Here is a 93,749-nt window from a genome sequence, read left to right as displayed (position 1 = left end):
AATATGTAATATTGGCTAGCCAAATGCGGCATAAAGCGATGCATGATTACCATTGTACAAAGTTTGAAAGCTATCAAGAGAAGGATAATGAAGTCAGTCTTTCTTATTGGAGTCGGTTAGAAGATATTCAAGCTTGGCATCAAGACACCCAACATCTTTATGCCCAACAAAAAGGTCGCCTATCATGGTATGACACGTATTCGATTGAGGTCTGTCAGATTCAGCGGGCTTATCAATCTGAATAAATCGAGTTGATCTTTATATTGATGACATATTTTAGACAAATGAGTTAAATATTGAGCAAGTTCTTCAGATAAAATAAGATAAAGTCATGCGAAACCAATAGATTAAACTTAAATAACGCCTGACCATCAAAACCATAATAAACGTCTTTGTAAACATTACATCGCAATTGGATAAACTGTTATCCTTCGGCAGTAATCACCTACAAGATATACACTAGCTGACATCTCACAAGATTTAGAGGTAATGGAACTTCACTTATGCCAACGATTATTTCAAATATCGCGAACAAATTCCGTAAAGTCTATCAAAAGGCTGAAGGATTTATTGAAGAAGAACGTGAATTTCCTGTCTCTCAAGTTTTTTTAAATGCGACTTTCAAGCGCTTTGTGACCGACAATGTCAGTATCCTTGAAGATTTACATGCGGATTTACATGACGATTGGCTTCGACTCTATGCCACTTTGAAGGTGAAAGGGCTTTATACCATTCTCTCTGTAGATTTAAAGCTCATTCAAATGGAATTGAATAAAGATGTACAACTGATTGTATTTGAACAAATTAGTGAAACCGAAGTCATTGAAGCAAAATTTCAAACCTTTTGGATGAAAATTGCATTCCGCTCTGCCCTATTTTTCTATCAAAAAATTCTTCGTAAAGATCCACTTGGCATGATTTTAGAGCGGTTTAATGTCATTAAAGTCAAAGACGATCTCTTACATCTCGATTTAAATCAGTGGCTCGGAAAAAATCGCTCGATCATCGAAACATTGGGCAAAGTACACGTCAACCATGCAGAACTTCGTGAAACAGAATTGGTGGTGATTGGTAATGTAAATTTGATGGCTTTATTTAGCAAAATGAATACTGATCGATTCAAATCGAAATCTGATGAAGTGGAAAGTGATCACATTACACCAATTAAACAAAAGGACGACTAGAGCGCAAAGTTCTAATCTCGTCATAAAGCTTAAGCTACAGAAAAATACATTTTCACTGTGATTATTGATTATTTCTCCTTATTTATCAGAGATAATAAAACTTCAAGTGATCCTTCGATACGAAGGTAAAGGAAAATATTTATGGCATTTAAATCGTTTAAAACTTTGAGTGTGATTGCAAGTGTAGGTACAGCCGTGCTTTTCACAGGCTATTCAAGTCAAGCGCTTGCCATGACGCCCTTCCAAGCCTCTTATCAGTTTGCATACAATGGTAAAAACTTGGGGTCAGCAACACGAACCTTGAAAAAATCAGGTAACACATGGAATTACGTTTTTGCAGCTAAAGCAGGTGGTATTGCTTCAGCGACTGAAACCAGTAACTTCACATTCAACAATAATCAAATTCAATCATCCAATTTCAGTCGCACCAGTAAAATTTTAGTTCATAACAATACAATGAGCATTAAATTTAATCCGAGTGCCAAAACCATTAACACCACCAAAGATAAAGAGCAACGCTCATTTGCATGGAAATCTGGTGTACTGGATGAGTTAAATGCAGAATTGCAAATTCGTGAAGACCTCAAAAATAACGGTTTAAAATCGCAATATTGGATTGCAGATGCTAAAGAAGTTGAATCACGTCGATTCGTCAAACAAGGCACTGAAAAAGTGGAAACCAAGTACGGCACGTTTGATACCATCAAGGTGGTGATGAAACATGATAAACCAGGTCGTGAAACGATTTTTTGGCTGTCTCCGAAATTGGACTATCTACCAGTGAAAGTCACACACCAAGATAAGAAATCTTCATACGGGCTCTTACTGACAGGGTATAACGGTCCACAAAATTAAGGCATTTTTTACTTGCTTTTTTGCAGATGCTTTTTAAAATACGTCTTTGCTTAAAAAGGCACCTGCCCTAGAGGATTCTCCCGTGTACGCACTAGAACAGAAAATCTTAAACGAAGGTATCGTTCTATCTGATCAGGTTTTAAAAGTTGATTCTTTTCTAAACCACCAAATCGACCCAGTGATGATGCAACAAATTGGTCAAGAATTTGCTCGTCTATTCAAAGATGCAGGCATCACCAAAATCATCACAATTGAAGCTTCAGGTATCGCACCTGCTGTGATGGCTGGCTTGGAACTTGGTGTACCGGTAATTTTTGCACGTAAGTATCAATCTTTAACTTTAAAAGATGATTTATATCGTTCAAAAGTATTCTCTTTTACAAAGCAAGTAGAAAGCACAATTGCTATTTCTAAGAAGCACATTGCAGCAACAGATAAGGTTCTTGTGATCGATGACTTTCTTGCGAATGGACAAGCAGCTTTAGGTTTAGCTGATTTGATTCACCAAGCTGAAGCTGAGGTTGTCGGGATTGGTATCGTGATTGAAAAGTCGTTCCAACCTGGCCGTGATCTTTTACTTGAAAAAGGTTACCGCGTTGAGTCACTTGCTCGTGTTGAATCACTTGCAAATGGGACAGTGACTTTTGTTCAAGAATAATGTTGAACATTAAAAAAAGCGCTACGGCGCTTTTTTTATTTTAATGTGGCAGGATCTAGTTGAATGCCCAATTTTGTACCACCAAAATGCTTTTGAATATAATCCTCAACGTAAGGCTGATGGTAAAGATTTGAAAGTTTTTGAAATTTTGGATCATTCAATCGGTCTTTACGCACTGCCAGTATATTGACATTTTCTAAAGCTTTATCAGTGACCTCTTCTTTAAATATCGCATTTGTTATTACATTTAGTCCACTTTCCAGAGCAATAGTATTTCCAATTGCGGCTAAATCCACCTCAGACAAGACACGTGGGAGTTGTGCACCTTTGACCAATTTAAATTGAAGTGATTTCGGATTTGACTGGATACTTTCAAGAGTTCCAGAAATCGTATTAAAATCAGGCTTAAGTATAATTAGCTGAGCACGCTCTAATAACCTTAATGCACGTGCTGTATTCGCCACATCATTTGGAATTGCAATTAAGGCCCGATCAGGCAAAGCAATTAATGACTTGTAGTTTTGAGAATATAAACCCATAGGCTCTAAATAAGTGGTCGCCAAGACAGCAAGCTTCAGATGATTCAAGTCATTAAATTCTTTGAAATACGCCCAAGATTGAAATGCATTTACATCAATTTCACCATCGAGCAAAGCTTGATTCAAAGCCACACCGTCATTAATTTCTTTCACCTCAATGTCAACTTTTGCTGTTTTCGCGTGATCAGAATCCGCGATATGTCTCCAAATATCAACATCCGATCCATGTGATCCGATCACGATTGTTTGTTGTGTTTGCTTTGTTTTTTGAGGTTTAGGTTGAGCACTACATGCACTGATAATGAGAATTGCAAAAATAATAAATAAAAATTGGGCGTATTTTGACTTCATGATTTACTCGATATTGTTGTTGATTGTTTGAGTTGTTTAAATTGCGCTGGATAATATTTTTCTGTAACGTCTAGATGAGATCTAAGTCGACCTTTGATACAGTTTTCTCCTACATTTCTCAGTAAAGGATTCAGCGGATCTGTCTCTGGTCCTTGTGCAAGCGCTTTTAAATTATCTGCAAGATTTAAAAGCGGAATTTCACCAGCAAATAAATTTGGAGAAAGAAAATAAGCAACCGAGTACCGTTCTGCATTGGTTGGAGATATGACTCGATGTTGATTCGCAATCAAATATCCATTTGTGGCAAGCTCTAAAACCTCACCGATATTGACGACAAATGCGTATTCAACAAATGGTACTTCAATCCATTTGCCTTGACTTAAGACCTGAAGTCCTCCGATCTGGTCTTGTAAAAGTAAAGTTAAAATATTGGAGTCTATATGAGGCCCTACACCCTGATGATTCATTTGATCAATTGGGGGATAATGAATCAGCTTGAGTAGTTCATGTGGACTGCCTGTAATCAATTGATCAAGTGCTGTGTCCTGCTGCCCCAATGAAAGCAACAAGGCTTTTAATAATTTAATTGCAACTTGTCTGAGATCTCGTTGCCATGCGGTGACTACGCGTTGAAACTCAGGCCAATTCGAAGGCCACTGATTTGGTCCCTGTAAACGTCTCCATGTCGGTCCAGTTTCAGGTTCTAATGCTGCCAGCTCAAAACCAATGTCTATTTGTTCTCTAAAATCAGGTTGCAGACGTGTAACTTCGGCATTTACTCGACTATACCCTCGAAAATGCGGGGAATGAATCATAGCGATTTCATCTTTTTGTTCTTGTGGCAGCGAAAAAAACTGTCGAGTAATACGCTGAATCTCCAAAATTTTTTCAGCTGAAATGCCATGACCTGTCAAATAAAAAAAACCAATATCCTTGGCGATATGTGCAAGTCGTTGCAGAAAATCTGCTTGCGTTGATGATTGATCAAATTGACTTAAATTTAGAATTGGAAGTGCGGTTAAGCTTTGTTGTAATGGTTGATTCATGATGCACTCATCTTTCTAATACTTCATTGTATTAATGACTGAAAGATGAATGCTTTTGAAATCATTTAAACTGGATACTTATGCTGCTATAAAAATATGATTCGCGTTCAATCACTTAATCTTGCCCAGTCCACACATGATCTTTTAAAGACACGGCATTCGGAATGAGTTTGAGCTGATAAAATAAATCTGCAATTTTTTGTTGCGCCTTAACTGTATCTGTATCGACCAGTTTGGCATAAGCAGGAATATTTCTTTTTTCTAAAACCAGTTTAGTAATATTTTCATCCAAGCTTGTACTTTGCGCCAAAATTTTTGCGGCTTGATCTGGGTGTTGATTGATCCAATCATCTACTTGATTTAATGTTTGCACAAATTTTTGGGCTTCAACCCGATGTTGTTTTAAAAATTTTGGAGAAGACAAATAGAAGCTATACGCTAATGGCAAAGCTTTTGAATCAATAAGAACACGTGTATCACCTTTAAGCGAAGCAGCACTTGCATAAGGATCCCAAATCGCCCAAGCATCGAGTGATTTTTTATCAATAGCAGCTCGTGCATCTGCAGGCGTTAACCAGACGGGTTGAATATCAGACCAGCTCAATTGAGCTTGATCTAATATTTGTGAGAGAAAGTAATGCGCACTTGAACCTTGTGTAACACCAATGCGCTTACCTTTTAGATCCTTTAAGCTTTGAATCGTGCTGTCTTTGGGTAAGAGCAAGCTATGTGAGTTTTTAGATCCATTTTCATAAGCTAAATATTGAATTGGTTTACCTGCAGAAAGTGCGAAAATTACAGGTGTATCCCCTGTATACCCCACATCAATAGCACCGACATTTAATGCTTCTAGTGTTTGAGGACCTGCCGGAAACTCTTTCCATTGAATTTTCACACCGGGAAATGCTTGCTCAAAAGTTTTATTTTGTTTTGCAACGATGAATTTAAGCGCCGCTTTTTGATAGCCAATATTCAAGGTTGTTAACTTTTCTTTTGATTCATCTTGCCCCTTAAGCTCAGTAGGCTTTTCTTTTGAGCATGCAATGAGGCTAAAACTCAATGTCACAATGGTGCTTAGTACAAATAATTTTTTCATTGTCTTGGTAATTTTTTTGATTGGAATAAAAAAATAAGCCAAACTTCGAAAAAAATTAAATCACTATTTGCGCTTAGTTATTCAGTTCAAGATCTAAGCCATCCTCTCATAAAATATGGTTTTATCCTTAAAAATTAGATTAATCTATTTTCAAATCAATTTTTTATTTTATCTGGCATTACAGTTTTTCTACATTCGGCCATGTTGCAACTTTAAGTGCAATGCTAGAATCTTTGAAATAAATGGATGTATAGATTAGAGCAATCCTAAATGACTGAAAACTTAGAAATACACTGCCCAAAATGCGGTTCAACTGATATTGAAAAACGCAACCATGAACAATTACTGCAAAAAACAGGTGGTGTTCTTCTTTCCGCAGCGGGTACGACTGCGGGTACTGTGGGTGGTGCTGCATCAGGTGCTTCTATTGGTGCTTCCATTGGTGCTGTTGCGGGCCCTTTAGGTGTAATCATGGGTGGCACAATAGGCACTTTTGTTGGTGCAATCAGTGTGGGTGTGACTGGTGGCTTTTTAGGTCATCGTTTTGGAAAAAAAGCGGGTGAAATCGTCGATAAGAATGTTTTCCTCGATTACCAATGCAAAAAGTGCAAACACCGGTTTGAACAAAAACATATTTCAAAATAAAAGTGAGCGAGAAGCTCACTTTTTTATGCCTGATAAAATAATCTTTAAAATTATTTCTTTAACATTTGCAACGCCACTTCACCTAATCGTTTCCCTTGCTCGATACATAGTGATTTTTCATCTTGGCTTAGAGATTGATCGTGTCTAGGACCACTGACATGTGTAGCACCATAAGGTGTCCCACCTGATTTTGTATTTGATAAAGCTGGATTGGCATTGGTTAAACCTAAAATCAGCATTCCATGATGAAACAAAGGTGGCAACATGGTCAGTAATGTACTTTCCTGCCCGCCGTGCATAGACCCCGATGAACCAAACACACAAGCAGGTTTATTATGCAATGCACCATTGAGCCATAAGCTCGTTGTTTGGTCCCAAAAATATTTCATTTCTGATGCCATATTGCCAAATCGAGTGGGTGATCCTAATGCAAGTCCCGAACAATGTTGAAGATCATCCAAAGTCGCATAAATATCGCCCTCCTCTGGAATACTTGGTGCTGCTTCGGTCACCACTGTTGCCAACTGTGGAACTGTTCTAATTTTCGCAAGCATTCCAGTAGATTCAATTCCTTGAGCAATTAAATGTGCCATTTCCTTGGTTGAACCATATTTGCTGTAATACAAAACTAGAACATATGCTTGCATAAAAAGATCATCCAATGAAAAAAGAAAACTATACGGTATTTTTTTTAAAATTTGGTTAAGCTGTGCAACGAACGTACAGAATTTTAACTAAAAAATACTCGAGACTCACTATTTATGGCGGAAATCTTAAAAAAGTTACCTTTCTACAATAAAACATGGTTTCAGTTTATTTTGTTTGTACTACGACGCTTTGAAACTAACAATTGTCGTGAGCAAGCAGGCTCTTTAACTTACACCACACTTTTCGCTGTCGTGCCGATGTTGACCGTATTCTTGGTTATCATTTCATCGATTAAAGCATTAGAACCTGCTCGGCAACAATTACAACAATTGATCTACAGTAATTTTCTGCCTAAAACCAGTATCGCGTTTGACAAAGCATTGAATGCATTTACTGACAATTCGAGCAACTTAACCATTATTGGTGTGCTGTTTTTATTCTTTACCACAGTAATGATGCTCACTAGCATTGAGACAGCATTCAATCGTATTTGGCGTGTGACAGAAACGCGTAATGGCATTATTGGTTTTATGCGCTATTGGACCATCATTTCACTGGGACCTATCCTGCTGGGTTCGGCTTTTGTGATTTCATCGACTTTAGCGTCTATGAACATCTTAAGCAATAATTTTGCAGGTTATGAATTGAATGGCACGTTTATTTTATGGGTCATCTCATTTGCACTCACCGCCTTTGGTTTTTTTGCATTGTATTGGACAATTCCAAACCGCTCTGTTCCAATAAAAGCAGCCATGATTGCTGCGATTTTTAGTGCTGTTACCTTCGAGTTACTGAAAAATTTATTCGGCTTCGTGATGACTAACTTTACCAGTTATCAATTGGTTTACGGTGCTTTTGCAGCGGTTCCAATTTTCCTGTTGTGGATTTATCTATCTTGGAACATCGTACTGCTTGGTGTTGAGATAAGTTATGCTCTCACAGCATTTCATACAGGTAAAACTGAAACGCGCCATCCAATTCTCATGCTTCTAGATATGCTTGAGTTATTCTATAAAAAACAAAAACAAGGTAAAACCGTAACTGATCTGGAGGCACTTGATATTTTAGGACGCGGTGAAATTGGCCGCTGGCCTAAATATGTCAATCTATTGGAACAGCAGAATATTATTAAACGTACAGATAATAATGAATATGTTTTGGTTAGAAATTTAGATCATCTTGATTTTTGGTCATTTTATAAATCATTACCTTATACGCTGCCTGATAAAAATGATATCGGACAAATCCATGAAGATGACGTATGGATGAACCGTATTGGTCCTGCACTGATTGAAGCTGATGATTATCTGGCTGCGAAGCTCTCCGTACCGCTATCGACCATACTTGAAGAAAAATAAACTATTGCAATAAGAAAAGACCTCTATAGGTCTTTTTCTTATTGCATAGATGGATTATATGGACGTGTAGATTGCCAACAAATAAGTGCGCCTAAGGTCACTAAGACACAACCGATCCAAAAGCTTATTAGAGGTTGCACATCTAGAATCAGCATCGACATCAGACTTGAAAAAATGGGCATAAAATACGTTGCCAAAATTAAAATTTTGAGATGTCCATATTGCATGCTTTGGTTCCAATTGCTGTAAGCCAAGCCAATTAAGCTGCCAATGACTACAACCATCAGCCATGTCATCAAATTCAGCTCAACAAAGAGTTCTCGCATCACAAAATGTACAGCCCACAACCCAACTGCAGTCATTAGAAAAAGAAACGGAACAGCATTATGACCTTCTGCATATTTCTTGGTAAATATACTGTACAAAGGCCATAGCACCGCGCCAATAAAAGCAAATGAGTACGCCAATGGATTTTCAAGCACGGCCACCAATATCCGTTTCGGCTCGAGAATATCTGGATTAACAACCATCATTAACCCAAGAATGGCACATGCAAAGCCAGCAATCACCCAAATATTCGCGCTCAATTGCCGTGCAAGAATCGAAAATACAATCAGCAAAGGAGGCCAAAGATAATTAATCATTGCAATGATTAATACCTGTTCTCGATGCGTTGAGAGTGCAATCGAAATTAAAAACAGGATCTCATAGCCAACAAAAAGAGCACCACAGCCCAATAGGTATTTTTTAGGCATGAGTGAAAGCTTGGGAAAACCATTCTTCCATAACATGAACAATGCACTAAAACTATAGATCAGCGCCACCGCCTGTACCGGACTTAATGATTCAGTTACAAGCTTCACTACCGCAACCAACGAGGCCCAAATCAAAATTGAGCTTAATCCTAGCCATGTGTACTGATTCAATGGAATGCTCCAATTCTTGCGCTGATTCGATCAAGATAAATTCTCAAATAGCGGTGCAAAGACACAATCATAATCCCTGCAAGAACCATACAAGATCCGACCAAGAAACTCGTTTCGATCTCCTCATCTAACAGCCAGACACCAAACAACATGCCGAACATGGGAGTCAAAAACGAAAACACACCTAAGCCATTTGCTAAATAAGTTCGTAACAACCAAAACCATAGCAGCAAACTTAAAAAAGACATGACAACCGCATGAAATGTTAAGCTCAGAAACGCCAGTTGTGACCAGCGTACATCTGCTTGTCCAGTCCAAAAAGCTAAAGGTAATAAAAAAATAAAGCCCCCTAGCAATTGATAAAATAATGTTTGAGTAGGCGGTGCCTCTGAAAGCGTTGAAAATTTTAAAGAAATCGTAGTCAATGCCCACATCATCCCTGCCATTAGAGCAAGAAAATCTCCCCATAAAATATGGTTGAGTTGACTTTGAGCTTGATCACGCACTAAAAAAGTATAAGCGATGCCAAAAAATGCGAACAAAATACCAAACCACTGCAAGTGATTCAATTTTTCAGCTTTGACTTTCCAATGTAAGCCTAAAGCCACAAAAATAGGCGCGGTATAGAGCAGAACAACAGTGTGCGCAGCACTGGTGTACCTGAGTGCCTCAGCAACCAAATAAAATTCTGCAGAAAATAAAAAGGCTAACCAAATTCCAGGAACAACATAACGGTAATGGAACAGTTGTTGCACTCGTTGTCGATACAATAATGGAACGACAAGCAAGGTTGCCAAACCACAGCGCAATGCGATTTGCATCAGAGGACTAATATCAGTTGCGGCGATTTTCAAGACAATTTGCTGTAAACCCCAGACTAAACACAATACGGTCATTAAGCTTGACGCCTGAAGGTCAAGACCTCTTCGCTCACCCATGAGTGGCACTCTTCACACAAACAAGTCGTCACTATACTGCTGACTGAATTAGAATATATAATTCAAAACAGACAACAAATACATTTATTCAGGCAATTTAATATGCCAAAACGCCATCCACATGAACCATTCGTTCAGTTAGATAATTATGATCATATCCAAGAGAATCTTTGGTTAACATTACGTAATGATCCAGCCCATTCTGAATATCCTAAACATGGTCATGCATGGGGCGAATTTATCTATGCATTTGATGGTGTAATGGAAGTTCATATTGATCAAAATCAATATTTAACACCTCCGCCCTACGGAATTTGGCTACCGCCGCATCTGCATCACAGCAGTATTAATCTCACAGCTGTTTCTCATGCCACCTTATACGTGCATGAAAGCCTGTGTGATGCACTGCCTAAACAAGCAGGTATTTTACTGAGCTCCCCCTTAGTAACGGCGCTACTCAATGAACTCAGAAAAACATATTTCAAACATGATCAACCCGAATATCAACGACTTTTAATGGTTTTACTGGATCAATTAAAAAGCTCACCCCTGCTCAAAAGCTACTTGCCCCATTCTGATCATCCTGCATTACAAACGATATTTACCTACATCCATGAGCATCTCAGTGATCAGCGTCCACTGAGAGATTATGCTCAAATGGTGAATATGAGTGAGCGCACTTTATCTCGCCTATGTGAAGCTGAAATTTCGATGTCGCTCAATGAATGGCGTCAACGCTTTAAAATTACACGAGCATTAAGCTTATTGTCTGAAAATAAAACTGTTGAACATATTGCTCTAGATTTGGGCTATGCCAACGCCTCAGCCTTTATCAATATGTTTAAACGCTGGATGCACATCACGCCCCAACAGTTTCGTAAAAACATCAATTCAGACAATCTCTAGCCATAAAAAAAGGATGAACCAACATCCTTTTTAATTGAGCTTGATGCATCATTAATGCACTTGCGTAGTCCACACAAAATCTTCATTTAAGCCAGTCAAAGTCATTTTGAGCTGATCACCCGATTCTAATGGTCCTACACCTGCAGGCGTACCCGTCATGACAACATCACCAGGCATTAAGCTAAAGTTTTGACTGATTTCTGCCAAAAGCGCTCCTAATTTAAAAATCAGTAAACCCGTATCACCATGTTGCCTAAGTTGATCATTAATTTCGAGCTTAAACTGGACTTGATCTAATGCTGGGACCTGATCAAGCGAAATCCAATCTGCCAAAATACAAGATCCATCAAATGCTTTCGCACGTTCCCAAGGTTGTCCTTTCTTTTTAAGCTGATCTTGTTGATCTCTTAAAGTCAAATCCAAACCAAGGGTGACTGCACCTACTGCTGCTAATGCCTCTTGAGGATCCGTAACGTTTTTGAGCGGTCGATCTATTCGTAATGAAAGTTCACATTCATGATGACACTGTCCCAATGCACGATTCCAATCAATCCCTTCTGCTAAGGACACCAAGCTACTCGGCGGCTTGATAAATAAGACAGGTTGATCAGGAATCGCATTACCTAATTCTTGAGCATGCGCAGCATAACTGCGACCGACACATACAATTTTTGATGGAACTGCACTCATGAAAATCTCTCTTATTTATAGTTTGAGTAATGAACTCATCAAAACTTAACGTTTTTGGAATGTATTTTCAAACAGTGTTCTATCTACATCAGACTCAAATGCACGTTTTGGAATAATGACCACTGTATGATTTTTGAGTTCAAGCATATAGGTCAATTTACCCACTACAAATTTTTGTACTTCACTGTAGGCAAATGCTTGTTTAGGACGACCACTTGAAAAAAGCTCGGCAGAGTTTTGAAACAAATCGATACCTTGCTCAGTCTTACCAAATTGATATTTTTCAAACTGACGCTTGAACATCATAGGTAAGAACCAGTAACGCATAACGATTTGTAAAAAGATAAAGAACGTGCCTAAAGCCACGTAATAGCGCCCTACACCCTCTAATCCAAGATAAAGCCCCCAAATCACGATCGCAATACTGACAAGTGGCGTTAAAAAACGCGTAAATTGTTTTTTGCCAAAAGTAGCTAATGCAAAACCATCCTGAGACTCTTGTAAATTTAAGAAGTAACGGACAGATAAAACTGGTTGAGTATCAGACATAGGGGATTCAACAATCGATTTTCTTAAGCAAAGATATTACACCACTTTACCTGAAATCGAATTGTCGTTTTAATGAATACTGTTGATTACATCATCGCACTATTGATGAAAGCATCACACGATTTACAATGACACAAAATAAAAAGTCTAAATTCATAGTTCAGGATGAAAATGAAATACTTTAACTATCGAGCATTGTGCTTAAGCCTTATTTTTGTACCTAGCTTGTCGTACAGTGCGATTATTGAATGGAAAGAAAATATACCCAGTGCGTTAAAACCATTTCAAAATAATAGTACCGAACTCGCCAGCATCGCAAAAGATCAGATTCTCATCTATGCGCACACAAATACCCAAACATCTATTCCGACACGCAAAAAACAACCCAATCCAAATGTGAAGTTCACATCATCTGCCATCGTATTGCCTGTTAATGAAGAAAAGGTCGCCAAAACGCTTTCACAGTTTGAAAATTTTGTTGGTTTATTCCCAACATTGAAGTCAGCTAAAATATTAAATCAAGAAAAAAATATCACTCAGGTTCAATATAAAATTTCCATTCCAACACCAATACCAGTGCTCAACTTTAATGAGACCATAGTGTTTCAGCATCATATTGAAGCCAATAGTATTTCGAGCTTGATTGTGGATGCACCTGTTCCTTATGGTCTAGGCAAATTTGAATGGTTCAAATTGGATCAGAATCATACCCTTCTAACCCTAACGCAATGGGGAGATTTAAACCAACCTAAAGGTTTTCTATTTAGCAAAGTTCTGAATGCAGTGCCTGAAGCAAAAATGGGAATTCCAAGTGGTACACATGCATTTTTACTTGAATCAATTCGAAAAAAATTAACAGCGCCTTCTTCGAGTGCGCTCAAACCAGGGCAATTTCCATCCGACCAATTAACGACAAGTCAATTAGCCAAAATCGCACAAATCAGTCGTATCACCGAACACCCTGTAAGTTTTGTCCATACACCGACAACTGTGCCTTATCAACACGGTGCCGAATCAATGCGTTTTGTGACGACGTATCAGTATTATTCACAACCAGTGCAACAATTACAAAAATGGACACAGCCTGTACATTATAAAAAGTTGTTTCCCCGCCAACTCAAATCTATTGATATCGAAACCCTAAAAGACCAAACACAATTGGCAGATTTTAAAGTTGAACTCGGGTTAGGAGTTATTCAAATTCCATTCCGATTTAAACTAAATTTTAGCTTTCCTCAGTCGAATCAGAATAGTTTTTATGCTCAAGGCGGTGATCTGAAATACATTAAAGGAAAAATGCAATTTGATAAGTTTCAACAAGGTACTTTATTGAAAATGACGAATGCTGGAAAAATAGATGAAAAAGCACCGTTCCTGATTCGTGCAGCACGGAGCTTGCCTTATCATGATGTGCTTCCTACAGTTGGGGCGAATGTCGTCTTTGCATTGAAAGTCAAAAACGAAGAGCAGAAGAAATAAGATAAAAAAATAGACACAAAAAAACCGCAATTAAGCGGTTTCTTCTCTTTTTTACATCTTAGAGATGATCAAGTTGGTGCGCTCAGAGAGATTCGAACTCCCGACCCCTTAGTTCGTAGCCAAGTGCTCTATCCAGCTGAGCTATGAGCGCGACGTCTTGATGGAGAGCATTATATATGAATATTATTATTTGTTAAGTACTTTTTAATAAAATTTAAATCAAGCGAACAGTATTTATACGCAAATGTAAATTATGGCTAGATAATCAACAATTTAAGAGATGGTCAACAAGATCAATCCAAATTCCAAACAATCCTGAGTTGGATTGATGATGTTTTTATAAGAGCTAATATCTATTAATTAAAAATAATATGTGTAGAAATTTTAAAATTTATTTCTTTCTTAAGTAGCTAATAAAATATGATGATTTATAGCATCACTTCATTCTAGAAACAAAAAAACCGACAATTAAGCGGTTTCTTCTCTTTTTTACATCTTAGAGATGATCAAGTTGGTGCGCTCAGAGAGATTCGAACTCCCGACCCCTTAGTTCGTAGCCAAGTGCTCTATCCAGCTGAGCTATGAGCGCGTACTTGAGTGTCTTACGACTTCGTTACATCGATTAACTTGATTGGTGCGCTCAGAGAGATTCGAACTCCCGACCCCTTAGTTCGTAGCCAAGTGCTCTATCCAGCTGAGCTATGAGCGCATTTCAAGTTTATCGTTGGCGGTGAGAGAGGGATTCGAACCCTCGATACCAGTAATAGGTATGCTTCCTTAGCAGGGAAGTGATTTCAGCCACTCATCCACCTCACCGTAACGAGACGCCATAATACAAACTTCGTCCCTACTCTTCAAGTGAGAATTTAAAAAATTCTATGTTTTTTGTTCAATCATATATTTTTTAAACAATTTTCAGGTTTTTTACCTTTAATCTGCATTAATTTCACTTTAATACTGTCTATTCTGCATCTCTTTTATAATTTATGAACTAAAAACACTTTATTGCAATCATTTACGTGCAGTATTTCTTATCATGTCTTATGCTAAACTTATCTTCTGATATGAAGCCAAAGACATTATGAAAAATTGGGTCGACCCTGAAGCCAAAGCGGAAGCTGAACGTTACGATAATCCTATTCCAAGCCGTGTTCTGATTCTAGAAACGATTGAGAATAAGAAAAAAGCATTGTCTCATGCAGACCTTGTGGAACACTTCGAAATTGCGGATCAAAAAAGTATTGAAGCACTTAGTCACCGTTTAAGTGCGATGGTTCGTGATGGTCAATTGACGAAAGAAGGTTATAAGTTCCAGCTTATGGCAGATCAACCTGTTCATGATGCGACCATCTATATCAATAGCAAAGGTTTAGGGGTTGCGAGTATAGATGGTAAGAAAGAAGAATATTTGTTACCTGAGCGTGAATTACGTCAAGTCTTCCATGGTGACCGAGTTAAAGTTCAACAGACCTCTGTTGACCGTAAAGGTAAACCATGGGGTTTCATTACTGAAATTACCCAACGACGCGTCAAACAAATCATTGGGAAACTCGCAGAATATGAAGGTGAATACTTCATTCAACCAGCAAATCCAAATGCGCATCAACCGATTACCTTAGAAAAAGAACTCATTGCGCATGCGAAAGCTAAAGTTGGTGATTCTCTTCGAGTTGAAATTGATGATTTTCCAAATCGTGAAGAGTTTGCTACAGGCCATATTATTCAATCTATGGCCGACAAATCTGATACTGAAATTATTATTCCTCAAACCATTTTAGAATATGGTTTACCTTACGAATTTCCAGAAGCAGTAGTTCAAGAAGCTGAAAGTTTTAAAGAACCGACAGCACGAGATCGTCAAGGACGCATTGATTTAAGAGATTTACCCTTAGTCACAATTGACGGTGAAGATGCACGTGACTTCGACGATGCTGTCTATGCAGAAAAACGTCCTGGTGGCGGCTATCGTGTCGTGGTTGCGATTGCAGATGTCAGTCATTATGTTCGTATTGGTAAACCTTTAGATGATGAAGCACAAGAACGCGGTACGTCTGTGTACTTCCCTCACTTTGTCTTACCGATGTTGCCTGAAGCACTTTCAAATGGCTTATGCTCACTCAATCCAAATGTCGATCGTCTATGTATGGTCTGTGATTTGAATTTAAGTCGCGCAGGTAAAGTCACAAAATTTGAATTCTATCCGTCGGTGATGCACTCTAAAGCACGACTCACCTATGACCAAGTTGCAAAATATTTTGAAGGTGATAGTCAAGCTGTACCTGAAGATCGTACAGTGCGTAAATCACTGAATACATTATTCCAACTTTACCAAGTATTAAAAGGTTTACGTGCAGAACGCCATGCAATGGAATTTGAAACCGTTGAAACGTACATGACCTTTGATGAACTTGGTGGAATTAAAGAAATTCTACCAAGATCACGTAACGATGCTCATAAACTCATTGAAGAATGTATGTTGTTAGCCAATGTCGCTGCTGCTGAATTTGCTTTAAAACACGAAATTCCAATGTTGTATCGTGTGCATGAGCCACCTGAATTCTCACGCATTCAAAAAGTTCGCGACTTTGTTAAGTTATTAGGTTTGAAATTCCCTGATCAACCTACGCAAGCGGACTACCAAGCGGTCATTGAAGCCACTAAAGACCGTATTGATGCGCCAAGTATTCATGCTGTGCTTCTTCGCTCCATGATGCAAGCTTATTATGGGCCAAATAACGCTGGTCACTATGGTTTGGCGTATGAGGCATACACTCATTTCACCTCTCCAATTCGTCGTTATCCAGATTTATTATTACATCGTGCTATCAAAGCACACCTCAAAAATAAACCTGCACCAGTCTCAGGTGGCGCACTAGAAGAAGCCGGTAATCATTTCTCGGCAACAGAACGTCGAGCTGATGAAGCTTCTCGCTCAGTGACCACTTGGTTAAAATGCCATTATATGCAACAGCATCTTGGTGAAGAGTTTGTTGGCGTCATTAGTGCTACGGCTGAGTTTGGTCTATTTGTCACTTTAAAAGATTTATATGTCGATGGTATGGTCCATGTAAGCCAGCTTGGCGATGACTTCTTTGTCTTCGATCAAGCGAGTCAAAGTTTAGTTGGGCAAAATCGTGGTCAGACCTTCGGTTTGGGTGATGAAGTACGCATCAAGGTTGCAGGTGTCAATTTAGAAGAACGTAAGATTGATTTTGAATTGATTCAACAACTCAGCCATGCAGGTCGCGCTATTCGTAGTCGAGCACCACGTGTCGTGAAGGAAAACCCGGTCACCAAGCAAGAAGCGTTAAATCGCATGTTGAATGAGCCTGTCGAACTCCTAAAAGATAAAGATGAAAGCGGTGAACGCCCTGTTCGTAAGAAAAAGTCCAAGGCAAAACCAAGCTCTTATACTAAAAAATCAGACAAAAAATCTGATGGAAAAGTAAAAGACAAAGCGAAAAAGAAAGCTAAAGTAAAAAAGAAAAAGTCGAATGCGAAAGCTAAATTAGACTAAATCTTTAAAGAGCGCTACGGCGCTCTTTTTTTTAAGCTTTATTTTTTTAATTTATAATCAAGTGCACCGATTCTTTATTTAGCACTTACGTAAATAATTGAATGTATCACTTGATTTAAAGTCCATAAACCCCTACATCTAAATGAAGTAAATGAATCAATTAGGTCCTTGAATGACTTTAGAAAAGGCAACTTTGCCTGTACCCGATTTTTCTCAAATTACACTTGATCAACTTAAAGCACAGATTGAACAAGCGATTCAAAATGGTCAACACTTTATAAACCAACTCGAGAAAGTCCCAGACACGGTACAATTACAATTAAATGTGCTCGATCAAATCGATCAATTAGAAAACCAAATGAGCGAATCTTGGGGTATTTTGTCTCACTTAAATGCTGTGATGAACAATCCTGAAACCCGCGAGATTTATCAGTCTCTTTTACCTAGCTTAAGTGAATACTACACACAATTAGGGCAACATACTGCGCTCTATCAAACCTACCAATATGTGCATGATGCACCTATTTTTTCGGATTTACCAGAAGCTCAACAGAGTGCGATTAAACTTGCACTTAGAGACTTTAAACTCTCAGGCGTGGCTCTAGAAGGCGAAGCAAAAAAACGCTACGCAGAAATATCAGCTCGTTTATCGCAGCTTTCTTCAGATTTTTCTAACCACGTTCTTGATGCCACACAATCATATTTCAAACCATTAACTGAAGATGAACTTGCTGGTTTACCTGCGAGCAGTATCGAACTGCTAAAGCAATACGGTCAACAACGTGAACTCGATCAAGCCGTGGCGACATTGGATTTCCCTTCTTATCTTGCGATCATGACTTACGCAGATAATCGAGAGCTTCGCGAAGCCTTATATAAAGCATATACCACGCGAGCGTCGGATCAGTCAGATCACCCTGAATATGACAATACTGCGGTGATGGAAGAAATTCTCAAATTGCGCCAAGAAATGGCTCAACTTTTAGGTTTTGATCATTATGCAGCATATTCACTGGCAAGTAAGATGGCTCCAAGTGTTGAAGCTGTAGATCAATTCCTGATTGAGTTGGCAGAACATGCTCGTAAACCTGCCCTACAAGAAATTGAGGCATTAAAAGCAATTGCTCAATCTCATGGTGTAGATGAACTACAACCTTGGGACACGACGTATTTCTCGGAAAAACTCAAAGTTCAACAGTTTAATCTGTCTCAGGAAGCACTTAAGCCATACTTCCCTACCCCTGTCGTCGTTCAAGGTTTATTTAAAATTGTGGAGCGTTTATATGGTATTCAAGTCATTGAACGTGAAGCACCAGTATGGCATCCAGATGCACGATATTATGAGCTTGAAGATCAAGGCAGTGTTATAGGTGGATTCTATTTTGACTTGTACGCTAGAAGTGGGAAACGTGGTGGAGCATGGATGAGCGGATTCCGCTCACGTATGCAAACCAACAATGGCATGCAGAAACCGATTTGTTACATGGTCGGTAATTTTACACCACCGATTGGTCAACAACCTGCGCTTTTGACACATGATGAAGTCGTTACTCTTTTCCATGAGTTTGGACATGGTCTGCATCATATGCTCACAGAAGTAGATCATATCTCTGTAGCAGGCACACATGGTGTCGCTTGGGATGCCGTCGAGCTGCCAAGTCAGTTTATGGAATTCTGGACTTGGGATAATGAAAGCTTGGCTTTAATCAGCCAACACATTGAAACCAAAACACCGTTACCTGAAGAACTCCTTAAGTCTCTTTTGGATGCGAGATTTTTCCAATCAGGCATGCAAACCCTTCGACAGCTTGAGTTTGCCATGTTTGATTTGAATATACATAAACAATCTCCTGCTTTAGATGCAATAGCTATTCAACACACTCTAAACGAAATTCGTGAACAATATGCTGTGCTCCCTACAGCACCATACAACCGATTCCAAAACAGTTTTAGCCATATTTTTGCAGGGGGGTATGCCGCAGGCTATTACTCTTACAAATGGGCTGAAGTTTTGGCAAGTGATGCATTCGATCGCTTTGAACAAGAAGGCATCTTCAACCAAGAGACTGGGCTTGCTTTCCGCAAAGCAGTGCTTGCTGTAGGCGGTAAAGATACAGCGCTTGATGCCTTTGTTAAATTTAGAGGTCGTGAGCCTAAAATTGATGCATTATTACGCCATCAAGGTTGGACGAATGACACTAAAACTGCTTAAACTACGTTACTAATTTTTGAAGGTGAGTGTCATTATGTCGATCAAACGTCGTTTCATTGCAGGTGCAAAATGTCCGAAATGTGAAGCTATGGATCGTATTGTCATGCTCACTTCAGGTGATTCAGAATGGATCGAATGTATTGAATGTAACTATTCTGAAAATCGTCCGACACATATAGATGAACCTCAAATGCCTGAGGTTGCAGACGAAATTGGTGTTATTCAATTTAAGCCGCGCCCAAGAAATTAAGATGTTTTAAAAATCAACAAAGCCAGCTCGATGGAGCTGGCTTTGTTGTAAATTCATCAAAAAATAAGCACCCGAAGGTGCTTATTTTATTTAATTATTGATACCAACCAAATAACTTAAAGATATAAGGCACATAGGCGATAATCAACATTGCTGGAATCATCACAATCAGAGGTAGAATCCAACGTTCGTATTTGTAGTAGAACGTTTTATCTTTCACTTCTGCATCGGCAGCAGCCACCTCTTCATCGCCAATCGACTGCCTTGCGAGCAAGTGATTGAGTGCAACTGGTGGTGATACATAACCCAATTCGAAACCAATTAAAGCAATCATCCAGAAGTGAACAGGATCAATACCATAAGCGTAGGCGACAGGCGCAACTGTTGCTGAAATTAAGATGACAGCACCAAACGGATCCATAATCATACCGACAAATACCATGAGACATACGATCAAGGTAATCACGATATAGATATTTTCAATATCCGTTGGGAAGTGTTCCATCAACTCGATACGCTCTAAGTATCCACCAACGCTGACAGACAATGCCATTAAGATCACAAGCGCCCCGATATGTCCGACTGTTTCACTTGCAGATACATGAATTGACTTCCAGAAACTCACTTTACGCGCAGGATTGTCTGGACTATCTTGCGCTGCAATTTCAGATGCTGACACTCGCGCCTTAGCTGCTTCTTGTTCAACCGAAGTATGGCTTAATGTCGTATCCCAATGTCCTACTGGTGCGAGTGGTGCTGGTTCATGACGTAATTTTTCATAAAGCACCATGACAAGTAAAATGATTGGCATCATGACTGGTGCAGTGAACTCATTCAAATTGGTATTTAATGCATACTTGTAGAATGACCACACGATCAGGAACACGATCACATAAGGAACTACTGCCACTAATGCCTTAGCGGAATTCGGGAATGCAACTGATGGCGCTGCAATACGGAATTTTTGCTCAGCAAAGAACAGTGAAATTAATAGGAACAGTGTCGAAGTGATGAGGAAAACACCGATACCATATTGGTATAATAAATCAGTTGTTACTTCTTTGTTCAGTGATGCAACAACAACAATCAATAGACATGGACGGAGTACCACACCAAGCGAACCCGACATCGCTGCTGTAGCCAAAGCGAATTGACGGCGTCCGCCCGCATTCCAAACTTCTTTATAAATGATCGCACCTGCAGCGATTACAAAAATACCTGATGCACCTGTATAAGCTGTAGGTAATGCAGCAGCAAGTAAGATTAACCAGGTAAGCGTTTCAGGCGCTAGATTCCATGGACGTAAAATATTTAGGAATTTATCAACAATTAATGTCTGCTTTAACAGCATACCTGCCCAAATGAACAGTGATAAATTAAGGAAAATAGTAGAGAACTCAACCAGCTGCCCTAAATAAATCCCTTGACCCATTGGATAGTCCATCACAAAGGTAAAGTTAAATCCTGTTGTGATCGCCATATAGGCATAAAGTGGGACTGACAATAATGCCATGCCAATCGTACCACCTGGCTTCGCATTTTCTGGTACACGGAACAATTGGTACAAACTAATTAATGTCAGTGTACTGAACAAGATTATCCATAACCAGTAGATGATTGTCATCTCACTGGTTGGCGGAACACCAGAGTTCAATACAGATCTATACTGACTGATCGCTGAACTGGTTAAGAAACTGTTCGCAAGTATCATTGCGACAGCGTAAACCCGATAATCTAAAACAGAACTTGGACCGCGTAGACCAATGTGGTGGATTTTAAGTGTTGCAGTGATCGCTGCAAGTACCACCATGATAATCAATAGAACTGCCTTATTTTCCGTACCAAATTGGAAAATACCAAAGAAAGTTGTTTCCATGGTTCGGTAAGTTCGTATTGAAGGGTTATCTTCTAAATACTGAATTGACTTATCGTAGAAGGCATATTTTTCTTCACATAACTGTTGACCAGCCAACACAGAGGCACGAACATCTTCTTCAGATGTTGTACCAAAGATATCTGCAAATTCATCCTTTGCATTGGCTTGCATTTGGTTTTGAACCAGAAGGTCAATATTTGGATTTCGATCACAGACTGGCTTTTCAGGTTCAGCACGCAAGAATGAATATTGCATACCAATTTTTTCGTCACCGTATAGACTTTCACCTAAACGTAACATCTGCCCGTGAATCATTTCTCCTGTCCCGATGATGAGCGTCAGTAACAGTAGAAGCAAAATCGTAAACGCAGATATCCACTCAGTCCATATATAACTAAGTAGACCTAACCCAGATCTCTTTTTAGAAGGCTCTTGCATTGTTATTCCATTATTTAATACTGCTATACATTGCCTGTACAGCTCATCTTTTCTAATTCGGGCTTAGGCAAAATCCTTTACCTAATTTCCTTACCTCTTTTATCACATGAATCTGACTGATTTTTTTTTAAAAAAGAATGACTGACTTTTCCATTTTTTTTAAATTTATGCCAATTTTCATCAATTCACCTCTTAAGAGCGAGATAAAAACCAACTAAATCAGTAGGCTATACCATACTGTATTTCTTTTTTTAAACAAATATGACCTTAAAAAAATAAATGCAAAAGATTTGAATCTGATCACACATTAAAATAAGTGATAATTAAGTATCAGAGGAATTAAGAGATGTGTGTGTCCTTCACGGAGATGTGCTGATAAATTAAAAAGAGCATGCTGAGTAATGCCCCCCATATTGCACCTGTTAAATGTGCTTCAACCAATACTGGGCTACCAATCATTTGCGCAGTATCGAGAGAACCAAAGATATTTTCCCACAAAATTTTGCCCGTGATTAAAGCTAATACAAGCAGCGAGAATTTACGTTCTTTTTCAAATTTTAAAAAATAAACTGCCAAAGCCATATACATACCATGTAGTACCCCTGATAGACCTGCATAAGCTTCAACGTGAGGATAAACATAATAAAAACTTAAACTAACTAATGGCGGGAGTGCGATCAACAAGTACAACATGTACCTAATTTTGACATATGGGAAGATGAAAGGCAGACAGGCTAAACCCACCATATTCAATGCATAGTGTATCCATCCCACATGTACATAGTGAGCTGTCCATACTCGCCAAATTTCTTCATCCAATACAGGACGCCAATAGAAAAAATACTCCTGAAAAATCTGCAGACTAGCGGAAATACTGATACAGCATGCAATAAACAGTATTTTTCGAATCAGGATAGTATCTTTCATCTTTCGTATTCCTAAAAGAAAAAGAGCTTAAAAGCTCTTTTTCTTGAATAACTCCATTTTTTAATTTTGAACAAAATTAAAAAAATCTTATTCGCCTAATGTGTTCTCGAAAAGATCATCGGCTTCATTGGTCGCTTGATCATCCCAGAAGCTCGACATTCCATCAGCTTCAGTTCGTACACCTGTATTCTCCGTCCAATAACGGTCTGAGATCGCTTGTATCATTTGTCCTGCCATATTATCCAATAACTTAAACTCTGGATTTACAGGAACTTCTTCAGCACGTGAAGCGGCATAAGAACGTAATGCATCACGTATTTTTGCATCGTCACCACTGGCTTGTGCTGCAACAGCATACAAGGCATGCGATAAGCGTACTCCTTTTTGCTCACCAATTTGCATAGATTGTTTAAGCGTTTGGTATGGATCTGGTTTGCCTGCATCAGCTCCAGGTAATAATGTCCAAATCACTGCTCGAGTAGCATTCGGTACGCCCCAGAACTTGTTGTTATCGAGGCAGACCATGCCACGTTCAACAATTGCTGCGATATCTTTAGGAACATGCACTTGACCACCAGAAGCAATATCATTGGTCATCGCTTGTAAGCCACTTAACATACCTAACAGATATACTGTTTGGTCAAGATTACGACGCATAGTTGGACATGAGTCACCTAAATTATATTTATATTTAGACTGCCAACGCTCCGCAAACAATTGATAACCCGTATATTGACGTTCGGCAGCAACAGCAGCCCAGCGCTTTTGTTCAATACGCGCATCTTGTGCTTCTGTCACTTGACCTGCTTTTGATGCTCTTAGGTATCTTAATTCTGCATCTAAGGCACGATTTTCTGCGCACATCCCTGAAGCTGAATATAAAAGAACTGCCATACGGGTCGGATCAGCACCCATATCTTTAGTCGCCATAATCACAGGAGTCAAAGCTGTGCCCTGATTACACACCATATCCACATCACCCATTGAGAGTACTGGCGGTAAGATGTGTTTTTCACTAAACGCAAGTGATGCATTCGCACCAGTTTTGATTACGTATGAACATCCAGATAAAGTTGTAGCTGCTACAACCGCAATTGCCGTGAAAAGACCTTGAGTCTTTAATTTAGACATACTTCCTGTCCTCAATTTTATAATTTTGTCATCCTTGCGATTTAAAATATCAGATGCAATCGCTGAATAAAAGTGCAGCAATGCACTTCATTAACAATTAGTCTGTCATTGATCTGAATTGAAATAATTGACTTATTTTTTGAATTGTTAAAATTTTGGGCAAAAAAAAGTAGCATTGCGACGGTTCGGCACATGCTACTTATTAAATGGTAAACTCAAGAGAGTTTATTTTGTTCGTTGTTGTGGTGTTCAATTCGTTCCTTCAGCACAGTTCCTAGTCTTCCAATTATAATTGCCATAACAGCAGCAACCACTAGAAACAACCACATATGAATTTCGCTCATTTTGAAATTCCTCATTAGCTGTTGGTATGTTTAATGTACTTTAGAAATTAAGATTTCATCGTGTTTTTGTCTAACAATTTGATTTTCTTTCATTTTCGTCAAACAATTCATTTTTTATTCATATAATATATTTTTAAATAATTGTTTTTTATCATGTTTTAAATTTAAAAATAAAAGACTTATTGTCTAACAATTAGCCAAAACTTGCATGAGTAATCAAGCTTTTCCATTGTTTTTCATCTATTTGATCTCTCCAAATCACCAAAGAATCGAATTTATTTTCGTTAAAACTGAGTACTACGAAGTAATGAAAATGAAAAACTCGATTCAGTTTTGCTTGGTATATTTTTGGATTTGAAGTCATTTGAATCGACCATAAATCTTTGTCTATTTTTTGTAATTCTTTTAATTGTGGTTTTTTTCTAAAATTCCACCAGATAATCAGTATAAATATAATACTGCCCAAAGCATAAATGAGCTTAATACTGATTAATAAAGTAATACTCATGATGAAAATAGAGAAAACATGAAACACAGCCGAATAAGAGCTGTGTTTCAGTGAATAACGCTCATGGATTATGGACATAATCTTTTAATTTTTGAATAAATTGGCGCAATTCAGGTCGAGGTGGTTCAGAAACCTCCATAAACCAATCCAATAAATCAGGATCTTCTTGTTCAACCAGTTCAGCAAACATTGCTTTCTCTTCTGGTTCAGCTTGCAAATAGTATTGCTTTACATAAGGATCAAAATACACGTCAATTTCTTTTAAACCACGACGTGCTCGATAGATAACTTTACGCTCTTCAAGCGTTAATTCATCGTACATTTTTATCCCCTAATCTGTGTTCATTCTATTTTAACTTAAGCCATGAGCTTTGTGTTTTAAAAATATCAATTGACCAAATTCATCAGCAATTCTTGCGTTTTGAGCATTCAACACATTGCACCAATGTTCAGGCTCTCTTATGTTGTGGCTATTCTAATAACACTTATGGAAATATAAATATGCAATCAGGCGCAATTCGACCAATTCCTAATATGTTGCCTCGAAAATTATTCAATGCAGAGCATGAAGCCTTTCGTGATACTGTTCGAAAATTCTATGAAAAAGAAGTCGTTCCAAATATTGCCAAATACGAAGAACAACAGCATGTAGATCGTGACTTATGGAATAAAGCGGGTGAAATGGGTCTATTGTGCACCACAATGCCTGAAGAATATGGTGGATATGGTGTAGATCGACTCTACAGTATGATCCTCATTGAAGAACAAGCTTATGCAATGGATTCATCAACTGGTTTTTCATTGCATTCGGATATTGTTGCGAACTACCTGAATAATTTTGCCAACGAAGAACAGAAGAAAAAATGGCTCCCTAAAATGGCTTCTGGCGAAGTTGTCACTGCCATTGCGATGACTGAGCCTGGTACAGGTTCAGACTTACAAGCTGTACGAACTTCTGCAGTTTTAGATGGCGATGAATATGTCATCAATGGTTCTAAAATTTTTATTACCAACGGTTATCTATGTGATATGGCAATTGTTGTGTGCAAAACAGGTAATAGTGATAAAGGTTCAGCCAACTTATCTCTCATTATTGTCGAAGCTGATCGAGCTGGATTCACTAAAGGTAAACCACTCAATAAAATTGGTATGAAAGGACAAGATACTTGCGAATTGTTCTTTGATAATGTTCGTGTACCAAAGGAAAATTTGATTGGTATGGAAGGCATGGGCTTCATCATGCTTATGAAAGAACTCGCTTGGGAACGTATGCTTGTTGCGATTATCTGCCAAGCAGGTGCAGAAGCTGCCTTTGCACACACAGTACAATATACAAAAGATCGTAAAGCATTCGGCAAGCCAATTGGCGCATTTCAAAATACACGTTTTAAGCTAGCAGAACTTCGAACTGAAATAGACTTCTGTCGTTCTTATTTAGATCGTTGTATGGAATTACAACTTGAGGGTACGTTAGGTGTAGATGCGGCCGCAGCTGCAAAATATAAAATTTCTGATATGTTCTCTAAAGTCGTTGATGAGTGCTTACAGTTACATGGTGGCTATGGCTTCATGCTTGAATACCCTATTGCACGCGCATATATCGATAACCGTGCAAATCGTATATATGCCGGCACCAATGAAATCATGAAAGAACTCATATCACGTTCTTTGTAGATAGAAAAAGGAAGCTTTCGCTTCCTTTTTATTTTAATAGCTATTCATTAAGATACTAATTTAGGCTTTTTTACTGACTGTACAGGAGCCTTCGAAAATTTTAAAATACCATCGTTAAAAGTCGCATTTTTGAGATCTTTACGATCAGCTAAATAGTTATGCGTTGCCATCCAGGGTGCTTTGGTACCTTGTTTTGGAAGTTGATCAGCCGCTCGCGCGATATAACCTGATGACATTTCACCCATAACTGTTTCATCGAGCATTGCGGAATGGTCAGTTGGTGCGACAACTTCATCATAACCGTTCTGATCCATAAATTTGAATAGACGGCAAATATAATCAGCGACTACATCTACTTTTAATGTCCATGATGCGTTCACATAACCAATGACCATCGCCATATTTGGTACATCACTTACCATCACACCATTATAAAGCATATGTTCGCTAGTCTTGATCGGCTGACCATCAACAGTCGCTTTGATACCGCCCATAATTTGAATTTCTAGACCAGTCGCAGAAACAATGATATCTGCATCTAAGTGTTTACCAGATTTCAATTGAATACCATTTTCAGTGAATGATTCAATATGATCTGTTTCAACACTTGCTTTACCACTACGTAAAATTTTGAATAAATCACCGTCTGGCACTACACATAAACGTTGATCCCAAGGATTGTAACTTGGGGTAAAGTGTTTCATATCCACTTTACCTTTCAACTGCATTTCAATAGATTTAAGAAGTAACTTGCGAACCAGTTGAGGTTGTTTTTTTGACAAAGCAAAAATCGCACGTTGCATTCCGATATTACGAGCACGCGTGAACTTATATGCCATGTCCTCTGTCATAAATTTACGTGTTTTGTCATAAACAAAATCAATCGAAGGAATTGAAGCAATATAAGTTGGTGAACGTTGTAACATTGTTACATGCCCAGCCCCACCTTTTGCCATTGCTGGTACTAAAGTGATTGCAGTTGCTCCACTACCAATGATAACTACTTTCTTGCCGGTATAATCTAAATTTTCAGGCCAAAATTGTGGATGAATCAATTGACCTTTAAATTTATCTTGATTTGGAAAATCAGGTTGGAAACCTTGGTCATAGTTATAATAACCTGTGCAGCCTAATACGAAATTAGCTTGCCAAGTTTGTTTCTTTTGATTTTGATCTTCGATTTCTACAATCCATTTTTTTATTGAAGTATCATAATTCGCAGAAAGTACACGATGCTCAAAATGAATTTTTTCTTTAATATTGTACTCACTAACAACTTCGCCCAAGTAACCTTTAATCGAAGCGCCATCTGCAAGCACATTCGCTTTACGCCATGGCTTAAAATTGTAGCCAAAAGTAGACATATCTGAGTCGGAGCGAATACCTGGGTATTTAAACAAATCCCACGTTCCACCGAAACTTTTACGACGTTCGAGTATTTCAAATTTACGGTTCGGATTATTTTTAATTAAATGTGCTGCAATTCCAATTCCAGAGATACCAGCACCAACAATAAGAATATCGACTTGCTTATCCATTTCTTTTATTAACCTTTTTATAAGAACATTTTTATTAAAACATATTTTTGACAATACACAATGTCAAGTTTGACTAAAAGTTGCAAAAAACATATCAATTCAGGTCAAGTAATGCCAATTGTTAGACAAAAAAAAGGCCGGTTTATTCAACCGACCTTTTTTGAACAACTTGCGATGTTCTACACGAAATTATTTAACTTCGCGATCTACTAGCTCAACGTAAGCCATCGGTGCAGCATCACCTGCACGGAAGCCCGCTTTAAGAACACGTAGATAACCGCCGTTACGTTCTTTGTAACGAGGGCCAAGAACGGTAAATAATTTACCAACAGTTGCTGCTGAACGAGTACGAGCAAACGCTAAACGACGGTTTGCTACTGTATCGACTTTAGCTAAAGTGATTAAAGGCTCAGCTACACGACGTAACTCTTTTGCTTTAGGCACAGTTGTTTTGATCAACTCGTGTTCAAACAAAGAATTAGCCATGTTTTGGAACATCGCTTTACGATGACTGCTTGTACGGCCTAATTTCACACCACTATTACGATGACGCATGGTGATAGTCCTACTTAATTAACGACTACGATAGGCAAAACGATCGTCCATACGTAAACTAGCTGGTGGCCAGTTTTCTAAACGCATGCCGAGTTGTAAGCCTTTTGAAGCCAGAACATCTTTGATCTCAGTCAACGATTTTTTACCTAAGTTAGGAGTTTTTAACAACTCAACTTCAGTACGTTGAACAAGATCACCAATGTAGTAAATATTTTCTGCTTTCAAACAGTTAGCAGAACGAACAGTAAGCTCTAGATCATCTACTGGACGAAGCAAGATTGGGTCAACTTCTTCACGAGGTTCTTGAGCAACTGGAGCTTGATCTTTCTGAAGATCAACAAAGATTGCAATTTGTTGTTGCAAGATTGTTGCCGCTTTACGGATCGCTTCTTCAGGATCAACAGTCCCGTTTGTTTCAAGATCAATGACCAACTTGTCAAGGTCTGTACGTTGTTCTACACGAGCATTTTCAACTGTGTAAGAAACACGTTTAATCGGGCTATAAGACGCATCTAATTGTAAACGTCCCACTGGGCGAGTTTCACCTTCTGGGAAGCGAGAATCAGAAGTCTCATAACCACGACCTTGAACAACTTTCAAGCGCATTTTCAATGAGCCTGAAGCACTTAACGTGCCGATCAAATGTTCAGGGTTAACCACTTCAACATTGTGAGGTAAACGAAGATCAGCGGCAGTTACATCGCCAGGACCTTGTTTCTCTAATGTCAAATATGCTTCATTTTGATCGAACAGCTTAATAGACAATCCTTTAAGGTTCAGCAAGAGCTCGACGATGTCCTGCTGCAAGCCTTCTAAAGTACTGTACTCGTGCTCGACGCCTTCAATCTCAACTTCAACCACAGCAGCGCCAGGTAAAGATGATAAAAGAATGCGACGTAAAGCATTACCTAGAGTATGACCAAAGCCACGCTCTAAAGGTTCTAGAATCACTTTTGCCGAGGTCCCGCTTGCCGCTTCGACCTTGATCGCTTGCGGAGTTAGAAACTCGTTTGCAGTACGCGTCATTATTGCTACCTCAAGGATTATTTAGAATACAATTCAACAATCAAGCTTTCGTTGATTTCAGCAGGTAAATCAGAACGATCAGGTGCAGATTTGAATGTACCTTCTAATTTAGAATGGTCAACTTCCATCCAAGAAGGAGTTCCACGTTGAGCAGCCAATTCAATTGCGTTTTTAATACGTAATTGTTGTTTAGCGCCTTCGTGTACTGCAATCACGTCACCAGCTTTAACTTGGATTGACGCGATGTTAACACGACGACCATTTAAAGTGATTGAACGGTGAGATACAAGCTGACGAGCTTCTGCACGTGTAGAACCAAAGCCCATACGATAAACAACGTTATCTAAACGGCTTTCAAGCAATTTCAACAAGTTTTCACCTGTTGCGCCTTTAACACGAGCAGCTTCTTTATAGTAGTTACTAAATTGACGCTCTAAAACACCGTACATACGACGTACTTTTTGTTTTTCACGTAATTGTAGTGAGTACTCTGATTGTTTACCACCACGAGCTCCACCATGTTGGCCAGGAGCTTTAGCATGTTTTTTTGTCTTAACATCAAACGGTTTAACGCCTGATTTAAGTTGCAGGTCTGTCCCTTCGCGGCGAGAGAGTTTGCATTTTGGACCAATATAACGAGCCATGAATGTTTCTCCTTACACGCGACGTTTTTTAGGTGGACGGCAACCGTTGTGAGGAATTGGAGTCACATCGGTAATGCTATTAATTTTATAACCCACTGCACCTAAAGCACGAACCGCAGATTCACGACCTGGACCAGGACCTTTAACAAGGACATCCAAGTTTTTCAAACCGTAATCTAAAGCAGCTTTACCAGCTACTTCAGCAGCTACCTGAGCAGCAAACGGAGTTGATTTACGTGATCCACGGAAGCCTTGTCCACCTGAAGTGGCCCAAGCCAGTGCATTACCTTGACGATCGGTAATAGTCACAATGGTGTTATTAAAAGAAGCGTGAATGTGTGCAACACCTTCAGAGACGGTACGAGTGACCTTCTTGCGTGTGCGAGTATCTTTAGCCATCTTTTAGCTTCCAGAAATCTTATTTCTTAATAGGTTTGCGCGGACCTTTACGGGTACGTGCGTTAGTTTTGGTGCGTTGTCCGCGGACAGGCAAGCTGCGACGATGACGAAGACCGCGGTAGCAGCCTAAATCCATTAAACGTTTAATGTTCATGGAAATTTCGCGACGTAAGTCACCTTCGGTCGGAACCTTAGCAACTTCTGCACGAATCGCATCAAGCTGAGCGTCATCTAATTCACGGATCTTAGTAGTTGGTGCAATACCAGTTGCAGCTAAGATTTGCTTAGCAGTATGGCGGCCAATACCAAAGATATACGTAAGAGAGATAACAGCATGCTTGTTATCCGGAATGTTTACACCGGCAATACGAGCCATTCACTTTCTCCAAAAAGGCAGTAGAGATAATCAACCGCCCCACAAAATCTTTGAGGGGCGGATAATAACCTAATTAGCCTACTGAAATCAACAGGTCTTGATCAGATTAACCTTGACGCTGCTTATGACGAGGTTCAGCGCTACAAATCACGCGGATTACCCCATTACGACGGATAACTTTACAGCTACCACAAATTTTCTTTACAGAAGCTTGAACTTTCATGATGAAACCTCTAAGTGCGCTTATCCCTTAGGATGAGCAGTCGTTTTACTCATTAGTGTTTGATTATCATATTGGCGCGATGTGAGGTGTGCCTGTAGCTGAGCCATAAAGTCCATAACTACAACAACCACGATCAACAGCGATGTACCACCCAAATGGAATGGAATACCAAAAGAACTTTGAAGTACCATCGGCATTAAACATACAACAGTGATATAAATCGAACCGATAAATGTTAAACGACTAAGAATATGATCTAAATAACGAGCAGTTTGCTCACCTGGGCGGATACCAGGTACATAAGCTCCACTACGCTTTAAGTTTTCTGATACTTCTTTAGGACTGAAAACTAGTGCCGTATAAAAATAACAGAAGAAAATAATAAGCGCACCGAATAGCACCAAATATAATGGTTGTCCAGGCGATAAAACTAATGCCAAATCTTGTAGTGTACGCTTAACGATCCCTGCATTAGGATCAGAACTACCTAACCATTGACCTAAACTTGCAGGAAACAGCAATAACGAACTTGCGAAAATTGCTGGAATAACACCTGCCATGTTGATTTTTAATGGTAAGTGAGTCTGCTGTGCAGTAAATACTCGGCGACCTTGCTGCTTTTGAGCATAGTTAACAGGTATACGACGTTGTGCTTTTTCAATAAACACAATCGCAGCTAAAACAGCTAAAGACAATAAGCCAAATATAGCAATACCAATTAAGCTTGATTGACCATTTTCCACTAGGGTAAATGATTGCACAACCATACTTGGTAAACCAGCAACAATACCTGCAAAGATGATCATAGAGATCCCATTACCAACACCACGTTCGGTAATTTGCTCTCCCAACCACATTAAGAACATGGTACCTGCAACTAACGACGTTAATGCAGGAATATAGAATGCTAAACCTGAAGTAAAGGTAATCCCTTGACTAATCAGACCCGCACACATACCAATACCTTGTACAATTGCAAGGAATAATGTGCCGTAACGCGTATATTGGTTAATCTTACGCTTGCCCTGCTCGCCTTCTTTTTTCAATGCTTCCAGCGAAGGAACAACCGTTGACATTAACTGCACGATAATCGATGCAGAAATATACGGCATGATCCCCAACGCAAGAATGGACATTCGTTCCAATGCCCCGCCTGAGAACATATTAAATAAACCAAGGAAAGTACCCTGGTTTGCATTAAAGAAACGTTCTAAAGCGACATTATCAATACCTGGCAGCGGAATATGCGCTCCTAGTCGAAAGACCACCAAAGCACCAATTAAAAACATTAATCGGCGAATAATTTCACGATATTTCACGTGAAATGGTTGACCTTTCATCATGTGAACATGACCTGTAGAACTAGGAGACATAGACACTCGCGATTACTCCTCGACTTTACCGCCAGCAGCTTCAACAGCAGCTTTAGCGCCTTTAGTCAATGCAACACCTTGAACAGTGAATGCACGAGTGATTTCACCAGAAAGAACGATACGAGCACGAATCATATCTTTACGTACAACGTTCGCTGCTTTTAAAGTTTCAAGAGTAACGATATCGCCTTCAACTTTATTAAGTTCAGACAAACGTACTTCAGCAGTTTTCAAAGCCAATTGGCTAGTGAAACCGAACTTAGGTAGACGACGATATAACGCAGTTTGACCACCCTCGAAACCTGGACGAGTACCACCGCTCTTACGTGAGTTTTGACCTTTGACGCCACGGCCACCAGTCTTACCAACGCCAGAACCAATACCACGGCCTAAACGAAGGTTTTCACGCTTAGCACCTTCTGCAGGTGCAATTGTATTTAAACGCAGAGTCATGGCTTATTCCTCTACACTAACCATATAGTAAACTTGATTGATCATACCACGGTTAGAAGGAGTATCTTGAACTTCTACAGTGTGACCAATACGACGCAGACCTAAACCTTTAAGGCTAAGCTTGTGATTTTTCAAGCGATGCGATGCAGATTTAGTCTGGGTAACTTTAATCGTTTTCATGATTGATTACCCTTGAATTTGTGCTACTGAAAGACCACGTTTCGCAGCAACTTTCTCAGGAGAAGTCATATCACGCAGACCATTAAAAGTCGCGTTTACTACGTTCGCAGCGTTAGTAGAACCATAACATTTAGTTAATACGTTACGTACACCAACAGCTTCTAAAACAGCACGCATAGCGCCACCAGCAATTACACCAGTACCTTCAGAAGCAGGTTGCATGTAAACACGGCTAGCACCGTGACGAGCGTTGATAGGGTGCTGAACAGTACCATCAACAAGTTCAACAGTAATCATGTTGCGACGAGCAGCTTCAAGTGCTTTAGAAATAGCAGCTGGAACTTCACGAGCTTTACCACGACCAAAACCTACGCGACCATTACCATCACCCACAACAGTTAATGCTGTGAAAGAGAAGATACGACCACCCTTAACAACTTTGGCTACACGATCAACGGCAACCAGCTTTTCAACAAGACCTTCGTTTTGTTCAACTTTAGCCATGATTAGAACTCCAAGCCGTTTTCACGAGCAGCATCAGCCAAGGCTTTGATACGACCATGATATTTGAAACCAGAACGGTCAAATGCAACTTTAGTTACGCCAGCTGCTTTAGCACGTTCAGCGATTAAAGCACCAACTTTAGTAGCTGCTTCAACGTTACCTGTAGTACCACTACGTAACGTAGCATCTAAAGTAGAAGCTTGCGCTAATACTTTGCCACCATCTGCTGAGATTACTTGAGCATAGATGTGACGCGGAGTGCGGTTTACACACAAACGAGTCGCACCCAATGCACGGATGTGCAAGCGTGTGCTTTTCGCACGACGCAAACGGGTTTGTTTCTTTTCGTTCATAAGAACCTCGCGCCTTATTTCTTCTTAGCTTCTTTACGAAGTACAACTTCATCAGAATAACGAACACCTTTACCTTTATATGGCTCTGGCGGACGGTAACCACGGATATCTGCAGCAACTTGACCTAAAGCTGCTTTATCAGCAGATTTAAGCACGATTTCAGTAGCTGTAGGTGTTTCAGCAGTTACACCTTCAGGAAGGTTGTAATCGATCGGGTGAGAGAAACCTAGGTTAAGGTGAACTGTGTTCCCTTTAACCGCAGCTTTATAACCAACACCGATAAGTTGTAACTTACGTTCGAAACCTTCGCTAACACCTTTAACAAGGTTGTTAAGCACAGCGCGAGCAGTACCAGCTTGCATCCAAGCATCTTTAGATTCAGCTTTAGGAGCAACAGCTAGAATACCGTCTTCCTGTTTTAGCTCGACCAGCGCATGCAGGTTGAAAGACAAAGTACCTTTGCTGCCTTTCACTTCGACCTGCCGGCCGTTCTGAGTAACTGTTACACCGTTAGGTACAGTTACTGGGGCTTTAGCCACACGAGACATGAGGAATCACCTATTAAGAAACAAAAGCAATAACTTCACCACCGATACCTGCAGCACGTGCAGCGCGATCAGTCATGATGCCTTTGCTTGTAGAAACAATTGCAATACCTAAACCTTGCTTAACGCTTGGAAGGTTATCTTTACCGCGATATTGACGTAAACCTGGACGGCTAACGCGCTTCACAGTCTCAATAACTGGTTTGCCTTCGAAATATTTTAAAGTCAAAGTAAGTGTTGGTTTGCCTTCAGCATCTGCAACAGCTACATCAGCGATATAACCTTCTTGTTGAAGAACGTTAGCAATCGCAACTTTTAACTTTGAGTTTGGCATAGAAACAGTTTGTTTCTTCGCCATTTGTGCGTTACGAACACGTGTTAACATGTCGGCAACGGTATCTTGCATACTCATTTATAGTGCTCCTTACCAGCTTGCCTTAACAACGCCCGGTACATCACCTTGCATTACTGTGTCACGTAATTTGTTACGGCTTAAACCGAACTTACGGAAGTAACCATGAGGACGACCAGTTAAACCACAACGGTTACGAAGACGTACTGGAGATGCATTACGTGGTAATGCTTGTAACTTCATCATCGCTTCGAAACGCTCTTCGTCGCTTACATTTACGTTTGCAATAACAGCTTTTAATTCAGCACGTTTTGCAGCGTATTTAGCAACAGTAGCTTCGCGTTTCAATTCGCGATTAATCATACCTTTCTTAGCCATATCGACCTCTTATTTGAACGGGAAGCCGAATGCACGCATAAGCGCACGGCCTTCGTCATCGGTGCGAGCAGTCGTAGTGATGGTAATATCCATACCACGAATACGGTCAATCTTATCAAAATCGATCTCAGGGAACATAATCTGTTCTTTAAGACCCATAGAGTAGTTACCACGACCGTCAAATGATTTCGCAGAGAAACCACGGAAGTCACGGATACGAGGGATCGCGATAGAGATCAAACGGTCTAAGAATTCGTACATGCGTTCGCCGCGTAAAGTAACTTTACAACCAATCGGCCAACCATCACGGATTTTGAAACCAGCGATAGATTTACGAGCTAACGTAAGAACTGGTTTTTGACCAGCGATAGCTTGCATATCAGAAAGAGCACCATCAAGGAGTTTTTTGTCAGCAGCAGCTGCACCAACACCCATATTGATCGTGATTTTAGTGATGCGAGGGATCTCCATCACATTCTTAACGCCCAATTGTTCTTGTAATTGAGCTTTAAGTTCGTCGTTGTAACGCGCTTTAAGTCTGGCCATTGCCTATTTCAACCTATTACTTCGCTACCGCCACTGATTCACCATTTGATTTGTAAACGCGAGTTTTCACGCCGTCAATCACTTGGTAACCAACACGGTCAGCCTTTTGGGTTGTAGCATTAAAAATTGCCACGTTAGAGATATGAAGCAAAGCTTCCTGTGTAACGATAGCGCCTTCAGCACCTGTTGCACGGTTAGGCTTTTGATGCTTCTTAACTAAGTTAAGACCTTCAACCTTAACTCGGTCATTAGAAACAGACAAAACAGTACCTTGTTTGCCTTTTTCTTTACCTGCGATCACGATTACTTGATCGCCTTTTTTAATCTTAGCCATGATTGCCTCTATTATAGAACTTCAGGAGCCAATGAAATGATTTTCATGAACTGTTCAGTACGAAGTTCACGAGTCACTGGTCCGAAAATACGAGTAGCAATCGGAGCTTTGTTGTTGTTCAAAATAACAGCAGCGTTATCATCGAAACGAATAACAGAACCATCTGGACGACGGATACCGAATTTTGTACGTACAACTACTGCATTCATTACGTCGCCTTTTTTAACACGACCACGTGGAATTGCTTCTTTTACAGTAACTTTAATAATGTCGCCAACTGAAGCATAACGACGATGTGAACCACCAAGTACTTTAATACATTGTACGCGGCGAGCACCACTGTTGTCTGCTACGTCGAGCATAGTTTCGGTCTGAATCATTGCCCTACTCCAAAACCGAGCATCACCGGTCACAATTTCGAAAGGCTCAAAGAGTACTCGAAATTGACCGATGATGCAACAAGAACGTTATTTACTCAGCAGCTGCTTCAACAACTTCAACTAAAGTCCAAGACTTAGTTTTAGAAATTGGGCGGCTTTCTTTGATAGTTACAACATCGCCAGTTTTAGCAGTGTTGTTCTCATCATGAGCGTGTAATTTTGTTGAACGGCGGATTGATTTGCCATACAACGGGTGTTGAACGCGGCGTTCGATAAGAACAACGATAGACTTGTCCATCTTGTCGCTTACTACTTTGCCTGTTAACGTGCGAACTGTTTGCTCACTCATTGTGCGTTCCCCTGTTTTTCGGTAAGGAGGGTCTTGATGCGAGCAATAGTTTTACGAGTTAATTGCACTTCGTGCGATTTACCCAATTGACCAGTTGCTTTAGCCATGCGAAGACGGAATTGGTTCAACTGTTGCTCATCAAGCAAAGCTGTCAATTCTTCTACCGACTTTTCACGTAGATCTTTAGTTTTCATTACATTACCGTCCGAGTCACGATAGTGGTTTTAAACGGAAGTTTAGCAGCAGCAAGCGTAAATGCTTCACGCGCTAATTCTTCGTTCACACCTTCCATTTCGTACAGGATCTTACCTGGTTTGATTTCACAAACCCAATATTCCACAGAACCTTTACCTTTACCCATACGAACTTCTAATGGTTTTTCAGTAATTGGTTTGTCCGGGAATACACGGATAAAGATCTTACCACCACGTTTTACACGACGGCTGATTGTACGACGCGCTGCTTCAATTTGACGCGCAGTCATGCGACCACGTTCAACTGATTTAAGTGCGATAGTACCAAAAGATACTGTGCTACCGCGATGTGCTAGACCAGTGTTACGGCCTTTTTGCACTTTACGGAATTTAGTACGTTTAGGTTGCAACATGGATTATTCTCCTTTTTCAGCAGAACGATCATTGCGACGACCACGACGCTCTTGACCTTCACCACGACCGCGACCACGTTTAGCTGGACGTTCTTCAGCTGGAGCTGGGTTCATGACTTGTTTCATGCCGCCCAAGATCTCACCACGGAAGATCCAAACTTTAACGCCGATCGTACCGTAAGTAGTTTCTGCGCGAACCGCTGAATAGTCGATGTCAGCACGAAGAGTATGTAGAGGTACACGACCTTCACGATACCATTCAGTACGTGCAATCTCTGCACCGCCTAAACGACCAGAAACTTCAACTTTGATACCTTTCGCACCAGCACGCATAGTATTTTGAACCGCACGCTTCATAGCACGACGGAACATTACACGTTTTTCTAATTGAGAAGCAATTGCTTCACCAACTAGACGAGCGTCTAAATCTGGACGATCAATTTCGTTGATGCTTACTTGCGCTGGAACACCCATAATGTTGGTAAGTTCGCGCTGTAATTTTTCAATGTCTTCGCCTTTTTTACCGATGACGATACCAGGACGAGCAGTGCTAATTGTTACTTTAGCAGCACCTGTTGGACGCTCGATAAGAATATTGCTTACCATCGCATTCTTAAGTTTTTTGTTCAAAAACTCACGAACTTGAAGATCTTTAAGCAAGTATTCAGCGTATTGTTTCGGATTCGCATACCAGTTAGCGTTATGACGTTTCACAACACCTAGGCGGATACCGATTGGATGAACCTTCTGACCCATATCAAACCCCTACCTTAACGGTGATGTGACAAGTACGCTTAGTAATACGATCTGCACGGCCTTTAGCACGTGGCAAAATACGTTTAAGGCTCATGCCTTCATCAACGTAGATCGTAGAAACTTTAAGATCGTCTACATCTAAACTGTTATTATGTTCAGCGTTTGCAATCGCAGATTCCAACGCTTTCTTAACTAAAACTGCAGCTTTTTTGTTGCTGAAGTTTAGGATGTTAAGAGCGTGCGCAACAGATTTGCCGCGAATCAAGTCTGCAACCAAACGAGCTTTTTGTGCCGAGATAGCGGCACCGCGTAATTTAGCAGTTACTTCCATCATAGCACCTATTAACGTTTAGATTTCTTGTCAACACCGTGACCACGGTAAGTACGAGTCGGTGCAAATTCACCAAGCTTGTGACCAACCATATGCTCAGATACGATTACCGGAACATGGTTACGACCATTGTGTACAGAAATTGTTAAACCAACAAAATCCGGGAGGATCATCGAACGACGCGACCAAGTTTTGATCGGCTTACGGTTATTAGCCGCGATAGCCGCTTCAACCTTAGCGAACAAGTGCGCATCGACGAATGGGCCTTTTTTCAGAGAACGAGGCATTGTCAGATTCCTTTACTTGTTACTTAACGCGACGGTCGCGAATGATCATCTTAGTCGTACGCTTATTGGTACGTGTCTTGTACCCTTTAGCTTTTTGACCCCATGGGCTTACAGGTTGAATACCTTTGTTACGCCCTTCACCACCACCATGCGGGTGATCTACCGGGTTCATCGCCATACCACGAACGGTAGGACGAACACCACGCCAGCGTGAAGCACCAGCTTTACCTAGTGAACGTAAGTTGCTTTCTTGGTTAGAAACTTCACCAAGAACTGCGCGACATTCAACGTGTACTTTACGCATTTCGCCAGAACGTAGACGAATAATTGCGTAAGAACCGTCACGACCCAATAACTGAGCAGAAGCACCAGCAGAACGCACTAATTGAGCGCCTTTACCGATTTTAAGCTCGATATTGTGAAGAGTAGAACCGATAGGCATGTTACGAAGTGGTAAGCAGTTACCTGGACGAATTGGAGCATCGTTACCAGATTGAACTTTATCACCAGCACGTAGACCTTTAGGCGCAATGATATAACGACGCTCACCGTCAGCATACAAAACTAATGCAATGTGTGCAGTACGGTTAGGATCGTATTCGATACGCTCTACAGTCGCAGGAATGCCATCTTTGTTACGTTTAAAGTCAACAATACGGTAATGTTGCTTGTGACCACCACCAACGTGACGTGTAGTAATGTGACCGTTGTTATTACGACCACCAGTACGTTTTTTAGCTTCTACCAACGGAGCATAAGGCGCACCTTTGTGAAGATGGTCGTGAACGACTTTCTCTACAAAGCGACGTCCTGGAGACGTTGGCTTACATTTTTGAATAGGCATAATTCTCGTCCTTATTCCGCTGTGCTTTCAGCGGTATCGCCCAAGTCAGCCATTTCTACATCTTGGCCAGCTTTCAGGGTGACGTATGCTTTTTTAACATCAGAACGACGTCCGATAGTTTTACCAAAGCGTTTAGTCTTACCTTTAGTGATAGTCGTGTTAACTTTAACAACTTCTACACCAAATAATTGTTCAACTGCTTTTTTGATTTCAAGTTTGTTTGCATCGATAGCAACTTTAAACACTTGAACACCAGCAGTTTCACCTAAAACTTGTGCTTTTTCTGAGAATACAGGTCCTTTTAGGACTTGATAGATACGTTCGTTGTTCATCCGAGTTCTACCTCAATTTTCTTAGCAGCAGCTACAGACATAACAACTTTATCGAACGCGATCAAGCTAACAGGATCGATAGCAGCAGCATCAACCACATCAACGTGTGGAAGGTTACGAGCAGCTAGATACAAGTTCTCATCAACAGCATCAGTAACGATTAATGCACGAGTAGCATTCAAGTCGTTAAGTTTTGCAAGCAATTCTTTAGTTTTTGGAGCAGCTACAGCAAACTCTTCAACTAAAACTAAGCGATCTTGACGAACAAGTTCAGCTAGGATGCATTGCATAGCACCGCGATACATTTTACGGTTTACTTTTTGAGACCAGTCTTGTGGACGAGCAGCAAAAGTTTTACCACCGCCAACCCAGATTGGGCTACGAATAGAACCAGCACGAGCGCGACCAGTACCTTTTTGACGGAATGGTTTTTTACCACCGCCAGAAACGTCTGCACGTGATTTCTGAGCTTTTGAACCTTGACGACCACCAGCTAAATAAGCTGTAACAACTTGGTGTACAAGAGCTTCATTGAATTCACGACCGAACGCAACTTCTGATAATTCAACAGCAGAGCCGGAAACAGTATTTAAATTCACGTTATTTCCCCTCAAGCCTTGATAGTAGGACGAACAGTTACGTCACCACCGGTAGCACCAGGAACCGCGCCTTTAACTACAAGAACTGAACGCTCTGTATCGATAGCAACGATTTCAAGACCCTGTGTAGTTACGCGTTCAGCACCTAAATGGCCAGCCATTTTTTTGCCTTTGAATACGCGACCAGGAGTCTGGTTTTGACCTGTAGAACCTAGAACACGGTGAGAAACAGAGTTACCGTGAGTAGCGTCTTGAGTACGGAAGTTCCAACGCTTAACACCACCTTGGAAACCTTTACCTTTAGACTGACCAGTTACGTCAACGATTTGACCCACTGTGAACAAATCTACACCGATAGTTCCGCCAACTTCACGACCTTCAAGATCAGCTTCTGTAACACGGAACTCTTGAACTAAACGACCAGCAGCAACACCCGCTTTAGCGAAGTGACCTTTCTGAGCATTAGTAACGCGAGATTCGCGACGTTCACCAGTAGTGATTTGAATCGCTTGATAACCATCAGTTTCAAGCGTTTTGATTTGAGTGATGCGGTTAGGATCAACCTCAATCACTGTAACAGGTACAGAAACACCAGCATCTGTAAAGATACGTGTCATACCGCACTTGCGACCGACTAAACCAATAGCCATGTGCATAAACCTCTAAAAAAGCGGCTTAATTAACTTAGAGTGTTAATTAACCGAAAGCCTTAACCCAATGCGATCTGAACGTCTACACCAGCTGCAAGATCTAATTTCATCAATGCATCTACAGTTTTGTCTGTAGGTTGAACGATGTCGATCAAACGCTTGTAAGTGCGGATTTCATACTGATCACGCGCGTCTTTGTTAACGTGCGGTGAAGTTAGAACGTTAAAACGCTCGATGCGAGTTGGCATCGGGATTGGACCACAAACTTGTGCGCCAGTACGTTTTGCTGTTTCTACGATCTCTTGAGAAGATTGATCAATTAAACGGTGATCAAAAGACTTCAAACGGATACGGATTCTCTGGTTAGACATACCAGTAAACTCCAAGCCAAATATATAAAGAATCACCCATGACGCATCTCCCCCTGTCCGAAAACAAGGCAAGTGTCAGAGGCAGTGAAAATCACTAAGGTCGTGATCGATGCCACGACTGTAACGATCTAAACAACAATCAACGTTGTTTAGCCCTTAATATCAAAGGGTCGCCCATTATAACGATTGTTTAACTGTTAAGCAAACCTATTTATCATTTTTTCTCAATTTACGGTTAAGCGTTGGCGGCTTTCTTTTGTACACCCTGCCCGAACCCCAATACATAATTAATTGCATCGATCAGCAATTCATTCCCTTTTTGGAACCTCGTTTTTTTTGTTTGTTTTAAGGTATCTAAAGATTGTACATAAGCGCCAGAAAATACCTTCTCATGCTCTTCATTCTCAATATACATTTGTAAAACTTTCGGCGTTATTTCTGGATGAAACTGAAAACCCAGCACATTCTTTCCAATTTGGTACATTTGATTTGCACACACATTATTTTCAGCCAGTCTGACGCCTCCTTTAGGAATCTCAAAAGTCTCACTGTGCCATTGCATTATTTCCAATTCTTTAGGTATTTCAAAGTAATCTGATAAACCATGTTGAGTTCTGAAGACATTAGTCCAACCTAACTCTTGTTGTTCATTTAAACGTACACTTGCTCCCAAAGCATTGGCTATAAGCTGACCTCCGAGACACAAACCAATTGCAGGCTTGCCTAGTGATAAATATCGACGGATCCATCTTTTTTCTATTTTTAGCCATGGATAATTTGCCTCATCATTTACACTCATTGCTCCACCCATGATGATTAGTAAATCAATATCTTCAATTGCTGGTAACGCCTCGATTTCTAATGCCATCTCAACAGGTAATGCAAAAAACTCCGTAGCACTAATTTGTGCTCCAATTGATTTTAAATATTCATAACAACTTCCGAACCCTTCACCAGCAATATGCTGAAAGTAATGCACTTTTAATGGCTTCATTTTCCAACCCGAACTTTTCTTATATTGCACTAGCAGTTGCAAAAATGAAGCCAACCTATAGGTTGTTAAATAATTTTAAACAAAGCACAGCTATGCAGTTTTTTAGTAGTATGTTTTGTTAGTTATAAAATGACGGTTTATACAGGTAAATTGTGAAAATAAATACGCAAACTCAACTCATACATAGCCCTAGAAAAGCACCTCAACTTTTAAATAGTATTCAACCCCCTATTTATCGTGCATCAACGATTATTTTTGAAAATACCGATGCTCTTTTCAATCGCCATTGGACCGATGCTTATGACTATAGTTACGGAACACATGGCACCCCTACCACGTTTACGCTAGGCGACAATATTGCACAATTAGAAGGCGGAGAATACTGTCTACTTGCACCAAGCGGACTCTCTGCAATCAACTTGGTGAATTCTTGTTTTTTAGCACATGGTGATGAAGTTTGGGTCGCGGACAATATTTACAGTCCAAATATGGAGCATTTGCGAAACCTAGAATCACGTTATGGTATTGCCGTTAAGGTCTATAACCCAATTGATGTTGAGAGCTTTAAACCCAGTGATAAAGCTAAGTTAATTTGGTTAGAGGCTGCAGGATCTGTAACACTCGAATTTCCAGATTTAACGAATCTGGTCAAAAAAGCTCAAACGCATAAGATCCTTACCGCACTTGATAATACTTGGGGAGCGGGTCTAGCTTTTAATGCTTTTGATTTTGGTACAGAACACTTAGCAGTCGATATCACCGTCCATGCACTCACCAAATATCCAAGCGGTGGTGGTGACATTCTCATGGGGAGTGTCGTAACAAAAAACAAGGATTTATACCACAAGCTATTTCGCATGCATGCAATTCAAGGGATTTCTATATCAGGCGATGACACCGCACAGATTCAGCGCAGCCTATCCTCAATGGAACTCCGTTATACGCACCAATCTAAATCAGCGCTAACTTTATTAAGCTGGCTTCTACAGCAAAATGAGTTTGCACAAGTATTGCACCCTGCCAATCCAAAATCTGCAGGCCATACTTTTTGGAAGGAAGTTTGCATATCAGAATTAAGCGCAGGTTTAATCAGCGTAATTTTTGATAAAAAATATAATCTTCAAGATATACGCAATTTTTGTGATGCTCTCCACCTGTTTAAATTAGGTTTTAGCTGGGGTGGCCCAGTGAGTTTAGTAATGCTCTATCAAATTGATCAAATGCGTGAGCTTGCACATACACATTTACAAGAAGGAATATTGGTTCGTTTTTGTATAGGACTGGAACATCCTCACGATTTGATAGAAGATATTCAACAAGCACTCAAAATAATGCAACAACAAAAGATCGAATAAAAAGGAATAATTATGGGCACACCAATTGTCATCGCAAAAAAAACCTCAGATACATCCCAAGAGATTGTTTTACATTCGCAACTGGCAAACCGACATGGCTTGATTGCCGGCGCAACAGGAACAGGCAAAACAGTCACTTTAAAGGTCTTGGCAGAAAACTTTTCTCGTATTGGTGTGCCGGTATTTTTAGCTGATGCAAAAGGTGATGTCTCGAGCCTTGCCAAAGCAGGTGAAAGCAATTCAAAATTTGATGAACGCATCAAGAGCCTCAATATTGAATCAATCCCATTTAGCGCATCACCTGTGGTCTTTTGGGATTTATTTGGCGAACAAGGTCATCCGATTCGGACTACAGTATCAGAAATTGGTCCATTGCTTTTAGCCCGAATGCTGAATTTGAATGATACCCAAGAAGGTGTGCTTTCTGCGATTTTCCGCATTGCGGATGATCAAGGTTTATTACTGATCGACTTTAAAGACCTCAAGGCGATGATCACTTATGTGACTGAGCATGCAGCTGACTTTAAAGCAGAATACGGCAATCTTTCTCCTGCCAGCTTGGGTGCAATCCAACGTAATTTGCTAGCACTGTCCGATCAAGGCGGTGATCAATTTTTTGGTGAGCCTGCATTAGACCTCATGGATTTTATCCAAACCGATGCACAAGGTCACGGCAATATTAATTTGCTCGCTGCCGATAAATTAATGAACACACCAAAGCTTTATGCTACTTTCTTACTGTGGATGCTTTCCGAACTGTTTGAACAATTACCTGAAGTCGGTGATATGGATAAACCGAAATTGGTATTTTTCTTCGATGAAGCTCATTTACTGTTTGACAATGCCAGCTCTGGTTTGCAAGAAAAGATCGAACAAGTGGTACGCTTAATCCGCTCTAAGGGAGTAGGTATTTATTTTGTCACCCAAAATCCGCTGGATTTACCTGAAAGTGTTTTAGGACAACTGGGCAACCGTGTTCAGCATGCACTTCGCGCCTTCACACCAAAAGATCAAAAAGCAGTAAAAACTGCAGCTGATACTTTTAGACCCAATCCTGCATTCAAAGTACAGGACGCCATTACGGAGTTGGCAGTTGGTGAAGCGCTAATTAGCTGTCTAGATGAGAAAGGCACGCCACAAATGGTTGAACGCGGTTGGGTTATGCCCCCATATTCATCTTTTACACCTATCACGCTTGAAGAGCGTAAGACTCTCATGACAAACAGTGTGGTTGCGGGTGTTTATGAGCAAGTACTTGATCGAGAAAGTGCTTTTGAAATACTGCAAAACAAAGTAGTTCAGCGTCAACAACAAGCCGAACAAGAAGCGTTAGCAAAACAACAAGCTAAGGAACAAGAGGCCTACGCGAAGCAAATTGCTAAAGAGCAAGAACTCCTTGCCCGTGAACAACAAAAAGAAGCAGAACGTGCAGCCAAACAACGCGAAAAACTCACCCAAGATATTGTCGGTACGTTTGCTAAAAGTGCTGCACGAAGCCTCGGCGGAAGCACTGGGAAAAAAATCGTACGCGGTCTACTGGGCTCATTATTTGGAAAAAAATAGCCCTCCCTTTACCCATCATTTTTAACTTCATTATGGGATATTTTAATATCCCATAATTATTTTAAGGTTTTCTATGCAAGTCATATTGCAGCTCGACCCTAAAAGATGTATTTTAAATATATCTTTTAATAAAGCCAAAGTTGAAGCTCATGACGCCACAACATATTGAACTTGTAAAAGCGACTGTTCCCGTTCTGCGTGAGAATGGTGTTGCCCTTACGACCTATTTCTATAATCGCATGCTGAACAACAACCCCGAGTTAAAAAATACATTTAACATGGATCATCAAAGTACTGGTCGTCAGCCACGTGCTTTAGCTGCTGCTGTTTTGGCATATGCTGAAAATATTGAAAATCCTACAGTTTTGGCAAAAGCGATTGAGCGAATTACCACTAAACACGTAAGTTTAGACATTCAAGCGGATCAATACTCGATTGTGGGTGAAAACCTTCTGCATTCAATCAGCGAAGTATTAGATGTGCCAATGGACTCTGATCTGATTGCTGCTTGGAAAGCCGCGTATATGCAATTGGCAGACATTTTAATTGGTGTCGAAAAATCAAAATATGAAGCTTTGACTGCACAAAATGGTGGTTGGGCTGGCTGGCGTGAATTTAAAATTACAGCGATTGAAGCTGAAGCTAACACCAAAACCTTCACTTTAGCTGCCAAAGACGGTCACACCATTGCGACGGCTGAAGCAGGTGAATATATTTCGGTGCGAGTCCAAGTACCGGGGCAAGAGATGCGCCAACCACAACAATTTAGCTTTGATGTTGCACAAGCTGATCAGTATCAAATCACAGTAAAAGCGGTAGATGAAGCAACTGAATATTCTGTGGCAAATATCTTATTAAACCACTATCAAGTAGGTGATGTGGTTGAGGTATCTACACCACTAAAAAATTAATTCATCTAAATCTTTAACCGAAATAAGATTTTAAGAGATCATTGAAAGCTCCGTTCACGGGGCTTTCAATGTTAAGATGGAAATAAGCTATCTTTTATGATGATCTATGCAACTGAATAAATTTACCGACTATGCGCTGCGTATATTGATGTATGTCGCACAACCTCGCGACTTGCCTTATACCATTGCAGAACTGGCAAACCAATTGCAGGTCTCAGAAAACCATGCCATGAAAATCGTTCACTTTATGGCAAAACAAAATTGGCTAATGACCAGTCGAGGCAAAGGTGGCGGTATACGTCTAGCCCCTCAAACTTTGAATATCTCATTAGGGACTTTAGTGAGAACACTTCAAGGCGATCAGCAAATTGTAGAGTGTCATAACCCGCCATGCGTATTAAGAAGTGACTGTGGCTTGAAAGGCATTTTAGATCATGCAGTCCAACAGTTTTATCAGCATTTAGATCAATTTAAACTGAAGGATGTTATACCCACCTCAGGTATAAAATTCAATTCAGATTCACCCATTCCTTTCATTCAAGTTACACCATAGATTGACTCAATTCGATTGAGTATTCGCTTGCATGCGCGACTTCCTTTATAATAGCTGATTGTAAATTGAGTTATTGAAGTTGAGCTATGCATCACAGCAGAGGAAAGTCGAAAAACAGTAAGGCGTCAAATGCCCCAAAGCAAAAGATCAGCTATGAGAAAAAAGCCGATCCAGCGATTACTGAATATTCGGTTCAAGCGCTCAACTGGTTGCGCAAAGCCGAATTCTTAATGAGTGCACCAAAACTGAATTTATGTGTAGAAGACACAGGTTATGAGATTGCTTTTGCAGGTCGTTCGAATGCTGGTAAATCGAGTGCGATTAATGCATTAACTAATCAAAAACAACTTGCACGTGCGTCTAAAAAACCTGGTCGCACACAAATGATTAACTTTTTTAGCATGGGCAATGCCGAACAAAGATTAGTTGATCTTCCTGGATATGGCTATGCTGCTGTACCTGAAAGCATGAAAATCGTTTGGCAAAAAGAGCTTGAAAACTACCTCATTCATCGTGAAAGTTTACAAGGGCTTGTATTGTTAATGGACATACGACACCCTTTACAACATTTCGATGTCATGATGTTAGAATGGGCTTATTCACGTAAATTATTTGTCCATGTTTTATTAACAAAATCAGATAAGTTAAATCGTGGTCCAGCTTCTAAAGCATTGCAAGAAGTCAAAGCTCAATTAAAGAAAATGAAGCTTAACTTCTCTATCCAATTGTTCTCATCCCTCAATAAGCAAGGTCTTGAAGAACTCGCAAGCGTTATTGCTGGTCGTTTAAATTTTACGCTTGAGCAACCTAACGGATTTGATCTAAGTGCAATTCCTGAAGTAAGTGAATCAGACATCGATGAAGATTTTGATCATGATATTCAACAAGATGATGAATCACCAAGCGAAACAACCGAACTAGAATCCAACAAAGCCGAATAGTATCTACCCTACTGAATGGTTAAATCATTACATTCACTAATTGATACATCAATGTCCTCAAATGCTAAGGTTATTTGAGGGCATTTTTTTATACTGAAAAATGATAATCACAACAAAAATTCAGGAAAGTGTGATGAAATTATTGTCTCGATTAAGAAATAGTAAGATTGGATCTTCTATTGAGTATCACATCAAACCTCGTAAAGTTAAATTTGAGTGGGCGGATACACCAGTAGATTGGGTTCCAAATCAGCCTTTCGTTAGTTATTTTATCAATGAAATTAACAATATCTTACCAGCAGGCGAATTTTGGTTTTGTCGTCTGTACAACAAAGTATTACCCAAAATTACTGATGAAAAACTTGCAGAAGATGTGAAAGCTTTTATTCGCCAAGAAGCGATGCACGCTCAAGCACATAATTCAGCAAATAAAGAATATCTCAGCGCACGTCATATCGATATTCAACGTAACCTCGATATCATGGACTTTCTTTTTGGAAAACTTTTAGCGGATAAACCTTTAGGTCTAAACGTCCCAAAAGCCTTAGATCATCAGTGGGATTTATTTAGATTAGGTATTATTGCTACTGTTGAACATATGACTTGTGTCCTCGGCAAATATGCCTTGTACAACAAAAAATGGGGAGAATTGGGTGCTGATGCCAATATGCTCGATCTCGTAAAATGGCATGGTGCTGAGGAAATTGAACACCGTACCGTTGCATTTGACTTATATCGTCATCTTGGCGGTGGTTATATTTCTCGCTATTATCAAAGTGTAGTTGTGATTGCTGCTGTATTAGGTTTATGGGTTGATGGTGCTGCTCATATTATGGGTCAAGACCCTCGCTTTAAATCAATTAAACCAGCTGTTTACAAACCTTGGATTTGGCGTGAATGGGCACGAATTGCCCAAAAAGACAATGGTTTACTTCCTCACCCATTCTGGCTTGTTTCTCAACAACTCGGCTATTTAATGCCTTGGTATGACCCTGTTCATGAAGCAAAAACTGAAGATGCGATCAACTATCTAAATCAGTCACCAGCAGCGGAACGTGCAGCACTGAAAGTTGCATAATGTATTCAATAAAAAAGCAGGGTGATCCCTGCTTTTTTTATATCTGATCTAATCTTTTAAGCTGTATTTTTTTCAATAGGTTCATGATCAGGATTCGTGTAACGATCTACAACAACACTAATCATCATATCCCCCTGCACATTCACCACTGTTCTAACGGTATCTAACAAACGGTCAATCGGCAATAATATCGCGATTGCTTCTGCCGGGAGTCCAACTGATTGTAAAACCATAATCATGGTAACCATACCTGCGCTAGGTATACCTGGTGCCCCTAAAGATGCAATCATTGCTGTCGCACACACAATCAATTGTTGTCCTAACGTTAAGTCAAGCCCCATTAAATTCGCAATAAACAGCGCCGCCGCAGCCTCATACAATGCCGTCCCATCCATATTCAACTGTGTCCCGAGAGGGATCACAAATCCTGCAGTCTGGGGTCTTACTCCTAAATTTTCCTGAGCACACTTCATTGATAGCGGCATGGTTACGGAACTTGAGCTAGTAGCAAACGCCGTAATCAAGGCTGCTCGTGTTCCCTTAAAAAATGTAATTGGATTCATTCTCCCGAAAATCCAGAGCAACAAAGGCAAAACAACTAGGCCATGAAAGATGGTCGTTCCCGTGACTACTGCTGCAAATTCTGCTAATCGACTCAGAACAGATAGGTCCTCCGTCGCGATTAACTTTGCCAGTAACGCAAAAATCCCTATTGGTGCGAGCTTCATCACCCAACCAATCATCAACATCATGATTTCAAAAAATTGCTGACTCAACGCTTTCACTGTTTTAAATTTTTCACCACCTTTAACGAGAGCCACCCCAATTAAAAGTGCAAAAACGACAACGGCTAACACATTACCTTCAGCAAATGCTTTAAACGGGTTTATTAGTGTATTTTGGATAAAGTTGGTAAAAAAACTCGAGGGCGTCAAAGTATCAGGCGTCTGATGCTGATTCATGGTCTCTTGAAAAATAGTGATGTCTACACCTTTCCCGACCTCAAAAAGATGCGCACACGCAAGCCCCAAAATCAGCGCCAACGTTGTGGTTGTGACACAACAAGCAAGGGTAATTTTCCAAGTTCTACCAAGTTGGCCACCAGTCTGCAGATTGGAAACTCCGACAACAATAGAACTAAAAATTAGAGGAATCAGTAATAGTTTAAGTAGACCAATAAAAATACTACTGGCAATCCCTAAGCCATATAAACTTCCGTTAAAAAATACTGTATCAGGGAATACATTTAACAAGATGCCAAAAGCCACACCTAAAATTGCAGCAATTAAAATTTGCGTATTTAGACTCATGTCCTGTGCTTTTCATTTTGATTTATTAGTCGCACTATGCCATGAGCGACTTCAAGAATCGATCATTTTTTCTTGTTAGCTTTGCAACCGAAACGAATAATTTATAAATACAAATATGAACTAAAAAGCCAAATCTGAAGATTTGGCTTGAAGCATGGATCAATTATCTTATTGCGTTTCGATTTCACGAATTCGAATTAGACCTTCTTGCACTGTACTACAGACCAATTGTCCATTTTGCCACATTCGTCCAAAGTTCAATCCTCTAGAACTTGCACTAATCGTTGCTTCCATGTCATAGAGCATCCAATCATCTACACGAAATGGTTTATGAAAGTACATGGTATGGTCAATGCTGGCACATTGTAAACTCGGTGAAATATAACTGAGTCCGTGTGGTCGTAGTGCAGTTGTCATCAAAGTAAAGTCTGAATAAAAAGCAGCGATCGCCTGATGTAATGCATTTTCATCTACATCATCAGCCAAACGATCGTGTGTACGAATATAGTGCGCGTAAGACGGCGCTTCAGGTTGTGGTTGGAATGGATTGACTGGCATTACAGGCTTAATTTCAACATGACGATCACGCATAAAGCTGGCACGCACATTCTCTGGTACGAAATCGACAATCATTTTCTTGAGTTCAGCTTCAGATTTTAGCCCATCTACTGGCGGGTATTCTGGTTCAGCAACTTGATAATTGAGACCCTCTTCTTGGTCTGCAAAAGATACCATACACATGAATATCGTCTTGCCATGTTGAATCGCACGAACTTGGCGACTCACGAAACTACGTCCATCACGGATTCGATCTACTTCATAAATAATGGGTGCATTAACATCCCCACCAAATAAGAAATATGCATGCAATGAGTGTGCAGGGCGATCAGTTGTATATGAAGCAGCACGTAACGCTTGACCTAGAACTTGCCCACCAAAGACACGTTTGCCAACCAAATTTTGGCTTTTGCCTCTAAAAATGTTTTCTTCAAGTCTTTCTAGCGTGAGTAAATCTACGAGTTCTTGCGTGAGCTGATTCATATCGGACCTATATATTTCATTGCTACGACATTAAATTGGGCCTGTTGAACTTAAACAGATTTTCCAATTTAATGACTCAATCTTTATATTGCCATAATTTCCGAGTAAACAACTAGACTTTGCTTGACTATATTGTCATAAAACAAATTTGATATTTTGGCTAAAAATACGATTATTAACGAAAATTCATCCAAATTCTGTGCATTTTGTTAGAAAATGACATATTGTTTTGATCACAGATTTAAGAAAATAATTGCCTTCATTCGCGTCATGCGAAATTCGTCTTTGGCTAGGAGTATGTATGTCCAAGAATGGCTTTGGTCAAATGTATCGTCGACTTTCCAGTAAGTTGCTTGACCTCGTAGTAACACCGCATGTTCTTGGAGAGGTTCCTACTGAAACCCAACCTTCAACACCACCCACTGAAAATAATACGACTCACAAAAAAGTGGTGTGCTATGTATTACAAAATTACTCGCGTAGTAATGCGTTAGTGGTTGACGGCGAAACTCGTCGATTAAATCTCGCGCCAGCACTTGACCCACTCATGATCGGGGACCATAAAGAGAAAGCTGCTGTATTATTTTTACAACACCAAGATGAAACAAACTTACTTAATCCGCCACCCCATGCATTTCCACCTCGTCTCCTCAGATTGATCGAGATATTGGATAAGCATCCAGATACTGACATTGAACTTATACCTGTGACTGTATTGTGGGGCCGCTCACCGGACAAAGAAGATTCATTATTTAAATTGCTATTTACGGACACTTGGGCAACGCCAAGTACTGTTAAACAACTGATGAATATTGGTTTACATGGTCGCCAATCTTTTCTTGAATTTCATGAACCAAAATCACTGCGCGAATTGGTAGATTACGCACGTGTAACACATCCAAACTTGTCTCCTGCAACATATATCGTCAATCAACTCAATGATTATCTAGATCGTCAGCGTGAAGTTGTATTAGGTCCAGATTTGTCAGATCGTCGAAACGTGATGCAATCATTGATTAAATCTCAAGATGTTCAGGACGGAATTCGCAAAGAAAGTATTCGCTCTAAAATCAGTTTGATTGAAGCTGAGCGCCGTGCGATCGGCTACGTGAATGAAATTGCATCAGACTATTCTCATGCAACAGTACGTTTTGCAGAACAAGCCCTGACGCGTCTTTGGACTCAACTCTATGACGGCGTAGAAGTACATAATTTCAATACAGTTCGTGAATTAGCGAAAGACTACGAAATTATTTATACACCTTGTCATCGTAGCCATATTGACTACCTATTACTCTCTTATGTGATTTATAAGCGTGGGATGATGGTACCGTACATTGCTGCAGGTGATAACCTGAATATGCCATTCGTTGGTCAGCTTTTACGTGGTGGCGGTGCATTTTTTATACGTCGAACCTTCCGTGGAAATGCGTTATACACCACTGTATTCAAAGAATATCTATACAGTATCCTATCGCGAAACACGCCATTAGAATACTTTATTGAAGGTGGACGTTCACGTACTGGACGTTTATTACCGCCGAAAACAGGTATGTTGGCAATGACTGTGCATAGTCATTTGCGTGGTCGTGCTAAACCTATTGTATTTGTCCCGACCTATTTTGGTTATGAACGCCTGATGGAAGGTGCAACTTACGTCGGTGAAATGAATGGTAAGCCTAAAGAGGCCGAATCTATCTTTGGTATTTTACAAACCTTAAGAAAGATTGAACGCATCTTCGGTAAAGTACACGTAAACTTTGGTGAACCCGTCTTCCTTGATGAGATTTTGAAACAGCATGGTGCTGAACATATCAAAATTGAGAAGAATGATGACCCGATTCCTCAAGAAGTTTCTGATGCAGTCAACACCTCAGCAAATGCAATTCTTGAAAATATTAACCGTGCTGCTGTTATCAACCCAGTTTCGTTATTGTCACTTATTCTTTTATCGACTTCCAAGCACACGCTTGATGAAGAGATTTGTATTAAACAGTTAGATACCTATCGAAATCTTCTAACAGCTTTACCTTATGATCATCGAGTTCAAATCACACCACTGTCTGGTAAAGAAATCATTGCTTATGGTTTAAAACTCAAGTTGATTAAGCGTGTAAAACATGTCCTTGGCGATATTATTGCGATTGAAGATGGTCAAGCAGTATTACTGACATATTTCCGCAATAATATTTTGCATGCTTATGTCTTGCCATCACTGATTGCTGCGATGGTCGAGCACAATGGTAAAATTTCACAGGGCGATTTGATTAATGTCATTCGTACACTTTATCCATTCTTGAAAGCTGAACTTTTCCTTAAGTGGAATACGGATGAGCTTAAAGAACAGATCTGTAACTATGTTCAAGGTCTGGTAGAAGCACAGTTGATTACGATTGATGAACATGGAAATTTATGTAGCCCTGCACCTAACTCTGAACAACACAATCAGTTAGTCGTGCTTGCTGCTCCAGTGAAGCAAAGTATTGAACGCTACTACATGACACTTGCCCTAATTACTCAACGTGGCTCTGGAAATATTACGACCAAGCAGGTCGAAGATTTAAGCCATCTATTAGGTCAGCGTTTATCTGTACTTTATGAGTTCAACTCACCTGAATTCTTTGATAAAGCGCTCTTCCAAAGTTTTATCAAAGTTCTGACTCAACAAGGCTATATCAGTAATAACGAAGAAGGCGCAATAGTCTTTGATGCACAATTCAAAGAGGTTGCTCAATATGCCAACTTGGTACTAGATGATGTAACCTTACAAATGTTGCAACATATCACTTCATTTAACGATGAAGAGCTCAAAGAAGCTTTGGATGCAGTTGCTGATCAACAAGCCAAAAAACGCTTAAAACGCAAGAAAAAATAGTATCTAAAACCCTCCCCAGTGAGGGTTTTTTTATGCCTAAATGAGTTCTCGATAATCCTTAAAAAATTGAGCATGTTTCAATTTAAAACCAGTGCTTAACATTCGAGAGGCATAAATTTTCTTTCCACGCTGTGCCTCACTCAATAATTTTAATGAAGGGATGTTTAACTGCTTTTGGAACCACAGAATAATTTCATGTAATGGAATGGGTTGATTATTACTACAAATATAAGTTTTTTCTGGATGTTCCACGTGAAGTAAATGGACAAGAAAACCCGCTAAATCTTCGATATGAATTCGATTCGACCAATGCACATTGGGATAGTCCATTGTATTTTGAGCAAGCTGCATCATTCTCTTCACGGATACGCCATAAATACCAGTGGGTCTCACAATGATACATTGCTGTGGAAAGGCTTCTTGCCAAAGCTTCTCCATTGTGGCTAACACTAATGCTTTCTCATCTTGCGGATTGATCTCTGTTTGGTCATCAATCTCCTCCCCTTGATCTTGTCCGTAAACGCGTGTCGATGAGACAACAATAATCTTTTGGATAGGATGCAGTGCCAGCTGATTTCTCATATGTGGAATCGCATCTATGAAAGCTGCTTTATACCCGTTTAGTGATGGGTCTTTGGGTGCAATCAACACGTATACTGCATCAATAGGCGACAATTTCGATAAATCAAGTTGGTGTATATCTTGTTGAAGATGCATAGCACCTGCTTGATCTTTCCTGCTTAAACTGACTGTGGTAATTTGATGTCCTTGTTGAAATAATTGTTTAGCAACATGTTGCGATGTTTTACCATAACCGATAAATAGAATATGCATGTAAGACCTATTCTCTAGTGTTATAAATTCAATTTAAGCAAAGTTGAGGGGACATGACTGCAGTCCATCAGTTGCAAGGTGTAGGAAACGCCGCTGCCGCTTTACTCGAAAAATTAAATATCTGGAATACGGATGATCTTTTGTTTCATCTGCCTCGAGATTATGAAGATCGCAGTACTATTGTGCACATGAATCACCTTCAAGTAGGTCGAAGCTATTTACTTGAAGGCACTGTCGCATCAATGGATATGCCGCCCGGTAAACGCAAATCCATGGCAATATTATTACAAGATGATTTTGGAAAAGTCACCTTACGTTTTTATCATATTTATAAAGCATTGATGGATCGCGCAAAACCTGGAAATCGTTTAAGAGTGTTTGGTGAAGTCCGAGTAGGTGCTCGTGGCCTAGAAATGTATCACCCAGAAATTCAATTGATTACGGAGCATACACCACTTCCAAAAACGCAGCTAACCGCAATTTACCCATCAACGGAAGGACTCACTCAACCTAAACTGCGCGAATATATTAAACAAGCTTTAGCACAACATGCCCATGATTTACCAGAACTGATTCCTGCAAAATTTACCAATGGGTATGCTTTAAAAGAAGCACTAGAATATATTCATCACCCTCCCACCGATGCCAATATGTTGCAACTGGCTGAAGGACAGCATCCTGCGCAGCAACGTCTCATCTTTGAAGAATTAGTCAGTCATCAAATTAGTTTATTGACTCGTCGTGCATACATTCAGCAGATCTCCGCACCTGCATTTTCAGCCAGTCGAACATTTGCCAAACAACTTCTCTCCATACTTCCCTTTGAAATGACGAATGCTCAAAAACGTGTTTCAAATGAAATTGTGAAAGATCTTAAACAAAACAAACCGATGCTCAGACTAGTGCAAGGTGATGTAGGTGCAGGCAAAACCTTAGTAGCAGGCATTGCGGCATGTCATCCACTCGAAGAGGGATGGCAAGTTGCTCTTATGGCACCGACTGAAATCCTCGCAGAACAACATTATTTAAATTTTAAAAAATGGTTCGAACCACTCGGCATCCAAGTTTCTTGGTTATCAGGCAAACAAAAAGGGAAAGCACGCGCTGCTGCAGAACAGCAGATTAGAGAAGGCTCTGCCCAATTGGTCGTCGGCACTCATGCACTATTTCAGGATAACGTCCAGTTTCATAAATTGGGTCTTGTCATCATTGATGAACAGCATCGGTTTGGAGTTGACCAGCGTCTAGCATTACGAAATAAAGGGGTACAGGATACGACACCACATCAGTTAGTAATGACCGCCACGCCTATCCCACGTACGTTAGCAATGTCAGCGTACGGCGATTTAGATACTTCTGTGATTGATGAGTTACCCCCAGGGCGTACTCCAATCCAAACAGTCACTATTCCACTCGATCGTCGTGAAGAGGTCCTGCAGCGTATTGCGACAAACTGCGCTGAAGGTAAGCAGGCTTATTGGGTCTGTACATTAGTGGAACAATCAGAGACGTTAGATGCCCAAGCTGCTGAAGCGACTTATCAGGAGATTAAAGAACGCTTTCCGCACCTCAATATTGGTTTGGTTCATGGCAAAATGAAAGCTGATGAAAAACAAGCTGTCATGCAACAGTTCAAAGACAATCAATTACAACTACTGATCGCAACAACCGTGATCGAAGTTGGAGTGGATGTACCAAATGCATCCATCATGGTCATTGAAAATGCGGAGCGACTGGGTCTATCTCAACTACATCAATTAAGGGGGCGTGTGGGTCGAGGTGCTAAAGCAAGTTTTTGCGCATTATTGTATAAAAGTCCTTTATCGCAGAATGGACAAGAGCGTTTACGCATTATGCGTGAAACCAATGATGGCTTTTTAATAGCAGAAAAAGATTTGGAAATCCGTGGCCCAGGCGAACTGTTAGGAACGAAACAAACTGGAGACATGGGCTTTCGCGTGGCTAAATTGGAACGTGATGACCATCTGTTAACTCAAGCGCACTATGTCGCGACTCAAATTTTAAAAGATTACCCACATCAAGCGGATGCTCTTCTTAAACGATGGTTACCAGAAGCACCTAGATATGCGTATGTTTAATATGTTCCTTAATCAACGAGCTCAGTTATAATCATAGGTACTCACAATAAAAATAACTTGAGCCATGATACTGAGCCCTATTCATAACCTCTATCACACATTATTATCTCGACGCGCTTGCCAATTATGCGGATTCTCTCCAACTCAAACCCACAGACTATGTGATGACTGTTGGACAATGCTCCCATGGAAAAGCCCTTCACTCATTCATCGACATGAAAGAAATATTTATGCTTGTTTCGACTATAACTTTCCTATAGATCGCATTATTCACTTATTCAAATATGAACAACAACTTCATTATCAAACTTTTCTAGCACACACATTGCTAGAACTTAAACTGAAACGTTTTCAAGCGATTGTACCTATGCCTATTTCAAACGAGCGCTTGAAGGAGCGTGGTTATAATCAAATGATGGTCATCGGAAAAATTCTTTCCAAAAAACTGCAAGTACCCATTTGGCAGCCAATTGAACGTTCAGCACAACACTCACAGAAAGGCTTAACACGTGTAGAAAGAATCGAGGATATTCAATCTCAATTCAAACCTATACGTTCAGAAAAAGGAAAGTTTAGAAATATCCTGATTATTGACGATGTCGTGACCACAGGGAGTTCAGTCAATGCGTTGGCCAATGCACTAGAAAAGCTCGGCTGTCAGAACATTCAGATCGCATGCATTGCAGCCGCAGAATATTGACACAGTCACTTTAAGTTTTAATCGGCATTAAAATGCTGCCTACACCAAGGAATCACGATTTCTCGAGTTAACGGTGCTAAAGGCGTAGCATCATCATCTAAATCGATCCATTTCATTTCAGCAATTTCTGCATGAATGTGAGGCTCTTGTTTAAGCTGAACTCGATATAGATAACTAATCAACTGATGATCCGCTTCATTTGCAGCTTTGGTTTCAAAACGACCTATATATTGATCTATTACTGCCTCAGCGCCAATTTCTTCTTTAATTTCTCGCAGAATCGTGTCTTCCGAAGGCTCATTTGGCTCTAACTTCCCACCAACTTGCATGAAAAACTGGGTATTCTTTTTTCGAACCAACAACAGCTGCTGATCCTCATTGGAAATAATCGCTGCTGCGACAGTAATGATTTTGCTCATGTATCTAGTTTCACCAAATCTTCTCGATCTTGGACACCCCATTTCGGTTGTGGTGCCTGATAAGACTCGAATTTTGACACAATATCCTCGATTGAAGTTGAATTGATTAATGCATTGGTAAAGCGAGCTCGAGTAAACTCTTGATCTGTCGTATGTTGAATGAATTGTAATAGACCATCATAAAACCCGTTGATGTTTAAAAATGCGCAGGGTTTAAGATGAATACCGAGTTGCGCCCATGTCCATTGTTCAAAAATTTCTTCGATTGTTCCTGCACCACCCGGTAAGGCAATAAAACCATCCGACAAATCTGCCATCAGCGTTTTACGCTCATGCATACTGGTAACAACGTGAAGTTCAGTCAAATTTAGATGTGCTAATTCACGATCCACCAATCCTTGTGGAATCACGCCAATGACCTTTCCACCAGCCTCTAATGCACTATCCGCAACAATCCCCATTAATCCTGAACGACCGCCACCATACACCAAGGTCTTGCCTTGTTGCGCTAAATATTTCCCTGTTTTCTTTGCTGCATCAGCATAAACAGGATCGGAACCTAATGTTGAACCACAAAATATTGCAATAGAATTCATTTAAAATTAGCCTTAAGTTTTTATAACAACAATTAAAATGATATGTTCTGTGTTTTTTAACCTAATTAATGATGGAATCAGTTTTTTTTCATGGCATCCTTGTCTAAAATACACCCATCGTTCACACACAAACTGCGCAAGGGAGAAAAGATAAAATGCTTGAAGCCTTTTATGCCACAGAGCGCGGTAGTCTAGAAGATGCAACGATCAATGGTGGGTTTGATTTACACCCTGAATTGGTTTGGATCGATTTAATTGCACCCTCTCAAGATGAGCAAGAATGGGTTTTAGATGCCTATAAACAAAATCTTCCAACACTAAAATCATTAGAAGATATTTCTTCATCTGCACGATTCTACCGTGATGATGATGGCATTTTACATATCAGTACGTATTTTTTAACGAAAAATAAAAACTACCAAGTCGATGGTGACCCTGAAGAGTCATCCAATATGCTAGGAACGGTTCAAACCGTTGCATTTATTTTACATAAAGATCGACTATTTACTTTACGTGGTGAAAAGCTCGTTGCTTTCCGTGCCTTTCGAGCACGTGCTCGCCGTAATGATTACGACATTGACTATAAAGATCCGACTTGGATACTTTTGGGTTTACTCGAAGCTAAACTCGATGAGCTTGCGGATATCTTAGAAGATATCCACAAGGATCTAGAACTCTACTCTACAGAAGTATTGAATGTTCGCCACCGTGAGCAAATTCTTGATCTCGATGATATGATTACCCGTCTTGCTCAAAAAGAAGATATGTTGGGTAAAGCGCAACTCTGTTTAATTGACTTACGCCGCGTTCTGACCTTCTTAGCAAGACCCCGTGCCTTAGGCAGTCATATTTATGATGCTGATATTCGAGAACTCAGTGAGGATGTTCGCTCATTAGTAGAACATGATGCATTCTTGTTCCAAAAGGTTCGATTCCTATTGGATACCACTTCGGGTTTCATTAATACTGAACAGAATGATACGATTCGTCGATTCTCGATTTTACCTAGCATGCTTGCTCCCCCGATGTTGGTGGCCAGTATTTATGGTATGAACACTGATGTACTGCCCTTTGCTCAAGGAACGACGAGCTTTGTTGTTGTCAGTCTGATTATCCTAGTATTCTTATTTGGACCACTGATTTATTTTAGATGGAAAAAATGGATTTGAGCACGCTTGGATGTTGTGTTTTTTAAACAACGTATGAAGTACCTTCTGTTGAGTAAATTACTATTTTAAAGCGATAAAAAAGCACCCTAAGGTGCTTTTTCATTTTTCAATCAAATCAATTTTAAATCATTTTCTAAATGGCAAGATTGAATGATTTTCATCATTTTTTCTGGCACAGATTTCAACTGTAAACTCGATGTTCCAGGTGCTTGACGCAATAAACGCACTAAAACAGCTAGCGCCAGAGTACTACCATGTTCAAGACCTGATAAATTTACAGTAAGTGGAAACTGATTTGCCTGCTGAATCAACATTAAACCTTGTTGATAATACTGTTCAGCATTGTCGAAACTAATTTTTCCAGAAACTATAATTTCTTGATCTTTGAGTGAAATCACAATTGTTCTCTGTTATTTTTTCTCAACTGCAGCTTCAGCATCAGGCTTAAAGTTTGCAATTGCTTTATTGATATCGCCACCATTACGCTTCACAGTAGCAGCAAACTGATTACGGAATTGCAAACCTAAGTCAATTCCAGAAACGTTGATATTGCGAATCTTCCACTGATCACCTTTATCAGCCAATTGGAACGATACAGGGATCTTCTCACCCTTGTTAATAAAATCAATCGTTACAACAGGGTTTTTAGTGTTAGATGCTTTATACGGACGAATTGTATATGTCTGATTAGAAAACTTAGAGAAAGCACTGCCATAGTTTTCAATCAATGTTTCACGGAAGTTCTTCTCAAACTGTGCGCGTTGAGCAGCATTACTATATTGATTCGTCGCATAAGTTCCCATCACGATACGAGTAAATGATTGCGAATCAATATATGGATCTAAATTTTGACGAACAATTGCGCGTACCGCAGCAGGGTTATTTTGTAACTTAGCTTGGTCTGCTTTTAAACGTGAAATTAAGCCATCAGCTACTTTTTTGATAAATGCAGGAGGAGTCTCCGTAGGTGCAGCAAATGCTGTACTCGCAATCATCGTCGATAAAACGCTAACAGTCAGTGTTTGCTTTACGAACGTATTCATTTATTTTTCCTCTATTTAATCATTCAACAAAAGAAGCAGTTTCATCTGTGAATTCCACAGTTTCTGCATCTGATGAACCATTTGAATCTTTTTTCGCAGCTGAATCACCAGCACCACCTGTCACAAATTTAGACACTAAGTCTTCAATTTCCATTGTGCTTTGTGTGTTGCCAATTTGATCACCACGTTTTAAATAATTTAAACCACCACCTGGAACAATTTTGAGATACTTCTCGCCCAGTAAGCCATTTGTCGCTACCATAATGTAAGCATCTTCATCAATATTGGTGATGGAGTTCATGTTAGCGATCAGTTGCTTTTCCATTTCTTTTTGTTGCGATGGCGTAGCAGCTTCATAGTCACTGCTATAACGCAACTCTTCTAAAGCACCTTCTTGCACAGTTTTAAGTTGTTCATCATTGAAAGATGTCAGCTCACCATCTAAATTAATTTTCACTGTTGCAAGACGTGTTAACGGATCTAATCTGATTGACTCAACTTCACCAACTTTTACACCGCTCAGTGCAACTTTAGCACGTGGTTTAATACCATTCACATTATCAAAAGTTGCGGTCATACTATAACTGTCTTTTAAATTTGTCCCAGCTAAGCCACTTACTTTCATTGCCAAGAAAAATAATGCACAACCAAATAGAATCACGAATATTCCAACTGCGAGCTCACTCGTACGTGATTTCATTACACACCTCCAAACATGACCGCAGTCAAAACAAAATCAAATCCTAAAACACATAGTGATGAATACACTACCGTTCTTGTTGTTGCTGTCGCAATGCCTTCTGATGTAGGCTCGCATGAATATCCCTGATATACGGCAATCCACGTACAGATTAAAGCAAATACAAAGCTTTTGATGATCGTGCCATTAAAGACATCTTTATAAAATTGAACGGCACTTTCCATACCACTCCAATACGAACCTTCATCAGCACCTAAAAAATCCACACCGACCATTTTTCCGCCCATGATCCCCACAGCAGCAAAAATTACGGCAAGCATAGGCAAACTAAATATACCCGCCCATAAACGTGGTGAAATAATGCGTTTAAGTGGATCAACACCGATCATTTCCATACTAGACAATTGCTCAGTCGCTTTCATCAAACCAATTTCGGCGGTTAAAGCAGATCCTGCACGCCCCGCAAAAAGAAGTGCAGCAACCACTGGCGCAAGTTCACGCAACAAGGTCAACGAAACTGCTGCACCAAGCATCGCTTCACTGCCGAAAGTGACCAAAATGCTATACATCTGCAAACCCAAGACTGCACCTATAAACAGTCCTGACACCACAATGATAAGCAATGATAATACGCCAACACGGTACATTTGATAGATAAAGAGTTTGACTCCAATCCAAGTCGGCATCGAAAATAAAATTTGAACTAGCATAATGGCTGCAACGCCAATACCTTGAACACGCTCTATAACGCGTCTACCTAGTGAGGCTATCGCATTCATGTACGCACCTCATCACTTAAATACGCTTGATGACTAAATTGATAATCCACAGGACCTTCGACCGAACCTGTTAAGAATTGACGGACGAAAGGCGAACTATGATTCTTTAACTGATCAGGTGTGCCCTCGCCTTGTACTTTACCTTCCGCAACCACATAAATGTAATCTGCAATAGATAATGTTTCAGCAACATCGTGAGACACGATAATGGTCGTTAGGTCTAACGCTTCTCGTAAAGAACGAATCAATCGGGTTAAAACCCCCATCACGATTGGATCCTGACCAGCAAATGGTTCATCGTACATAATCAAATCTGGATCTAGTGCAATTGCACGAGCTAACGCCACACGACGATTCATCCCCCCTGAAAGCTCAGAAGGCATCATTTGCTCAGCGCCACGTAATCCCACAGATTCGAGTTTTAAAGCGACCAGTTCTGCAATCAGATGTTCAGGCAATTGAGTATGGGCGCGGATAGGGAAAGCTACATTTTCATAGACAGTCATATCAGTGAAAAGCGCACCACTTTGAAAGAGCATCCCCATACGAGCACGTGCTTTAAACAATTCCTGACGACTCATTTGGCTAATATTTTTGCCATCCAACAAGACCTCGCCTGCATCAGGTACAAGTTGCCCCCCAATGAGTCTAAGAAGCGTGGTTTTTCCCGTCCCTGAAGGCCCCATAATGGCAGTAATTTGACCCTTACGAATCTTTAAATTGACTTGGTCGTAAATAACACGATCACCACGATTAAAGCTTAGATTTTTTACTTCGATCAACGCTTGCTCATCGATTTGTATTTGATTATTCATAGCTGAGCGTGTTCCTACAATTTTTCAGCTTGCATACTATACTCTGAAATAACTGAATTTAAATGTTATTTATAAAATACAAGGTTAAGCGGGCATTGTAGCATTATTGATCATTTTTATTAATTTTGCTTATAGAAAGATGTGTTTTATTTATGAAACAATGATTTGAAATTATTCTTTTTTATAAATTTATAATGTGATACTAAAAAAGTAATAAGCAAGATTAAGTAATACCAATAAAAAGAACACGTACATCATGATTGCACCAACATTCATTTGCTTCGTCTCAATCATTATAATCTTATTATTCATATTTTACATTTACCATAAATAATGTGAACTTATTCACTTTTATTCTAACAGATTTTTTTATATGAGCAATAAAAAACCAGCCCGAAGGCTGGTTTATTTAGCTATACCGATTAGTCGTTAAATTTACGACGTGGGCGATCGCTATTGAATTCACGCTTTGGACGGTCATCACCAAATGTACGTTTTGGACGATCAAAACCACCTTCACGACGTGCTGGACGGTCACCGAAATCACGTTTTGGACGGTCACCAAAACTGTTTTCACGAGGTTTATAATCTACACGGTTACCACGATTGTCATCGTTAGAACGAGGGCGATCACCGAAATCACGCTTTGGACGATCATCAAATGAACGTTGCGGACGGTCACCGAAATCGCGACGTGGACGATCTTCGCCATTAAACTCACGACGTGGACGGTCATTATTAAACTCGCGACGTGGACGATCTTCACCATTGAATTCACGACGTGGACGATCGTTGTTGAACTCGCGACGTGGACGATCTTCGCCATTAAACTCACGACGTGGACGGTCGTTGTTGAACTCGCGACGTGGACGATCTTCGCCATTGAATTCACGACGTGAACGGTCTTCACCAAATGAACGGCGTTCGCCATCACGGTTACCTTCGCGACGTTTGAAATTTGATTCACCTTCAAAACGACGACCACCACCGAAACCACCACGGCCACGGCCTTCACCACCACGGCCACGACCGCGACCAGCGCCATCACGACTACCGCGTGCTGGAGGTGGAGATGGTTCAAGACCTTCAATTTCAGAAACTTCTAGACGTGCATCTAAGTAGTCTTCTAAAGCACGAATTTTACCACGTTCACGGTAAGTCGCTAATGTGATTGCTTTACCAGTACGACCTGCACGACCTGTACGACCAATACGGTGTACATAATCTTCGTTCTTCATTGGAAGACCAAAGTTAATCACGTGTGAAATTGTTGGTACATCTAGACCACGTGCTGCAACATCAGTTGCAACTAAAATTTTTGCGCGACCTTCACGGATGCTGCGCAAACGACGGTTACGTACAGTCTGTGGCATTGCACCATGAAGTGCTACAACTGAAAGACCAGCTTCAGAAAGTTCTTCTGCAAGCATATCTGTATCTTCTTGCGTAGAAGCAAATACAACAGCTTGATCAAGATCTTCTTCATTTAACCAATGTGTTAAAAGCTTTTTCTTGTGCTCAAAACCATCAGTCCAATGTAGAGTCTGAGTGATGTCAGTATTCGTCGTGTGACCAGTTTCAATCGCAATACGCTCTGGCTCATTCATCATACGTTCTGCCAACGTAATAATACGTGGTGCGAAAGTCGCAGAGAACATTAATGTTTGATCACGGTTACCCGCTAAATCACTGATCGCCTCTAAATCTTCAGAGAAACCGAGATCAAGCATACGGTCTGCTTCATCTACGATTAATGATTTAACTTTGTCTAATTTGATTTGACGACGGTTTACAAGATCAAGTAAACGACCTGGAGTCGCTACAACAACTTGTGCACCTTTTAATTGTTGGATTTGTTTACCAAAAGGCATACCACCCATAATCGCAGCAATACGAACACCTTTCATGTGACGTACAAATGCAATCGCATCTTGGCTCACCTGTTGAGCCAATTCACGTGTTGGGCAAAGTACTAAAATGGTAGGTGCAGTTACAGCACGCATACGCTCTTTGAAAGAAAGCAACGTATCTTCACTACCCGCTAAAGCGTGAAGTGTAGGTAATAAGAATGCAGCAGTTTTACCAGAACCTGTTTGGCTTGATACTAAAAGATCTTTACCATCTAAAGCAGCAGGAATGGATTGTTCCTGAACAGGAGTAGGCGATGTAAAGCCTAATGCTTGTAATGCTTGTTGAAGTGATTCGTGTAGTGGAAAATCAGCAAAAGTTTTGCTCATAGAGTTTTTCACCCGAAAATTGGGTGCTCCATTAAATAAAGTCTGATGGACATCGGCAAAAAGCGGTACAGCAATAATCGCTGAAAATATAGAATCAGCGGCGATCCGAGAACGACGATGCGTATAACGCACACATGATTACAGCCTGAACCTGAAGGAATCGCTTTTAGCGATTGGGTGGGGCGCGAAATAATGTCCTCTCTTTGGACCGGACGCGCATACACAATATAGAAGAGAAATGTTCAGGTAATGAACGAAATTTAGTGCGTGCGCGGAGTATAACAGATTTTTTTATAATGTCATTAAGTTTAATTGCTTTTTGGTGCATTCAAGTACAAATATTCAAATTTATCATGTTTTGGAGATAAAAAAGCTCCCTATTAGGGAGCTTTCATAAATTTGATCTGCTTATTTAGCAGCAGCACCCCAAGCTGGGACAACTGCTTGCATCAATGGTTTCAATAATTTCATAGAACAAGCCAAGACTTGACCATTTTCCATTGAGTTTGAACCACCGCGCGCATCAACTACTGTACCACCAGCTTCTTTAACAATTAGCTCACCCGCTGCGATATCCCATGGTTTCAAACCAAGTTCGAAATAACCATCGTAACGACCAGCAGCAACATAAGCTAAGTCGAGTGCTGCTGAACCTAAACGGCGGAATTGAGCGCCTTGTTCAGATACTGCCAACAAAGAATCGAAGTGATTTTTTGCATAAGAAACTACTTCGCCATCACGTTTAGCACGATATGCATGACCAACAGCCAAGAATGTACGATCTAAACTATCTTTTACATTCACACGAATACGACGTTGGTTCATCATTGCACCGCGACCGCGACTCGCAGAGAACAATTCATCTTTGATTGGGTCATACACAACACCGTGTTGAGTCACGCCTTTGTGTTGAACTGCAATAGAAATACAGAAGTGTGGGACACCATTAATGAAGTTTAAAGTACCATCTAAAGGATCGATCACCCAACACCAATCAGCATCGTGACCTTTACCTTCTTGCATACCAAACTCTTCACCAAGGAAGCTGTGATTTTTATAGCTTTTGCGCAAGATATCGATCGTCAACTCTTCAACATAGCGATCAACGCGAGTCACAGGACCTTCGATACCTTTTTCTTCAACTTGCAGATCAAGTTTATGACGATTCTGATGCGCTTTTAAAAGCTCTTGACCAACTGTTTGAGCCGCACGCGCAGCCATCACCACCATAGGTTCCATTGAACACCCACTACAAATTTGAAGATACTGATAAAGAATAATGCATAAAAGCGCCGACATTTTATCAAATATCGGCGCTTTTAGGTAAAAAATGTTTCTAAAATTTTATGACTTGTATTTAAACCACCTGTACAAGCTTTAACCAAGCTTGTTGAATTGAAGCTTGGATACCTTCTGCATCCAATCCACAATCTTTAAGCATCTCACCATGACTGGCTTGCGCTAAGAATTGATCAGGTAAGCCTATGTTCAAAACTGGCTTAAGAATGTGTTCGGCCATTATAAATTCATTCACAGCACTTCCAGCACCCCCCATGACTGCATGCTCTTCAACCGTTACAAAAAGTTGGGTTTGATCAGCATATTGTCGAATGATTTGACCATCTAGTGGTTTAACAAACCGCATATTCACAACGCGTACCGCAACATCCAATTGATCAACTAAAAGCTGAGCAGCATGTTCTGCAACACTCACGCGGCTACCGAAAGCTAAAATAGTAATCACTTCTTCGGCTTTTACATTCAGCTCCAAAGTTAACTCAGCTTTACCAATTTCAAGCGCTGTCAGTTCACTTTGAATTTCAACACCTAAACCATTTCCGCGTGGATAACGCACTGCAGCAGGACCCGGGTGCAAATAGGCGGTATGTAGCATTTGACGGCATTCATTCTCATCTTTTGGTGCCATAATCACGATATTCGGAACTGTACGCATAAATGCGTAATCGTATGCACCAGCATGGGTTGGCCCATCTTCACCCACTAAACCTGCACGATCGATACCAAATGTGACATCAAGGTTTTGTAATGCCACATCATGAATAAGCTGATCATAACCACGCTGTAAGAAGGTTGAATAAATTGCCACTACTGGTTTTAAACCTTCACATGCCATACCTGCAGCTAAAGTCACTGCATGTTGTTCTGCAATTGCCACATCAAAATAACGATCAGGATATTGTTTGGCGAATTGCACCATACCTGAACCTTCACACATGGCAGGTGTAATGGCTAACAACTTATCATCTAACTGGGCTTCATCGCACAACCATTGCCCAAAAACATCAGAATATTTGGGCGCTTTTGTTGAAGCTGCTGCAGCATTTAATTTAGCAATTGCGTGATATTTTATTTGATCTGCTTCAGCAGGTGCGAAGCCCTTACCTTTCTTGGTATAGATATGAATTAAGCGCGGCCCCTTACGTTTTTTTAAGGCACTAAATACATTAACAAGTTCATCGACATTATGACCATCGAATGGACCAAAATAGTCAAATCCAATCGCTTTAAATAAGTTATCCGCAGCCTCGGTAGCAGCACTATGTAAACGTGAAGTGTAGTCCCACTCAGGATAGTCCTGAATAAATGGATTACCCTGCTCATCAATATGCACAGACTGCCCTTTTTCCCAAATAGCAGCCAAATGTTTTGCAAAACCACCCGTGCTACATGAAATCGACATATCATTGTCATTCAGTATCACCATGAGATCAGCATTATGTGCAACAGCATCATTCATGGCTTCGAATGCCATCCCTGCTGTCATTGCACCATCACCGATAATTGCAACCACTTCACAAGGATCTTTTTGATAACGACGAGCTAAAGCCATTCCCAAACCCGCTGAAATAGCAGTCGATGAGTGGCCCACACCAAAAGTATCAAATTCAGACTCTTCACGAGCGGGGAACGCCGCTAAGCCATTTTTTGCACGAATTGTAGTCAGTTGCTCACGACGTCCAGTCAAAGCTTTATGTGGATATGCTTGATGTCCCACATCCCAGATAAGACGATCATGCGGTGTATTGAAACAATAATGCAAGGCAACAGTTAATTCGATTACACCTAGATTGGCACCGAAATGCCCACCACTTTGTCCAGCAGCATACAAAATAAATTGACGTAGCTCGTCCGACACTTGACTCAATTGTTCTTTGGCTAGTTGACGCAATTGCATTGGATGATTAATCGCATCCAACAAAGGCGTAACAGGACGTTGACTAGGTATTTCGGTATACAACATATGTGGCAATGCCTTCTAAAGCCTGGCAAATCCTAAGCTAGGTAAATGGGTTAGCTCGATTCTTCTTATTGATCGAGAAATCGAAAAAAAACACCTTAAATCAACCACATTTATATTGGTCCAGTGTTGAGCTTTCGCTAAACGGGCGTTGTTAGGTAGCTAGATTATCCTGAATATCGATGCTACTTATCAACTATTATCTTGTGCTTTGCAAAAAAAAGGAAATCTTCTGTGTAAATTTGCACAATGATACTCAACTATGGTCTGATCATTCAGCTATACTTTAGCCAAATTATGAACATGTAATGGAAGTCGCTGTGCCTATAGAGTTTGTTGCCACATCTAAATTACCCACTGCCTTTGGTGATTTTAAAATCACTGTTTTTCAAGATCCTAAAACAGGTGAAGAACACGTAGCATTGTCAAAAGGATTAGATAAAGCACCCACCTCTCCTGTCTTGGTACGAATCCATTCCGAATGTTTAACAGGTGATGCTTTTGCTTCATTAAAATGTGATTGTGGCCCACAACTTCAAGCAACTCAAAAATTGATTAACGAAGCTGGACAAGGCGTAATTTTATATTTACGTCAAGAAGGTCGTGGTATTGGTTTAACCAATAAAATTCGTGCTTATGCCTTGCAAGATCAAGGACATGACACAGTAGATGCTAACCTGATGCTCAACTTACCCGCTGATGCGCGTAAATACGATATGTGCAGCATCATGCTGGATCACTTACAAGTGAAACAAGTCAAACTTGTCACAAACAATCCTCTCAAAATTAAAGCTTTAACTGATTTAGGAATTGATGTAGTTGATCGTGTCCCGTTAACGGTCGGTTTGAATAAATTCAATGAAGAATACTTAAAAACCAAACATGAGCGCATGTCACATATGTATCAAAAGGATGATTTTTAACTACAGCATAATTTAATCGCTGTAAAAAAATACCCCGATGCTTAGGGGTATTTTTTCACTTAGACTCAGCCCAATTTGTGAAGATGACTATATCGTCATAGAAAATATCCGATTTTCAGGTTTGTTTCTTTTTAACCTTAAATCGAACGCCATACAGATATTTCGTACAAATGGTTTTCCAGCTTCCGTTACCTTCAATCCATATTCACTCATCTTCACAAGTTGGTCATTTTGCATTTCAGCTAAATCTTCTAAAACTTGTGGTCGCTGTGCAAAATCCATGTCACCTTGCCAATTCGTCTCAAAGTGGCACATGAGATTTAAAATGTGTTTTCTGATTTTCAAATCTTCTTCTGTTAAAAGATGACCTTTAAAAACTGGAATTTCGTTTTGTTCTAATCGAGCATAATAATTTTCAAGCGTCTTTTCATTTTGGGCAAAACCTTGCCAACAATCGCCAATAGCTGACATCCCTAAGCCAATCATCACTTCTGTTTTTGAAACGGTATATCCCATAAAATTACGATGTAACTGTTGGGCTTGAAATACCTGATACATATCATCATGCTCAAGCGCAAAATGATCCATTCCTATTTCATGATATCCAGCAGACAATAATTTTTGTTTTCCTTGCTCATAACACTGTCTTTTCTCTTCATCGCGCGGAACATCATGGTCTTTAAAACCACGTTGCCCATTGCCTTTGATCCATGGTACATGCGCATAACTGTAAAAGGCTAAACGATCTGGCTTAATTTGAATGGTTTGATCAATTGTGTTTAAAACATCATCTAAATATTGAAAGGGCAGCCCGTAGACCAAATCATGCGAAATAGAGGTATAACCAATTTCACGCGCCCATTCTGTAACCTGCTTTACGTGTTCAAAAGGTTGAATTCGGTGGATCGCTTTCTGCACGGTTTCATTATAATCCTGCACACCAAAGCTAACGCGTCTAAAACCCAATTCAAACAGCGTCTTTAAATGTTCGTAGGAAGTATTATTAGGATGTCCTTCAAAACTAAATTGATGATCTTCAGCTACTGCTGATAACGCTAAAAGCCCATCAATCAACTGTTTAAGATGCTGAGGAGAAAAAAATGTAGGTGTCCCTCCGCCTAGATGTATCTCTTTAATCAAAGGACGCTCTACAAATAACTCACAATACAATTTCCATTCTTTTAACAAAGCCAAAATATAGGGCTGTTCCATTTCATGTTTTTTAGTGATTTTTTTATGACATCCACAAAAAGTACATAAGGACTCGCAAAAAGGTAAGTGAATGTAAAGGCTAATACCATGCTGGCTATTCGAATTATCAAAACGTATTTTGAGTTTTTGCTGCCATAGTACTTGATCAAAGGTCGACTGCTCCCAATACGGAACTGTGGGATAGCTCGTATATCGAGGACCTGGAACATTATATTTTTGCACCAGTGAAACAACGTTTTCGAACATATCCCCACCTTTAAAATCACCACATATTAAAAGCTTAACTGCTTTCAGTCATCCTATTTTGAGGAGCTTATTCTTTTAATTCAACCTAGTATCTTGGTCAGGATTCATAAGTAAATTCAAATCACAAAGTACGTTTACCCTGACTAAACTTAAATCTCGATCTGCTATATCGATAAAATCACCTTAATCTTTCATACAATTTATGTTTTGATGTAGCTAGTTTTTCATTGCCCAAGAGGCTTGGTATGTCACACCCGACTTCTGCAGATATTCAACGTGTTCGTGAATTTTTACTCGACTTACAAACTCGAATTTGTGCTGCGCTTGAACAACAAGAACAACAAGGTGGCGGTAATGCCCAATTTGAGATCGATGATTGGGAACGTCCCGAAGGTGGTGGTGGCAGATCACGCGTATTGCAAGATGGTACAGTGATCGAAAAAGGTGGTGTGATGTTCTCGCACATCAATATCTCAAAGTTACCAGCATCTGCTACCGAACGGCACCCACATATAGCTGGTGCACAAGCACAAGCCATGGGGGTTTCTTTAGTGATCCATCCTAGAAATCCAAATGTGCCGACCTCACATGCCAACGTAAGACTATTTGTCGCAGAAAAAGAAGGACAAGATCCTATTTGGTGGTTTGGCGGCGGTTTTGATTTAACGCCATTTTATCCGAATGATGAAGATGTTAAATCATGGCATCAAACTGCGCACGATCTTTGTGCACCTTTTGGCGATCATGTCTACCAAGATCATAAAAAATGGTGTGATGATTATTTTTATTTGAAGCATCGTGATGAACAACGTGGTGTCGGTGGGTTATTTTTTGATGACTTAAATCAGTGGGATTTCGAAACTTGTTTTAAATACATGCAAGCTGTAGGCAATGGATATCTCAATGCGATTCTACCAATCTTCCAACGTAATCAAGATAAACCCTATAGTGAAGCTCAACGCGATTTCCAATTGTATCGTCGTGGGCGCTATGTGGAATATAACTTAGTTTACGATCGAGGGACGTTATTTGGATTACAAACTGGCGGTCGAATTGAGTCTATTTTAGTAAGTCTTCCTCCATTAACGGGTTGGAAATACAGACCTGAATGGGATGAAGGCTCTGCTGAAAAAAAATTAACCGACTACTATTTAAAACCGAGAGATTGGCTCGCTGAACTGCATTAAATGTAAATCACTCGCCCTGTTAAAACAGGGCTTTTTTGTTGAGCAATATATTCATCCCATTGTCTAACGAAATTGAATAATTCCATTACATTCTCTTAGAAAAAAGGCACAATAGATAAAATTGATTAAATTTTGTCACACTTCTGACACAGCTCTTAAGTTTAATTTAAGCAAAGTACTGTACAATCAATTTTTACTTGTATTACTCATGGAAGTTTTTACTTCTGCATAAGGAATCGATATGCAACACAACTCTATTCGCGCACGTGTTGTCGTATTTTGGACACTGGTTATTGCTCTTTTGAGTGCAATCAGTACCACTATATTTTCAGAAACACTACTCAATGATAGCTTTGGTTTTAGCTTGATGGTGTTTGCAGCTGTTGGTCTACTGCTCAACATTGCGCATATTTTACTTCATACCCTATTTGAAATTTGTAACCCAAGTCATTAATACACTTCATTGAATATGTTCATATTGGGAACTTTCTGCATTTGACGTATATTGTTTGCCACTTCTTCATCAGGAATTAGAGCAATGCGCAAACAATTTGCCGTAATTGGAAATCCCATTGAACAATCTCGATCTCCAGAGCTTCATCATGCGTTCGCACAAAAGACTGGGGTGATCCTTGAATATAACAAACGCCTTGCTCCTCTCGATGGTTTTACACAGAGTATCAATGATTTTTTTAAGGCTGGTGGTATTGGTCTGAATGTCACGGTGCCGTTTAAAGAACAAGCTTTTGCACAATGTGATGTACTCACTGAACGTGCCAAAATTGCAAAAGCAGTAAATACACTATGGATGAAAGATGGTGTATTGCATGGCGACAATACCGATGGCCAAGGACTTGTTGCAGCCATTCAACATTTAAATTGGCCTCTTGAGCAAGCAAGCGTGCTTATTTTAGGCGCAGGTGGTGCAACACGTGGCGTGATTTATCCACTGCATAAAGCTGGTGTAAATAAAATCATGATTGCTAATCGAACGGTTGCTCGCGCAGAGCAATTGATTCAGGACTTACAACCTGCTGTCCCAGATCTAGAGCTAAACGCTTGTGGTCTTGATCACATAGCAGGTGAATTTGATATTGTTATTAATGCTACCTCGGCAAGCTTATCTGGCGATGCAATCACTCTACCTCAACAGTTAAAATTCAAATATGCCTATGAAATGGCCTATGGCAAACCTTCCACTTTCCTTGATCAAGCGAAACAGCGTGGAATTCCGACTGCAGAAGGATTTGGAATGCTCGTTGGACAAGCGATTGAATCTTTCGCGATTTGGAATGGTGTGCGTCCAGAATTAAAAGATTTTATTTAGTTTTTGCACACGTTTAGTGCCTTGTGAACAGTGCAATTTTTTAAATTGCACTTTTTTCTCTATATAATATCGATTAAATCTCTTCGAATTGATTTTAGTGACATATTTTTAGTGCATATTCAAATTGAATAAATTCAAATTAAACATATGATCATCCACTCAACAAAACCAACCTAAGCTTATGTATTAATAATATTATTTTTTCTAATAAACTCCTACTACAACAAATGAATTCAGTTTATATTCATTCAAGAGCCTAAACACTAATTCGCAATTCTGACATTTATTTCCGTGACTTACATCAATGTTTTTTTAGTGTTGTAGGTCAATAATCGGATCATCTAACAAGTATTTTCTCTATTCAAATTAGGAAAAGTTCAATGCCTGCATATAAAGCGCCCGTACGTGATATTCGTTTCTTAATGAACGAAGTTTTTGATTATCCTGCGCACTATAAAACTCTAAGCAACGGCGAAGCTGCTGACTCTGATACTGTCGATATGATTATCGAAGGTGCTGCAGATTTCTGTGAAAATGTATTATCTCCACTTAATCAGTCTGGAGATGAAGAAGGCTGTCATTTTAAAAATGGCGAAGTCAAAACGCCTAAAGGTTTCAAAGAAGCTTACGAGCAGTTTGTACAAGGTGGCTGGCAAGGTCTTTCGTATCCTGAAGAGTTTGGTGGTCAAGCACTGCCTATGTCGCTGAACCTGATCAAATCAGAAATGATGGGTACAGCAAACTGGTCTTTCACGATGTATCCGGGCTTAAGTATGGGTTGTATGAATACCATCATGCAATTTGGTACTGAAGAACAGAAAAACACCTACATGCCTCACCTCACTGCTGGTACATGGTCAGGCACAATGTGTTTAACTGAACCACAATGTGGTACAGACTTGGGTCAAGTTAAAACTAAAGCTGAGCCTAAAGGTGACGGTACTTATGCTATCACAGGTACTAAAATCTTTATTTCTGCAGGTGAACACGATTTAACTGAAAATATCATTCATATTGTGTTGGCACGTCTTCCAGACTCTCCAGCTGGTACGCGTGGTATTTCATTATTCATCGTTCCAAAATTCATCCCAACTGCTGATGGTGGTGTAGGCGAACGCAATCCTGTGACTTGCGGTTCTATTGAACACAAAATGGGGATCAGAGCATCTGCTACTGCCGTACTGAACTTTGATGCTGCAACGGGTTATCTGATTGGTGAAGTCAACAAAGGCTTACACGCAATGTTTACCTTCATGAATACGGCGCGTATCGGAACTGCTGTTCAAGGTTTAGCACATGCAGAACTTGCATTCCAAGGTGCATTACCTTATGCAAAAGAACGTATGTCAATGCGCGCACTTTCAGGTAAAAAAGAGCCTGAAAAAGTAGCTGACTCAATTATCCATCATGCTGATGTTCGCCGTATGCTTTTGACTCAAAAAGCCATTGCTGAAGGTGGCCGTGCAATGATCTATCATGCTGCACAGCTAGCTGACAAGATGACTGATGCTTTAGCTCAAGGTGATCAAGCGAAGTTTGATGATTACGATGATAAACTAGGTTTCTACACACCAATTTTGAAAGGCTTCTTAACTGAGTTAGGCTTAGAAGCAGCAAACCACGGTATGCAAGTCTTTGGTGGCCATGGCTATATCAAAGAACATGGTATGGAGCAGATCGTTCGTGACGCACGTATTTCAACGCTTTACGAAGGTACAACTGGTGTTCAAGCACTAGACTTAATCGGTCGTAAAGTACTGTTATCTTCTAAAGGTAAAGTCGTTCGTGACTATACAGCTGAAATCTTAAAATTCTGTGGCCAGCACGCACGCAATAAATACATGCGCCGTTTTGCTTGGGACTTAACTAAGATTTGTGCACAATGGAATGCATTAACTGTACGTATTATGCTTGCTGCACGCAAAGATCGCGACATCGTTTCAAGTGCTTCTGTGGATTACTTAATGTTCTCTGGTTATGCAATGATGGCATATTACTGGGCTCAACAAGCGGCAGTGGCATCAGCGAAGTTAGCATCAGGTGATGGTCAAGAAACTCCTGAGTTTTATAAAGCGAAAATCAAAGTTGCAGATTTCTACTTTGAGCGTTTACTTCCACGTGCCCAAGGTCATGCTGAATCTATGGTTAACCCTTCGAAAACTTTAATGTCTTTAGAAGCTGAACACTTCAGTTTTGATTACTAAGATTTCATAGAGAAAAAGACCGCCAAGGCGGTCTTTTTTTATTAATTCAATAAACCATTGTACTTTAAGAATACGAAATTACATTTAGAGCAAGAATACAACAGTGGTATCTTGATCAAGCGATATAAATATTCCAAATGAGCTTTTATCAATATACAAAAAGGAAAATAATATGCATAAGACATTGATCTCCTTCTCTTTACTCAGTGCAGTCTTTCTCGCTACAAATAGCTTCGCTGAATCGGATATTAAACATCACCAACAAACCACGACGTATTCAACAAAGCATTTGAATTACTCGACGAGTGGATCTGCTGAGGTCATTATTCATCGCCCTGTGAGTGAAGTCTTCAATATTTTAACCAATGTGAATCTTTGGCCAAAAATTAATGTGGGTGCAACTCAAGCCATTGAGTCTAAGAATATTCGTGTTCAAAAAGGTACGACTTTCAAAGAATTTATTAGCAGCCCAATTCCAGGCATAAAAGATTGGAATAATGAATGGCATGTGATTGAGTTTGAGAAAGATAAGAAGTTTGTTATCGCAACCATAGAGCAATTTGCTCAAGTCCCAATCCATTCAAAAATTACCTATGAATTTGACCGTATCAATGCTAATAGCACAGAATTTGAACGAACTATTGAAGTAACTTTAGACGATCAATTTATTCAAGGCGCGACAAAACAAGAAGTTGAAGCCCTGTATCGTTTTATTGGTTCTCAGTGGGAAATGGCCAATCATTTAAAAAAATATGTTGAAGATCAAAGCTCAAATTAAGGGATTAAAAACACCTGATTGACCAACCAATCAGGTGTTGTAAATTAATGCATATATTTTAATGCTCACGGTACTCTTTAATCTCTATTGGCTTATCTTTCACGAGTTCAACTGTTCCCTCATTCAAACCATTGAAATTTTTAAAATGAATTGAAACTCCATCTTCATTTGCAAGTTTTACACCACTTGCTGCAACCGTGCTCTTCAAGTGATAAACCGCATCCGAGTTATCCCTGAGTTCAGCCGTTTGAAAATTGTCGTTTGTTTTTAGCTCTAATGTTAAATCCATTGGTCCAGTAAAATGGATCACCTGTTCACCTTCAGCACGAGCAACTTGATCAACAGGCGCAGAAGCTTCAGCATTTAAATACGCTGGTCTCTCTTGTTCTGACATTTGCTCACTATTTTTGTTTTTATCAGCACAACCAACGAATGCCAATCCCAAGATTGAAGCCACTAGAACTAATTTCATTTTTATTACCTATCTTGATGAGAACCATTAAAAAACTCATCATTATTGTCACAGCAAAGGAGCGAAATAAGTATGGATTTAACAGTTTCGCTGTTAAAAATTACATTGGAGTTTAACTATAGAACTTACAGAAACTCCTCAAGCAATGAGTTCAAATATAAATGTCCTTGAGCAGTGCATGACAAACGGTTTGGATCATCTACCATTAATTTTCTGTCAATCAATGACTGAATTTGAACTTGGATTGATTTCAAAGATAAACCTGTACGAGCTTCATAATATGAGGTTGGTACACCTTGATTAAGTCGCAGTGCATTCATCATAAATTCGAATGGCATTTCATCAGCTTCAATTTTCTTAAACTGCAAATGCTCTGCAGGGACTTTCGCTAGATAATCTTTCGGTAATCGTGTTTTTTGGTAACGATATACACCATCACTTAGCGTCACTTTAGCATGCGCACCAGCACCAATCGCTAAGTAATCGCCAAATTGCCAATAATTTAAATTATGTGCTGAGGGTTTTTCTTTACGCCAAGCCGATACTTCGTAGTTAGTAAAATCATTTTCGATTAAATAGGCCTCACCCTGTACCTGAATTTCTTCTAATACATCATCGACAGGCAATATAGGTTGAGTTCGAAAAAATACGGTATTGGGCTCAATAGTTAACTGATACCACGAGATATGTGTAGCACCGTGCTCCACGGCAAGTTTTAAGTCAAGTAATGCTTGTTCAAGCGTTTGTTCAGGTAAGCCGTGCATTAAATCGACATTAATTCGCTTAAAGCCTGCATATTTCGCCAAACCAATTGCTGAAATTGCATCTTGGTTGGAATGAATACGCCCCAGTTTTTGAAGATGATTCGAGTTAAAACTTTGGACACCTAAAGACAACCGATTGATCCCCGCCTTTAAATAATCTGCAAATGGATCATGTTCTACCGTTCCCGGGTTGGCTTCTAAGGTAATTTCACAATCATCCTCAAACGGAATCAAAGCGCTTAGCTGAGCAAATAGCCATTGATACCCTTGAGCAGAAATGAGAGAAGGAGTACCTCCACCTATGAACACGCTATGAATTTGACGACCCTGAGCAAAATTTATCTGTGTTTTGAAATCCTCAACCAATGCTTGTAGATATTCTTTCTCCAACGCCATGGACAATGCCCCATTGGGTACTGCATGCGAATTAAAGTCGCAATATGGACATTTACGCACACACCACGGCATATGAATATAAAGTGACAATGGAATATCTTGTGGATTCAAAGTAGCCAAACGTACAGCTCAAAACTTAAAAAAATTATTTTAACATGACTACACCATAACGCTCAGAACTGATTCAGTTTTTTACTTTACACTCAATATAAAACAAGGACGTGGGTGCATTTATGTTTAAAGTCGCGAGCCAATTTTTATTCTTTATCCCTTTAGCGCTGGGGATCGGAATCGCAATGACCTTCCAAACTGCGATTAACACACAATTACGTGAATATTTATATTCTCCATTACAAGCTGCACTTTTATCATTTTTGATTGGTACAATAGTTCTCGCAATACTGGTTTTTTTTCAACAGACTGAAAAACCACAATTGAGCGAAATTGTACAAATTCCTTGGCATCTTTGGCTTGGCGGTTTTTTAGGTGTTTATGCCATCAGTATTAGTATTTATTCCGCACCTAAATTAGGTTTCTTAACCTTATCGGCATTAATTATATTTGGACAGATTGTTATGTCCATGATAGTCGACCATTTTGGAATTTTAGGTACAGAAAAAATTGCCATTAATTGGCAGCGCATTTTGGGTGGCGTGGTGATTTTTATAGGTGTGCTTCTCACTTTACAACGCTAAACCTTCATTCTAAGCACATAAAAACGATGAGTAATTTTTGTGTCTAATGTGACTGCAACTTCCAACATCAGTTATGAATTAAAAAAACTATTTCATCTCATGATCCCAATCTTGATTACGCAATTTTCGCAAGCAGGATTAGGACTGATTGATACTATTATGGCAGGACATTTATCTGCATTAGACTTAGCGGCAATTGCTGTCGGGGTAGGTCTTTGGATTCCTGTCATGTTGCTATTTAGCGGTATTATGATTGCAACAACGCCGTTGGTTGCTGAAGCAAACGGTGCGAGGACTCCAGAGAAAATTGCCACTATTACACGACAAGCATTATGGGTTGCTTTAGTTCTCGGGATTATTGCTGGTCTAGTCTTACAGATTCTCCCCTATACGCTTCCTCTTCTTGGCGTTCCAGAGTCACTTCACCCTAAAGCTGGCCTATTCTTACATGCGATTGGATTCGGTATGCCAGCAGTCACCATGTTTGCTGCACTACGAGGATACTCTGAGGCGATTGGTAATCCACGCCCAGTGACTGTGATCAGTTTAATGGCCTTAGTCGTACTTATTCCGCTTAATTTTGTGTTTATGTATGGTTTAGGTCCAATTCCTGCATTAGGAAGTGCTGGATGTGGATTTGCAACGGCAATTCTACAGTGGCTGATGCTGATCACGTTGGCATTGTATATCTTGAATAATCAGGCATATCAAAAAACCCAACCCTTTAGTCATTTTGAAAAAATTGATCGCTACTGGTTAAAACGCATCCTTGCTTTAGGTTTCCCAATTGGTTTGGCTATCTTCTTTGAGGTCAGTATTTTCAGTACCGCTGCAATTGTATTGAGTCCATTGGGTGAAATTACGGTTGCAGCGCATCAAATTGCCATCTCCATTACGTCACAATTATTTATGATCCCGATGTCTCTGGCGATCGCACTTACCATCCGAGTGGGAACATATTATGGCGAAAAGGATTACCGATCTATGCGTAAAGTCCAATGGTTGGGTTTAGCAACAGGCACTGTACTCGCATTGATGACCATGATTTTATTGTGGGTCTTCCGCCATCAAATTGTCGCGTTGTACACCTCTGATGTATTGGTGACTCAAATTGCGGTTTACTTGGTGCTATTCGCTGTTGCTTACCAACTGATGGACGCTTGGCAAATCAGTGCTGCAGGATGTCTACGAGGCATGCAAGATACGAAGGGTCCTATGTGGATTACTATGCTTTCCTATTGGGTGATTGCATTCCCTGTAGGCGTATATCTCTCTAGATTTACCAACATTGGTCCTGCGGGTGTATGGATTGGATTGATCGTGGGGTTAAGTATTGCCTGTGTACTCTTACTCGGACGTTTATATACGAATAATCAGCGACTTGAGCGTAGTCAATCATCATGAACAATAAATCCCGGATGCTCGGGATTTATTTTTTTAGCCAATCATTTACTTACAACTCATTAACAATTTCAAATATGCATCTTTTGATTTGTCGCCTATGATCAAATCAGAAGATGAAAATAATGAATCGAGGTTCTCAACTCATGGCAAACAAAGCGAGCTCTCCCGGCCGTCGTTTCATGAAACTCGCAGGTATGACTGCAAGTATTGCTACTAAAACCGTGTCCAACTCTATCCGCACCTTTAATGCAGATGATGATAAAAAAAACGAAGCACGCAGTAAGCTATTTCAAGACATTGGTGTTCAAATTGCAGATACCCTTGGGGAAATGAAAGGTGCTGTAATGAAAGTTGGTCAAATTGCATCACAATACAAAGATATTTTCCCGCCTGAAGTCGCGAAGGCTATTGCTAAATTACAACGTCAAGCCCCTGCGATGCCCTTCCAACAAATCAAGCAACAAGTAGAAAAAGAACTTGGTAAGCCACTGTTAGATGTTTTTAAAACATTTGATGAACAACCTTTTGCAGCAGCTTCGATTGGGCAAGTTCATAAAGCCACCTTAAAAAATGGCCAAGAAGTCGTTGTAAAAGTACAGTACCCAGGCGTAGATGAAGCATGCGAAAGCGATCTAAAACAAGTTCGCTTGGCCTTACGTTTGATGGGTGTACTAAAAGTCGATAAAAAATTACAAGATCGATTATTTGCAGAAATTCAAGACAGCTTACACGAAGAGCTCAACTATGAAATTGAAGCGCAGAATTTAGAGGTATTTAGAACCTTCCATCAAGCATTGGATTCTAAAATTATTATCCCACAAGTGTTCAAAGATTATTCCAGCAGACGAGTTCTTACCTTGAGCTTGGAAGCAGGTGACAATATTGAAACCGCAAGCACTTGGCCGCTTGATACACGCAACGAAATTGGTCGTCGACTAATTCAAGCTCTTGGTCATCAGATTTTCTATCTAAAACGTTTTCATTGTGATCCGCATCCTGGCAATTTTGCTTTCCGCTCAGATGGTAGTGTCATCATCTATGATTTTGGTGGTGTTAAAACCTTATCTGCTGAACTGGTGGATCGATTTAAAAAATTAGTTCGCGCTGGTCGTGCTGAAAATATCCAAGAGATTGAACAACATCTATTCGCGTTGGATGCTCTTGCTGAAACAGGAAAATTCCCTGAGGAACTTTATAAACAATGGTTAGAAGTGTTGCTCAGACCCCTTACCACTCAATACAATTTTGCTGAAAACTCATCTCATCATGATGGCGTCATTTTAGTGAAAAAATCACTTAAGTATTGGGATACATTTAAGCCCTCTCCAGACACATTAATGGTCAATCGTACGATTTCTGGACACTATTGGAATCTGATTAACTTAAAGGTCGATGACAATCTCAATGATTTGTTTGAAACGCTCGTTCCGATTTGAAAAAACTAACAAGACCTTACAATCCTCATTATTGTTATGTTATATTATAACATTATATAAATAATTCGGAGTGTTTTCATGCGTCCCAATATTCATCCTGAATACCATGAAGTACTATTTCATGATACCAACGCAGATCAGTATTTCATCATCGGTAGTACGATTCAGTCAAAGCAAACAAAAGAATATCAAGGGAAAACTTACCCCTATGTCACGCTAGATATTTCAAGTGCTTCGCACCCTTTCTATACTGGTGAAGTCCGTCAAGCTAATAATGAAGGACGTGTGGCAAGTTTCAATAAGCGTTTCGGTCGCTTTAAACGTAAATAATAAAATTTTCGACTCTCACTATTTTAAAGCCTAAATTTACTCCTCCAATTTAGGCTTTTTTTTATTCTTATCGTTATTTATGGGTTAAATAAAATTGAGTAAAGAAAAAACTCAAAACCAATCCCAAGAGTCCAATCATGATACTACTCACAACATACATCAGTGCCAAATTGTATTGCCCAGATTTTATCAATTGAAAAGTTTCCAAGCCAAAACTTGAGAATGTGGTAAAACCACCTAATATGCCAACCATAAAAAATAGGCGAGCCTCATGTTGTAATACAGGATATTGTAAACTGAATGCAAAAAATCCCCCTGCTAGAACACAGCCCAAGATATTCACAATCCAAGTTGCCCATGGAAATTGATCTGCATTTTGCATGAACCACATACTGGTCATATATCGAAGTGTTGCACCAATCGCTCCACCACATGATACCCATAACCAACTCATATTATGTCCGTTCTCGTGTATTGATCATATTTTTACCTTAAAAAGTAACGAATTATTGTCTTGGATTCACGCGTTTTTTCGTTAAGATGTAGCAAATTTAAACGTGTAAGGACTCAATTATGGCTCAAGCATTATTGGAACAATTAAAAAATGGCGAAGCAAAATTTGCCGACGTAATTTCATTTATTGAAGCAGGTTATACACATACGCCAACCGCATTTAGTAATGGTCAACAATATAATGCCAGTAATGAAAATCAAGGGAGTGCTAAAGTTTTTTCCTTTGCCAAATTAAATGGTCTTTCTCAAGAACAAACATTACAGCTTTTTGCAGAACACTACGCTTCTGTTCTGGCGACACCTGAAGCATCAGATCATCAAAATATCCGTCAATTCATGATTCATGGATGGGATGGCATTAAATTTGAAGGAAATGCACTCACTGCGAAATAATCATAAATAAAGACTAGCGCTTGGCTAGTCTTTTTCAACAGTTTTATTTAGGTATTCAATTACACCTAATCCTGCTGCTCGACCTGTTGCAAAACATGCTGTAAGTAAATAACCACCTGTCGGGGCATCCCAATCCAACATCTCTCCACAGCAGAAAACAATTGGATTACTTTTCAACTGTAACTGTTTAGTCAAGGCAATTTCCCGTACACCACCTGCGCAGCTAATGGCTTCTTCAATGGGTCTAAAACCATCTAGTTTGACAGATAAATGTTTAATATGCTGAGCCATTTTCTCTGCAATCGCCCAATCATACTTTGGGGTCAATTCACGTAATAAATTTGACTTTGCAGTGTCTAATCCCAATTTTCGCCAAATATTATTCATGCTTTGTTTCTTAGCATTCTTAAGTTTAGAGATGATTTCATGCTCAGATAATTCTGGCAGTAAATCTAAATTTAAAACCATGGAATCTTGATATTGCAATTGTGTTCGAAGTGCCCGACCATGCTTATAGACCAACCCACTCTCCAAACCATAATGGGTGATCACGATATCCCCCTTAGCTTTGGGCTGATGATCCACCCAAGCTTCAACTCGTTTGAGTGGCGAGCCAAATATAGGTTCCATATACGAAGACCAAGCTCTGACTACACCAGCATTACTCGGGGAAAACGCTTTTAACTCTTCTTTAGCCAACCATGACTGCCAAGCCCCATCACTACCCAACTGCGCCCATGACACAGCGCCACACGCCAATACAATCGCATCAAATTGCTCAGTTCGTATTGAATTGGATTGAGTATCAAAAACTGTCAGTTCATTTTGATTAAGCGCGGTAATTTGATGCCGATAATGAAAATTGACCTTGGTATCTACTAAACTTTTTAACCAAGCACGCAGTAATGGAGCTGCTTTCATTTCATTGGGAAATATACGACCAGAGCTTCCAACATAGGATTCAATCCCAAGGTTTTTCATCCAATTTCGAATCCAACGCGCATCCCATTTTTTTACCCAAGGTGCAAGCCATTCGGCATGATCATAACGACCAATAAATTGATCGATAGGTTCGGCATGAGAAATATTTAAACCTGTTTTACCTGCCATCAAAAATTTACGTGCAGCTGAAGGCTTTTGTTCAAAAATATGAACTTCAAATGCAGGATGAGCAGATAAAACTTCAGCAGCCATTAAACCTGCTGGACCTGCGCCTACGATTGCGATTCGCTTTGAATATTCCAAATTCATAGATTATTCGTTTGTTGATTTTCAGAAGAGATCGGCATTTGCCCTTGCAGAGGCATAAAGTGATCGAAGCGAGTTTGGTACGCTTCAGGTTTTTGAATAATCAACTGCTGGCATAATTCACCACGCTCTAGATACTTTACTTCAAAATGCGTTCTTGCCGAAGTTGAAGGGATTCTTTCTTTAACATAAGAAAGGTTCCAAACATTAAGCAGTTGTTGCTCTGCCTCGTCAATATATTCAGGAATATTGCTGGCTAAAGTGATCGTACCATTCGGTTGCAATCGAGACAGTAAAAATTCAAAAAAAGGCATATTCAACCAACGTTGCGCTTGATTATGAGGTTCAGGATTCGGATATAAAATAAAAAAATCTTCAACTTGCTGTGGAAATAGCGCATGTACGATCCAAGGGATTGCATCTGCATGTACAGGTCGCAAATTGGTTTGTCCCTCTAGTTGATGCTGTTTTTGCATCGCTAGAAATTTTTCTCTAGTTCGTTCAATCGCGATTAGTTGTCTTTGCGGATTTTGTTGCGTAAACAATAAAGCATGTTTACCTTTACCCGCCCCAATCTCAACACATAGTGGTTCAGCTAGAATCGGTTGAAAGTCGCGTGGCGCATGCATACGCTGTGCTTGAAATTGACGAATCGGCATAATCAGATCAAACTTATGAAAACGCGACAAGTCTAGCAACTCTAGATGCTTTTGCCTATTTTAGCTGTTTTATTTTACTAGGATTCATTTATGCCAAAAACATTTCCGTGCCCACGCTGTGGACAGCCTAGTCAATGGACTGGTAATGAATTTCGTCCATTTTGTTCTGAACGATGCAAACTTATCGATTTAGGGGCTTGGGCAAATGATGAATATCGCCTTCCGACACAGGATTCTCCTCAAGCTGATCAAGGGGAATATCATGAATAATGCCAACTTTGCTCAATATTAAAAGAATAATTCAATTATATTTACACAAACAAAAAAATTAGCTTTTGTAAGAAAACTCAATAAATGTGATTTTATTTAAGTTTATGTTGTGATATTGTGATGATAATCACATTAAAACAACAATTCTACTTTCATAAATACATGAGACTTTATAAATTCACATTCACACTCAGTATAATTTTATCTTGCCTAGGCCTCCTTTTTGCAGGTCTAGGCATTTATCAACATGATTTCGTCTTGATTTTAATCTCTGCACTATTTGTGTTAGCCGCTGCCCTTCTCTTTTGGGAATTGAATGACATCAATCGAGATCACTTTTTTCGTTTTTAATTAACCAGCTTTACCTGCCACAAACGGGTTAAACTTTTTCTCATAGCCAATGGTACTGATTGGACCATGCCCTGAAATAAACTGTGTTTCATCTGGCAAACTAAAACATTCTCTCTCAATCGAATTCAGCAACTGTTGATGATTTCCCTTGGGAAAATCTGTTCGACCAATTGAACCCTTGAAAAGAACATCGCCAGTCCATAACAAGCCATAGTTAGCATTATAGAACATGACGTGGCCAGGCGTATGACCAGGAGCGAATCGAACCTCAAAGGACTCATCCCCTAGTTTTAAAGTTTCACCACCTTCAAGCCACTGATCAACCACAACAGGTTCAGGTATCGGAAACCCATATCGTGCTGAAACTTCCTGAATCATATCTAACCAAAATGCATCTTCTTTATGAGGACCAATTACTGGAATACCCCACTCTCTCGCCAATGCTCCGACCGCACCAGCATGATCAAGATGACCATGAGTTAACCATAGCTCCTTCACTGTTAAGTCTAACTCTTGCACAACTTGCATAATTTTTTCAGGCTCACCACCTGCATCAATTAACACAGCTTCTTTGGTCTCTTGATCCCAAACCAATGAACAATTTTGCTGAAATGCTGTCACAGGAATAATTTTAACTTGAAGCATAGGAACCTTTAAATTTACGCAGAATGTTGGAGGGTAATCTTGAGTGCATCCAGTTGAGCTTCTACTAAATCGACCAACAAATCAATATGTGCTGCATCAGTGTTTAACGCTGGAATATAGGCATAGTCTTTCCCGCCCGCTGTTTTAAAGGTTTCGGCATTTTCCACAGCCAACTCTTCTAAAGTCTCTAAGCAATCTGCTGAAAAAGCAGGGCTGAGAACATGGACAGATTGAACTCCTTGTTGTCCCCACTCAGTCAGCAACGCATCTGTATATGGCTTGACCCACTCTTGTTTACCGAATCGTGATTGGAAGCTGATAGCCCATTCATCGTCACGTAATCCCAGAGCCTCTGCGACTTTTTTCGCTGTAACCCTACAACGGTCGGCATATGGATCACCTTTATCTGCATAAGGCTGAGGAATCCCATGGAAAGACATTAATAATTTTTCCGCTTTACCGTGTTGCGCCTGAAAAACCTGAACACTCTTTGCCAAAGCCTGAATAAATTTTGGATGTTGATAATAATCGCGTATTAAACTTAAGCCAGGTAAATTTCTCTGCGTTAAAACCCATTTCGCCAATGCATCATACAAAGGTGCTGTAGATGTCGCTGAATATTGAGGAAAAAGTGGAAATAAAATGACGTGATCTTGCGGTGTCTGAGTAAGTTTTTTTAGAACCTCATGAATACTAGGATGACCATAAGTCATCGCAGGAACGACCTGAACATCAAAATCTGGATAATCTTGAATAACTTTTTGACGGATTAAATCTGTTTGCTTCAACAGAATTTCACGCATAGGGGAATCTCCATTCCACACCTGCGCATATGCTTCAGAAACATGCTTTGGTCGAAATGGTAAAACAAAACAATGTAAGATAATTTTCCACAAAAACGATGGAATCTCAATCACACGCTGATCAGATAAAAACTGTTTTAGAAAAGTTCGTACCGCAGGCACTGTAGGGGCATCTGGTGTTCCCAAGTTGGCAATAATTACGGTGATTTTCGGCTTTAACTCAGACATCTGATCCACATCAATTCACTGTTTAATTAAGAAATACTTTATCAGAGTCTAAGTAAATTCGGCGTGATTTTATGATTGCTTTTTAAAATGTGAATGAAAGAGAAAAACTATCATATGAACTTGATCTATTTATTCATGCATTTCCATAACATCCGCTGACGATCATATCGTCCTACAGGAACGATCCATTCATTATTACGCATTTGTTGCTTGATGGTATGCAATGCACGTACATTAATCTGTGCTCTAGATACCATATGTGCCTTAGGAAGTTGCAATTGAGCATCGACCAGCCCCGTATCAGTCAAATACTGATTCAACACTTTAGAATAAAAATCTTCTGGTGTTGCTTGGGAAAATTGAGACTCAAGAACAGCATAAATTTCATGCCATCGCATGGAACGTATACAAATAATTTCTTTAAAATGACTATCAACATAGGCATGCATACGATAATCAAAACTGAATTGATCATCCCACTCTATTCTAGGCAAAGATAGAAAAGGATCGATTTCAGATTTGGCTTGTTCCATTTTTGCTTGTGCCAACTGAGCTCTTAATCGATCAATCTCATCTTGTTTTGCTTGAATGCTTTGTGGTCTTACCCAACCCAAAACTGGGTAACGCTCAAGCATTTGAGGCATATGAGACCTGAGTGCAAGCTCTAATTCACGAGCACTTTTAAAAAATACGACCTGATCAACTTCTTGAATGATCTGTTGCCGGAAATTTTGAAAGCGCTGTTGAAGATCCGCTTCACGCTCTCGTAAATGCTCCTCACGCGATTCTGGCTGTTCATGCATAAATACAATAATGGGCTTTTGCTTAGTCACTGCATAGATATATTCCAAGTGCATGTAACTAATACCAGAGACAGATTGCTCGCCATACTGGCTTCCTAAAAGCAGAAGTACATAATCACAATCATCAATTTGACGGCGTGCAAAAGCGGTTGTTACAGGTGTTCTTTGTTCTAAACCCCATGAAAAAAAACCCATACCGATCAGCGTTTGAGACACAACCATACGCTCTGGCTGCATCTCTTTACCAGAAGTTGTAATAAACACTTGGTAACGCTTATCTAGCATGCCTTAATCCAATCCTGCATCTAGGTAAAAATGCCTTACTCATAAGGCTTAAAATATATAGCTTGATATTGATCATTCTTCTTCGAATGTATCAGTTAAATTTTCAATTGACCATAGTATTTCATGCCCGATCATATTTTGAAGTACAGGCTGAAGTTCAAGCGCATTTCCGCCACTGACGACACAACGCAACTGCACTGATTTGTCATATGGTTGAGTTGCATTGAATTTATTTTTGATAAGGACTCTTGCTGTTTGGCGTGCAACAGCAAATCCAGAATCAACCAAAGTCAGTCGCTCTGCATAAAGATGCTCAATTGCAGATTTTAAAAATGGATAATGCGTACAACCCAACACCAAATAATCGGCTTGATCTTGCATGACGGGATCAAGTATCCGTTGTAATGTTGCAATACAGGCTTGCGAATTTTGTTGCCCTGCTTCCACGAAAGGAACCAAATCCAAACTGGTGACTTGATGAACTTTAACACCTAAAGGATCTGCAAAATTCTGCATTACATCCTTGATTAACTGGCCTCTAAAAGTCGCTGGAGTCGCCAATACAGCCACCACTTTAGACTGTGTCTGTAACACTGCAGGTTTTAACGCAGGAACCAACCCAATGATCGGAAATCGCTCACCATAATGTGTCCTTAAGTAATCCAGACTAAAAGCTGATGCCGTATTACACGCAACAACCGCAACTTTACATCCTTGACGATACAACCACTCAATTGCATGTGCTGTGAGCTGACGAATATCTTGATCTTCGCGCGGACCATAAGGGACATGAGCTGTATCTGCATAGTAAAGGATATGCTCATTGGGTAAATATTTTGCTATTTCCAATGCAACTGATAAACCACCAATACCCGAGTCGAAAATCCCAATAGGGGCATGTTCAAGTGCATGAGGCATAGGCTCATTAGAGCTCGGTTGGGGTAAAATTGCAGACATCTCAACGACTACTTTTATAATGCTTAAATGAATGGGCTAAGCTTAAACCTCAAGTCCCTAATTGCAATAGCAGATTACCACTTTTTAAATTCAAAACTGATTCACCTTGCTCATTTTCGCTCAACTCCCCCATTTCAACTAAATGAAAAAAAGTTGATCGTTGTATCAATGCGTTGATGCCGAAACGCACATGCACATAAGGACGCATCTCTCCTTGAAAATCACGCATAAAGATTGGATGATCTTGATCCACAATAATGAGATCTTGAGTGGTCGTTGTTAGCTGTAGATAAGAAAGCCCTTGAATCTCGACTTGATCTACCTGATTGACCAATAAAGGTTCATCTTCGACTTCAATTTCGATTTGCTCAACGGGTGTTTTTAAGTAAAATTTGTTGTCTTCTTTCCACAGTACTGTCGAGAATAGGTCAATGAGGCTTTGTCTTTTAATCAATTGACCTTCGTGCCACCATTCACCATTCGCTTTTACTTTCAAATCCATTGAGCCACAATGCTTTGGGTTCCATTGTTCAAGAGGTGGGATTGACCTTTTGTGACTTGACTGTGCATCTTTTAGATATTGTACGATATTGATTAAGTTTTTATCATCAGGTACAAGTGAATCAGGCTGTGCTGTTATAGAATCATTTTGTTTTACCATGGTTTATGCCCTGCTGACGGAAAATAAAGCGACTCAGCCAATTGGCTTGATCAAGGTTTGAACCTATACTAGCGCAAAATATATAAAAGGTACGAGAGCAAAATTGTACCTGCAACTAAGAACACTCATGGCAGCACCGTCGGAATTATCGGTTGCCACCCTTTACTTTATGAGGAGTCCTTTATGGAACACATCGAACGTGAATCGATGGAGTTTGACGTTGTAATCGTTGGAGCGGGCCCTGCGGGTCTTTCAGCTGCGATCAAAATCCGTCAACTTGCAATTGAAAACAACCTCAACGATTTATCTGTATGTGTCGTTGAAAAAGGCTCTGAAGTAGGTGCGCATATTCTTTCTGGTGCTGTGCTTGAACCACGCGCTATTAATGAATTGTTCCCAAATTGGAAAGAAGAAGGTGCGCCTTTAAACGTACCTGTTACAGAAGATGAAACATACTTCCTTCTTTCAGATCAAAAATCTCAAAAAATGCCTCATGCTTTTGTGCCTAAAACAATGCACAACGACGGCAACTATGTCATCTCTCTGGGTAACGTTGTACGCTGGTTAGGACAAAAAGCTGAAGAGCTTGAAGTATCCATTTTCCCGGGCTTCGCAGCAGCGGAAATTCTGTATCATGCTGATGGTACTGTAAAAGGTATCCAAACAGGTGATATGGGTATTGGTAAAGATGGTGAGCCAACACATAACTTTACCCCAGGCTATGAGCTCCATGCGAAATACACGTTATTCGCTGAAGGCTGCCGTGGTCATTTAGGTAAACGCCTAATCGCTCAATTCGGCTTAGATAAAGACGCTGATCCTCAACATTACGGTATCGGTATTAAAGAACTTTGGGAAATCGATCCAGCGAAGCACAAACCAGGTAAAGTCATGCATGGTGCGGGTTGGCCTTTAACTGAAACTGGTTCATCTGGTGGTTGGTGGTTATATCACGCTGAAAATAACCAAGTATCATTGGGTATGATTGTCGACTTATCTTACCAAAACCCTCATATGTATCCATTCATGGAAATGCAACGTTGGAAAACACATCCATTAATTAAAGATGTATTGGAAGGCGGTAAACGTATTTCTTACGGTGCACGTGCAGTGGTTAAAGGTGGTTTTAACTCTCTTCCTAAATTCACCTTCCCAGGTGGAAGCTTAATTGGTGATGATGCTGGCTTCTTGAACTTTGCAAAAATTAAAGGTTCACACACTGCTATGAAATCAGGCATGTTATGTGGTGAAGCTGTATTTGAAGCAATTAAAGCTGGTGTAGAAAAAGGCGGCGACCTTGCAATTGCTCGTGTGACAGAAGGCGAAGATTTCTTTGCTAAAGAGTTAACGTCATATACAGAGAAATTTAACAACAGTTGGTTAAAAGAAGAGTTATATAATGCTCGTAACTTTGGCCCTGCAATGCATAAGTTTGGTACATTCTTCGGTGGTGCATTCAACTTTATCGATCAAAATGTATTTAAAGTTCCGTTCACTTTACGTGATTTGACACCTGACTACAGTGCTTTAAAAACTGTTGATGTTGTGAACTTCAAACCAAATTATCCAAAACCAGATGGTAAGCTTACATTTGACCGTTTATCTTCAGTGTTTGTTTCAAATACAGTACACGAAGAAAACCAGCCAGCACATTTAAAATTAACTGATCCATCAATTCCAGTAAACGTTAACCTTCCTCAATGGGATGAGCCTGCTCAGCGCTACTGCCCTGCTGGTGTATACGAAATCATGGAAAATGATGATGGTTCTAAGCGTTTCCAAATTAATGCTGCGAACTGTGTTCACTGTAAGACTTGTGATATTAAAGATCCATCACAAAACATTACTTGGGTTGTACCTGAGGGTGCGGGTGGTCCGAACTATCCGAATATGTAATCTCGTTTGAGATCAAAAAACCCGCGTAAGCGGGTTTTTTATTAAACTTCGATAAATACGAAAGTTTCCCCTTGAGCGATATAGTTTTATTCTTCACCATCAAAATACCAATATACTTGACCCCAATCTTGTTCTAAAAACGTTGGTAAAATCTCACCTTTATTAAATTGAAGACGTTGATTTGGATGAGCAGGTGTCGTCCAATAACCTGTTTGTGGACATTTATCCCCACCTTTGATTTTAATTTTTTCTACCGAATCTTGTGCTTATACTTTTTCTGATTGTGCTTTAGAAAAATCAACTAAATCTTTCGGATAAAATTGATGCTCTCGATAAGTTGTATCATCAATATCTAACAACCATGTAACAGCTGCCGCTTCCCATGACCAATAACCAAAATAACTGATACCTGATCTAATATCAGGTTGTGGATGTTGATCATGATAAGGTTCACGACGACTGGCTTCATACCAATCTTCTAAGTATTGCAACATCATCGCTGGACGTTTTTCAGGTGCAGCATCAAAAACTTTAATGAGCTTGCGATAAGGCAAATGTCGACGTGCATCATTCGGTGGTATGCCTCGATCTGTTACAAATGGAGCAACCAATCGCTCGATTAAGCCATCTTTTTCTTGTCCTTCAGGTGTTGCTTCTGTGTAGTCGATAATCGTCATAATTCGACTCATTTGATCTGCATACCCTGTCAGTAAACCAAAGCATATCAATCGTAAAGCAATATACCAATAATCTTCAGTTCCCAAGGAAATATGCCAGACATAACGTCCACCTGCATCAGGGCTTAAATTATAAAGATGACTCGTTTCAGCATATTCTTCTGCCCAATGAAGAAGATATGGATAAAGTTCTTTTATATAATTTAAATCTCCACCTGCTGAATATTGTAAAGATATCAAGTTCAGAGCATCTTTTAATCTTTGATGACCAGATGCTATATATCCACCAAATTTAGAATCATTTTTATAATCGCTAAATCCATCAACAACTGTATATATACCATTAACAAACGTATCAAATCTCTTGTGATACATTTCTTGCTCAAGCAGCTTATCTCTAAATAAACTTGTATCTTTTACTTCTAAACTCAACCATTTTTGCCAATCTATTTCTTGATCATCTACTTGTGTTGACATTCTTTAATCTCTCCAACATCTCTTTTGGTAAAACAAATTCTAATTTAATACCGTGTGCAGTTACTGTCCGTGTACACTTAGGTTTATTTAAGCCTTTACATTTTATGATGATCGAATTTATCACTAGTAATAGTAACCAAACTTTGATCATATGGGCATCGAATTGCGAAGGTTTTACCTAGTTTTCTGGTGGTGTTTCAAAAAGTAT

Annotated in this window: 101 protein-coding genes, 4 tRNA genes and 3 pseudogenes; 35 read left to right on the top strand and 73 right to left on the bottom strand. The window is 39.9% G+C overall.

The window, feature by feature from the left end; translation table 11 throughout:
- The 4 genes from CL42_RS03420 to CL42_RS03405 all read left to right on the top strand — a co-directional run.
- A partial coding sequence (locus CL42_RS03420) for an antibiotic biosynthesis monooxygenase (RefSeq protein ID WP_035265244.1) occupies positions 1-245 on the top strand: 245 nt, incomplete at its 5' end.
- Between the two features lie 258 nt (positions 246-503).
- On the top strand, positions 504-1,184 hold the full coding sequence (locus CL42_RS03415; protein ID WP_035265225.1) for a hypothetical protein: 681 nt from the start codon (positions 504-506) through the stop codon (positions 1,182-1,184).
- Between the two features lie 141 nt (positions 1,185-1,325).
- The gene (locus tag CL42_RS03410) at positions 1,326-2,039 is read left to right on the top strand and encodes a DUF3108 domain-containing protein (RefSeq protein WP_035265223.1); all 714 of its coding nucleotides are present in this window, start codon (positions 1,326-1,328) and stop codon (positions 2,037-2,039) included.
- A gap of 82 nt (positions 2,040-2,121) precedes the next feature.
- Positions 2,122-2,697 (top strand): xanthine phosphoribosyltransferase, encoded by a 576-nt coding sequence (locus tag CL42_RS03405; RefSeq protein WP_035265221.1) that lies wholly within the window; start codon positions 2,122-2,124, stop codon positions 2,695-2,697.
- Positions 2,698-2,732: 35 nt separating this feature from the next.
- Here CL42_RS03405 and CL42_RS03400 read toward each other — a convergent pair whose 3' ends face one another.
- The 3 genes from CL42_RS03400 to CL42_RS03390 form a co-directional block, all read right to left on the bottom strand.
- Positions 2,733-3,587, bottom strand: a complete 855-nt coding sequence (locus CL42_RS03400) for a MetQ/NlpA family ABC transporter substrate-binding protein (protein WP_035265218.1) — start codon at positions 3,585-3,587, stop codon at positions 2,733-2,735.
- Positions 3,584-4,633, bottom strand: coding sequence for an isopenicillin N synthase family dioxygenase (locus tag CL42_RS03395; protein ID WP_035265215.1), 1,050 nt, complete (start codon positions 4,631-4,633; stop codon positions 3,584-3,586). Before CL42_RS03395 ends, CL42_RS03400 begins: the two co-directional genes overlap by 4 nt.
- A 115-nt stretch (positions 4,634-4,748) precedes the next feature.
- A complete protein-coding gene (locus CL42_RS03390; protein WP_035265241.1) occupies positions 4,749-5,729 on the bottom strand; it encodes an aliphatic sulfonate ABC transporter substrate-binding protein in 981 nt (326 codons plus the stop codon).
- 270 nt (positions 5,730-5,999) lie between these two features.
- Between CL42_RS03390 and CL42_RS03385 the strand changes: the two genes are divergently transcribed.
- The gene (locus tag CL42_RS03385) at positions 6,000-6,374 is read left to right on the top strand and encodes a hypothetical protein (protein ID WP_035265212.1); all 375 of its coding nucleotides are present in this window, start codon (positions 6,000-6,002) and stop codon (positions 6,372-6,374) included.
- 50 nt (positions 6,375-6,424) lie between these two features.
- Here CL42_RS03385 and wrbA read toward each other — a convergent pair whose 3' ends face one another.
- Entirely contained in the window at positions 6,425-7,021 is a 597-nt protein-coding gene (gene wrbA, locus CL42_RS03380) for an NAD(P)H:quinone oxidoreductase (RefSeq protein WP_035265209.1), read from the bottom strand.
- A 114-nt stretch (positions 7,022-7,135) separates the two neighbouring features.
- On the opposite strand from wrbA, the gene CL42_RS03375 reads away from it, so the two are divergent.
- Complete coding sequence (locus CL42_RS03375; protein WP_035265206.1) at positions 7,136-8,380, top strand: YihY family inner membrane protein; 1,245 nt, start codon at positions 7,136-7,138, stop codon at positions 8,378-8,380.
- Positions 8,381-8,418: 38 nt separating this feature from the next.
- On the opposite strand, the gene yddG is transcribed toward CL42_RS03375, so the two are convergent.
- Positions 8,419-9,306 carry an aromatic amino acid DMT transporter YddG gene (gene yddG / locus CL42_RS03370; protein WP_218947379.1) on the bottom strand — a complete coding sequence of 296 codons (888 nt, stop codon included), beginning with the start codon at positions 9,304-9,306 and terminating at the stop codon, positions 8,419-8,421.
- Positions 9,303-10,244 (bottom strand): DMT family transporter, encoded by a 942-nt coding sequence (locus CL42_RS03365; protein ID WP_035265201.1) that lies wholly within the window; start codon positions 10,242-10,244, stop codon positions 9,303-9,305. The genes yddG and CL42_RS03365 overlap by 4 nt, the downstream gene beginning before the upstream one ends.
- 102 nt (positions 10,245-10,346) lie before the next feature.
- Between CL42_RS03365 and CL42_RS03360 the strand changes: the two genes are divergently transcribed.
- Positions 10,347-11,150 (top strand): AraC family transcriptional regulator, encoded by an 804-nt coding sequence (locus CL42_RS03360; protein WP_035265198.1) that lies wholly within the window; start codon positions 10,347-10,349, stop codon positions 11,148-11,150.
- Between the two features lie 51 nt (positions 11,151-11,201).
- On the opposite strand, the gene CL42_RS03355 is transcribed toward CL42_RS03360, so the two are convergent.
- Positions 11,202-11,840, bottom strand: coding sequence for a fumarylacetoacetate hydrolase family protein (locus tag CL42_RS03355; protein WP_035265196.1), 639 nt, complete (start codon positions 11,838-11,840; stop codon positions 11,202-11,204).
- A gap of 45 nt (positions 11,841-11,885) precedes the next feature.
- Positions 11,886-12,389, bottom strand: a complete 504-nt coding sequence (locus CL42_RS03350; RefSeq protein ID WP_035265193.1) for a YcxB family protein — start codon at positions 12,387-12,389, stop codon at positions 11,886-11,888.
- Positions 12,390-12,560: 171 nt separating this feature from the next.
- On the opposite strand from CL42_RS03350, the gene CL42_RS03345 reads away from it, so the two are divergent.
- Positions 12,561-13,868, top strand: a complete 1,308-nt coding sequence (locus CL42_RS03345) for a hypothetical protein (protein WP_035265191.1) — start codon at positions 12,561-12,563, stop codon at positions 13,866-13,868.
- A gap of 74 nt (positions 13,869-13,942) precedes the next feature.
- Here the strand turns inward: CL42_RS03345 and CL42_RS03340 are convergent.
- The 4 genes from CL42_RS03340 to CL42_RS03325 form a co-directional block, all read right to left on the bottom strand.
- A tRNA-Arg gene (locus tag CL42_RS03340) sits at positions 13,943-14,019 on the bottom strand.
- 361 nt (positions 14,020-14,380) lie between these two features.
- Positions 14,381-14,457 (bottom strand) — tRNA-Arg (locus CL42_RS03335).
- Between the two features lie 43 nt (positions 14,458-14,500).
- Positions 14,501-14,577 (bottom strand) — tRNA-Arg (locus CL42_RS03330).
- A gap of 16 nt (positions 14,578-14,593) precedes the next feature.
- A tRNA-Ser gene (locus tag CL42_RS03325) sits at positions 14,594-14,684 on the bottom strand.
- Between the two features lie 262 nt (positions 14,685-14,946).
- On the opposite strand from CL42_RS03325, the gene rnr reads away from it, so the two are divergent.
- The 3 genes from rnr (at position 14,947) to CL42_RS03310 (ending at position 19,847) form a co-directional block, all read left to right on the top strand.
- Positions 14,947-17,385: a ribonuclease R gene (rnr, locus tag CL42_RS03320; RefSeq protein ID WP_180028268.1), complete on the top strand. Its 2,439-nt coding sequence runs from the start codon at positions 14,947-14,949 to the stop codon at positions 17,383-17,385.
- Between the two features lie 172 nt (positions 17,386-17,557).
- Entirely contained in the window at positions 17,558-19,597 is a 2,040-nt protein-coding gene (locus tag CL42_RS03315) for a M3 family metallopeptidase (protein ID WP_035265188.1), read from the top strand.
- A gap of 40 nt (positions 19,598-19,637) precedes the next feature.
- A complete protein-coding gene (locus CL42_RS03310) occupies positions 19,638-19,847 on the top strand; it encodes a YheV family putative zinc ribbon protein (RefSeq protein ID WP_171076743.1) in 210 nt (69 codons plus the stop codon).
- Positions 19,848-19,941: 94 nt separating this feature from the next.
- On the opposite strand, the gene CL42_RS17720 is transcribed toward CL42_RS03310, so the two are convergent.
- From CL42_RS17720 to CL42_RS03285, 5 genes are all read right to left on the bottom strand, one after another.
- Complete coding sequence (locus CL42_RS17720) at positions 19,942-21,327, bottom strand: TRAP transporter large permease subunit (RefSeq protein WP_373683318.1); 1,386 nt, start codon at positions 21,325-21,327, stop codon at positions 19,942-19,944.
- Positions 21,328-22,500: 1,173 nt separating this feature from the next.
- Complete coding sequence (gene rrtA, locus CL42_RS03300; protein ID WP_035265184.1) at positions 22,501-23,088, bottom strand: rhombosortase; 588 nt, start codon at positions 23,086-23,088, stop codon at positions 22,501-22,503.
- An 87-nt stretch (positions 23,089-23,175) separates the two neighbouring features.
- Positions 23,176-24,219: a hypothetical protein gene (locus tag CL42_RS03295; RefSeq protein ID WP_035265182.1), complete on the bottom strand. Its 1,044-nt coding sequence runs from the start codon at positions 24,217-24,219 to the stop codon at positions 23,176-23,178.
- Between the two features lie 537 nt (positions 24,220-24,756).
- Positions 24,757-25,071, bottom strand: coding sequence for a hypothetical protein (locus tag CL42_RS03290; RefSeq protein WP_155756947.1), 315 nt, complete (start codon positions 25,069-25,071; stop codon positions 24,757-24,759).
- Positions 25,072-25,132: 61 nt separating this feature from the next.
- Complete coding sequence (locus tag CL42_RS03285) at positions 25,133-25,393, bottom strand: succinate dehydrogenase assembly factor 2 (RefSeq protein ID WP_035265169.1); 261 nt, start codon at positions 25,391-25,393, stop codon at positions 25,133-25,135.
- Positions 25,394-25,572: 179 nt separating this feature from the next.
- Here CL42_RS03285 and CL42_RS03280 point away from each other — a divergent pair, with 179 nt between their 5' ends.
- Positions 25,573-26,745: an acyl-CoA dehydrogenase family protein gene (locus CL42_RS03280; protein ID WP_035265167.1), complete on the top strand. Its 1,173-nt coding sequence runs from the start codon at positions 25,573-25,575 to the stop codon at positions 26,743-26,745.
- 47 nt (positions 26,746-26,792) lie between these two features.
- Here CL42_RS03280 and CL42_RS03275 read toward each other — a convergent pair whose 3' ends face one another.
- The 30 genes and pseudogenes from CL42_RS03275 to CL42_RS03130 form a co-directional block, all read right to left on the bottom strand.
- A complete protein-coding gene (locus tag CL42_RS03275; RefSeq protein ID WP_373683317.1) occupies positions 26,793-28,292 on the bottom strand; it encodes a flavin-containing monooxygenase in 1,500 nt (499 codons plus the stop codon).
- A gap of 180 nt (positions 28,293-28,472) precedes the next feature.
- Positions 28,473-28,838: a 50S ribosomal protein L17 gene (gene rplQ, locus CL42_RS03270; RefSeq protein ID WP_034587447.1), complete on the bottom strand. Its 366-nt coding sequence runs from the start codon at positions 28,836-28,838 to the stop codon at positions 28,473-28,475.
- Positions 28,839-28,856: 18 nt separating this feature from the next.
- A complete protein-coding gene (locus tag CL42_RS03265) occupies positions 28,857-29,864 on the bottom strand; it encodes a DNA-directed RNA polymerase subunit alpha (protein ID WP_035265161.1) in 1,008 nt (335 codons plus the stop codon).
- A 17-nt stretch (positions 29,865-29,881) separates the two neighbouring features.
- Positions 29,882-30,508 (bottom strand): 30S ribosomal protein S4, encoded by a 627-nt coding sequence (rpsD, locus tag CL42_RS03260; protein WP_035265160.1) that lies wholly within the window; start codon positions 30,506-30,508, stop codon positions 29,882-29,884.
- 12 nt (positions 30,509-30,520) lie between these two features.
- Entirely contained in the window at positions 30,521-30,907 is a 387-nt protein-coding gene (rpsK, locus tag CL42_RS03255; RefSeq protein ID WP_001040166.1) for a 30S ribosomal protein S11, read from the bottom strand.
- Between the two features lie 19 nt (positions 30,908-30,926).
- The gene (gene rpsM / locus CL42_RS03250) at positions 30,927-31,283 is read right to left on the bottom strand and encodes a 30S ribosomal protein S13 (protein ID WP_035265156.1); all 357 of its coding nucleotides are present in this window, start codon (positions 31,281-31,283) and stop codon (positions 30,927-30,929) included.
- Between the two features lie 106 nt (positions 31,284-31,389).
- On the bottom strand, positions 31,390-31,506 hold the full coding sequence (gene rpmJ / locus CL42_RS03245) for a 50S ribosomal protein L36 (RefSeq protein WP_000867907.1): 117 nt from the start codon (positions 31,504-31,506) through the stop codon (positions 31,390-31,392).
- 20 nt (positions 31,507-31,526) lie between these two features.
- Positions 31,527-32,846, bottom strand: a complete 1,320-nt coding sequence (gene secY, locus CL42_RS03240) for a preprotein translocase subunit SecY (protein WP_171076742.1) — start codon at positions 32,844-32,846, stop codon at positions 31,527-31,529.
- A gap of 45 nt (positions 32,847-32,891) precedes the next feature.
- A complete protein-coding gene (rplO, locus tag CL42_RS03235; RefSeq protein WP_035265144.1) occupies positions 32,892-33,332 on the bottom strand; it encodes a 50S ribosomal protein L15 in 441 nt (146 codons plus the stop codon).
- 3 nt (positions 33,333-33,335) lie between these two features.
- The gene (gene rpmD / locus CL42_RS03230; protein ID WP_004786899.1) at positions 33,336-33,512 is read right to left on the bottom strand and encodes a 50S ribosomal protein L30; all 177 of its coding nucleotides are present in this window, start codon (positions 33,510-33,512) and stop codon (positions 33,336-33,338) included.
- A 6-nt stretch (positions 33,513-33,518) separates the two neighbouring features.
- On the bottom strand, positions 33,519-34,016 hold the full coding sequence (gene rpsE / locus CL42_RS03225) for a 30S ribosomal protein S5 (protein ID WP_035265141.1): 498 nt from the start codon (positions 34,014-34,016) through the stop codon (positions 33,519-33,521).
- A gap of 2 nt (positions 34,017-34,018) precedes the next feature.
- A complete protein-coding gene (gene rplR / locus CL42_RS03220; protein WP_035265138.1) occupies positions 34,019-34,369 on the bottom strand; it encodes a 50S ribosomal protein L18 in 351 nt (116 codons plus the stop codon).
- 14 nt (positions 34,370-34,383) lie between these two features.
- Positions 34,384-34,917 carry a 50S ribosomal protein L6 gene (gene rplF, locus CL42_RS03215; protein ID WP_035265135.1) on the bottom strand — a complete coding sequence of 178 codons (534 nt, stop codon included), beginning with the start codon at positions 34,915-34,917 and terminating at the stop codon, positions 34,384-34,386.
- A gap of 13 nt (positions 34,918-34,930) precedes the next feature.
- Positions 34,931-35,326, bottom strand: a complete 396-nt coding sequence (rpsH, locus tag CL42_RS03210) for a 30S ribosomal protein S8 (protein ID WP_035265132.1) — start codon at positions 35,324-35,326, stop codon at positions 34,931-34,933.
- 12 nt (positions 35,327-35,338) lie between these two features.
- Positions 35,339-35,644 (bottom strand): 30S ribosomal protein S14, encoded by a 306-nt coding sequence (gene rpsN / locus CL42_RS03205; protein WP_035265129.1) that lies wholly within the window; start codon positions 35,642-35,644, stop codon positions 35,339-35,341.
- A gap of 9 nt (positions 35,645-35,653) precedes the next feature.
- Complete coding sequence (rplE, locus tag CL42_RS03200) at positions 35,654-36,190, bottom strand: 50S ribosomal protein L5 (RefSeq protein ID WP_004809796.1); 537 nt, start codon at positions 36,188-36,190, stop codon at positions 35,654-35,656.
- A gap of 16 nt (positions 36,191-36,206) precedes the next feature.
- Complete coding sequence (rplX, locus tag CL42_RS03195) at positions 36,207-36,524, bottom strand: 50S ribosomal protein L24 (protein WP_035265122.1); 318 nt, start codon at positions 36,522-36,524, stop codon at positions 36,207-36,209.
- Between the two features lie 11 nt (positions 36,525-36,535).
- On the bottom strand, positions 36,536-36,904 hold the full coding sequence (gene rplN, locus CL42_RS03190) for a 50S ribosomal protein L14 (protein ID WP_035265119.1): 369 nt from the start codon (positions 36,902-36,904) through the stop codon (positions 36,536-36,538).
- A gap of 91 nt (positions 36,905-36,995) precedes the next feature.
- Entirely contained in the window at positions 36,996-37,253 is a 258-nt protein-coding gene (gene rpsQ, locus CL42_RS03185) for a 30S ribosomal protein S17 (RefSeq protein ID WP_004691314.1), read from the bottom strand.
- Entirely contained in the window at positions 37,250-37,447 is a 198-nt protein-coding gene (gene rpmC / locus CL42_RS03180) for a 50S ribosomal protein L29 (RefSeq protein WP_035265113.1), read from the bottom strand. Before rpmC ends, rpsQ begins: the two co-directional genes overlap by 4 nt.
- On the bottom strand, positions 37,447-37,860 hold the full coding sequence (gene rplP / locus CL42_RS03175) for a 50S ribosomal protein L16 (protein ID WP_035265110.1): 414 nt from the start codon (positions 37,858-37,860) through the stop codon (positions 37,447-37,449). The genes rpmC and rplP overlap by 1 nt, the downstream gene beginning before the upstream one ends.
- Positions 37,800-38,616 (bottom strand): annotated as a pseudogene (gene rpsC, locus CL42_RS03170) (30S ribosomal protein S3). The gene rplP and the pseudogene rpsC overlap by 61 nt, the downstream one beginning before the upstream one ends.
- Before the next feature lies 1 nt (position 38,617).
- Complete coding sequence (gene rplV, locus CL42_RS03165) at positions 38,618-38,947, bottom strand: 50S ribosomal protein L22 (protein WP_035265103.1); 330 nt, start codon at positions 38,945-38,947, stop codon at positions 38,618-38,620.
- 11 nt (positions 38,948-38,958) lie between these two features.
- Positions 38,959-39,234 carry a 30S ribosomal protein S19 gene (rpsS, locus tag CL42_RS03160; RefSeq protein WP_004281508.1) on the bottom strand — a complete coding sequence of 92 codons (276 nt, stop codon included), beginning with the start codon at positions 39,232-39,234 and terminating at the stop codon, positions 38,959-38,961.
- A 19-nt stretch (positions 39,235-39,253) separates the two neighbouring features.
- Positions 39,254-40,078 (bottom strand): 50S ribosomal protein L2, encoded by an 825-nt coding sequence (rplB, locus tag CL42_RS03155; RefSeq protein ID WP_035265099.1) that lies wholly within the window; start codon positions 40,076-40,078, stop codon positions 39,254-39,256.
- A gap of 11 nt (positions 40,079-40,089) precedes the next feature.
- The gene (gene rplW, locus CL42_RS03150) at positions 40,090-40,410 is read right to left on the bottom strand and encodes a 50S ribosomal protein L23 (RefSeq protein ID WP_035265097.1); all 321 of its coding nucleotides are present in this window, start codon (positions 40,408-40,410) and stop codon (positions 40,090-40,092) included.
- Positions 40,407-41,009, bottom strand: coding sequence for a 50S ribosomal protein L4 (gene rplD, locus CL42_RS03145; protein ID WP_035265093.1), 603 nt, complete (start codon positions 41,007-41,009; stop codon positions 40,407-40,409). Before rplD ends, rplW begins: the two co-directional genes overlap by 4 nt.
- 11 nt (positions 41,010-41,020) lie before the next feature.
- Positions 41,021-41,659 (bottom strand): 50S ribosomal protein L3, encoded by a 639-nt coding sequence (gene rplC, locus CL42_RS03140; protein WP_035265091.1) that lies wholly within the window; start codon positions 41,657-41,659, stop codon positions 41,021-41,023.
- 59 nt (positions 41,660-41,718) lie between these two features.
- A complete protein-coding gene (gene rpsJ / locus CL42_RS03135) occupies positions 41,719-42,030 on the bottom strand; it encodes a 30S ribosomal protein S10 (protein WP_004725677.1) in 312 nt (103 codons plus the stop codon).
- 235 nt (positions 42,031-42,265) lie between these two features.
- The gene (locus tag CL42_RS03130) at positions 42,266-43,024 is read right to left on the bottom strand and encodes a type 1 glutamine amidotransferase (protein WP_035265089.1); all 759 of its coding nucleotides are present in this window, start codon (positions 43,022-43,024) and stop codon (positions 42,266-42,268) included.
- Positions 43,025-43,176: 152 nt separating this feature from the next.
- On the opposite strand from CL42_RS03130, the gene CL42_RS03125 reads away from it, so the two are divergent.
- The 6 genes from CL42_RS03125 to CL42_RS03100 all read left to right on the top strand — a co-directional run bounded on the left by CL42_RS03125 (position 43,177) and on the right by CL42_RS03100 (position 49,425).
- A complete protein-coding gene (locus tag CL42_RS03125; protein ID WP_035265087.1) occupies positions 43,177-44,379 on the top strand; it encodes a PLP-dependent transferase in 1,203 nt (400 codons plus the stop codon).
- Between the two features lie 12 nt (positions 44,380-44,391).
- Positions 44,392-45,942: a helicase HerA-like domain-containing protein gene (locus CL42_RS03120; RefSeq protein ID WP_035265085.1), complete on the top strand. Its 1,551-nt coding sequence runs from the start codon at positions 44,392-44,394 to the stop codon at positions 45,940-45,942.
- 149 nt (positions 45,943-46,091) lie between these two features.
- On the top strand, positions 46,092-46,853 hold the full coding sequence (locus CL42_RS03115) for a globin domain-containing protein (RefSeq protein ID WP_035265083.1): 762 nt from the start codon (positions 46,092-46,094) through the stop codon (positions 46,851-46,853).
- A 106-nt stretch (positions 46,854-46,959) separates the two neighbouring features.
- A complete protein-coding gene (locus CL42_RS03110) occupies positions 46,960-47,406 on the top strand; it encodes an RrF2 family transcriptional regulator (RefSeq protein ID WP_035265081.1) in 447 nt (148 codons plus the stop codon).
- Positions 47,407-47,492: 86 nt separating this feature from the next.
- Entirely contained in the window at positions 47,493-48,347 is an 855-nt protein-coding gene (gene yihA / locus CL42_RS03105; RefSeq protein WP_035265068.1) for a ribosome biogenesis GTP-binding protein YihA/YsxC, read from the top strand.
- 133 nt (positions 48,348-48,480) lie between these two features.
- Complete coding sequence (locus CL42_RS03100; RefSeq protein WP_035265065.1) at positions 48,481-49,425, top strand: metal-dependent hydrolase; 945 nt, start codon at positions 48,481-48,483, stop codon at positions 49,423-49,425.
- Between the two features lie 56 nt (positions 49,426-49,481).
- On the opposite strand, the gene CL42_RS03095 is transcribed toward CL42_RS03100, so the two are convergent.
- Both CL42_RS03095 and CL42_RS03090 read right to left on the bottom strand, forming a co-directional pair.
- Positions 49,482-50,735: a dicarboxylate/amino acid:cation symporter gene (locus CL42_RS03095; protein ID WP_035265062.1), complete on the bottom strand. Its 1,254-nt coding sequence runs from the start codon at positions 50,733-50,735 to the stop codon at positions 49,482-49,484.
- Between the two features lie 168 nt (positions 50,736-50,903).
- On the bottom strand, positions 50,904-51,776 hold the full coding sequence (locus CL42_RS03090; protein WP_035265059.1) for an acyl-CoA thioesterase: 873 nt from the start codon (positions 51,774-51,776) through the stop codon (positions 50,904-50,906).
- A gap of 301 nt (positions 51,777-52,077) precedes the next feature.
- Between CL42_RS03090 and plsB the strand changes: the two genes are divergently transcribed.
- On the top strand, positions 52,078-54,651 hold the full coding sequence (plsB, locus tag CL42_RS03085; protein WP_035265057.1) for a glycerol-3-phosphate 1-O-acyltransferase PlsB: 2,574 nt from the start codon (positions 52,078-52,080) through the stop codon (positions 54,649-54,651).
- Positions 54,652-54,687: 36 nt separating this feature from the next.
- On the opposite strand, the gene CL42_RS03080 is transcribed toward plsB, so the two are convergent.
- On the bottom strand, positions 54,688-55,485 hold the full coding sequence (locus CL42_RS03080; protein ID WP_035265054.1) for an NAD-dependent epimerase/dehydratase family protein: 798 nt from the start codon (positions 55,483-55,485) through the stop codon (positions 54,688-54,690).
- Between the two features lie 53 nt (positions 55,486-55,538).
- Here CL42_RS03080 and recG point away from each other — a divergent pair, with 53 nt between their 5' ends.
- Entirely contained in the window at positions 55,539-57,584 is a 2,046-nt protein-coding gene (gene recG / locus CL42_RS03075) for an ATP-dependent DNA helicase RecG (protein ID WP_035265052.1), read from the top strand.
- A 64-nt stretch (positions 57,585-57,648) separates the two neighbouring features.
- On the top strand, positions 57,649-58,284 hold the full coding sequence (locus tag CL42_RS03070) for a phosphoribosyltransferase family protein (protein WP_051586512.1): 636 nt from the start codon (positions 57,649-57,651) through the stop codon (positions 58,282-58,284).
- A gap of 17 nt (positions 58,285-58,301) precedes the next feature.
- On the opposite strand, the gene CL42_RS03065 is transcribed toward CL42_RS03070, so the two are convergent.
- Together CL42_RS03065 and CL42_RS03060 are read right to left on the bottom strand one after the other, a co-directional pair.
- A complete protein-coding gene (locus CL42_RS03065) occupies positions 58,302-58,703 on the bottom strand; it encodes an NUDIX hydrolase (RefSeq protein ID WP_035265049.1) in 402 nt (133 codons plus the stop codon).
- Entirely contained in the window at positions 58,700-59,299 is a 600-nt protein-coding gene (locus tag CL42_RS03060; protein ID WP_035265046.1) for a TIGR00730 family Rossman fold protein, read from the bottom strand. Before CL42_RS03060 ends, CL42_RS03065 begins: the two co-directional genes overlap by 4 nt.
- Positions 59,300-59,454: 155 nt before the next feature.
- Here CL42_RS03060 and CL42_RS03055 point away from each other — a divergent pair, with 155 nt between their 5' ends.
- Positions 59,455-60,468, top strand: coding sequence for a CorA family divalent cation transporter (locus CL42_RS03055; protein WP_035265042.1), 1,014 nt, complete (start codon positions 59,455-59,457; stop codon positions 60,466-60,468).
- A 110-nt stretch (positions 60,469-60,578) separates the two neighbouring features.
- Here CL42_RS03055 and CL42_RS03050 read toward each other — a convergent pair whose 3' ends face one another.
- The 8 genes from CL42_RS03050 to dxs all read right to left on the bottom strand — a co-directional run bounded on the left by CL42_RS03050 (position 60,579) and on the right by dxs (position 69,304).
- The gene (locus CL42_RS03050; protein WP_035265041.1) at positions 60,579-60,866 is read right to left on the bottom strand and encodes an STAS domain-containing protein; all 288 of its coding nucleotides are present in this window, start codon (positions 60,864-60,866) and stop codon (positions 60,579-60,581) included.
- A 12-nt stretch (positions 60,867-60,878) separates the two neighbouring features.
- Positions 60,879-61,511 (bottom strand): MlaC/ttg2D family ABC transporter substrate-binding protein, encoded by a 633-nt coding sequence (locus CL42_RS03045; RefSeq protein ID WP_035265038.1) that lies wholly within the window; start codon positions 61,509-61,511, stop codon positions 60,879-60,881.
- A 19-nt stretch (positions 61,512-61,530) separates the two neighbouring features.
- Positions 61,531-62,211, bottom strand: coding sequence for an outer membrane lipid asymmetry maintenance protein MlaD (locus CL42_RS03040; RefSeq protein WP_035265035.1), 681 nt, complete (start codon positions 62,209-62,211; stop codon positions 61,531-61,533).
- A complete protein-coding gene (gene mlaE / locus CL42_RS03035; protein ID WP_035265034.1) occupies positions 62,211-62,990 on the bottom strand; it encodes a lipid asymmetry maintenance ABC transporter permease subunit MlaE in 780 nt (259 codons plus the stop codon). Before mlaE ends, CL42_RS03040 begins: the two co-directional genes overlap by 1 nt.
- The gene (locus tag CL42_RS03030; RefSeq protein WP_035265033.1) at positions 62,987-63,805 is read right to left on the bottom strand and encodes an ABC transporter ATP-binding protein; all 819 of its coding nucleotides are present in this window, start codon (positions 63,803-63,805) and stop codon (positions 62,987-62,989) included. Before CL42_RS03030 ends, mlaE begins: the two co-directional genes overlap by 4 nt.
- A gap of 422 nt (positions 63,806-64,227) precedes the next feature.
- Entirely contained in the window at positions 64,228-66,042 is a 1,815-nt protein-coding gene (locus CL42_RS03025; protein WP_035265031.1) for a DEAD/DEAH box helicase, read from the bottom strand.
- Positions 66,043-66,450: 408 nt separating this feature from the next.
- Positions 66,451-67,281 carry an inositol monophosphatase family protein gene (locus CL42_RS03020; protein WP_035265030.1) on the bottom strand — a complete coding sequence of 277 codons (831 nt, stop codon included), beginning with the start codon at positions 67,279-67,281 and terminating at the stop codon, positions 66,451-66,453.
- Positions 67,282-67,399: 118 nt separating this feature from the next.
- The gene (gene dxs, locus CL42_RS03015; RefSeq protein ID WP_035265028.1) at positions 67,400-69,304 is read right to left on the bottom strand and encodes a 1-deoxy-D-xylulose-5-phosphate synthase; all 1,905 of its coding nucleotides are present in this window, start codon (positions 69,302-69,304) and stop codon (positions 67,400-67,402) included.
- A gap of 317 nt (positions 69,305-69,621) precedes the next feature.
- Between dxs and ribA the strand changes: the two genes are divergently transcribed.
- Positions 69,622-70,224 (top strand): GTP cyclohydrolase II, encoded by a 603-nt coding sequence (gene ribA / locus CL42_RS03010; RefSeq protein ID WP_035265235.1) that lies wholly within the window; start codon positions 69,622-69,624, stop codon positions 70,222-70,224.
- An 87-nt stretch (positions 70,225-70,311) separates the two neighbouring features.
- On the opposite strand, the gene hemN is transcribed toward ribA, so the two are convergent.
- Positions 70,312-71,682 (bottom strand): oxygen-independent coproporphyrinogen III oxidase, encoded by a 1,371-nt coding sequence (gene hemN, locus CL42_RS03005; RefSeq protein ID WP_035265024.1) that lies wholly within the window; start codon positions 71,680-71,682, stop codon positions 70,312-70,314.
- Positions 71,683-71,927: 245 nt separating this feature from the next.
- Here hemN and hemF point away from each other — a divergent pair, with 245 nt between their 5' ends.
- The 5 genes from hemF (at position 71,928) to CL42_RS02980 (ending at position 77,178) form a co-directional block, all read left to right on the top strand.
- The gene (gene hemF, locus CL42_RS03000; protein WP_035265021.1) at positions 71,928-72,869 is read left to right on the top strand and encodes an oxygen-dependent coproporphyrinogen oxidase; all 942 of its coding nucleotides are present in this window, start codon (positions 71,928-71,930) and stop codon (positions 72,867-72,869) included.
- 241 nt (positions 72,870-73,110) lie between these two features.
- Positions 73,111-73,323, top strand: coding sequence for a hypothetical protein (locus CL42_RS02995; RefSeq protein WP_035265018.1), 213 nt, complete (start codon positions 73,111-73,113; stop codon positions 73,321-73,323).
- 84 nt (positions 73,324-73,407) lie between these two features.
- Positions 73,408-74,196 carry a shikimate dehydrogenase gene (gene aroE / locus CL42_RS02990; protein ID WP_035265015.1) on the top strand — a complete coding sequence of 263 codons (789 nt, stop codon included), beginning with the start codon at positions 73,408-73,410 and terminating at the stop codon, positions 74,194-74,196.
- Between the two features lie 380 nt (positions 74,197-74,576).
- Positions 74,577-76,400: an acyl-CoA dehydrogenase C-terminal domain-containing protein gene (locus tag CL42_RS02985; protein WP_035265010.1), complete on the top strand. Its 1,824-nt coding sequence runs from the start codon at positions 74,577-74,579 to the stop codon at positions 76,398-76,400.
- A gap of 172 nt (positions 76,401-76,572) precedes the next feature.
- On the top strand, positions 76,573-77,178 hold the full coding sequence (locus CL42_RS02980) for an SRPBCC family protein (RefSeq protein ID WP_035265008.1): 606 nt from the start codon (positions 76,573-76,575) through the stop codon (positions 77,176-77,178).
- Positions 77,179-77,236: 58 nt separating this feature from the next.
- Here CL42_RS02980 and CL42_RS02975 read toward each other — a convergent pair whose 3' ends face one another.
- Together CL42_RS02975 and hemW are read right to left on the bottom strand one after the other, a co-directional pair.
- Positions 77,237-77,650 carry a hypothetical protein gene (locus CL42_RS02975; RefSeq protein ID WP_035265004.1) on the bottom strand — a complete coding sequence of 138 codons (414 nt, stop codon included), beginning with the start codon at positions 77,648-77,650 and terminating at the stop codon, positions 77,237-77,239.
- A gap of 125 nt (positions 77,651-77,775) precedes the next feature.
- A complete protein-coding gene (gene hemW / locus CL42_RS02970; RefSeq protein ID WP_035265001.1) occupies positions 77,776-78,930 on the bottom strand; it encodes a radical SAM family heme chaperone HemW in 1,155 nt (384 codons plus the stop codon).
- Positions 78,931-79,043: 113 nt separating this feature from the next.
- Between hemW and CL42_RS02965 the strand changes: the two genes are divergently transcribed.
- The 4 genes from CL42_RS02965 to CL42_RS02950 all read left to right on the top strand — a co-directional run bounded on the left by CL42_RS02965 (position 79,044) and on the right by CL42_RS02950 (position 82,675).
- Positions 79,044-79,505, top strand: a complete 462-nt coding sequence (locus CL42_RS02965; RefSeq protein ID WP_035264998.1) for a DMT family transporter — start codon at positions 79,044-79,046, stop codon at positions 79,503-79,505.
- A gap of 99 nt (positions 79,506-79,604) precedes the next feature.
- Entirely contained in the window at positions 79,605-80,909 is a 1,305-nt protein-coding gene (locus CL42_RS02960) for an MATE family efflux transporter (protein WP_218947381.1), read from the top strand.
- A gap of 143 nt (positions 80,910-81,052) precedes the next feature.
- The gene (locus CL42_RS02955) at positions 81,053-82,345 is read left to right on the top strand and encodes an ABC1 kinase family protein (protein ID WP_035265232.1); all 1,293 of its coding nucleotides are present in this window, start codon (positions 81,053-81,055) and stop codon (positions 82,343-82,345) included.
- Positions 82,346-82,423: 78 nt separating this feature from the next.
- Positions 82,424-82,675, top strand: coding sequence for a type B 50S ribosomal protein L31 (locus tag CL42_RS02950; protein WP_035264993.1), 252 nt, complete (start codon positions 82,424-82,426; stop codon positions 82,673-82,675).
- Positions 82,676-82,748: 73 nt separating this feature from the next.
- On the opposite strand, the gene crcB is transcribed toward CL42_RS02950, so the two are convergent.
- Positions 82,749-83,129 carry a fluoride efflux transporter CrcB gene (crcB, locus tag CL42_RS02945; RefSeq protein ID WP_035264990.1) on the bottom strand — a complete coding sequence of 127 codons (381 nt, stop codon included), beginning with the start codon at positions 83,127-83,129 and terminating at the stop codon, positions 82,749-82,751.
- 119 nt (positions 83,130-83,248) lie between these two features.
- Between crcB and CL42_RS02940 the strand changes: the two genes are divergently transcribed.
- The gene (locus CL42_RS02940) at positions 83,249-83,581 is read left to right on the top strand and encodes a HopJ type III effector protein (RefSeq protein ID WP_035264987.1); all 333 of its coding nucleotides are present in this window, start codon (positions 83,249-83,251) and stop codon (positions 83,579-83,581) included.
- 24 nt (positions 83,582-83,605) lie between these two features.
- On the opposite strand, the gene CL42_RS02935 is transcribed toward CL42_RS02940, so the two are convergent.
- Entirely contained in the window at positions 83,606-84,832 is a 1,227-nt protein-coding gene (locus CL42_RS02935) for a TIGR03862 family flavoprotein (protein WP_035264984.1), read from the bottom strand.
- Complete coding sequence (locus CL42_RS02930; protein WP_171076740.1) at positions 84,829-85,494, bottom strand: SAM-dependent methyltransferase; 666 nt, start codon at positions 85,492-85,494, stop codon at positions 84,829-84,831. Before CL42_RS02930 ends, CL42_RS02935 begins: the two co-directional genes overlap by 4 nt.
- An 84-nt stretch (positions 85,495-85,578) precedes the next feature.
- On the opposite strand from CL42_RS02930, the gene CL42_RS02925 reads away from it, so the two are divergent.
- Positions 85,579-85,758, top strand: a complete 180-nt coding sequence (locus CL42_RS02925; RefSeq protein ID WP_035264978.1) for a DNA gyrase inhibitor YacG — start codon at positions 85,579-85,581, stop codon at positions 85,756-85,758.
- A gap of 351 nt (positions 85,759-86,109) precedes the next feature.
- On the opposite strand, the gene CL42_RS02915 is transcribed toward CL42_RS02925, so the two are convergent.
- From CL42_RS02915 to CL42_RS02895, 5 genes are all read right to left on the bottom strand, one after another.
- Complete coding sequence (locus tag CL42_RS02915; protein ID WP_035264972.1) at positions 86,110-86,754, bottom strand: MBL fold metallo-hydrolase; 645 nt, start codon at positions 86,752-86,754, stop codon at positions 86,110-86,112.
- A 14-nt stretch (positions 86,755-86,768) separates the two neighbouring features.
- A complete protein-coding gene (gene hemH, locus CL42_RS02910) occupies positions 86,769-87,785 on the bottom strand; it encodes a ferrochelatase (protein ID WP_035264970.1) in 1,017 nt (338 codons plus the stop codon).
- A gap of 125 nt (positions 87,786-87,910) precedes the next feature.
- Complete coding sequence (locus CL42_RS02905) at positions 87,911-88,873, bottom strand: DUF4062 domain-containing protein (protein ID WP_051586511.1); 963 nt, start codon at positions 88,871-88,873, stop codon at positions 87,911-87,913.
- Positions 88,874-88,945: 72 nt separating this feature from the next.
- On the bottom strand, positions 88,946-89,830 hold the full coding sequence (gene murI / locus CL42_RS02900) for a glutamate racemase (RefSeq protein WP_035264968.1): 885 nt from the start codon (positions 89,828-89,830) through the stop codon (positions 88,946-88,948).
- Between the two features lie 49 nt (positions 89,831-89,879).
- Positions 89,880-90,491, bottom strand: coding sequence for a DUF1285 domain-containing protein (locus CL42_RS02895; RefSeq protein WP_035264966.1), 612 nt, complete (start codon positions 90,489-90,491; stop codon positions 89,880-89,882).
- Positions 90,492-90,674: 183 nt separating this feature from the next.
- Between CL42_RS02895 and CL42_RS02890 the strand changes: the two genes are divergently transcribed.
- A complete protein-coding gene (locus CL42_RS02890) occupies positions 90,675-92,387 on the top strand; it encodes an electron transfer flavoprotein-ubiquinone oxidoreductase (protein WP_035264963.1) in 1,713 nt (570 codons plus the stop codon).
- Between the two features lie 289 nt (positions 92,388-92,676).
- Here the strand turns inward: CL42_RS02890 and CL42_RS02885 are convergent.
- Positions 92,677-93,541, bottom strand: a pseudogene (locus CL42_RS02885) (PoNe immunity protein domain-containing protein); the annotation flags it as partial.
- Positions 93,522-93,726 (bottom strand): annotated as a pseudogene (locus tag CL42_RS17490) (hypothetical protein); the annotation flags it as partial. The pseudogenes CL42_RS02885 and CL42_RS17490, both read right to left, overlap by 20 nt.
- Between the last annotated feature and the right edge of the window lie 23 nt (positions 93,727-93,749).

The organism is Acinetobacter sp. Ver3, from assembly GCF_000632455.1.
Taxonomy (GTDB): Bacteria; Pseudomonadota; Gammaproteobacteria; order Pseudomonadales; family Moraxellaceae; genus Acinetobacter.
This window is presented reverse-complemented; position numbering and strand designations above follow the sequence as displayed.

Coding starts and splice junctions, on each gene's coding strand:
- CL42_RS03415 (WP_035265225.1), top strand. CDS start 504: ATGCCAACGATTATTTCAAATATCGCGAACAAATTCCGTAAAGTCTAT.
- CL42_RS03410 (WP_035265223.1), top strand. CDS start 1,326: ATGGCATTTAAATCGTTTAAAACTTTGAGTGTGATTGCAAGTGTAGGT.
- CL42_RS03400 (WP_035265218.1), bottom strand. CDS start 3,587: ATGAAGTCAAAATACGCCCAATTTTTATTTATTATTTTTGCAATTCTC.
- CL42_RS03395 (WP_035265215.1), bottom strand. CDS start 4,633: ATGAATCAACCATTACAACAAAGCTTAACCGCACTTCCAATTCTAAAT.
- CL42_RS03390 (WP_035265241.1), bottom strand. CDS start 5,729: ATGAAAAAATTATTTGTACTAAGCACCATTGTGACATTGAGTTTTAGC.
- CL42_RS03385 (WP_035265212.1), top strand. CDS start 6,000: ATGACTGAAAACTTAGAAATACACTGCCCAAAATGCGGTTCAACTGAT.
- wrbA (WP_035265209.1), bottom strand. CDS start 7,021: ATGCAAGCATATGTTCTAGTTTTGTATTACAGCAAATATGGTTCAACC.
- CL42_RS03375 (WP_035265206.1), top strand. CDS start 7,136: ATGGCGGAAATCTTAAAAAAGTTACCTTTCTACAATAAAACATGGTTT.
- CL42_RS03365 (WP_035265201.1), bottom strand. CDS start 10,244: ATGGGTGAGCGAAGAGGTCTTGACCTTCAGGCGTCAAGCTTAATGACC.
- CL42_RS03360 (WP_035265198.1), top strand. CDS start 10,347: ATGCCAAAACGCCATCCACATGAACCATTCGTTCAGTTAGATAATTAT.
- CL42_RS03355 (WP_035265196.1), bottom strand. CDS start 11,840: ATGAGTGCAGTTCCATCAAAAATTGTATGTGTCGGTCGCAGTTATGCT.
- CL42_RS03350 (WP_035265193.1), bottom strand. CDS start 12,389: ATGTCTGATACTCAACCAGTTTTATCTGTCCGTTACTTCTTAAATTTA.
- CL42_RS03345 (WP_035265191.1), top strand. CDS start 12,561: ATGAAATACTTTAACTATCGAGCATTGTGCTTAAGCCTTATTTTTGTA.
- CL42_RS03315 (WP_035265188.1), top strand. CDS start 17,558: ATGACTTTAGAAAAGGCAACTTTGCCTGTACCCGATTTTTCTCAAATT.
- CL42_RS17720 (WP_373683318.1), bottom strand. CDS start 21,327: ATGGCGATCACAACAGGATTTAACTTTACCTTTGTGATGGACTATCCA.
- rrtA (WP_035265184.1), bottom strand. CDS start 23,088: ATGAAAGATACTATCCTGATTCGAAAAATACTGTTTATTGCATGCTGT.
- CL42_RS03295 (WP_035265182.1), bottom strand. CDS start 24,219: ATGTCTAAATTAAAGACTCAAGGTCTTTTCACGGCAATTGCGGTTGTA.
- CL42_RS03290 (WP_155756947.1), bottom strand. CDS start 25,071: ATGAGTATTACTTTATTAATCAGTATTAAGCTCATTTATGCTTTGGGC.
- CL42_RS03285 (WP_035265169.1), bottom strand. CDS start 25,393: ATGTACGATGAATTAACGCTTGAAGAGCGTAAAGTTATCTATCGAGCA.
- CL42_RS03280 (WP_035265167.1), top strand. CDS start 25,573: ATGCAATCAGGCGCAATTCGACCAATTCCTAATATGTTGCCTCGAAAA.
- rplQ (WP_034587447.1), bottom strand. CDS start 28,838: ATGCGTCATCGTAATAGTGGTGTGAAATTAGGCCGTACAAGCAGTCAT.
- CL42_RS03265 (WP_035265161.1), bottom strand. CDS start 29,864: ATGACGCGTACTGCAAACGAGTTTCTAACTCCGCAAGCGATCAAGGTC.
- rpsD (WP_035265160.1), bottom strand. CDS start 30,508: ATGGCTCGTTATATTGGTCCAAAATGCAAACTCTCTCGCCGCGAAGGG.
- rpsK (WP_001040166.1), bottom strand. CDS start 30,907: ATGGCTAAAGATACTCGCACACGCAAGAAGGTCACTCGTACCGTCTCT.
- rpsM (WP_035265156.1), bottom strand. CDS start 31,283: ATGGCTCGTATTGCCGGTGTAAACATTCCGGATAACAAGCATGCTGTT.
- rpmJ (WP_000867907.1), bottom strand. CDS start 31,506: ATGAAAGTTCAAGCTTCTGTAAAGAAAATTTGTGGTAGCTGTAAAGTT.
- secY (WP_171076742.1), bottom strand. CDS start 32,846: ATGAAAGGTCAACCATTTCACGTGAAATATCGTGAAATTATTCGCCGA.
- rplO (WP_035265144.1), bottom strand. CDS start 33,332: ATGACTCTGCGTTTAAATACAATTGCACCTGCAGAAGGTGCTAAGCGT.
- rpmD (WP_004786899.1), bottom strand. CDS start 33,512: ATGAAAACGATTAAAGTTACCCAGACTAAATCTGCATCGCATCGCTTG.
- rpsE (WP_035265141.1), bottom strand. CDS start 34,016: ATGGCTAAAGTTGAACAAAACGAAGGTCTTGTTGAAAAGCTGGTTGCC.
- rplR (WP_035265138.1), bottom strand. CDS start 34,369: ATGAACGAAAAGAAACAAACCCGTTTGCGTCGTGCGAAAAGCACACGC.
- rplF (WP_035265135.1), bottom strand. CDS start 34,917: ATGTCTCGTGTGGCTAAAGCCCCAGTAACTGTACCTAACGGTGTAACA.
- rpsH (WP_035265132.1), bottom strand. CDS start 35,326: ATGAGTATGCAAGATACCGTTGCCGACATGTTAACACGTGTTCGTAAC.
- rpsN (WP_035265129.1), bottom strand. CDS start 35,644: ATGGCTAAGAAAGGTATGATTAATCGCGAATTGAAACGCGAAGCTACT.
- rplE (WP_004809796.1), bottom strand. CDS start 36,190: ATGGCCAGACTTAAAGCGCGTTACAACGACGAACTTAAAGCTCAATTA.
- rplX (WP_035265122.1), bottom strand. CDS start 36,524: ATGGCTAAGATTAAAAAAGGCGATCAAGTAATCGTGATCGCAGGTAAA.
- rplN (WP_035265119.1), bottom strand. CDS start 36,904: ATGATTCAGACCGAAACTATGCTCGACGTAGCAGACAACAGTGGTGCT.
- rpsQ (WP_004691314.1), bottom strand. CDS start 37,253: ATGAGTGAGCAAACAGTTCGCACGTTAACAGGCAAAGTAGTAAGCGAC.
- rpmC (WP_035265113.1), bottom strand. CDS start 37,447: ATGAAAACTAAAGATCTACGTGAAAAGTCGGTAGAAGAATTGACAGCT.
- rplP (WP_035265110.1), bottom strand. CDS start 37,860: ATGTTGCAACCTAAACGTACTAAATTCCGTAAAGTGCAAAAAGGCCGT.
- rplV (WP_035265103.1), bottom strand. CDS start 38,947: ATGGAAGTAACTGCTAAATTACGCGGTGCCGCTATCTCGGCACAAAAA.
- rpsS (WP_004281508.1), bottom strand. CDS start 39,234: ATGCCTCGTTCTCTGAAAAAAGGCCCATTCGTCGATGCGCACTTGTTC.
- rplB (WP_035265099.1), bottom strand. CDS start 40,078: ATGCCTATTCAAAAATGTAAGCCAACGTCTCCAGGACGTCGCTTTGTA.
- rplW (WP_035265097.1), bottom strand. CDS start 40,410: ATGAACAACGAACGTATCTATCAAGTCCTAAAAGGACCTGTATTCTCA.
- rplC (WP_035265091.1), bottom strand. CDS start 41,659: ATGGCTATTGGTTTAGTCGGTCGCAAGTGCGGTATGACACGTATCTTT.
- rpsJ (WP_004725677.1), bottom strand. CDS start 42,030: ATGTCTAACCAGAGAATCCGTATCCGTTTGAAGTCTTTTGATCACCGT.
- CL42_RS03130 (WP_035265089.1), bottom strand. CDS start 43,024: ATGAAGCCATTAAAAGTGCATTACTTTCAGCATATTGCTGGTGAAGGG.
- CL42_RS03120 (WP_035265085.1), top strand. CDS start 44,392: ATGGGCACACCAATTGTCATCGCAAAAAAAACCTCAGATACATCCCAA.
- CL42_RS03115 (WP_035265083.1), top strand. CDS start 46,092: ATGACGCCACAACATATTGAACTTGTAAAAGCGACTGTTCCCGTTCTG.
- CL42_RS03110 (WP_035265081.1), top strand. CDS start 46,960: ATGCAACTGAATAAATTTACCGACTATGCGCTGCGTATATTGATGTAT.
- yihA (WP_035265068.1), top strand. CDS start 47,493: ATGCATCACAGCAGAGGAAAGTCGAAAAACAGTAAGGCGTCAAATGCC.
- CL42_RS03100 (WP_035265065.1), top strand. CDS start 48,481: ATGAAATTATTGTCTCGATTAAGAAATAGTAAGATTGGATCTTCTATT.
- CL42_RS03095 (WP_035265062.1), bottom strand. CDS start 50,735: ATGAGTCTAAATACGCAAATTTTAATTGCTGCAATTTTAGGTGTGGCT.
- CL42_RS03090 (WP_035265059.1), bottom strand. CDS start 51,776: ATGAATCAGCTCACGCAAGAACTCGTAGATTTACTCACGCTAGAAAGA.
- plsB (WP_035265057.1), top strand. CDS start 52,078: ATGTCCAAGAATGGCTTTGGTCAAATGTATCGTCGACTTTCCAGTAAG.
- CL42_RS03080 (WP_035265054.1), bottom strand. CDS start 55,485: ATGCATATTCTATTTATCGGTTATGGTAAAACATCGCAACATGTTGCT.
- recG (WP_035265052.1), top strand. CDS start 55,539: ATGACTGCAGTCCATCAGTTGCAAGGTGTAGGAAACGCCGCTGCCGCT.
- CL42_RS03070 (WP_051586512.1), top strand. CDS start 57,649: ATGATACTGAGCCCTATTCATAACCTCTATCACACATTATTATCTCGA.
- CL42_RS03065 (WP_035265049.1), bottom strand. CDS start 58,703: ATGAGCAAAATCATTACTGTCGCAGCAGCGATTATTTCCAATGAGGAT.
- CL42_RS03060 (WP_035265046.1), bottom strand. CDS start 59,299: ATGAATTCTATTGCAATATTTTGTGGTTCAACATTAGGTTCCGATCCT.
- CL42_RS03055 (WP_035265042.1), top strand. CDS start 59,455: ATGCTTGAAGCCTTTTATGCCACAGAGCGCGGTAGTCTAGAAGATGCA.
- CL42_RS03045 (WP_035265038.1), bottom strand. CDS start 61,511: ATGAATACGTTCGTAAAGCAAACACTGACTGTTAGCGTTTTATCGACG.
- CL42_RS03040 (WP_035265035.1), bottom strand. CDS start 62,211: ATGAAATCACGTACGAGTGAGCTCGCAGTTGGAATATTCGTGATTCTA.
- mlaE (WP_035265034.1), bottom strand. CDS start 62,990: ATGAATGCGATAGCCTCACTAGGTAGACGCGTTATAGAGCGTGTTCAA.
- CL42_RS03030 (WP_035265033.1), bottom strand. CDS start 63,805: ATGAATAATCAAATACAAATCGATGAGCAAGCGTTGATCGAAGTAAAA.
- CL42_RS03025 (WP_035265031.1), bottom strand. CDS start 66,042: ATGAGCAAAACTTTTGCTGATTTTCCACTACACGAATCACTTCAACAA.
- CL42_RS03020 (WP_035265030.1), bottom strand. CDS start 67,281: ATGGAACCTATGGTGGTGATGGCTGCGCGTGCGGCTCAAACAGTTGGT.
- dxs (WP_035265028.1), bottom strand. CDS start 69,304: ATGTTGTATACCGAAATACCTAGTCAACGTCCTGTTACGCCTTTGTTG.
- hemN (WP_035265024.1), bottom strand. CDS start 71,682: ATGTTCGAAAACGTTGTTTCACTGGTGCAAAAATATAATGTTCCAGGT.
- hemF (WP_035265021.1), top strand. CDS start 71,928: ATGTCACACCCGACTTCTGCAGATATTCAACGTGTTCGTGAATTTTTA.
- CL42_RS02995 (WP_035265018.1), top strand. CDS start 73,111: ATGCAACACAACTCTATTCGCGCACGTGTTGTCGTATTTTGGACACTG.
- aroE (WP_035265015.1), top strand. CDS start 73,408: ATGCGCAAACAATTTGCCGTAATTGGAAATCCCATTGAACAATCTCGA.
- CL42_RS02985 (WP_035265010.1), top strand. CDS start 74,577: ATGCCTGCATATAAAGCGCCCGTACGTGATATTCGTTTCTTAATGAAC.
- CL42_RS02980 (WP_035265008.1), top strand. CDS start 76,573: ATGCATAAGACATTGATCTCCTTCTCTTTACTCAGTGCAGTCTTTCTC.
- CL42_RS02975 (WP_035265004.1), bottom strand. CDS start 77,650: ATGAAATTAGTTCTAGTGGCTTCAATCTTGGGATTGGCATTCGTTGGT.
- CL42_RS02965 (WP_035264998.1), top strand. CDS start 79,044: ATGTTTAAAGTCGCGAGCCAATTTTTATTCTTTATCCCTTTAGCGCTG.
- CL42_RS02960 (WP_218947381.1), top strand. CDS start 79,605: ATGATCCCAATCTTGATTACGCAATTTTCGCAAGCAGGATTAGGACTG.
- CL42_RS02955 (WP_035265232.1), top strand. CDS start 81,053: ATGGCAAACAAAGCGAGCTCTCCCGGCCGTCGTTTCATGAAACTCGCA.
- CL42_RS02950 (WP_035264993.1), top strand. CDS start 82,424: ATGCGTCCCAATATTCATCCTGAATACCATGAAGTACTATTTCATGAT.
- crcB (WP_035264990.1), bottom strand. CDS start 83,129: ATGAGTTGGTTATGGGTATCATGTGGTGGAGCGATTGGTGCAACACTT.
- CL42_RS02940 (WP_035264987.1), top strand. CDS start 83,249: ATGGCTCAAGCATTATTGGAACAATTAAAAAATGGCGAAGCAAAATTT.
- CL42_RS02935 (WP_035264984.1), bottom strand. CDS start 84,832: ATGAATTTGGAATATTCAAAGCGAATCGCAATCGTAGGCGCAGGTCCA.
- CL42_RS02925 (WP_035264978.1), top strand. CDS start 85,579: ATGCCAAAAACATTTCCGTGCCCACGCTGTGGACAGCCTAGTCAATGG.
- CL42_RS02915 (WP_035264972.1), bottom strand. CDS start 86,754: ATGCTTCAAGTTAAAATTATTCCTGTGACAGCATTTCAGCAAAATTGT.
- hemH (WP_035264970.1), bottom strand. CDS start 87,785: ATGTCTGAGTTAAAGCCGAAAATCACCGTAATTATTGCCAACTTGGGA.
- CL42_RS02905 (WP_051586511.1), bottom strand. CDS start 88,873: ATGCTAGATAAGCGTTACCAAGTGTTTATTACAACTTCTGGTAAAGAG.
- murI (WP_035264968.1), bottom strand. CDS start 89,830: ATGTCTGCAATTTTACCCCAACCGAGCTCTAATGAGCCTATGCCTCAT.
- CL42_RS02895 (WP_035264966.1), bottom strand. CDS start 90,491: ATGGTAAAACAAAATGATTCTATAACAGCACAGCCTGATTCACTTGTA.
- CL42_RS02890 (WP_035264963.1), top strand. CDS start 90,675: ATGGAACACATCGAACGTGAATCGATGGAGTTTGACGTTGTAATCGTT.